Genomic DNA, 115,343 nt, shown 5'->3' on the forward strand with positions numbered 1-115,343 from the left:
TAGGGGCATAGTTTAAAGGTAGAACAACGGTCTCCAAAACCGTTGGTGTGGGTTCAATTCCTGCTGCCCCTGCCAATTAACTTTTTATAAATTAACCTTTTATGGCGGTCGTGGCGAAGTGGTTAACGCACCGGTTTGTGGATCCGGCATTCGGGGGTTCAATTCCCCTCGATCGCCCCTTTGTTTTTTCATTTTTTATTGGGGATTAGCCAAGCGGTAAGGCAACGGACTTTGACTCCGTCATGCATAGGTTCAAATCCTATATCCCCAGCCATTATGCGGACGTGGCTCAGCGGTAGAGCATCGCCTTGCCAAGGCGAGGGTCGCGGGTTCGATTCCCGTCGTCCGCTCCAAAATATGGCGCCATAGCCAAGTGGTAAGGCACAGCTCTGCAAAAGCTTTATCCCCAGTTCGAATCTGGGTGGCGCCTCCAGCATATGCCGGCGTGGCGGAATGGCAGACGCGCTCGACTCAAAATCGAGTGGGAAACCGTGGAGGTTCGAGTCCTCTCGCCGGTATATTGAATAGCCCTACATGTTGCTTATGCAATGTGTAGGGCTATTTTTATTTTATATGAAACGATTTATGTGCAGTAAGAAAATCTAGAGTAAGAGAAGATGGACGATAATAAAGATTGACGTATGATTATATTGAGTATATTGTAGATAAGTAAAGTCTTTAATATGGAGGAGTGAAGTAGAGTGACTAATGGAAAAAATGTATCGGATACCGATCTGTTATTTGATCTTTCTGTATGGGAAGAGGCATGGAAGAATCGTCCGAGAAGTTCAAAATATAAGAAGAAAAGCGCCCCCTTTAATATAGAAGGAGCTTTTGAGCGATGGGCCAGGGATTATCATGCACAGTCGTTCACTGAAGAAGGAAAGCAGCGTTCTGAACGCATTATGGGCTGGATTGAAAACTAGGGTGTGGAATTCTCAGGATTATCCATTTTGGACATTGGAGCGGCCTCAGGCATATTTACCATTCCTTTTGCGGAAAAGGGGGCAAGTGTGACGGCAGTTGAGCCTTCTGAGTTGCTTGTCTCCCTTATGAAAGAGACGATACCTCCAGCTCTGGAATCCAAAATCGAAATCGTAAACGAACGATATGAAGAAATCTCCATTAAGGATAAAGGCTGGGAGAAGAAATATGACTTTGCATTTGCATCCATGTGTCCGGCGATGTCGGATTGGGAAACGATTGAGCAGGCGATCAACTGTGCCCGGAAGTATGTGTATATAAGTACTATGGCGGGACAGAAGGAACACACACTAATGGATGAACTTAAAGATGTACTGGGTGTAACTTCTTCATACAAGGCCGGTGATATGGGGTATATCCAGCAGTTGCTGTATTTGAAGGGTTATTCTTATACGATGATCATTACGAGAGAAGTTAACTCATTTGAAGTACCGGTGGAAGAGATTATCGAGAAGCTGCCAGAATGGCTTAATACGTATGAGTTACCATCGGATGAAGATTCCCTCAGATTGGCTGAGAAGTATATCCGAGATACATACAAGGATAGTACAGTGACCTTCTCACGCGGAGCAAGGTTTGGTAAAATTCTAATTCAACTTGAGCAGCCAAATATGAAAACAGTTCGCACTAAGGATAAGCGATAAATCGTATAAGCTGCGTACGTGTCTGAGGATCAGGAATCGAGACGGACAATGAAGTCTAACATCTAAGATGACGCTAGGAAGCATCACATTGCTGCGCAAAAAGATAAACGGTTGAAACAAATGAAGTTAAGATTATAGAAGTGAAATTGTAAGTGAAGGGAGCAGATATATGCTCCCTCTTTTTTTGAAGTGAATAATTAGTTGACTATACTAAACAAAATCCTCGGTTACTTGAAGATGTTAAGCTGCTTCATGAGACTGCACATGGGCTAAAGCCAACCTTATTCAAACATCGAGACAACGAAGAGCAAAACACAGACATAGTTTTCAGAGAATGATCTCTGAAGCATATTCATTCCCTGATATTTCAGTGGTAGAGCACTTCACGGTTAATCGAGTTGTCACAGGTCCTAGCCCTAGCCCTAGCCCTAGCCCTGTTCGGGGAGCCATATGGATAGATATCTGAGCTGGCTGAAGGAGTACGACTTACAATCGTTCTCCTTTTCTAATTTCTGTTCGACACTTCTGCTTTCTGCTTACGCTCCCGATACTGACCGGGGGTGATTCCTTCCCATTTACGGAATGATCGGATAAAGTTTTGCGGATTGTTGTACCGAAGTCGTGCTGCGATATCTTTAACGGTTAGTTCACTTTCATCCAGCCATTTTTTAGCGATATTAAATCGGTACTTGGTCAGATATTCACTAAATGCACAGCCTGTCTCTTTGCGGAAAACACTACTTAAGTAGTTTGCATTGTAGTGAAGCTTCATAGCACATTCCTCAAGCGTCAGATCCTTATCATAATCTTGATGAATCATGGCAATCATTTTCTCAGATATATGCTGATACTGGGCGTACTGTCTCGCTTTAAAAACCTGGATGACGGGCAAGATGACTTGATATTTAAACCAATCCTCAACTTCAGCAGCGTACTGCAAACTATGAAGTTCATGAAACATCGAGCCACGACCTTGGGAGATCTGTCCGAGTCGTATGCCGGATTCCTGAGTCATTTGCAAAATATGCGTGAGCAGCCTCGTAAGAGCTACCTCATACTCCTCGGGTGTAACCTCCATACCAAAGATTACTTCAAGCAGTTGTTGCAGAAGAGCAGAGGCCTGGACTTCGTCCGCATTTTGAATAGCTTGGATCAACGAATATTCCAATGATTCCGGGTAGGCCATGGACCAAGTGGGAGCGTAATGATCTATGTTCTCATATTGAAAAATAATTCCTGTTCCCAGCTTCATCCGATGCCTCAATGCTTCTATGGCTTCTGTGTAAGCTTGAGGGATGTGATGTAGAGAGTTGTGCGGCTGGCTGAATCCTATACTGACTTGAAGAGCTAGAATCTCATCAATCTGTTGTTGTAACTGGTCTGTTAATACATATAGCTGTTGTGAAAAAATAAACTGGTCCTGTTCAACGGTCCCAATCACCGTGGCTACCGTATGTTCCAGCACAATGGGAAGCAATTGTTGGTTATGCACAACCGTTTCCTCCAATATATTTTGAATAGCGAACAATAAGAGGTCACGATCACTAGCTCTATATTTTGTATGATTAACAAGATCGGCCTGTAGTGTAATAACAGCAATTTGTTGCCATTCCCGAACCTGATGTGTGTAGCCATATTCATGCAGGGTGTCATGAAGAGTATGAACAGGGATCTTATCCTGGAACAGATTCATCATAAAATGATTGCGAATCTGCAACAGATGCATATTAATTGTGTTCTCTAATTGGGAGTGAGAGGCAGATAATTGTGAGACCCCTGCTCTGATCTGTTCGAACTCATCAGAAAATGGTGGTGATTGCTGAGCTACTGTGTTTCCTTCTTTGGACAGATGGTTGTCACCAAGTTGAGTTAAAAGTTTACGAATCGGGACATGCATTCGCTTGGAGCCGAGCCAGGCGAGTAATAATGAAAGTAAAAGTAAGAAGATACTGATATACAAGGTGTGTAATCCGATATCGATATATTCTTGTGTCAGAATATTGGTAGGTGAGATTAGAACATAAGTCCATCCTTTTAAGGTAGAAGGGCTATACGTCAGAGTATAATGTGTATCGGCGATCTTAACTTCCCGTTTTTCAAAGCCTGTTGAAAATGTAATGGGTGATAGTTTGGTTATGTTGGCTTCCGTATCCCGATCCTGTAATCCAATGGCAGACAACGGTTGTCCAATGTATACAGGATCGGGATGGACCAAGATACGTTGTTCCCGATTCAAAATGATCAGTCCTGAGGCAGCATTGCCTAGGGAGGCTTCTCCTAGTGTATTTTGCAAAGAGCATGCAGGAATTCCCGCAATCAGGGCAGTATCGGAAGACGTATTCAGATTCGGAATAGATCTCGCAAGGGCAATATGATAGATACAGCCTGTACCGGGTGAACGCTCATCATTACTGAACACCGATGAAGGGGAGAGCTGCCATCCAGAGGTCAGCGTGTCCGATATCAATTCCTTCATGGGAAGAGCCAGTGGAAAATCCGTATTACGATATAATCCGGCATGATCAATAAGCCAATTCTGAGATTGGTTCACCAGGGTAATATCCAGCAAAGGTTCCCATGACCTCATATTCTGAAATTCGCTCTGCAGCTTGTCGGCAAGCAAAGGTCCTTTCCCTTCTAGTGAAGAAGAAGCAGACAGGGAACGGAGGGTTACTGGAGAGCGAACCGCCTGATCAAGCATATAACTGACTGTAGCGAGTTTGTGCTCTACGTTGGATTGCATTTGTTCCAGCAACTGTCTATTGGCCTGTGTACGATGCAGCTCAGTTTGGTTTGATGAATAGATAAATGCGGCAATTCCCGTTAACAAAATGGGCAGGGTGCTTAACAGGATTCCAAAGATGATCATTTTATGGAGATAGCTGATTGGTCGCACAGTTTCAGTTCCACCCCTGACATTAGAAATAGTAACACTTTCTATTTTAGTAAACGCTTACATATAGAACAATCTAAATTTTGTTTATTTGGATAAATAAGTAATTTTACAAGAGAGTATAGAAGTAGAGATAAGGGATTGCTGATAGATGATTTTGCAGAAAAGGTTAGAGAAACGGCTTGGAATGACTATCCAATACGGAATCATGAGAAACGAAATTGCAGTGTGCACGTAAATAGAGACATGGACATCATTCTTGCTACCTGGTGATATCGGGTGAAGTAGAGCCTGAATACGGGGAATAGAAGGTATCTGGAGTGCTATTCAGCTTAGGTGGAACGTTGGTCTTATATAGGGACAGTCAAAGGTCCAACTAGATCCCCGACCTGAGTCTAGGATGAAAAACCGTCCACGGTCTGTTTTGAAAAGTCGCGGAATCCCCTAGAATAAGGACATAAGGTTAAACAAGAAACAAAGAAGCAAAAAAACAAGAAACAAACGAACAAATGACTCAACACATTAAAAGGAACGAATGGAAAGGGCGGTGAACAACAATTATGAGATTAAATAAGGGAAATGGCTGGGCGATTGTATTGATTGCGCTGGGTGCACTACTCCTCTTCGGAAAGTTAACTCCACTTCTTGGACACTTAATGGGTTATCTGATTCCGGTCCTGATGATTGCACTGGGATACTACGGAGTTAAACGAGGGAATGTGATGCTTGGCTGGATTGTTCTCATCATCGGTATCATCTCACTGATGGGTAAACTGGCATGGTTGATCGGACCGATCATCGCGATCGGGTTAATCATCTTTGGTATCTCAATGCTAAGCAATAACCGCAGTCGTCGTGGTCGGTACTAAGCTTTCACGATTATGAAAAGGAGGGACAGAACATAATGAGTGTATTTCGTCGAATGCGGGATATTACCGTAGCCAATCTGAACGAACATTTGGAGCAAAGTCAGGATCCAGTCAAACTGATTGATCAGTTCCTGGTCTCGACCCGCCAAGACATCGGTGAAGCCGAGAAACTTCGTCATCAATATGCAAGCCATACCAGACAAATGAAACAACAAGCCGATCAGGCAGCAGGTATGGTGAACAAACGGGAAGAACAGGCTTCCATGGCTCTGAAAGCAGGGGAAGAACATCTCGCTAAGCTGGCCTTGCAGGAGAAAATCCTCCACGAGGAAAAAATGGAACAGTACAATGAATTGTATGCACAAAGTTATGCGGCATTACAGGAGCTGGATGAACAGATCGATCAGCTGAAGGTTGAATATCAGAATGTATACAGCAAACGCCAATATTACTACGCTCGTATGCAGACGATTCAGTTACAGCAACGTATGAACCAGAGAGGCAATCACAACGGTCAGAATGTACCCCGCATGTTTAACCGACTGGATGATCAAGTCTCTGATCTCGAATATGAAGCACAGAGTCTCCGCGATATCCGGCGAATGAATCAAGATGGTTCAGGAGTGACTGGCAGCATGTCATCCTCTACGCTGGATAAGGAACTGGAACGCTTAAGACAAAAATTGAACAATGACAGAAAGGAGTAGTCACAATGAGTAAATTATACCGCTCGGCGCGTAATCGAATGCTAACAGGTTTGATCGGTGGCATTTCTGAAAATCTCGGATTGAGTACCACGCTGCTACGTATCATTTTCTTCATCAGTATTTTCGCTACGGGAGGTACATCATTGTTGATCTACTTCATCGCTGCGTTGGTGGTACCCAAGGAATCCAATCACGTTGATCCATATGCTTATGATTCCAACGTAAGAGGATACAAGTAAACGAAAGGAGCAAGCACATGAGCAAATTATACCGCTCAACGCGTGACCGGATGTTAACCGGCTTGTGCGGCGGAATTTCCGAAACCATCGGAATGGATTCCACCCTGCTGCGTATCATCTTTGTTATCAGTATCTTCGTAACTGGCGGCACGTCGTTGTTAATATACTTTATTGCAGCACTGGTGGTACCAAAAGAACCGTATCCGCCTTATGATCCATATGGCTACGGTCCGGGCCCAGGCCCTGGTCCTGGCAGAGGATACAACAACTATGATCACCAGCCACCAAGAGGTCCTTTTCAAAATAATCACAACCAACAAGGTCCTGGTAACTTCGGTCCCGGCCCTGGATACAACAGCAGACCTCAATCTGGTCCGCGTTCTTATGACAACAACGCTTACGGAGCAGGTGCACCGCAAGAAAGTGAACTTGATTCCATGATGAAAGATATCGAGAAAAAAGCACTGAAAAAAGAAGTTGAAGAGCTTCGCCAAAAATTATCTCGTTACGAGAAGGGAGAAAAGTAAAATGGGAGTATTTAAACGGATTAAGGATATGACGAAAGCATCGGTAAATGATATGTTGGATAAAGTAGAGGACCCAATTGTAATGTTGAACCAGTACTTGCGTGATATGGAGGCAGAGATTCATGAGGCAGAGGTAACTGTTGCCAAACAAATGGCAAATGAGCGTCGCATGAAACAACGTTTGGATGAAGCAGAGCGTACTTCGGTACAACGTGAATCCCAAGCAGAAGCTGCTCTGTCTAACGGTCAGGAAGAAGTGGCACGCAAGTTGTTGGAAGAGAAAATCTACTTTGATCAAAAAATTACGGAGTACAGCGAACTGCATGCACAGTCCGAAGCACAAGCAAAAGATCTGTTGCAACAGTTGCATGATATGAAAGATGAGTTCTACAAAATGCGTAACAAACGTAATGAACTTGTATCCCGTGCACAAATGGCAAAAGCTAAGAAACAAATGTCTTCCATTAACAGCTTGCATTCGATCGAAAGTGGCGGCGCATCACTTGGATTCCACCGCATGGAAGAGAAAATCATGCAGCTGGAAGCTGAAGCTGACGTAGCTCGTGCACCTTATCGCAACACATCATCCACGTACACGAATCCTGTAGATGTGGAAAAACAGTTCAAAGTGGATCAGCAATTACAAGCCCTCAAAAATAAAATGGGCAATGGTTCCAAGAATGAAGCGAACGGAACTTCAAAAGAATAACTGTTCGCTTAGTGGACAATATGATATTCTATAAATCGTGTATAATGTACGGTTGGTAGAACAAAAGTTAAGCCATACAGGACTTCATTGCCTGGTATGGCTTTTCCGTTGAATAAAGAGAGGTTAACTTACAGAGGAGGTGCGGCTGGGATGAATCAAAAGAGTAAATGGCTTGCAGTTGTCATTATGATTATTGGCACAATGATGTTATTGAATGACAATATTAACTTCCTGACCGCTGCCGCACTGATTCTGTTAACGGTTGGAATGCTTCAAGTCCGCAATGGGGATACCCGCAAAGGTCATCGGTATCTCGGCATTGGTGCGGCACTGTTATTGCTGGATAATTTAATGATTGTATTTTTGATTGTACTTGCTTCTTTAGCTTACTTTTATTCAAAAAACAAAAAGATTCATCTAGACGAAGGTGTTATGAAGAAACAGAATTTTATGGCTCGGTACTACTGGGATCAATCATCCTGGACGTTACGTAGTATGAGTCTGTGGCATGCCATAGGTGAGGTTAACGCCGATCTATCTCTTTCGATTCCGGAGGAGAAACAAACAATTGTGCTGCTGCAAGGAGTTATGGGTAATGTTCGCCTTACACTACCAGAAGATTATGGTGTGGAGATTGAAGCATCGGTTCTTTTCGGCCGGATTAATCTTCTTGGAGAACAAGATAGCGGCATGATGAACAAATTAGTATGGAGAACGCCTGGATATGAATCCAGTGAACATAAAGCAAAATTTGTCATTTCTTATATAGTTGGCGACCTAAGCATCAGTAATCCGTAGTAAAATAGATGAAGAGAAGGAGGAGACCCCGATGAAGACAAAACGACATACCGACATGGTAACCCGAAGTATGGGTGAAGGGATCCTCCTGGTTTTCATTGTGCTCGCTGTTATTTTGTATGTATTGTATACATATGGTTATCTTGCTCCGTTTGCAGGCTGGCGTCATCTGATTCAATCGGGTCTGGCCTTATTGCTGCTTCTGATTGGAATCGGTGCTGTTTTTGGGTTCTATCAGAGTTACCGGGTTAAACGCCGGCTCGAACTGCTGAGGGAAACACTTCTACTGTGGGAGAAGGGCTCTCTATCACGCACTGTACCTGATCTGGGCGATGATGATGTGGGCCGTTTAAGTGAGCAACTCGGACGAATCGGCAAAAAGTGGGAAGATCAGATATCTTCGCTCCAGCGATTGTCTACTCATAATGCACAGCTTGCTGAACAAGCCAGAATTACGGCTATTGTGGAAGAGCGGCAACGTTTGGCACGGGAACTGCATGATGCGGTATCGCAGCAATTGTTCGCGATATCCATGACAGCAACAGCCGTTGGACGGAAGATGGAGAAGGATTTTGAACGTGCTCAGAGGCAGGTGGCTTTGATTGAGGAGATGGCTTCGGTAGCCCAGTCTGAGATGCGTGCGTTACTGTTACATCTGCGTCCAGTCTATCTGGAGGGTAAACATCTCGAACAAGGTCTGCGAGATCTGGTAATGGAACTGAAAACAAAAGTACCCATGGACATTGTGCTCGAAATGGACGAAGACATTGATCTGATCAAAGGCATCGAGAATCATCTGTTCCGGATCGTTCAGGAGGCTATGTCCAATACGTTACGGCATGCAAAAGCGGAAAAAATGGAGATACGGATCCAGCGCCGTACTGACGCGATCCGGGTATTGATTCGTGATGATGGGCAAGGCTTTGATTTGGATGAGAATAAACAAGCTTCTTACGGTCTGGCTAACATGCGTGAACGTGTTACGGAGATTGGCGGGGCCATACAATTTGTAACAGCGCCTGGTAAGGGAACGCGGATTGAGATTACGATACCTTTGATGAACGATGAAAGCGAGGAAGAACATGTCAATGGAACCGGAAGTCGAAACGGAGACGGAAACGTCGATCAAAGTATTGCTCGTGGATGATCATGAGATGGTACGTATTGGTCTTGCAGCGGTACTGGATACCGAAGATGGAATTGAAGTTGTTGGTGAAGCAGGTAGTGGAGAGGAAGGCATTCGGCTCGCACAGGAATATAAGCCTGATGTTGTTCTGATGGACCTGGTTATGGAAGGCATGGACGGCATTGAGGCTACTCGTCAGGTACTTAAAATGTATCCGGAATGCAAAGTCATCGTATTGACCAGTTACCTGGATGATGAAAAAATGTATCCTGTCATTGAAGCAGGCGCATTCAGTTATCTGTTGAAAACATCAAGAGCCAATGAAGTGGCAGATGCGATTCGCGCAGCCGCTCGCGGGCAATCCGTTCTGGAGTCACAGGTGGCTTCGAAAATGATGAATCGCTTCCGGCAGCCACAGGCAGCAGCTCCTTTGCACGATGAATTAACAGACCGTGAAATGGATGTGCTCCGGTTGCTCGCCAAAGGTAAATCAAATCAGGACATCGCTGATGATCTGATCATTGGTATCAAGACAGTTAAATTCCATGTTACAAATCTACTGGCAAAATTGGGCGTTGACGACCGTACACAGGCCGCGATCTATGCTTATAAAAATGGACTTGCAGAGTAATAACAGAACTATATGCAATAACATAATCAAGCCAAAGAACCGTGCATTAATGTGCGGAAGTTATAGAGAATGGAAAGCTCCGATCTGCCATGCATGTGGCGGGTGGGGCTTTTTTGTTGTGTGCAGAAGAAGTATAGCAAATATGCGAAAGGGGCATGCTGTTGATAGATTCATAGAATGCAAGAAAGAAGCGGGGGATTCGAATGTTAAATCGTTGGATGACAGCAGGTATATTGGCAATAGCAATCATAATTCTTATTGGTGTGACACAGGTATACGCGGAGAAAAACGAATCCAAAGCTGCCCAACTGGAACAGTTAATCTATACGGCTGACAGCGTGATTGATAATGTGGATCGTCTAGTTATTAAATGGCAAGGAGAAGGTAAGGGAGATGCACAAGCGCAGGCCGTATTACTGGCTAGTCGCTTAGGGCTTGAACCACCGATGCAGGTACGTCAGACGGGTCACAATGTGTACCGCAGCAGTGAGGTGGCTGTAGGTACAGCTAATAGTGGCGTAGGCATGTTGGTCAATGTCGTCGAGACAGGAGATAACGGCTACTACGCCATCGTACAACTTTCAGGGGATGCACACACGGATCGGAAGGCATTAATGACAGTACATGAACAGGTGGATCAACTGCTTGTAGACTCAGGGATGAAGGCAACCTGGAATATGTCTGTGCAAGGTACGGCAACTACTGCTATTAAACGTGATGCGAGTCAGCAGTTGGCACTGATGGAGAAACACTTGTCTGCTAATGTGGATATCGCCTCCGTTGAACGTTATACAGATGCAGGCACTGCAAGTGTCTCTTATAAGGCAACTGAGCTGCCCCTATCGATCAAGAGTGGCTCGCACATATTGAATATGCAACTCGCAGTTCACCAGGTTAGAGACGAGGTCGATAATCGAATTACAGTGGGGTTTCCAGTGATTACGATTGAATATTAAGGGATGAATTTTTCATGAATTTGGACCCAATATTGAGAATCTTTATCAGAAAAATGAGTTTGAAATAGTGCATCCATTCAGTTGATATGCTAAAATGGCATCACATCCAAGAAGGAACTTGCTGGTAATTGACAGTTGTATGTCGTGCATATATAACACCATTACATAGCTCGGGGAGAGCGTGAAGGTTATCTTCCCGGAAGAAAGAGGAGCCCATGGTTGAAAAACAATTGCAAGATGAAGTACAGACACCAGGCGCAGTATTTTTCATTTTTGGAGCAACGGGTGATTTGGCCCGCCGGAAGCTGTTTCCGGCTATCTACAGTCTTTACCGCGAAGGCAAGCTTGCCGAAGACTTTGCGGTTATTGGCGTAGCACGTCGTCCGAGGTCCCCAGAAGAATTCCGGGAAGACATCTATGAATCCATTAAGGAGTTCTGCCGTTATGCAGCGGGCGAACCTGATGAGTGGAACACTTTTGTCGAGCATTTTGAATACAAAGCACTGGATATCAATAATGTGGAAGGATTCAAAGAGCTGCGTGCGCAGACGGAGCATCTGGAATCAAAGTTTAATACGCCGGGGAATCGGCTGTTCTATCTGGCACTGGCACCTGAGCTGTTTGGCAGTGTCTCTTACAGTTTGCGGGACGGTGGTATGTTGGAAAGTCAGGGGTGGAACCGTTTGGTGATCGAAAAACCATTTGGTTATGATCTGCAATCGGCCGAACATCTGAATGAGCAGATTCGTGAGGTATTCCGTGAAGAGGAAATCTATCGGATTGATCATTATCTGGGCAAGGAAATGGTGCAAAATATTGAAGTGATTCGCTTCGGGAATGCTTTTTTCGAACCGCTCTGGAACAACAAACATATTGCCAACGTTCAGATTACGCTGGGTGAAACAGTAGGCGTGGAAGAACGTGGCGGTTATTATGATCACTCTGGTGCACTGCGTGATATGGGGCAGAATCATATGCTTCAGATGCTGACGATGATTGCGATGGAACCGCCGAGTCGCCTATTCCCGGAAGACATTCGGGATGAAAAGGTGAAGGTATTACGCTCTCTACGGGCGTTCACCTCGGATGAGGAAGTGAGCAACAACGTTGTGCGGGGGCAATATGCCGAAGGGGAGTACCGTGGCAAGCAGCTTCCGGGGTATCGCCAGGAAGACAAGGTTGATCCGCAGTCGAATACGGAAACTTATTTTGCAGCACGTGTATTCGTGGATAATTTCCGTTGGGCGGGTGTACCATTCTACATTCGGACAGGCAAGCGTCTCCCGGTGAAAACAACCGAGATCGTAGTTGAGTTCAAGTCGATGCCAAACAACGTGTACCTTGGGAAAAAGTATAAATTGGAACCGAATCTGCTAGTCATTCGGGTGAATCCGATGGAAGGCATATATATCAAAATTAATGCCAAGAAACCAGGCTCGGATTCCGAGATTCAGCCACTTGCAATGGATTTCTGTCAGAGCTGCATGATTGGAATTAACTCGCCTGAAGCATATGAACGTCTGCTGCACGATGCCGCTGAGGGGGATTCTACGTACTTCACCCGTTGGGATGAAGTGGCAACAGCCTGGTCCTTTGTGGATCGGATCGCAGCAGCCTGGGGACAGAATCAGGGAGAGCTTCATACGTACCCTGCTGGAACATGGGGGCCAGAAGCGACAGATAAACTGCTGGAGCAGGACGGATTCCACTGGTGGCCGGTGAATGGTCAGGACGAGGACAGCGTGATCTGGCAAGTGAATGGTTAGGGTAGGGTAAAGGCATTAACATCAGTATTAACAACATACACAACATGACTGAGCCTGGGGAAATCGCAAATTTTGCGGTGTACCCAGGCTTTTTAGTGGGGAAAAGGCAGGTACCCATCATAAGGAAACAAGTAAATTAAATTAAGTTGTTGACAAAAAGTAAGTATGTAACTTATACTCAACACATGAGTTAAAGAGTTACGCAAATGACAAACTTCATTCGGGCAAACATTTCGGATAAGTTATCATTCATGAGATAAAATGTAAACCAGTTGAAGGGGTTTGCGTCACAGAGAATCATGAAAAAAGTATGCATAATATCTTTAATCTAAGAATACTATTTTGTATATATTGAATGGAGGAAAAAGAAAATGATGTTGGACTTAGGGTTGTTGTTGATTCGTTTGGTGATTGGATTGTCGTTCATGGCGCACGGGGCTCAAAAGCTGTTTGGTTGGTTCGGAGGTTACGGGATCAAGGGTACAGGCGGCTGGTTTGAGTCGATGGGCATGAAGCCTGGTGCATTGGTGGCGTTACTGGCTGGACTCGCTGAGTTTGGTGGTGGACTGTTGCTGGCTCTGGGTCTGCTCACACCGGTAGGCGGCATTCTGATTGCATTGACGATGGTTATTGCGATTGTGAAAGTCCATGGTGCGAACGGTTACTGGTCCACACAGAATGGATTCGAATATAATCTCGCGATTCTGGTGATTGGTGTAGCGCTGGCCCTGACAGGTGGCGGACAATACGCGCTGGATGCATTGATTTTCTAAAACCGATAAATAAAAATGAATGAGGAGTGCCTGGATGCCATGGAAATGGCTGAAGGGTGCTTTTTTTTGCAAGTGAAAAGAGAAGAATCTGCGGTAGTAATCGGTTATTTTCGGTACAGATTATGGTACAATAGGAGAGTTGGGTTAAGAAGCAGTTCACGGTATACATGAAAGCACAGATTTGAGGAGGATGAACTCCATTGTAAATGTGTAAAATTAATCTAGTGTGTAAATACCTAGTACGTAAAAACTCGTGTACAATCAACCGGCCTCGCCGGATTGCATAAAGATTGAATGATGGACCGGCCATGCCGGATTAACGTGAATGAACGGACGAAAGGGATTAAACCTATGAGCAAAGCTGCAAATGAAATTCTTCAACAGGAAGTGGACAAACGCCGGACGTTTGCCATTATCTCTCACCCGGATGCGGGTAAAACTACATTGACCGAGAAACTGTTGCTGTTCGGGGGCGCGATTCGCCTTGCGGGAACGGTAAAAGCTCGGAAAGCCAGCAAACACGCAACAAGTGACTGGATGGAAATTGAGAAACAACGGGGGATCTCGGTTACCTCTTCCGTAATGCAATTTGATTATCTGGATCATCGCGTCAACATTTTGGATACACCGGGTCACCAGGACTTCAGTGAAGATACGTATCGTACACTGACTGCTGCCGATAGCGCGGTGATGTTGATTGACGTGGCAAAAGGTGTCGAGGCACAAACGATCAAGTTGTTCCAGGTATGTGCGAAGCGTGGCATTCCAATCTTTACGTTTATCAACAAACTCGACCGTGAGGGTAAAAGCCCATTTGACCTGATGGAAGAACTTGAAAATGTACTGGGTATTCGTTCGGTTCCGATGAACTGGCCTATTGGTACAGGTCGCGAGCTGTGCGGTGTCTATGACCGGATGAAAAATCAGGTGGAATTGTTCCAAGGGGACGATCACTCGACGATCAAAGTACAAAAGGTAGATGGCTACAAAGATCCGATTATCCGTGAGATGGCTGGAGAATACCTGCATGATCAATTGTGTCAGGATCTGGAGTTGCTGGATATTGCGGGCGACCAATTCGACATGGAGAAAGTTCAACGCGGCGAATTGACACCTATTTTCTTCGGTAGTGCGATCAACAATTTCGGCGTACAGACTTTCCTGGAGAACTTCCTGGAACTGGCACCGAAGCCTGAACCACGTCGCAGTACGGCAGGAGAGATTCAGCCAACGAATGAGAAATTCAGCGGTTATGTGTTCAAGATTCAGGCAAACATGAACCCGGCACACCGAGATCGTATTGCGTTCCTGCGAATTGTATCAGGCAAGTTCCAACGTGGAATGAGTGTGAAGCATACTCGTGTGGGCAAAGAAATCAAGCTGTCACAGCCACAGCAATTCTTGGCACAAGACCGGGATATTGTCGAAGAGGCATATGCTGGCGATATTATCGGTTTGTTCGATCCAGGTATCTTCCGGATTGGTGATTCACTGAGCCAAGGCAGCGAGATTGTTTTTGAGGAGTTGCCAACGTTCTCCCCAGAGATTTTCGCCAAAGTTACCGTGAAAAATGCATTGAAACATAAACAGTACCAAAAAGGAATTGATCAGTTGACGGAGGAAGGAACCATTCAGGTGTTCCAGACGGCAAGTTTCGACGAGACAATCCTCGGCGTCATTGGTCAACTTCAGTTCGAGGTATTTGAATACCGGATGAAAGGTGAGTATGGGGTAGACGTGCAATTGCAGCGCATGCCTTATCAGTTCGCTCGCTGGATTGTGGACGAGAATCTGGACCCAAGCAAATTCCGGATTAACTCTGCGCTTGTAAAAGATAAAAAAGGTAATTATGTGGTGCTCTTCGAAAATGAGTACGCAATGAGAACGGCTATGGATAAAAATCCTACAGCTCAATTCCTGGAGACTGCGCCTTAAGTGAAGACAGAAGTATTTCGTGGGAGTTGTTAAAAGATTAGTTGAACGTGACAAGCTCATGTGATGAGATAGAGCTTGTTATAAATAAGATCCCTCCGCCGATTGGCGGAGGGATCTATTGCTTTTGCTATACACCTTACTTAGAGGCGGGTATGATCCAGCCGAATAAGGGAAAGCTTTCTTTTGCAGACAGAACAAACGTAATGATGGTTACCTTACCCTCAACTGCTTCGATTAGCTAAGCGGTTGGACGGGAATGGTGTGCAGATGCTCCTGCGCGATTTGAATCAGTTCTTCCTGTTTGGCAGGTTCTGTGTTCTTCCAGATCATCTCGAAAATGGCGCCAAGTCCAGGTAATGCAGCTTCCGGTCCATCTACTGAACCTTCAATCATCTCCCGGAGCTGATCATCACTTTTGTCATGAACTTTATGAACAATCGCTTCACGCAGGCTTAATGTAATGGGCATCGCAATTCCCTCCTCGTATATTCGGCTGCTCTAATACTGTTCCCTGGGAAGCGTGAGCGCATTCAAGTTTATCCTGCTTTGTGGTATACTACGAAGGATTATTTACGTTGGCATGGGTATCCGGAATGATGCATCATGCTGAAGTGCAGCGGGAGGTTAAGAACCTAATGGCGAAGAAACAGTATGCCGTAATTGGGATGGGAAGATTCGGATCAAGTGTTGCCAGTGGACTGAGCGGCATGGGATTCGACGTGCTGGCAATTGATGCGGACGAGCAGCGGACTCAGGAAATGTCCAATGTGGTAACCCATGCGGTATCGGCGGATTCAACAGATGAAGAAGCGCTTCGTGCGCTGGGCATACGGAATTTCGACGTTGTCGTTGTGGCGATTGGTGAAGATATTCAGGCGAGTATTCTGACAACCCTGATATTGAAAGATATGGGAGTACCGGTTCTGATCGTAAAAGCTCAAAATGAGCTTCATGGTAAAGTGCTGCAAAAAATTGGTGCAGACAAGGTGATCTATCCAGAGCGGGATATGGGACTACGTGTAGCCCACCATCTGACCTCGCCCAATATACTTGATTACATCGAGTTGTCTGAAGATTACAGCATTCTGGAGATGAGAGCTTCCGAGCAAATGATCGGCAAGAATCTGCTGGAATTGGACATCCGTGCACGTTTCGGGTGTAACGTAATGGCGATCCGCAGTGGGAATTCGATGAACATCTCGCCGTATGCGGAGGACCGGATCGAAGCTGGAGATGTGCTGATCATTGTGGGTCACAAGGATCATTTGACGAAAATGGAGCTTGCGTATCCGAAGTGATGGATGCAGATGGGAAGGATGGAAAGATGGATATTGTATCACCGCAAAATACACGTGTAAAAGAATGGGCACAGTTGCTGGAGAAAAAGCATCGTACCCGTCAACATAAATATATCATTGAGGGCATTCATCTGGTACAGGAAGCGTTGCGCGCCGGAGCAGATCTGGAGTGCATTGTGTACGATGGAGAGCAAGGCGTACCTATTGACCTCGCCGGGTTTGAGAATCCGCTACAGCGTGTGGAGTGGGTTAGTGTATCTCCAGCGGTTATCGCCAAATGCACGGATACGATGACACCACAGCCTGTATTCGCAATTGTGCGTAAAGGCAGTGAGCCACTGGAAAGCCTGATCGCAGGAGCGCGCGGGCTTGTCGTGGTGCTGGACGGAGTGCAAGACCCGGGTAATGTGGGGACGATCATCCGTAGTGCTGACGCAGCTGGAGCAGCTGGGGTCGTACTTGGCGCTGGCTGTGCAGATGTATATAACCCAAAGACGATTCGTTCGACGATGGGGTCATTGTTTCATCTGCCCATTGTGGAGGGCCAGTTGGAATCCTTGCTTCCCGAAGCGAAGGCTGCGGGCGTGAAGCTGGTCAGTACTTCTTTGCAGGCAGAGCATTCATGTTATAGTTATGATTTTACGCAGTCGGTATGGCTTGTCATTGGTAACGAAGGCAAGGGTATCTCGGACGCTACAGCACGCTTGGTAGATGATGCGATTACGATCCCGATGCAGGGACAGGCAGAGTCACTTAACGCGGCAATGGCAGCAACGATTTTGCTGTTTGAGGCGATGAGACAGCGGATGTTTAACTAACTAATAATTCCTGTCCAATTTTATTTTTAACGTCTCTAACTAAAATTAACTGTCCCCAAACCACCAAAGACTGGAGCCTGGTTGATGATTGCCCCAACCATTTCTCCAGTCTTTTTCTCTTCCATTAAACCACCACAGCAGGGATTCCTCATCCAAATCCCGAATAGGTAATCAAGCAGAAACCCAGGCAAATCAAGGCTTTTGGGGATTGAAAGCAGTTGATTCAAGCTTTTACTCAGGCATTTCCCAGGCTCTTACCCAGGCGTATTTAATGCCGATCCTTGCTTTTCTCAGGCATCTCTCTACCCCTTCAGGGACATGAATTATTAGTCGTTTTCGTTCACAATTGAACCAGTTTCTTTCCAGTTTTCAGGGCTTTTTCTCAGCGTTTTTGGGACAGTTATTTTTAGTTTTCTACAGGATGTTTAACAAATAAATTATTCCTGTCCGATGTGGTTTATATCATCAATTGAGACAACATAAATACCTGGAAACCCTGTCAGGACGGGGATAAAGGATAAATCTATTCTCAAGTTCTGTTAATCGTCTAATTAAATATTTCTTGTATTTGTACAAAAAAATCTCCTGTTTTTTTATATGATTTAGTAAGATAAACTTCCTGCTGATAACAAACTTAATAACTAACTCGAACAGTCCCCATGAATAGTAATAATTCTTCGGGGACTGTTCGTTCTTTACATGTATTTATTAAATTTATTAATGAGTAATGAACCTTATCTGCCATAAGTAGCACATATGTGAATTATATTTACTTATACAACTTTAAAGGTAGGCTTATTAAAGATTGTCCTGCGGCAGAAAGAGTAAGATTATCTTCTAGTATGAATCCATCCACTGGCTCAATTTTGTTGAAAGTTTTTAAAAATGTAGTCAGTACAATTTTGCTCTCCAAGCGTGCCAATGGTGCTCCCAGACAGAAGTGCGTACCAAAACCAAATGCAAGTTGTTTGTTATTGTTTGGGCGATGAATATTAAGTTTGAACGGATCTTCGAACATATTCTCATCCATATTGGCTGCACTCATCCAAGCTACGATGGCGTCTCCTTTTTTCATCTTAACTCCAAGCAGATCGTTATCCTCTTTGACCATGCGGTCCATTTTACTGATGTGAAAGCGATATCTCAGCATTTCTTCTACCGCAGCAGGAACAAGCTCAAGGTTATCCCTGAGTTCGACATACAATTCCGGTTGATCATATAAAAGGGCATAGAAAGAGTTGGCTAGCAAATTACTAGTCGTTTCGATGCCAGCTCCCAAAATGAACATGGTGGTACGTACAATCTCTTCATCTGTAAAGTGTTCGCCATCGTGCTCAACCTGGATTAAGTCTGATATGATGTCTTCTCCCAGATTAGATCGCTTGGACACGACGAAAGGGTATAAGTACTTAAAATATTCTTCACCAGCAATTTTTTTTAATTGGTTAATTTGATCAAAGGTGGCATCGGTAGAGGGCATAAACATGGTATCCACCCAGCCCTTGAATAGATGATGATCATTTGATGGAATGCCAAGTAGATCAGACATGATAATGATAGGAAACATACTAGTGTATGCTTTGATAATATCCACTTCCGATTGATGTTCAAATTCTCTGATCAACTCTTCGGCCACGGCTTCAATTCTCGGTTCCCAAAGCTTCAGACTTCTTGGCGTAAATGCACTTGCAAGTAAGGATCGCCGCTTGCGATGTTCCGGGGGATCTACATTGTGTATATCTAGCTTGTCCGGTATATGATGCTCGCTATCCGTACCTTCTTCTTCACTACTTGAATATCCCACGTTAGAAATAGATCTTTTTCTCACACTGGAGAAGTGCTCATGATCATTAAGCACGGTTTTTACCAGATCATACTTGAATACATGCCAGGAATCGGTCTCTTCATTGTAGATGACAGGTTCCTGATCCAGCATTCTTCGATACCAACGGTAGGGACTGAATTCTTCTTCTTTTGATTGGAAATTCGTGATTTCGGACAGAGAAATAATAGAACTCTTCGTCACTCGTTTCGCCTCCTTGGTTGGTCTCATTGACAAATATAACAAATAAAAGTACTTTAATTCAAGTATTGTGATTATTGTTTGAGTTTAAGGTAGTAGAGTAGGAGAACATACTAAAGGATAGTGGAGTCAAGGCAGACATATCTATAATCGTTTTTCATTGAATTGTAATGTTGACCATCTTTATGTGGGGATAGTACAATCCCAAAGATACAGAGTCTGTACATCAACCCGTTATGATATAAAATAGAACTCATGTGGGTAAGCACTACATAGAAGCCATACATAGAAGGGGGGGTTCATAATGTCGATTCAAATATTTATACTTGGTGCACTTAGTGAAGGTAATTATTATCCCTATGATATTAAGAAACGAATTGGCAAACATCTGGATCAAACGGATGCTAAGATTACCGAAGGCACCATATATTATAATTTTGAAGTATTACTGAAGAAGGGTCTGATTGATAAGGTAGAAACAATACAATCGGAAAATAGACCAGACAAAACAACATATGGAATTACTAAGAAAGGACGAATATTTCTGGAAGAGAGTATATACAAGGTGTTCCAGAAGTTTACGAACGTGGAGTCCTTATACGCTGCATTGGTACATCTGGATAAGGTGGATAATCAGAAGCTCGCTTATTTAATTATGGATATCATTGAAAAGTTAAATAGGAAGCTTGAATATATCGATCTTCATAGGCCTGATGAGATTGATGCGCAAGAGGACTTAAAAGATGCACTGTTATTGATGAGAGATCATGCCTACCACTCAATTCATAATGATATGCTCTGGCTTAGGAAACTGTTGGATCATGTTCAGAGTAGAGTATTAAAAAGCACATGATGAACGGTATGCTGGGTCCTTGGCTTGTCTGCGCTCACCGGAACAAGCCGAGGCTCCTTACCGTTTCCCAAGAAATAGAATGCTCTAATTGTTTTACCTCAAAGAATAAGTCATTCCTCGGAATGGCTTATTCTTCGTCTCCCTCTCTGGGCTCCGCAAGCTCTGGGAAAAGAGCGGGGAGCATCAACTCACTTACGGCACCGTTATCGTTATAAAATCTCCAATGGGCCTTTCCTTCGTATAATAAGGAAAGACGTTGCACGGTGTTTCGGATACCAATATGCTCGTCGTCTCTGCCGGCAATAATTTTACCCTGATTTAATAGCTCCAGTTGGTTTATAGGGTAACCGTTTCCTGTATCGGAAATGATGATTTTGGCAAACGGATAGAAGTCGATTTCGAAGGAGTCCACATTCACCGCTATATGAATGCACTTACTAGATTGCACAGAATACTTGATTGAATTTTCTACAAAGTTTTGAATAAGCATAGGGGGAACAAGCATATCTGCTATCATGCTGTTGATATTAAGAGAATAGGTGAATTTATCCATGTAACGAATGGATTGAATTTGAAGATATGTGTCAACGTGTTTGATTTCTTCATGAAGCGGGACAAAATCGTTATCTACTTTGATCATGTACCGATAGAAATCAACGGAATGAACAATAAGCTTTTTGGCCGTCTGTGAATCTTTGTTCTCAAGCAGATTGTAAACCATATTCAGTGAATTAATAATAAAATGAGGTTGTATTTGCATTTGGAGACTTCGAAGGAGAGACTTCTGAAGCTTGATTTCCTCTTCGTATACGCTTATTTTTAAATGCTGAACTTCATCCATCATCTTATTAAAGGTCTGATTTACAATAGCAATCTCATTTGATACCCGGTAAGGTGAGATCCGATACTGCAGGTCTCCACGTTGAATATGTTTCATCGCTTTGTTCAGCTTTTGGAGCGGTTGAACCACAGTCAATCTTACTAGGAAGAACAGGAACGGAAGCAACGCTGCTACAATTATCGAAATCGCTAGCGTATACTTTTGCATAAAAGGAAGGGCCTTCAAAATGATGTCTTCAGGTATAACTTCCACGAACGAGATTGGAGCCGAAGAAGAAGGGGCTGTAATAATCAGGTTGTTCTTAGGGATATCAGAAATTGCACGTTGTAAGTCCTTATTCGGTATAAGATATAAGATGAAATTCGGATTATTTTTCGAATAATAGTTTAAAGATCTGTCTAGATTAACGTAAACTCCGGTTAGCACGCCATTGTCACCTTTGCTAAAGTGAATCATACTAGAGTGATTATAGATCTTTATGAATTTCCAGTCTGTTTTTAAGGATAAGTCACTTGTCTGCAAAGATGCTGCGGCTTGCATAACGTAGGATTTAACGGCGTTCCGCTCTTCCGGATTCTGGCTGGAGCTGGCTGATATATAAGCATTATCGGTATAGACAAAAAGAGTGTCGACTAGGTTAGTGCCATAAAGAATTTGCTTAGAGAGATTCAAGGATATTCTTTGCTTGGCTAATTCTGAATCGGATTCGTCGTTGCTTAACGTGAGTTGAAGATCACTTTCGAACCAGGCAGTATTGACAGCAAAAGTTACCGCATTATTGAGCTCGTTGTCTATTTGAATCCAATAGGACTGCAGCATATTCTGGTGGGTGTTCTCGACCTGCTTAACCAGCGTAGAACGGGCTTGATAGTTGGTGTAGATAAACATCGCAATCACAGGAATTAAAATAGCGAATATTCCTAATAACTTTATGAATATTGAGTTGTAAAATCCTTTGTGTCGAAGTCGTTTCATAACCAAGCTCCATATTGTAAAATTTAACCCGAACGGGCTATTATGATTATACTCTTAGATGAATGGATGTCAAAACGGCAGCAGGAGGATACAGACATGAATGTGTTAATCGTAGATGACGAAATAAGTGCGATTGAAGCTGTGAGAAATGGAATTCAGTGGGACAAGGTAGGGGTCCAGAATATTTATGTAGCTGCCAGTTTACAAGAAGCGATTCATAGATTCAGCGAATGTCCAATTGACATTTTACTTAGCGATATTGAAATGCCAATGGGTTCAGGCTTGGAACTGTTGAAATGGGTTAATGAGCACCATCCGCATGTAAAATGCGTTTTTATGACATGCCATGCTGATTTTCAGTTTTTGCAAAATGCCCTGCAACTGGGCAGTGTAGATTACATTCTGAAGCCGTTGGACTTCCTTAGAGTGACGGTTGTTCTTGAAAATACAATAAAGAAAATCCGAATGGAGAGAATTTTAAAAGAGAATAGCAACTCTTGGATTCAAAACAAGAAATCAGTAATTAAACATTTTTGGAAGGATTTTTTTCTCGGGGATATTGCACCCAATAAAGACAGCTTGACGAATTACTTGCGCCAGAAACGACTTGATATTAATCTCGAGAATTTCTACCTTCCCATCTTAATTGTTACCAAGAAATGGACTGAACAAGTTACGAAGGAAGATCAGAAGTTACTGCAGTATGCATTGAGAAACATAACGGATGAATTTCTCGTTATTCCGGAAACTGAAAAAGAAGTCATTCCTTTCACGGATACGTCAATTCTGGTTATGCTGAATATGGAAGCGAGTCTAGAGGAACAGTATCTATTTAAAAAGATTGACGCATCTTGCCGCAAATTAACTGATATGGTAAAAGGGCATATTAAAGAAATCATCTGTTGTTATATAGGAGAAATAAACAATATTTACGAAATGCCGGCTATTATTGAGTCACTGCAAGAGATGGATTTTAACAATATGATTCATGAGTCGGATATATTCTTTCTATATCAAGTACGCGACCTAAATGGCTTTATACTCACCGATACACTTATCAATCGATGGAGAGATTGGATGCTACAAGGCAGATATGTCCAGATTTCGAATGAAATAAGGGAACAATTATTATCTCATGGTCAGAGAATCACACGTGGTTTTCTTAAAAAATTTACGATGGAATTTCACTTTTTGATTTTTGAATTTGCCAGAGGCCGAAATATTTTTGTGAACGAACTGTTTGGTGATGAGCTATCAAACCAAATATTAGGTGAAGCTTCAGAGTCGTTGGAAGCCCTCCTTCATTGGGTGACTTACGCCATGGATCGTATGCAGAACTTTGATAAGATGAACACAAACTGGGTTAATCCAGTCGATAGAACGAAGGATTATATTCATCTTCATTTATCGGAGGAGCTTTCGATGGAGCATATTGCTAACAATGTTCATCTGAATGCAGATTACTTAACAAGAATATTCAAAAGAGAAGTTGGCGTATCCATTAGTAAATATATGATTAATAAAAAAATGGAAGTAGCCAAAGAACTCCTCATTCATACGGACAAAAGTATTGGTGAAATTGCCATGCTGGTCGGTTATTATAATTATTCAAGTTTCAATCGCATCTTTACCAAAGAGACGGGAATGTCTCCCCAGAAGTTCAAAATTAGTAACGTCACACAGTAATTAGTCGGAATTCGGAATCCATTAAGTCGGATCATGTATAACGTTAACTGCCACCTGTTTTCTATAATAAAGACAAGATTGGAAAGAGATTTTGCCACTATAAGGGGGAACTTAAATGAAAAAGAAAATCACTCCAGTGTTATTGGCTGCATTACTAGCGGTGTCTTTAGTCGGGTGCAGTAGCAGTAACAACGGGAAAACATCGGCTCCCAATAATGGAAGCGCTTCAAACGGAAGTGATAGTGAATTATCCGGGAAAATTGATTTTAATGAAGAACCGTATACGATCAAAGTTAACTATGCGGTTCTGGGGCAAGAGCAACCAGACCTTCCGAAAATTGAAGAGAAGTTAAATGAGGTTACCTTAAAAGAGATTAATGCGAAAGTCGATCTCGAAGGCGTTAGCTTATACAACATGGCGAATGCCTACGCTCTCAAAGCTTCAAGCGGAGAGAAAGCAGATCTTTTGATGCTTATGCCGGGCAACCAATATCTCGCTCCTTTTGCTAACAATAAAATGATTCGTCCGATTGATGAGGAGCTTGAGAAGTGGGGACCAGCACTGAAAGAAACACTTGGCGACCTACTTGGTGCCGGCCAATTTAGCGGGAAACAATTTGCTATTCCTCAAAAAATGGAACAAAAAAATACAATTGGCTTCAATATGAACAAAAGCATCCTGGATAAGTACAACATCGATATTACCTCGATCAAATCGATCGCTGACATGGACCCGATTTTTGCGAAAATTCAAGAAGGCGAACCCGACATGAACATGATTGCGCCAGAAGTAAGCTCAGGCAATATTACGAATAACTTAGTTTATTTCGATGGATTTGGCAATCAATATGGCGGGCTTATGGATGACAGTGGTATGAAGATCATAAATGAGTACGAGTCGGAGCAATGGATCAATACAGTGAAAAAAGTTCGGGAATGGTACCAGAAAGGATACATTTCCAAGGACGTAAGTACCTCGCAAGACGATGGCAGCACTTTGCTGTTCAATGGAAAGGTTTTTGCAACGGCGGCTAGTTCTGTGGGATTTACTGGCGGTCTTTCGAAACCAATCGAGCAAAAAACTGTAACTTTGCATCCGCCTGTTCTTACTACCACTGACTCGCAGCTGTTCCTTTGGGCAGTAGCATCGTCCAGTAAACGACCTGATAAAGCAATTCAACTTCTTAACCTGCTGAATTCCAGCGCAGAGCTATCCACGTTGTTACAATTTGGCATAGAAGGTGAACATTACGAGCTTAACGGAGATGGGACCGTGGACGAAACCAAAAATGCGAATTACAATCAGAACAACTGGCAATTGTTCGGCGTTTATGATAAAAAACCGCTCAGTGCAACATTTGTAGAAGCGAGTGGATTTAGCCCTGAAGATTTCAAGATAAAGCTGAAAGAATGGAATGACAATACCTTGAAATCTCCAGCGTATGGCTTTCTATTCGATCCGACACCTGTAAGAACAGAAATCGCGGCATTGGATGCGGTCTCTGAACAATTTTCGAAGGTGATCGGCAATGGTTCTGTAGATCCGGATGAGTTGATAAAGAAATTTAACGACAGTCTTTATTCTGCAGGCCTGCAAAAAGTTATTGACGAAAAACAGCGTCAATTAGACGCCTGGCTCGCTGAGAACGGTAAGTAAAGGGGAATAATCCCTACCTAAAATGAAGAGGCATAGAGCTGTCTTCCTGTAGTGTTTAATGCAGGTGGGGCAGCTCTTTTCTGTTCCCGCAAACGGAGAAATCAGCAAGTCGGAAAAGGATATCTTTTGCGTCGTCATAGGTATAACGTCAGGTTACGTTCTTTGTGTAAGATACAATTGAGAAGTCCAATAGTAGAACAAAACTTCAGAGAAAGCACGAATTGGGAGGCGGAGTGAGTGAAAGCAACAACAAATGTGAACTTGCCGAAAGCGCGTAAAAAAAAGATAAATTGGAAGTCTTATATTCCTTTGTATCTTATGGCTTTACCAGCGTTAATCTACTTATTCATTAACAATTATATGCCTCTGTACGGCATGCAGATCGCATTTCGGGAACTTGATTTCTCCGGCAGCATTTTCGATGGGAAGTTCGTATGGTTCGATAACTTTAAGTTCCTGTTCACGACTGACGATGCTTGGATCATGACACGGAATACGGTTCTGTACAATCTTTTATTTATCGTGGTGGGCACGATTTTCGCAATCGTGGTGTCGATTCTCTTCAATGAGATCATTAGTAAAAAACTTGCCAAGGCTTATCAGTCTGCCATACTGATTCCTTATTTTATCTCCATGGTCATCGTTAGTTATTTAGGCTTCGCGTTTCTCAGCAGTGAAACCGGGTTCATCAATCATTCAATCTTAAAACCGCTCGGAATCGATCCTGTCTCCTGGTATTCCGAACCTAAATACTGGCCATACATTCTTTTGTTTGTGAATACATGGAAGGGTATTGGATACAGCTTATTGTTATATACAGCGAGGATTCTTACCATCAGCTCCGATTATTATGAGGCTGCCAAAATAGATGGAGCGACGAAGTTTCAGCAAATCATGAATATTACCTTGCCGCTTCTTAAGCCGGTTATTATTTTGATGACAATCTTGGCCATCGGCAGAATATTCTATTCTGATTTCGGATTATTTTATCAGGTTCCGATGAATTCGGGTGCACTGTATGACAGCACAACAACAATTGATACTTATTCATTCCGGGCGCTTATGAAGCTTGGAGATATTACGATGTCAACAGCAACGGGAGTATACCAGTCGTTTGTAGGTTTCATATTAGTTGTGGCCTCGAATATGGTGCTTCGCAAATATAGCAAGGAAGATACCCTATTCTAATAATGGAGTGATCAACAATGATAGATATCAAAGAAAGAAAATGGTCCATTGCTGGACATATTCTGATGATTATCTTATCCGTACTGGCAATAGCACCTTTCATTTTGTTATTAATGTCCTCCATAACTGATGAAAGTGCGGCGCTGAGAAATGGTTATAGTTTTTTCCCGGATAAATTCTCATTGGACGCTTACAAATATATCGCCGGGCAATGGGAAGTCATCGGCAAAGCTTATCTGGTTTCAATTTTCGTCACCGTAGTCGGTACCATAGTCGGCGTGCTTATATCGGCAATGCTTGCGTATACCCTAAGCAAGCCTGATCTTCCGGGGCGTAGTTTACTGATGTTCCTGTTAATCTTCACAATGTTGTTTAATGGCGGATTGACTGCTACTTATATTGTATATACACAAATTTTTCATATCAAAGACACCATATTCGGCTTGCTACTTCCAAATTTATTAATGAATGCCTATTTTGTCGTCATGTTTAAAAATTACTTTGAGCATGCCTTGCCTGCAGCGCTCGTGGAATCCGCACGAATTGATGGAGCTACCGAATTTAGAGTATTTCGCAGCATCGCGATTCCCTTGTCCATGCCAATGTTCGTCACGGTTGGGATGACAACCGCTTTGACATATTGGAACGATTGGATGAACGGGATGTATTTTCTCTCGACGAACAGTAAAATCCAAAGTGTTCAAACGATATTAAATAACATAAATGAGAATATCAAGTTCCTACAGCAGAATAATGTAGGCACTGCAGTCAGTACGGCAGATTTGCCTTCAGTTACCATCCGAATGGCCATTGCAATTGTGGGTATCTTACCGATGCTCGCGTTGTTCCCGATCTTCCAAAAATGGTTCGTTAAAGGGGCTACGGCCGGAGCAGTCAAAGAGTAAAATTGAAAGATTTACATTTGGAGGATTCATATGAAACGCGATCTGGAAGGTATCAGACTGAAGATATAGCGATTCTGCTCGGCCCCGTCAGATCGATTAAACAGTCTGCGCCAATAACCAGGAGCATAGTAGTAGTGTAAAACGAGAATATGACAATTCAAGGGAGTGGATATAATATGTACGTTTGCAATCCTATTAACATGGAATATAAATATCAGTTTATCGAAGGAGCAGGAAAAATGCTTACTTTTAGGGAAGCTGCTGATCCTTCTATGATTCTATTTCATGGAAAATACTTTATGTTTCCCTCAATGACAGCGGGATTTCTTGTAAGCGATAATCTGCATGACTGGGAATTTTATCCTTTGAAGGGTTTGCCCATTCATGATTATGCTCCGGATGTGCGGGTTATCGGGGAGTATATGTATTTTTCTGCATCAAGTCGATCGAAGAATTGCTCTTTCTACAGAACAAAAGATCCGATTAGCGGTGCGTTTGAGGAAATAGAAGGTACATTTCCTTTCTGGGATCCAAATCTATTTGTAGATGATGATGGAAGGATTTATTTTTACTGGGGATGTTCCAGCCAAACGCCTATCTATGGGGTCGAGGTGGATCCAAGGGATATGAAACCCAAAGGGGAGCCGCTAGAACTGATCTATAGCAATACTACGGTTATTGGTTATGAGAGAAATGGCGAAAATCATATCCCAAAAACGCTTGAGCAAATTGAGGAGGTAGTGCAAGGCTATGCAAATGCAAATCCGGGTATTCCTGATGAGCATCTGAATATGATTAGACAGGCGGTAGGGAATGATCCATACATTGAAGGCGCATGGATGGATAAGCATAATGGAAAATACTATCTTCAATATTCTAGCCCTGGAACGGAGTGTAACGTTTATTCAGATGGGGTCTACGTATCCGATAAACCATTAGGACCGTTTACGCTGGCGAATAATAATCCTTTCTCCTACAAGCCGGGGGGGTTCATCCCAGGTGCTGGGCACGGATCGACAATGGAAGATAAATACGGGAATCTTTGGCATTCTTCAACCATGAGAATCAGCATCAATTATATCTTTGAAAGAAGACTGGGGTTATGGCCTGCAGGCTTCGATAAGGACGGGGAATTATTCTGCAATCAGCGATTTGGGGACTGGCCCTTCAGGATCGAACAGGCACAGATGAATCCATGGGACAAGCCGGAATGGATGCTGTTGTCTTACAATAAACCCGCTAAGGCATCTTCCTTTATAGAAGGAAAAGAAGCTTCGAAAGCGACGGATGAGAATGTTCAAACATGGTGGCAAGCAGGCTCTAATGCTTCTGGAGAATGGATCGAAGTAGATTTGAAGCATCCATGCGATGTACATGCCATACAAATCAATTTTGCCGACGATCAATTGAATCTTTCGCTTCCAGAGGGAGCAGCTATGATAGAAGGGCGATTCATCGACGAACGTCAGCATTACACCAGATGGGTTCTCGAAGGATCAGTGGATGGAAAAGACTATTTTGTAATTGAGGATAAGTCGGATGCAAATACTGATTTGTCACATGATCTCATAGTGAAAGAAGACGGAATAAAGGCAAGGTATCTCCGGTGCATTGTAAAGGAGCTTCCTTTTAACCAACAGGCATGTATTTCGGGTTTTCGCGTGTTCGGGATTGGTGTTGGAGAACTCCCTGATAAAACAAGCGAAATCCAACTCGAACTTTTAGGTGACCTTGATCTTTCGGTTTCCTGGAAGAGTGTTGAAACGGTCGGCTACAACGTGCTCTGGGGATTTGCTCCGGATAAACTGTATCATAGTCACATGATATTCGGAAGAAATCAGATGGTAATTAAGGCATTAATCAAAGGTCAGCCGTTATATGTCCGGGTGGATAGTTTTAATGAGATCGGGATAACTGAAGGCGAAGTTTACAAGGCGATCTAATAAGTCCAGCACGAAAGGAGATGTTTGAAATGAATAGAGATCTTAAAGAAATCATCTCACGGATGACCTTGGAAGAGAAAGTAAGATTATGCTCAGGAGTAGGCGCTTGGAATACAGCTGCTCTTCCTGAACACGAAATACCAGCGCTAATGCTCACAGACGGGCCGCATGGTCTAAGAAAACAATCGGGAGCGCAAGATCATATGGGGTTGAACGACAGTGTGCCAGCAACTTGTTTTCCTACAGCAGCAGGACTAGCCAGTTCTTGGAATAAGACTTTATTAGAACAAGTTGGAGCTGCACTTGGCGAAGAATGTCAGGCAGAAGATGTTCACATTCTCCTTGGACCCGGGACAAATATCAAACGATCACCGCTGTGCGGAAGAAACTTTGAGTACTTCTCTGAGGACCCCTACTTATCATCTGAATTAACGACTAGGTATGTTCAAGGCGTTCAAAGTCAAGGGGTAGGAACGTCACTTAAACATTTTGCAGTAAATAACCAGGAAACGAAACGATTCAATATCAATGTCATTCTTGATGAGCGAACTTTACGTGAGATTTATCTTGCGAGCTTCGAAAATGTAATAAAAGAAGCACAGCCGTGGAGTGTAATGGCCGCTTATAACAAGATTAATGGTGAATATTGCACACAAAACGAGAAATTGTTAAATGATATTTTAAGAGAGGAATGGGGGTTTGAAGGAATAGTTGTCTCTGACTGGGGGGCTGTTAGTGAGAGGGGTGTTGCACTGTCAGCAGGCATGGATCTGGAAATGCCCGACAGCAATGGTATAGGTAGCGAGAAGATTATTAACGCCGTGCGCAGTGGTAATATGTCTGAAGAAATCTTGGATGTTGCTGTTGAAAGAATTCTTTCAACAATATATAAAGCGATAGACAATAAAAAGTATCACGCAACCTATAATCAAAAAGCTCATCACCAATTCGCTAGATCCGTAGCAGCAGAGAGCATGGTGTTATTGAAAAATGACGATCAGCTTCTCCCACTTCAAAAACAAGGAAAACTCGCAGTAATCGGCGCCTTTGCAAAGCATCCAAGATACCAAGGCGCAGGGAGTTCACGAGTAAATCCTACACAGTTAGAAGTTCCAATGGACGAAATAGCTAAAACAGCGTCGCAAGCACGAGTACAATATGCTGAAGGTTATTCATTGGACTCAGGCGAGATTAATGCTCAATTGATTCAGGAAGCTAAAAAGGTTGCTGGGGAATCGGAAGTAGCAATTTTGTTCGTTGGACTGCCAGAGAAATACGATGCTGAAGGTGTGGACAGAGAGCACTTAAAGCTTCCAGATAATCAGAATGCTTTAATAGAAGCAGTTACCGAGATTCAGAGCAACACTGTCATTGTTCTATTAAATGGTTCTGCTGTTGAAATGCCATGGATTCACAAGGTAAAGGGGGTGCTTGAAGCATATTTGGGTGGACAAGGGATGGCTGGTGCTGTAGCTGATATTCTTTTTGGTGATAAGAATCCATCCGGAAAACTCGCGGAAACCTTCCCAGTTCAACTGAGCCAAACCCCGTCTTACATTAACTTTCCGGGTGAAGGTGACCAGGTAGAGTATAGAGAAGGCCTATTCGTAGGTTATCGTTATTACGATAAAGTTGAGATTGAACCTTTATTCCCGTTTGGGCATGGTCTCTCCTATACCACGTTTGAATATTCCGAGCTTCAATTGAATAAGAAAGAAATTACAGATTCCGAAGAAGTCATAGTCTCGGTAAAGGTGAAGAATACAGGAGGCAGAGCAGGGAAAGAAATTGTACAACTCTACGTGCAGGATATTGTGTCTAGTGTGATCAGACCTGTTAAAGAATTAAAGGCCTTTGAAAAAATTGAGTTGGCTCCAGGAGAGGAAAAGCTGGTTATTTTTAAACTGGGGAAACGTGCGTTTGCTTATTATAACGTTGAATTAAAGGATTGGCATGTGGAGAGCGGTGAATTTGAACTTTTTATTGGTAAATCATCTGAAGAGATCGTTCTGCAAGATACAATCAAGGTCAATTCATCAGTTAGATTACGCAAGAAATATACCTTAGATTCTACCTTAGGCGATATTAAGTCTGAACCAGCCGCAGCTTCATTTATTTCATCGTTATTGACAGGGATGGGCTTCGGAAACTCTGGATCTGAGGGGCCATTTGGAATGGATATGGAATCTTTACTGAACAGTATTAAGCTCAGAATTATTGAGAACCAAAGAGCAATGCCGAAGGAACAGCTGGAGCAATTTCTTGCATATTTAAATGAGGACTAGAAGGCTAGAAAAATTAGATAAGCCCAGAGAGGGGTATTGTGATGATTGGAATTTGGAACAGTAAAATTGAAACAGAACTAGCTAGTATTAAATTTATCTTTCAAATTGAGGACCTGAACGAATTGCAGCTCCGTGTCTGGTCTGAGCCCGTCCCTATGGTTGAGATAGATGAGACGGTTATAGAGGGAAATCATCTTTTTGCTAAGGGACATAATAAATATGTGCCTGGTATCCTTACGTTCGATTTATATTTTGAAGAAAACTCTTTTACCGGAAAATTAAATATGATGGGTCAAGAACTCCAACTGATCGGTGAAAAAGGTAGAGGAACCGCTCTGTCCGAAGAGTTTGCAGCTCTAGCGGAAAAGATCCGTAAATCTGATCTAAGTCCCCGAACAGATGCGGAGATAAAAGAAGAAGTTGATAAGCTGCTAAGCAAGATGTCTCTAGAAGATAAAATTGGGCAAATGAGCCAGTGTTTATCGTCCAATCACTCTTTTGGCGGTGAAGTGGAATCTGCACCACCTGAAGTATTAGTTGCAGAAGGAAAAGCAGGCTCTATTCTTGGAGCATTTGATCTAAAGCGTATATATGAGCTGCAGAAGATTGCGGTAGAACAGTCTCCTCATAAAATTCCGTTATTCTTCAACGCGGATATTATCCATGGATTTCAGACTATTTTTCCTGTTCCGCTGGCATGGTCATGTAGTTGGGACATGGAATTAATTAAAGATGCTTGTTCCATTGCAGCAAAGGAAGCGACTGCTTCTGGCAATACCTATAATCACGGACCTATGGTTGATTTGACCAGGGATCCACGTTGGGGACGTGTCGTAGAAGGAGCGGGAGAAGATCCATACCTTGGAGCTCAAATCGCTAAGGCTCAGGTTGAGGGATTTCAAGGAGATAGTTTGTTTAGTGACGAAACCTTGATTGCTTGCCTGAAGCATTTTATTGGCTACGGAGGGACTGAAGGAGGACGTGACTACAATACTGTGGATATCTCCGAGGGAACACTCCGGAATTTCCATTTGCCAGCATTCCAAGCGGGTATAGAGGCAGGGGCGGGTTCAGTGATGAATGCCTTCAATATTTATCAAGGTGTGCCTGTGGCCGGGAATTCATTCTTGCTTCGTGAGTTGCTGCGTGAAGAGCTTGGATTTGAGGGAATGTTAATCTCGGATTATGGTTCCGTGGAAGAAATACAGATTCATGGAGCAGCCCGGGATAAAAGAGAAGCGGCGGCTATGGCTATTAATGCTACGATGGATATTGAGATGGTCACAAGAGTGTATGCTGAGGAGCTCCCTCGCCTAGTAGAAGCTGGTACTATTAAAGAGGAACAACTTAATGACGCTGTTCGTCGGATTCTAATTTACAAATATAAAATAGGAATTATGGATGATCCCTATCGTTATATCCAGCCAGAGAAAGAAGTTCAACTCCATCTTCATCCAGATCATTTGGAGAAGAGTAGAGAATTAGCTCGTAAATCGGTTGTATTACTTAAAAATAACGGAGTGCTCCCTCTGGAAAGAGAACAAAAGGTTGCAGTAATTGGGCCTTTTGGTGCGAGCAGAGATTTGCTTGGACCTTGGCAATACTCCCAATATGCTTACGAGACCATATCCTTATTACAAGGGATATCGGCTAAAGGGTTGGACAAGAGCCAGCTGAAATACGTGCAGGGATGTGGTGTAGAGGCAGGTATTGAAAACGGTATCGAGGAAGCCATTATGGCTGCCAAGGAGTCAGATGTCATTGTTCTCGCATTAGGTGAACACAGCGATATGAGTGGAGAAGCAGCTTCGCGGACAGATATTACACTCCCAGCGGTTCAGATGAAATTGGCTGAAGCGGTTGTAGCAACAGGAAAGCCAGTTGTTCTGGTATTAACTAACGGCAGGCCTCTTGCGCTTAATTGGTTTGAACAGCATACGGATGCGATTGTTGAAACGTGGTTTTTGGGTTCCCAGGCAGGTCATGCCATAGCCGACGTTTTATTTGGTGACTACAATCCATCTGGTAAACTCACAATGAGCTTTCCACAGAACGTAGGGCAAGTGCCGGTGTATTACAATCATTTTAAAACTGGACGTCCAGTGACGAATGCAACTCGGGATCAGAAATATATTTCAAAATATATTGATTGTCCTAATGATCCGTTATACCCGTTCGGATACGGACTTAGTTATTCCAAATTTCAATACTCGGATCTCCATTTAGACTTACCAAAGATGACCCGGAAAGAAGTACTTCATGCGAGCGTGAAAGTTACCAACTCTGGGGTGTATGCGGGTGAGGAGGTCGTTCAACTCTATATTCAAGATCTATACGGTAGCACAGTTCGTCCGGTCAAAGAACTCAAGGGCTTCCGCAAAATCTGGCTGGAGCCGGGACAGAGTCAAGAAGTCTTATTCCAGATTGCTGAAAGGGACTTGGTCTACTACACAGGCAATCGAAGTTATGAAGCGGAACCCGGCGAGTTCAAGCTCTACGTTGGCTCTAATTCCCGCGATGTATTGGAAGCAGACTTCGAACTAGTAGAGACAGAGGCATCTTGATAATTGAAACTATATAGATTGAAAAGCTGACAATTGCAATGAAATAAACAAATAGCACGCGCATATATGAAAGATATTTGGCTGTGCGTTTGCATTTGGAAGGCTGGACCCTAACCGAAATTGCAGACATTTTGGGCAGTACTTTCTTACAATTAACGGGTATTGGAACGATAGTTGCAACCAAGGACTTTCAGGCTTGGAATTTGGTGAATATCTTGGTGGCATTCGAAAACTTTCCGACGAACAAGAAGAACGGCTGAAAGAAACGATTGCAAGCCAAAGACCTGTGGATGTTGGATTCGAGGCCAAGTACACTGGGATTTTTAAAGATTATCCGCTCCTGAATTCTTTGCGAGTTCGGCCAGAAGTATACGCTAAAAGGAATCTCTAAAATGCTGAATCGGCTTGGTTTTAGCTTTACGGACGCCACGTATACCCTGGTACGAGCCAACAAAGAGGAACAGAAACAATTCAGGGAGGTCACTTTACCTGAGCTTAAAGAGCAGTTGAATCAGGGAAAGATCGACCATCTCATGATCCGAGTCTATTTGGCTTTGCAGACCCGTCGGAGAAGAGGAAAAGGTTCCAGCTCGTTTTTTTACCCAAGTACAGTCCTGAACTTAATCCCGTTGAAGGGTTATGGAAATGGCTTAAACAAGATGTCGTAAACAATTCTTTTATCACAAGTTTTACATCATCCGCTCTCATGTCGCAGCATTTATGAAACGGGTCAATAATTGGTCTCTTGAAGTAATTGATCACTTACTGGTTCGGGTGTGAAGTTTTTCAGTTCAATCTATATAGTTGAAGAGACAAACGATGTTTTATTAATAACTCAACTTTCGCAGCTCAAATCCCCAAACAAATCCTTGATGTAGCTGGGCAAACCAGAGATCCAGTCTTGTAGTTGACAAAAAACGTCCGTTTTGTTCTGTTCTGTTTTTGCTTGAGACATGTCGAGAAATAAACTCATCAGTTGCTGAAGCGCCGTCTGGAAGTCCAGATCGCGAACCTCATCGGCAAAGAGAAAAAAGAGTCCTCCTAGTGTGCGGTCATCACTGGTTTCACGCCGTTCATATTCCATCGCCAAATAACGGCTGAAGACAACCGTCGTGTGGCTAATTAGTTGGTCAAAAGAGCGTCCTTGAAATTCGGTTACCAGTTTCAAATAGCTCTTTGTCACTTTAAAAAAGGTCTCAATACTCCAACGCATGCCGTAAATTCGTACAATTTCCGCCGCATCCAGCGTGACGTCTGTACTTAAAATGGTAAGCCATTCTCGTCGTTGATTCCGGTTGCGCACAAAAACAAGCTTCACGGGCAGACCGCACGAAGTTTGCACGACCACGGAGTCTTTGATGTCTTTTGTACTCGATTTGGGCAGGGTTTGAAACACGGCACTTAACGTCATTCGCTGTCCCTGTACGAGATATCGCTGCTTCATTTCTTTAATCATTCCAATCACAGGCAGACCTCTGCTTGTGAGCTCACGAAGCAGTGGAGCCTGCGTAAACCAACTGTCCATCAGCACGTAATCCGCCGTGAAACCGACCTTTATAGCCCGATCTAACAAGCCTACAACTGCATCAGGCTTACGGAAAAAAGACTCCATTCGTCGTTTATATCCATGGCTGCGTTTGCAGAGATGGGCAGCCATTTCGCAAAAACGATTGGCCCGTTTGGCGGAAGACAGCATGACAAAATCCAGCGGCGCAAAGCTAAAACCGTCCGACCAACCGAGCGTGAGCATCGTGTAGCCTTTAATGTACCTGCCTGCGGCATGGTCAAACACACGTGCCAAGAGCTCTGCTTTTTTACTCCGATTTCGGCTAAGCACTGAATCGTCAACGATAAATACACGCACTCGTTTGGAGGAAATGAGTGATTCAAAATGGCCTACGATCCGAAGGCTTAACGTCTGCGAAAATCGCCGCCAGGCAAATGAAGATTGATTCAAGAATCGATAGACAACATCTTTGCCCGGCAGATCGGCTCCACGGTCACTTTCCAGAAGGCGAAACCAATTCTTCCCTTCAAAAACCAACGAGAACACCATTCGAAAAATGGCTAAACTGGAGAGCCCAAATGATTTGGAAATGCCTGCATGCCGCAAGGCTTTCCCGATGTGAAGTGAAACAAAAAGTTTAGAAAAACGAGACTGTTCAGACAGGGAATGTTGTTGTAACATAGGGTTACACACCTTTCTTGTTCATGGTTGGTCGTACTTCCATGAAACCAAACAAGCGAGGTGTTTTTTGTCAATAGTAATAGCGATATTGAATTATTCTTACACCCACAAGGGGTTAGCTTGATATTCCAGGTGCGAAAGTTGAGTTAATAAGATATAAAAAATATAAAATTATGATATAGAAACACGTTATTTCACGTGATTTTAGTCTCAATCGATGATATAACCCACACTGCAATCAAACGCAAAAAAGACTGGATGCTGGTTGACGATTCACTCAACCAATTCTCCAGTCTTTTTCTAATTAACACAACTTAAAATGAAATGTGCGCCAAAAATAATTATTTACTGTTCGTTCTAGAAATGATATGCTAACAGCAAGTTAGATCTAACTACTTTTTTTTGCATAATATAGAACGATCGTTCTCGAAACTGAAATTACACTAATCTAAAGAATATGAGGGAGAGAATAAGATGAAATACACAGTGATTACAGGAGCAAGTTCAGGAATTGGATATGAAACAGCATTGGCATTTGCAGCACGTGGCAAAAACTTGATTTTGGTAGCTAGAAGATTGGATAAGCTTGAAGACCTTAAATCGACTATTCAGGGTATCGACCCTAAAGTAAATGTTGTCGTTCACACAAGCGACCTGTCTGTTACCGCAGAGGCGTACACGCTATATAACGATTTGAAGGAATATGAAATTGAGACTTGGATCAATAATGCAGGGCTTGGAGAAGGCTCGTTCATTGCTGAACAGAATTTGGATAAAGTGGAGACGATGCTGCGTGTTAACATCGAATCTTTAACCATTCTATCTACACTGTATGTGCGAGATTATGCGAATGTGGAAGGCACTCAATTGATTAACGTCTCATCCGCACTCGGATATGCCATTGCTGTAGGCAGTGTTGCTTATTCTGCATCGAAATACTACGTTAGTGCCTTCACAGAAGGTCTTGCCAAAGAACTGGAACTGAAAGGTGCAAAACTAAAAGCGAAGATCCTGGCACCAGCGATCACGGAAACAGAATTTGTACAAAAATCAATAGATGCTGAAGGATTTGATTACAAAGCAAACATGTCTAAGTACCACACTGCTAAAGAAATGGCAGGCTTCATGATCAATCTGTATGATCAAAACGAAGTGGTTGTAGGGATTGTAGATCAGAACTATGAGTTCCAACTGACAGGTGCGATCTACCCGGTGATTTCAGAATTGAATTAATACAGCAGAATCCATAGGATACATTTACAAAATCTCAAAAAAAAAAGAGGAGTTTTAGCTAATCCAGATTTGGTGGAACGACTTCAACAAGGTGCGCCATTGAATGAAGCAGATCCGACAACATTCTTTGGATTGGGAAGTAAGGGCTACACGGATTACGTTGGAAGAATTAAAGTCGCATGAGGGACAGTACTAGCACAAACCATGGAGCATGGCGTACAACTGAACATTGCGCGCCATGTTCCTACATAAGTTGAACTAATCATTTTACACGATAACAGCGAATGGAAGGTTGTTCTGTCATCGTAGTGTCAGTATAAATAATATTTAGTTCAACTTATATAGTCTATAAGCAAAGGAAGAGGATAAATGATGAGAGCAGCTCAAATACAGAAATACTCCAAAAAAATCCAAGTGGAAATCAATGATATTGAGATACCTCAGATTCATAGCCGTGAGGTCCTTGTCAGAGTAAAAGCTGCGGGTGTAAATCCGCTGGATATCTTGAATATGAATGGCAGTGTTCGGATGATTGCCGACTATACGTTACCTTTAACTTTAGGGAATGAATTATCTGGTGTCATTGAAGCTGTCGGTGATGATGTTTCGAATTTTAAAGTAGGGGACTCGGTTTATACCAGGTTGCCACTGAATAAAATTGGTGCTTTTGCTGAATATGCAGCTGTACATGAGGATGCCTTATCCATTATGCCTGAAAATCTATCTTTTATCGAAGCTGCTGCAGTACCCCTTACTGCCTTGACCGCATATCAAGCATTGCATGATGTACTCCGAGCTGAACCGAATAAAAAGTTGTTTATTCCTGGCGGAACTGGTGGATTCGGTGCGATGGCCATCCCGATTGCCAAGTCCATGGGATTAACGGTGATTACAAGTGGCAGTGAGAGGGGCAGAGCGCGTAGTTTATCCATTGGAGCAGATCAATTCATTAATTATAAGACTGAGCGTTATGCTGATATTCTATCCGATATCGATTATGTCATTGACACATTGGGTGCGGACGAGATTAAAGCTGAACTGAGCATTTTGAAACCACAGGGGAAATTAGTCTCTTTGAAGGCAGGACCCAATTATCGCTTTGCAGTGGACAGTCAATTCCCGTTGTGGAAAAGGGCATTGTTTGGTCTCGTAGGTGCGCGCTTGGATTCCATGGCACGTAAGACTGAAACTGAATATCGTTTTTTATTCGTGCACTCTAGTGGAGTTCAATTGCAAGAGATTACAGCTCTTGTAGAAAAAGAAGACATTAAACCTTCGATCGATTCTACGTATACGTTTGATGACATTGAAAAGGCATTGATTAAAGTGTCCACGGGTCACTCCCAGGGTAAAGTCATTGTTACCTTTTAAAGGCTCGTTAAGATGATGCTCGTGTTATTTAATGTTCGTTTTCTGAACAGGAGGGAAACCAATGGCGAGAAGCAAAGAGTTCGAAGAGTCTGTTGTACTGGATAAAGCGATGAGACTTTTTTGGGAACAGGGCTATGAGAAGACGTCTATGACGGATCTGGTTAATCATATGGGAATTCATCGTAAAAGCTTGTATGACACATTTGGTGACAAACATACCTTGTTTCTAAAGTCAGTAGATCTGTATGATCACAAAATCAGCTCCGCTCTTGCAGCAGGCGTAAAGCGTTCTCAAACGGCAACTGAAGCACTTCAGTTTATATTTCTTTCTTTAATTCATGGAGAGGAATCTCCAGCATCAGGCTGCTTCATTGTTAATTCGACGGTAGAATTGGCGGCACGTGATAAAGACATGAACCACCGATCGACGGAGATGTTTGCAAATACGGAGAAACTAATCAAGGACATTATTGTGTGGGGACAGCAAGAAGGTGAATTCACAACGGAGTACAACGCCGAGGTATTGGCGGAATATCTGCATAATGTAGGCGTTGGGCTCAGGGTGATGGCAAAGACTTCGATGACCAAGGAAAAACCGCTTCGTATAGCGATGTTATCCGCGGATCTCATACGAAGGTAGTCTATTTTTTTCACATTAAAAGAATGTTCGTTCTAATATGGTTGTTCCAGATGAAATATATTTATAGAAAAGAGAGGCAGGTAACGATATGAGAAAGACAGTTCTAATCACAGGGGTATCGGGTGGGATTGGTAAAGAGTTAGCAGAGCGGTTTGCCAAAGGTGGACATCATATTGTGCTGGTAGCACGAAGTGAGGGTAAAATACAGGATCTAGCTCAGGAGTATCAGAAAAAGTATGGCATTCAGGCGACGGTTATTGCCAAAGATGTAGCGGCACCTGGGGTACCAAAGGAGATTTATCATGAGCTGAAGGAAAAGGGCATTGTTGTTGACTATCTTGTCAACAATGCAGGTTTCGGTCTGTTCGGGACGTTTATGGAAACGGATATGGAACAAGAAGTTAATATGATTGACGTGAATATCAAGGCTTTAACCGTCATGACAAAGCTATTCTTGCCGGATATGATACAACGTGGACACGGCGGTGTGATGAATGTGGCTTCGTTGGTAGGTTTTTTCCCTGGACCGATGATGTCGGTATATTATGCAACAAAGGCATATGTGCTATCATTCACCGAGGCTTTGGAGAATGAAGTAAGCGGAACGGGTGTTACGGTAACGGCACTGTGTCCAGGCCTGACATCCACTGGATTTGTTGATCGTTCGGGTATGGGTGTCTCGAAGATGTTGCAGGGCCCGATCATGGAAGCAGGACAGGTCGCTGAAGAAGGGTATCAAGGCTTCTTACGTGGCAAGACGTTAATTATGCCTGGTGCTCGAAATCGATTCATCGCGTTTATGCCTCGGTTGTTGCCGCGTAAGATGATGACTCGCATGATAAGATCCTCACAGGACAAGACAGGACATTAAACATTAAAAAAGGAGCTGGTCGACATGAATTTTTATGATTCCCCCCAGGCAACCGTTTCATGGAATGAGGATAATAAGGTAGTTGTTTTGCAATGGAAGAGCTTTGCGCAAGGTGAACAATATCGTACACCACTAGATAAATTGTTGGAGTTAGCGGTGCAAAAACGCTCGAATAAGGCGTTATACGATAGCCGTCACTTGGCCTTTATTTCGCCAGATGACCAAGAATGGGTTGCACAAGAGTGGTATCCGAGATCACTCGAAGCAGGACTTAAGTATTCAGCACTGCTTGTTCCTCATAAAGCGATAGCTAAATCGAGTGCAAACCGAATGCTCTCAGGAATGGACATATCCAATCCATCTCAAGAATTCCATGACTTAGATGAGGCATTTCATTGGCTGGCAGCTGTAAAATGAGAAGGCCTTCATCGTCCCTTTTACGACAAACATACACAAAAACAGGAGGGAACTGAAGGGCACAAATTGAATTTTCTCAATCTCGAACAACTCAGCTATTGTCGACATGTTTAGGGTTTTGTAAAAAGCTTTTCAAAAATAAAATAGGTTCATTGGAATTCATAGGGGATTGTCACTCTTGTTCAGAATGAGTTCAGCCTTAACGAAGTGTTTATGATGTTGAAATTTGTGTTTTATCTTGGTTCCAAATAATTTCCCTGCAAAATAAGCAAAGGTAATAACTAAGGAATTAATGAGCATAAATCTGAAGAAAATCTAAAGAATACATAAGCAAAGCGAAACAACTGCGTTCAAGAGAAAAAGCCTTGCCAACTTAATGGCAAGACTTGAATAGGTGCACATATTTAGGAGCGGTGATCAAGTGATATGAATTTCTGAATATCAAATAAAAATAAAGTTTGTTTCAAAAAGGAACGTATAAGCGAGCTCGAGTTGATTACCTATATCTTTATCTGCAAGGAAGAGGATGAGCATCAAAGAAGAGCCGAGACGTCATAATGACGACTCAGCTCTTTTTTATGTCCCAGGGGATCAGACTTCTTTGAAATTAGTTTAATGTAGGAAGTAGAACCATCTGAATTTGGTACCAGCAACAAAAAACAAAACAATCCATCCCCATAAAAACAACAAACGTAGAGGTCGTGGAATCAGGAGATATTCTGAGTACAATTTGCTGAAAAGTTTCATTACAGTAGTGACCACCCCTGCTAAGTTACTCCCTTATATCCGCTTTCGCAAGAAAAAGAAGTAAGAAGATAAGATAACCAAGATCCCAATAAGTCTATATACCGTGGCGTAGGCTTCAAGGTTGCTTCTGGCAATTACAAATCCGATGATCGAAATAGATAATATCAAAAGACCAAAGGTGTTTTTATTACTCAGATACAGAACCTCCAATTATATCAAAAGTAGGTATATTATATCATAATAAACACCAGAGAAACTTTTGTATCAGATTCAGCCATACCTACTCATTCAATAAATAAATCGAACGATATGATGCTGGCATGCCAATATATAGTGTAAGGAGGAGGGGGATGGATAATGAGTGAGCAAGATGAGTACATAGAACTTGTAACGTTAATACGGGCGGGGCATGAAGAAGCATATGGAGAATTATATGAGAAAACAGTGACGAGGATATATCAAACTGTGCGATTTCTCATCAAGGACAAGTCTGACGCGGAGGATGTGGTACAGGAGATTTACATTCAGGCGTATCGATCATTGGCGCGATATGATGCGGAGCGTGCTTTTCGTCCCTGGTTGATGGGGGTGACGATGCGACAGGTTCAGAGTTATCGACGCAAAAGGTTAATGCAGTTTCGGTTTAGCAAGCGGATCGAAAAATCTGACGTTGGTATGGAATATGATTTTTCCACTGATCTGGTCAACAAACTGGCAAATCGTCCTCTGCTGGAACAGGTTCACCGTTTGCCGTACAAGCTGCAGCAGGTGGTTACACTTCATTATTTGAATGAATACACGCAAGAGGAGATTGCTGGCATATTGGAGATTCCGCTTGGAACCGTAAAATCGCGTATACATGCGGCGCTGGCGAAGTTGAGATTGAAAGAGAAGATGAATCCGAGATTGCGGGGAAAGGTGGAGGATCTGCATGAAACTCGATGAACAGTTGCGAAAAGCCTACCAGGAAGAAACCAAAGACTGGTCCATCTCTGCGAGGATTAAACACAAAATGATGGATAGTATTCGAAATGATTCACACATCAGAAGAAATCGAAAAAAATGGCTGGTCACTGGGCTATTGGCTGTTGTACTAATTGTTCCCACCGGAGCCTACGCAGGGTACACCTATCTCGCAGACGGAATATATGGTTCACAGGAAAATGTTGCTGCTATGGGGGGAACAGCTGAGGATTATATGAGGTTGGAAGCAAAGCTGCAGACGGCCAAGGCCCATTTCAGCGAAGAAGAATTTGTTCAATATATGGACCTGCTGAAGCAAATGGGGCAAATGTCTCTGAAGTATGCCGATTCTCAGGGCAATATGCATCCAGAGCAGTGGAATACAGTGGAGCAGGAACGATATAACCTTCTTGTAGCTGAGCTGGAACCGTTTTTTGAGAAGCTGGAAACTGTGAGTGTAGGGCCCTCCATAAAACGGATGGACGAGCAGCAATTTTGGACGGAACAGTTGGAACAAGCAGAGAAGACATTTACCAAGGAACAATATCGTGAGTTCAAATCTGTGTATGAACAAATGAAGGCGTATGAAGTGATGGTGGTAGACAAGGATGGAAGCATTCATGATGAGCGCTTGTCAGTGGAACAGAAGGATGATTTGAGGCAATTAAGAGAGCGACTTATTCCGTATTTGGAGAAGTTGGGGCTTGATGTGCGGTGAAGCAAGTAAAAACGGTTTGTACGAGAAGAAGCGGAGAAGTGAATTCTTTCGCTTCTTTCTTGTTGTTGTGATCCATTACTTCCTCCCCTGCACCTTCAGCCGATATTGATGTGGTGTAGAGCCTGTGGTAGTACGGAATACTTTGCAAAAGTAGGAGGGGCTAGTCATACCGACACGGTGACCGATTTCGGGAACGGTGAGCGAGGAACGTGTGAGCAACACACAGGCATGACGAATGCGGGTGGCTTGAGCATAAGCAACGATGGTGGTGCCGGTCGCTTTTTTGAATACATGAGACAGATGATAGGGGGATAGATGAAGTGTATCTGAGATATGCTCCAAACGGAAAGACTCTTGGTAATGCTGCTCAATCCATTGCATGATGGCTTCGGCATGAGGGTGAAGAACGTTTGCACTGGACGAGAGTACATCTTGGGAGCAGTGTTGCTGCCCCTCCCGCCAAAGATATCGAAGTTGTGCGAGCAGTTCCAATAAAAAGAGGCGTGTATCCTCCTCTATTTCATGAGGAAGCAGACCTGGATACGTATCTGCATATTGTTCCATTCGTTGAACGAGTGGGGATGTGGCAGCAAGTCGGATGGGCTGAATGGGGGATTGCTCTTCCAGCAGATCCTCTATGAAGTCGTGAGTAACAATAAATTGGGGCCAATGTGCCTTCAGTAGATTAAGTTCAACCATGAGTACATTTCGAATGAAAGGCTGCTGTCTGGATACTTGAATTTGGATGTGGTGCAATTGAAAAGGTCGAAAAAACATGAGCATACCGGGTTCAAGGGAGAAAACCTGACCTTCGGTTATCAACTGCCCATATCCTTCGTGAATATAGGTTATCTCCAGCTGCGAATGAGCATGGAACACTTCGCGAGACGTAGTGTTGGATGTACGACGACAGACCAGACTAAATTGTTCTCCCAGGAAGATGGACATCATGAATGCCTCCCTTATCATGCGCAAGATAGTTTTATTTTAGCACAAGATGAACGCATAAAAGCGCTTTATTATTGTGTATTGTGAAGGGAATAAGGGAGGTATGTAACGATGTTAAAAGTGGCGATTATCGGAGCAGGTGCAATTAGTGGAGCACATATCTCAGCATATTTGGCGTTCCCTGAGCGATGTCAGATTGTTGCTGTGGTCGATATGTACGTGGATAAGGCAGAGAAGCGAATTAACGAATATGGGCTGGAAGATGCACAAGCCGTTACGGATTACACAGAGTTATTTGCCCAAAACATTGATCTGGTATCAGTCTGTACACCGCCGTATACCCATGCCCCAATTGCATGTGATTTCATGCATGCAGGTGCGCATGTGTTAGTCGAAAAACCGATGGCATCTTCCCTGGAGGAAGCGGATCTGATGTTGAGAGCAGCGCAAGCAAGTGGCAAGTTACTATCTGTAGTAGCACAGAATCGGTTTACAACACCGATGATGAAACTGAAAGGTGTGCTGGACAGTAAACGGATGGGGCCTATTGTACATGTGCAGGTTGATTCGTTCTGGTGGCGGGGCCACAATTATTATGATCTGTGGTGGCGCGGGACATGGGAAAAAGAAGGCGGAGGCTGTACCCTTAATCATGCGGTGCATCATATTGATGCCATGCTCTGGATGATGGGACCTCCAGTGGAACTACAGGCGATGATGGCAAATACGGCACATGATAATGCCGAAGTTGAGGATATATCCATGGCGATGCTTCGCTTCCAGGAAGGGGCGCTTGGCATGATTACCAGTTCCGTTGTACATCACGGAGAGGAGCAACAGTTAATTTTTCAGGGCAAAGAAGCCCGGGTATCTGCACCTTGGAAAGTGGTTGCTTCTACCGCGCGGAATAACGGATTTCCGGAACCGAATCGTGAGTTGGAACACCAGATTCAGAAGCTCGCTGACGAATTACCGGATGTTACTCATGTCGGTCACGCTGGGCAAGTTGAGAATGTGTTAAATGCTATTGAGACAGGATCTCCCCTTCTGGTGGATGGCCAAAGTGGTCGGAATACGCTTGAACTGATTGTGGGTATCTATAAGTCGGCAAGTACGGGAGAAAAGGTTGTTTTTCCACTAGGGGCCGAAGACGCGTTTTACACAAGAGAAGGAATTATGCAACATGCCGTACACTTTTATGAAAAAAAGACGACGGTGGACAACTTCGAGGATTTGAGTATTACACTCGGGAGCAAGTTGGATTCGTAGTATTTTACGGGCGCAAATTGAAACGCTTTCGCATCTAGCGGATTCACGTCATCTGAGACACTCGGAGAAGATGATGCAATGTATTGAAGAGCATTTCGAATATGAGATGAGATTGGATCAGATGGCGGCAGATGTTCACTTAACCAAATCGAATGCTTCCTGCGTTTTTCATCAAAAGACAGGTAGCAGCATTACGGCGGACTACCTTACAGCTCGAAGGTCGCAGCAAGCCCACTTGCTCCTCTCCTTGAGACATTAACACTTTCGGTGGAGGAGATTGGCAGACGTGCCGGATTTCCGAACGTATGTATTACATCCAGTTATTTCGCAATTCTGCCGAGACGATCCCGCCTCAGTATCGACAACAATTTGAACGGAGCAGTAAGCATTATTTTGGTTTGCAAAATAATAGCGTTATTACGTCTGAATACACAATTAGTATTTACCGTTTGAATTAAATAAATCCCGGATGCGGATTGCACTAGCCAGTTGCTAAATGCGATACTCCACCTCCGGGATTGCACATCGGTAATCTTCAAGCTAAATAAACATTAAGGATTCCTCAAGTTGTTACAGCCACTTATCAGCCCAACGTTCCACTGCGCTTAGCGCTCTCCCCAGTTCCGTACCTTTTCGTGACAACATATATTCAGTCCGAACTGGACGTTCCGTGACCACATGGCGAACCACGAGTCCTTCTTCCTCCAATTCCTTCATTCGTTCATTCAACACACGTTTGCTCAAGTCAGGGATATAAGCGTGAATCTCACTGAAGCGTTTGGGTTCCTCCATCAACGCATGGATAATGAGGGCTACCCATTTTCGGCCAATGATCTGATAAGATTGTTCCACTTTTGTGCATATTTGCTTGGCATTCTCATCATCGCTCATGATTGTACTCCTTTGATTTAGTATTGCTTGTAATATCATTAGTATACTTATTGTAACCTACTTGTCCACAGGCCATATGTGTAAAATGTCACATGCCAATTGTTCTTAATGTTACCACATAAAGCGTTATCATCAAATAAAAACCCTATAAACACTGGAGTTCACAGGTTCGACACGATTATTGACGAATTGTGACGACAGGTGTAATATGGGTAACGTTAATTCAAATGGTTACAATTTATAACCTAAACACAGGTTGTGGAGAGAAGGAATGTTCCATGGTTGAATTCAGGTGCGTTATATAAACGGAGGCAAGGCGGGGAACACACCCACTTATTCCGTCTTTTGTCATGCTTGGATTTGAACATTTTGCAACATCATATACTATACTGCACAGATCACAGGAGGCACTCCAATGGATGCAATGACATTTGTCCTGTTCGGGGCAACAGGCGATTTAGCCAAACGCAAGATTTACCCTGCATTATATAACTTGTACATGGATCAGAAAATGCCGAAATCCTTCTCCGTTATCGGATTGGGACGACGTGAATTGTCGGATACGGACTTCCAGACCAATGTTGAAAAGTCACTGCATGAATTCTCACGTCAGACGCCGGAAGAAGCATCTCAAGTTCGTGATTTCATTGGAGCTTTCCGTTATTGTTCTTTAAATAATACGAAGCTTGAAGATTACACCAAACTGTTGGAACTGGTTCAACAGCGTGAACAAGAGCTTAACATTCCCGAAAATCGCATGTTCTACATGTCGGTGGCACCGGAATTCTTTGAGCCAATCGCATTAAACATTCAAGAGAGTGGCCTGGGTAACACCAAAGGCTGGAAGAAACTGATTATCGAAAAACCCTTCGGACACGACCTGCAATCGGCTCGTGATCTGAACGAAAAACTGAGCAATACCTTTGCGGAAGAAGAAATCTATCGCATTGACCATTTCCTCGGTAAACCGATGGTTCAAAATATTGAGACACTCACCTATGCAAATCCGGTGATTCAGGCGTTGTGGTCTAACCGTTATATTGCCAATGTACAGATTACGGCAAGTGAGACTGTAGGTGTTGAAGAACGTGCCGCGTATTACGACCAAAGCGGTGCCCTTCGTGACATGTTCCAAAACCATATGCTTCAGTTGCTGATGATGATTGGTTTGCATTTGCCAAAACGTTGCACACCCGAAGAAATTCAATTCAAAAAGCAAAAAATTGCTGAAGCACTTCGTCCGTTGACAAAAGAAAATATCGCTTCTGAAGTTGTTCGTGCGCAATATGCAGCAGGTGAGCTGCAAGGTTCCTCCGTTGTTGGATATCTGGACGAGCCTGGCATCCCAGCCGGATCTCAGAATGAGACGTATGTTGCCGCGAGACTGTGGATCGATGATCCATTCTGGAGCGAGGTTCCATTTTATATCCGTACAGGTAAACGCCTGGCTGAGAAATCCACCCGAATCGTTGTTGAGTTCAAGGCTCCACTGAAGACCGGTCATGAATCCGAAAATACAACGGAACCGAACCTGCTGACGATTGAAATTGGTCCGGGAGAAAGCATCTCGCTTCAATTAAATGCGAAGAATCCATTGAACCATGGTGAAGTGGAGCCAATGCATATGACATTCAATTCAGGTAAACGTAACATCCCTGAAGCTTACGAGAATCTGATCTTTGATGCGATGCGTGGCGATTCCACCTTCTTTGCTCACTGGAACGAAGTGGAGCTGGCATGGCAATGGGTGCAACCGATTCAGGAAGCATTTGAAGCGGTCAGCGTACCACTGGATACGTACAGTGCAGGTTCGCATGGACCTGAGTCAGCAGATCGCCTGACCGCAGCAGACGGTTACCGTTGGTGGTAAGTTAAACGAAAGAGTGAGCATAAGAGAACACAATAGTAAAAACAACTTTACAATCCGTTCTGCTCACAAATAATCATTTGCACAAATCCAAACAAACCTTTCCAAGTTAACAGGATATAGAACGAAATGTTTTATTCCCCTAGAGCTTGTACTCAGGAGCAAGTTGGATGGAAGCAAACTGCTGATATAACAAAGTAACTATTACGAATCATACCGTTCCAATTTTGCATAAGTCCTTCCGGTTATGTTTGCCGGAAGGCCGTGAAAATTTTTGAATATAGATTAGTGATTCAGTTTTAAAATGGGTTGGCTTGAACGCTGAGAATGTAGTGTAGGGGACGAAATCGATTCTGTAGAAGCAAAGCGTTCGCCTTTATCCCCGGATTTTCTCCTATATAGGAGATTCAAAAAATCTGGGGATAACAGCGATCAAAAGAACGATTCGTGACCGGAACGGTTACTTCGCCAAACGTTAAGCACTTATTTTTAATTTTGAACGCAAATGAAACTTAAACATTGTTCATAACAGGAGGATTTTGAAATGAAACTTGGACTTGTCGGATTAGGAAAAATGGGATTGAACCTGGGTAGAAACCTGATTGACCACAAACACGAAGTGGTTGCTTTTGACCTGAACGCTGAAGCAGTAAATGAAATGAAAGAATACGGCGCTGAAGGCGTATCTTCTTACGCAGAGATGGTGGCTTCGCTCGAATCCCCACGTGTATTGTGGATCATGGTTCCCCACAATGTAGTAGACGCTGTATTGGCTGAAGTTAGCCCATTGTTGTCCAAAGGTGACATCATTATTGAAGCGGGTAACTCCCACTACAAAGAATCCATCCGTCGCTACGAAGAGATGAAAACTAAAGGCATTCACTACATGGATGCAGGTACATCTGGCGGTATGGAAGGCGCACGTAATGGAGCATGTTATATGATCGGTGGAGACCCGGAAGCTTGGGCAATTGTTGAACCGGCATTCAAAGATACTTCCGTGGAGAATGGCTACCTGTATGCTGGTAAAGCGGGCAGCGGTCACTTCCTCAAAATGGTTCACAATGGTATCGAGTACGGTATGATGGCATCCATCGGTGAAGGTTTTGACGTATTGGAGAAAAGTGGATTTGATTTCGACTTCGAACAAGTGGCTCGCGTATGGAACAACGGTTCCGTTATCCGCTCTTGGTTGATGGAGCTGACAGAACGTGCCTTCTCCAAAGATGCAAACCTCGATGAGATTAAAGGTGTAATGCACTCTTCCGGTGAAGGACGTTGGACGGTAGAAACGGCATTTGACCTTCAAACCGCTACACCGGTTATCGCTTTGTCCTTGCTGATGCGTTATCGTTCCCTGGAAACAGATACATTCACAGGTAAAGTGGTAGCAGCATTGCGTAATGAATTTGGCGGTCACGCTGTAGAGAAAAATTAATTTTATATATAACTGTTAACATATGATGAGAATCGGGTAATGACTTATATCGTGTTTACGAATTCATCAAGTGGAGGGAACATATCATGAAATTTTTCTTGGATACAGGGAATGTGGAAGAAATCAAACGGATCGAACGTCTGGGTCTGGTGGATGGAGTCACGACTAACCCGTCTTTGATTGCCAAAGAAGGTCGCGTATTTAAAGAAGTCATTCAGGAGATCTGTGGCGTTGTTAAAGGCCCGGTCAGTGCTGAAGTCATCGGTCTCAAAGCCGAGGATATGTTGAAGGAAGCTTATGAAATTGCAGAATGGGCACCGAATGTAGTCATTAAATTGCCGATGACCGAAGATGGGCTGTACGCTTGTCATGAGTTGACGCAAAAAGGGATCAAAACCAATGTAACGCTGATTTTCTCCGCAGCACAGGGTCTGATGGCGGCGAAAGCCGGTGCAACCTACATCAGTCCATTCGTTGGTCGCCTGGATGATATTGCGGTGGATGGTATGAAATTGATTCGTGATCTGCGTCTGATTCTGGACATGTATGATCTGCCTTCCGAGATTATCGCAGCAAGCATTCGCAATATCAAACATGTAGAGGATGCAGCCCTTTCCGGTGCGCATATTGCCACCATTCCGGGTTCGCTTCTGCCGACACTTTGGAAACACCCACTGACGGACAGCGGGATTGAACGTTTCCTGAAAGACTGGGAATCTGTTCCGAAATAAAAGGATAGACATGGCCTGAATCATTTGGTGGTCTGAACATAAAGCCTTTCGCCCTGCAGAGTAATCTGCGGGTGAAAGGTTTTTTTATCTCTGTTTATGTGTTTCCGATTTCCTATTTAGTTTAGCTAATGAGGAGTACTTGTCCCTTTCATGTTGTTGTCGTCGTTGTTGTTACTTTCTATCCAGTGTCCACGTACTGTCCTTCTTTTTCGGGACAACGGTGCATAAGGTTAACATATAGCCTATAGCTCATCCCGTAGGGGAGGGACACTTCGATGATGAGAAGAAAATGGCGAAGCCGGAGACGCCGTAAGCCGCCAAGCGGCAAACGCAAAATGTGGTTGATCATTTTATTGGTCACTGCGTTTTGTTTGATGCAGGGCTTTGCATATGTGGATAAAAAGATGAAGCCCCCTATCATGCACTTGGCCAAGATCAGAGTGAAGCAGATTGCGACTGAAGCGATCAACAAGGCGATTACAGCACAGGTTGCAGATGGCAAAACCAACGAAGGACTGATCGACTGGAAGACGGATACCGCCGGGAAAGTGTCCGGTTTCATGCTGAACTACAATGAGCATATGCGAATCACTGCAAGTACGATGAATATTGTGCAATCCACGCTGCAGAATGTACACATGTTAAAAGAAAAAATCCCGCTGGGGCAGGCGCTCGGCAGTCCGGTGTTGGCTTCATTTGGCCCGAGTATACCGGTTCGTATTGAGCCCCAAGGCGCTGTCAAAGTGGATTTGAACACTCGTCAACAGAATGCGGGTATTAACATGATTTTGGTGGAAGTGTACATTCACATCATTGCTGAGGTCGCAGTTGTGGTGCCCTTCGACATGGAGCCCGAAACGGTTGATACGGAAATCCCGATTTCCTACCTGCTGGTTGTCGGGGATGTGCCAATGTATTATTACGATAATCAGGGCAAGCCAGTGGGCAGTAACGGTAGTAATGCTCCAGCTATTGCGCTGCCATCAGGTCATACGGGTGTATCAAGCGGTAATGGAGTAACTACGAATCCACCTAGCCAGAACCAGCAACAGACGCCGTCAGACCATATGCAAGGGAATGAACTTGAAATTGAGCCGGATGATCTGCCTGATGTGAATGGGGGATTGCAGCTCAATAAGGACACGCACCCATGATACACACAAATATCTAAAGCAAAGCGAAACAGGGGCCTCTATTAAAGAGGTCCCTGTTTCGCTTTGCTGATCGTGCATATCCTCGTTTTACTTACTTTTCTTGTTCTTTTGTTTGCGTTCATCCTGTTCCCAATGTTTCAGCTGTGGATAAGGATCGAACGACCATTCGTGCAGTCCGCTGTCCCGGTAGATCCCATAGTGGAGATGTGGAGGGAATTTGCCCTGTGTCCCAGGTTTCCCGTAACCCGAACTACCCACCCAACCTACGACCTGACCGGGGATCACAACTTCACCGACGCGTGCACTTTTGTCAAAACCCGAAAGATGGGCGTAGTAGTGATAATGGTTGTTCAAATCCCGGATACCGATGCGCCAGCCGCCAAACGGATTCCAGCCTTTGATTTCCACGACCCCGTAACAGGTACTGCGCACAGGCAGGCCATGCGGAGCGAAGATATCCGTTCCCTCATGAATGCGATAACCGCCCCAGCTTCGTTTCGTCCCCCAGGTACTGCGATAGGAGTAGTTGGTTCCGAGCGGGACCGGAAAGGCATGTCCGAATAAATCCAGATTGTCAAAATGCTCATATAACTTCGCGAATTGCTGTATCCGTTGCACAGCACGGGAGTTGTGATAATATTCCCACAAGGCAATGTTGAAGTCCTCTTGCTTGTTCCCGTAACCTTGAATAACCGAAGCCATGCTGTACAGCACATCCTGATCATTGTTGGCATCAGCTATACCGTCTCCTGAACCATCACGTCCATATCCTTTGAAAAAAAGAATGGATTCCGGATGTTGATCCGTCTCATCGGGATTTAACCATCCTCTCCAGGCCGGAGGGGTCATGAAGATACCTGTAAGCCGCTCAGGATGCTTGCGATCCTTTGGGTGTGCGCGAGTAATCGTTCGTTCATACTGATCAATTGCGGCAAGCCTGTACCAGGGAATCTGGGTCATCTGACCGATGGTTTCATATAAATGGCGACGTGCAGCGAAAATTTCTGCGGGTTTTAACTCGGCAGCCTGTGGTTTGGGAGCGGCCTCGGCGGGTTCACTGTAAACTTCAACAGGCAAGAATGGGAGAAGCAGAGTACCTGCAAGTAATGTTTTGATCCAAAAGTGGTACGTGTGCCTGAAGGTCAAGCGTTGTTGCACTGGGAAGCAGCCCCTTTCCATTAGAATGATACAAGGTACCCGATGAACCAAGCTAAAGGTTAGCGTTCTTCAAAAGTTCTCATTTTATCCATGTAAGCTCTTAGGCGGAATCGAATTATACAAATTGTCCATATCGGGCATGAATGCACAAGATGTGACAAATGGGGGTTTTTCCAGCGCTTTCATGGTATAATATGTTCCGAGCAACAGCCTAACTTCAGTAGAAAGAAGGTTTATGCATTGGCAAAACGTGTTAAAGAACCGAAGCCGGATTGGATTCGGATCAAATTGACAACCGGCGATAACTATCAGGAAATGAAAACGATGATGCGTTCCAAAACGCTGCATACGGTATGTGAGGAAGCGCGGTGTCCGAATATTTATGAATGCTGGGCCAATCGAACGGCCACTTTTATGATTTTGGGCGATATTTGCACAAGGGCATGCCGTTTTTGCGCGGTGAATACAGGCTTGCCAACGGAGCTTGATTTGCAGGAACCAGAACGTGTGGCGGAAGCAGCAGAGCAGATGAATCTGCAACACTGTGTAATTACAAGTGTAGCCCGTGATGACCTGAAGGATGGGGGAGCTACGATCTTTGCAGAGACAGTGAAGGCCGTACGGCGACGGTTGCCATTGTGCAGCGTTGAAGTACTCATTCCAGACTTTCTGGGCGATCGGGAATCTTTGCAGATTGTAATGGATGCCAAACCGGACATTCTGAATCACAATATTGAGACAGTTGAGCGGTTGTCAGACAAAGTGCGTGCCAAGGCAAAATATAAACGTTCACTGGAATTGCTTGCTCGTGCCAAAGAAATGCAACCTAACATCCCTACGAAATCAAGCATTATGCTTGGTGTAGGTGAGGAATATAATGAAATTTTATCAACGATGGATGATCTTCGTGCGGTGAACTGTGATATTATGACAATTGGTCAATATTTGCAGCCATCGGAGAAACATCTGTATGTTGAAAAGTATTATCCGCCAGAGGAGTTTGCTGCATTGAAACAGGAAGGATTAAAACGTGGATTCAGCCACGTCGAGTCCGGTCCGATGGTACGCAGCTCCTACCATGCGCATGAACAGGTGAAATCGGCTACCAAACATGCTGAACAGGCGGCAACACACGTGTGATGGAGGATACCGGATTGGAAGAAGAAAAAATTACAGAACAGATTCAGGAGCCAGTTCAGGAATCGGTTGTTGAATCAGTTGAAGAAAAGCCCAAAGAACCGGTCATTGTACAGATCGGCGGCAAAAATTATGAAATCGTCCAGAACCACAAAGAAGGCTGGAATCCAGAGGTCTTCCGTGATCGTTACAGTGAAGTGCTGGAGCGTTATGATTATATTATCGGGGACTGGGGTTATAGCCAGTTGAGGTTAAAAGGTTTTTACCGTGATAACCATCCGAAAGCGACAAAGGATTCCACGATCGCCAGTATGGTGGATTATATCAATGAATATTGTAACTTTGGCTGCGCGTACTTTGTACTTCAGAAGAGCAAGGATCAACCTCAAGCCAAAGCAAAAAGCGGTTCCTGAGAAGGACCGCTTTTTTGCTGTGTTTATTTTAGTCAAGAAATGCGGTGCGAACCCGGTTCCAGAATGGATAAGGGCGGAAACGTGCAAAACTGACCTTGTGACTGGATACCTGACAACGGACGGAAATCAGATCCTCCACCATCACATTCACATGATCAATGGTCATCAGTAACCGCTGATCCTTGCGGGAGAAAATATCACAATGATGATGCTTGGGCAAAATAATCGGTGAACCAAGTGTCCGATAGACCCGGTTATTAATCGATGCAATCTCCGCAATCTGAATCGCCTCGATGGTCGGATGAACCATGGCACCGCCAAGGGCCTTGTTGTATGCCGTGCTGCCTGATGGCGTGGATACACAGATGCCATCCCCACGGAACATCTCAAATGTCACATCGTTAATATCGACCTGGGCCACGACGGTACCGTCTACCCCTTTTAACGTAAATTCATTAAGGGCGATGTAAGAGGAATTCCCTGACTTTTTCCGAATCTCAAGCTCCAATAGCGGGTATTGCACAATGCGTGGTTTGAGACGCTCCGGATCTCCTTTGCCACTCATCAGCCTGACTAACTCCCGTAATTCTTCCTTCTTCCAATCGGCGTAAAAGCCGAGATGGCCTGTATGAACCCCAACAAAAGCAATATCCGGAATACGGTCGATGAAATTGTGAAATGCCTGTAGCATCGTACCATCGCCCCCGATGGAGATAACAATCTCCGGCGATTCTGCATCCAGCTTGAACCCTTCTTCCTTCGCCAGCGCATGAAACTGCTGACTGAGATCAATCGATAACTGGTCTCCGCGGTCTTGAACATAGTATCTCAAGATGAAAGCTCCTTTGTGGTCATTATACTACCGATGATAATCAATTCCGCGGAAGAACACAACGTTTGGGCGCATATTCAGTTAAATATAGATGAATCGTTCACTTATTTTTTGGCATGTCGTCTAGGCTTGAGAATGGAACTTAATATCGCAAGGAATAACAACAATACGATGAGGCTTACAAAAACAATCATTCCGGACAAGAAAATCAGTCCCCAGTCCGGTGTATACGTTGATAACGATGGGATGAAACCGGGCTCCATGAGAACGGGTGAAGAGGAACGCCCCATCATGGGTGTCCACAATAACAGGACCAGCACAGGTGCGATTAACGCATGAATTGCTCTGGCAAATAGAAAAGGACCGTATCTCATGGGTGTGTTGCTAAGAACACTCATAATCTGTGCATGGACGGATAATCCGCCCCAGGAGAGAACAAAAGCTGCTGCAGCTACTTTATAGACGAGTGGGATGGATGCGCCGGCACTCCCGGCCTCTTTGTTCCCCAGCGTTACTTCAAACAGCCCGCCGACCAAGCTAGGAGATAAGGATGGAGGCAGTCCGCTATGTCGTAACAATTGCTCGGTTATCCCGTATAATCCACCAAGCCAACCGGTCTGGACAAGTAGCTCCATCATGACTGAGAAGAATACAACCAGCCCTCCTACGATAATAATAAGGCGAAGGGATGAGGAGACTGCCTGGCGCAGCAGTTCACCGAATGCCCGTCCGTCAGCCTTTCTTGCTTCATGCATCGCATAGATGGCCCGGACCAGTCTGTTTCTAGGTATCCCCTCCGATGGAGATGCAGAAGAGATGTCTGGCTGTGAGCCTTCCGCTGTACCTCCGTGAAAACGCATGAGCATACCCACCAGAAAAGCTGCAGCGTAATGGCTTGCAACCAATACTGGAGCAATGGCGACATTATGGAAGAATCCAACTGATACCGCTCCAATCATGAAGATCGGATCGGATGATGTAGTGAAGGCAACGAGCCGTTCTCCTTCTTCCCGGGTAACCAGCTTTTGTTCCCATAGCTGGGCGGTCAGTTTAGCCCCTGTAGGATAACCGGATGCACAGCTCACGGCAAATACAAAACCACCGCTTCCGGGAACACGAAACAATGGACGCATCAGTGGATTCAGCAAGGTACCTAGAAAATGAACAATGCCAAAGCCGAGCAGCAGCTCGGACAGCACCAAAAAAGGAAAAAGGGAGGGAAACAATACGTCCCACCAGATGGACAGTCCGCGTACACCTGCATGCCAGGTTTCCGCTGGATACAAGACCATTAACACACAAAGGATCAGGAGAGCGAGTGTGACCAGGACATGGGTGAGTCGTTGTGAAGCAGCCATGAATTCTTCTCCTTTATTTTTGGAATGGTCGGTGTGCGGAAGTCTATGATGCCTATTGCCATCAATATATGAAAAAAAGTGGACAAACAGTACAAAATTATACGTAGAAAGCGCTTGCAAAAGTGGCTGTGTTTTTGAGTGATGTGTGCTAAAATGAGAAAAACGCCTGAACGTCACCTAATTGTCTCCAAGGTGGAATTCAATTCGGATGGAGTGATGATCATGAGTCTTGTCACCGGAATCCTGGTCTGTGCTTTTGTATATGTGATACGTGCCTCGCTGGTACGCTCTGAGGAAGAGGACTGGCGGAGTTATTAATGGAATATCTAGTGCGCCAACCTATGCGGTTGGCGCTTTTTTTGTGTTATGTTTTGAAGAAAGTCCTATATACAGATGGCAGGTTACATGTCCTGATGATTTATGTTATATAGGACTTTTTGGTTTTTTTTGATAGAATGGAGATAAAGGCTTTTGGAGCCTGGATATTGTTACTGTTTTCACAATGTTCATGGAACGTGTAATATATGGCAAAATTCGACATCAGAAAGGGGATCAGACGAATGAATCCCAGTTTGAGTATTTATGACAATCTTGGCGGTGAGAAAGGTGTTCGTGCACTGGTCGAGGCTTTCTATCCGATCGTTCAGCAGAATGAGCAGCTGGCTCCGCTTTTCCCGGAAGATATTCAGCCGGTCATCGACAAGCAGTATATGTTTTTGTCTCAGTTTTTTGGAGGCCCAGGGCTGTTTTCCGAGGCGTTTGGACATCCGATGATGCGTGCCCGTCATATGCATTTTGAAGTGACGGTTGAACGGGCTGAGGCTTGGCTTGCATGTATGGATCAGGCCTTAACACAGATTGGTGTGGAGGAGCCCTTGCATTCGTTTATCCTGCAGCGTTTATCCGGGCCTGCACATCATTTTGTGAATACACCATAGTTCCGAATATGATTACGAGCGTACGGGAGAGGGATGGGAGAGATTGGAATTAGAGCCGCTGTATAAGGTGAAAGTCACCTGCCATTATTGCGAAACCGAGTATGAGACCTCACGGGTAAGACCGAGTTTGAAAAGGCCCTACCGGACGGATTCGGATTTTTGTGCTTACTACAAGCTGGAGAATCCAGATTTTTATGTGGTTCGCATCTGTCCGCAGTGCGGGTTTGCCTCGACGGAGAACGCAACGGAGCATTTGAATGATGCTCAGCGCAAGGCTTTTAAGGAACAGATCGGTAACCGTTGGGTAAAACGTGAATATAGCGGAGCACGAACACTGGAACAGGCGTTGGCAACGTACAAGCTTGCCTTGCTGTGCGCACAGGTTATCCAGGAGAAAGATCGTGTCGTCGCTGGTCTGTTGCATCATATAGCTTGGTTGTATCGTTATATGGAGGACCATGCACAGGAACATCGTTTTCTTGAATTTAGCCTGGAAGCCTATGTGAAGGTGTTCGAACGTGAAGGAACGGGTGGCAATGAAGCCAAACTGTTGTATTTGCTCGGGGAATTGAACCGCAGGGTAGGACGGTTTAATGAAGCGGTGCAATGGTTCAGCAAGGTCATTCATGACAAGCGGATCACAGATGCGGCCATGATTCGTGCTTCAAGGGAACAGTGGGCCGTGCTGCGTGAGCAGATGATTTCAAGTAAATTGGAACTCCCTGAAGAGATGCTGGAAACAGACAAAGAGGCTGCAAAGCGCAGCCCCCTCTAAGTTGATCTTGCATTAGTTACGGACAGGACGGCTGGATAACAAATAGTCACTGTCGTTGTCGATCACGGTCATGCTTGTATTACAGCAGGGAAAGACCAGTAATTTCTTTTTGCCTTCGCGAATGAGCACAAGCTCTTTTGGTTTGAGGGGGAGCAGCACATTGCTTGCATGACAATAGGGACATTGCTGTACATAGATGTCTCCCATCACAATATCGTAAGGCCAGCTGTTCTCAAACGGAATCATTCTTGTTCGCCTTCTGGTGCAGAAGGTTTGGAGGCTTCTTGTTTGGCGAGTTCCGCAATCTTCTGCATCAGGATATGTTGGGGCATGTGCATCAGGTGCTCCAAAGGTACGCCCAGTGATTCTGCTAATTTGACAGCTGTATCAGCCGATACTTGTAAAGGTTTCATACGTTTACCTCCTGAAAGTTACTATAAATTAATGTTCAAAAAGTCTGGTTTTCAGTACCGAGAAGATGGAATGAAGCTAGAAATGGAGTAGCGGAGCGTAGGCAAACTACGTGAGCAACGGACATTTCGGCTGAATTTCATATTCGATGCTGATGATGCCGTCAGGCATGATTCGTAATCAAAAGTGGACTTTTTGAACAACCTCTATAACTATTTCTCTAGTATAGAGATATGACTCACAGAAAACCAGTTTTTAATTCAATCCTAACCATCCAACTTATAGAGAGAGGTGCCTTATTAAATGAAAACGCCATTACACCCCGTATGGGATCTGGAGTCCATTTTTAGTGGAGGTTCTTCCTCCGAGACATTCGCTGCCTATCTGATTGAACTGGAAGAGGATGTACGTAAACTGCAACATCTGTTGAACGAAACACCTGCACCGACTTCATTAGAAGAGACGGTAGCATTTGACCCCATTTTGGAACTGCTGCAAAGCTGTTATATGCGCGTATCGGAAGGTTCTGCGTTTGTATCCTGCCTCTCATCGCAAAACCAGAAGGACAAGAAAGCAACGCAGCTTCAGGGCGCCATCAGTTCTATTGCAGCGATGCTGAACGGCAGCAAATCGAAGTTCGATAATACACTCAGTCATACATCGGATTCGGTGTGGGACGCCTGGATTGCTCGGGAAGATGTTAAGCCGCTGGCATTTGTACTGAACGAGAGTCGCACGCTGGCTCGTGAGAAGCTGTCGCCTGAACTGGAAGGTCTTGCTCTGGATCTGGGTGTGGATGGTTACCATGGTTGGGGCAAATTCTACAACACGATTGTCAGCAAGGTGAACATTCCATTTGAGCAAGATGGGGAAACGGTGATGCTCTCCGCAGGACAGGCTGCCAACAAGCTGAGCGATAGTGATCGGAATGTACGTGAGACGGTATTCGCAAACTGGGAGCAGGCTTGGACCGATGTCGAAGATTTCTGTGCTGACACGCTGAATCACCTCGCTGGATTCCGTCTGAAGTTATATGAGAAACGTGGCTGGGATGATATCCTCAAAGAACCTCTGGCCATTAACCGGATGTCACGTCAGACACTGGATACGATGTGGGATGTGATTAACGGTGCCAAACCTGCGCTTGTTCGATATCTGGAGCGCAAGGCAGAACTGCTGGGGGTAGACAAGCTCAGCTGGAGCGACGTAGATGCACCTGTAGGTAAATCGAGTGGCAAAATCACTTACGATGAAGCAGCAATTAATATTGTTGAGCAGTTTGCCAAGTTCAGTCCTAAACTTTCCTCGTTTGCAGAGATGGCTTTTGAGAAACGCTGGATTGAAGCAGAAGATCGTCCTGGCAAGCGTCCAGGCGGATTCTGTACGTCTTTGCCACTTAGCAAAGCAACCCGAATTTTCATGACCTTCTCTGGGACACCGTCTAATGTGTCGACCCTTGCGCATGAACTTGGTCATGGATATCATCAACATATTATGGAAGAGTTGCCTGCATTGAATCAACGTTATGCGATGAATGTGGCTGAGACAGCGTCCACGTTTGCTGAACTGATTGTAGCAGATGCCCTGGTGCAGGCGGCAACAGATGAGCAAGAGAAGCTGGCTTTGCTGGAAGACAAGATACAGCGAAGTGTGGCTTTCTTTATGAACATCCATGCCCGGTTCCTGTTTGAGAATCGTTTCTATGAACAACGCAAAAAAGGCCTGGTCAACGCGGATGAGTTATCCAAATTAATGGTGGAGGCACAGCAGGAAGCGTTCTGCGGCGCGCTTGCATCAGATCATCCTCATTTCTGGGCATCCAAACTGCATTTCTATCTGACTGGTGTGCCATTCTATAATTTCCCATACACGTTCGGTTATATGTTCAGTGCGGGAATCTATGCCAGAGCACAGCAAGAAGGAACGGCATTTGCAGATAAATACGATGATTTGTTGCGGGATACAGGGCGTATGACGGTCGAAGAACTTGCTCAGAAACATCTGGGTACCGACCTGACACAACCGGAATTCTGGCAAAATGCTGCGGACTTGGTTATTGCCGATATTGAGCAGTTTCTACAGATGACAGCAACCCAAAAATAGGTTGAACATAATATGTTGAATATTTATGAAAAGGCTGCAATCCCCTGTTAACAGACACGGGATTGCAGCCTTTTTTTGTACAGAATCCTCATTTTCGATTCTCGAAGATTTTGTCGTAATTAAGTGAAAAAGCTCAGTTTAAGGAAGTGGAATGGCAATTAATTGTGCAAATCATAGTTAGAAATACCCAACTTTGCCGTTCTTTGTTGAATGAGCACATATGATGTCATATAATGAGTCGTAAGTCCTTGATGTATAGGACTATAAGCATATAAGGAGAGTGTTAATATGAAAATTGATGAGCTTTCATTAGCGAGACAGTTGGATCTGGTATTCAAAGAACTTGATCGTGAGTTGTCAGGGTTAGATTCAGGGGTGGTTTTTGTGCAAATACGAAACAACGTAATTGGGAAATTCGGTATTCGACATAATCCGATAGCTGGACGAGATGGGCAGATGGATGTGGAGGAAGGGGGGCTAAACGAAACCCAGAGAACTTCTTTCCGGGCAATGGCACTGGAGACGTTGAAATTCAAACGTAATTGGACACATGGCGAAATATCGTACGATTTCACAGTAAGACAAGGTATGATTTTGGTAGATGCAACGATGGAGTCTAACTACAATATGGCAAGCTTGATGATTCGTTACCCTAGAACCAATACATACAAGGATTCAGATATGGAGTCGACCTCATAATTAGTTACACAAGAGAAAGCGGCACTTCCGAAGAAGGCCGCTTTTGTTTTTTTAACGCTACTTAAGCATTAATTACGAGCTTACGAACGACCCGATAATTGCTGCTCAGCGATTTGTACCAGACGTTTAGTGATGTATCCACCCAGAGAACCTGTCTCACGGGAAGTATAGTTACCGTAGTAACCATCTTGTGGAATCGTTACACCCAGCTCTTGTGCAGCTTCCATTTTCAATTGTTGCAATGCAGCATTTGCTTGGGGAACGACCAGGTTGTTGGAGCGGCTACCGCTACCTTGGTTTTGACTTCCGTACATATGTGTCACCTCCTTATGGCTTGGTGATGTTAGTATGGTTAGAGAATACGGAAATATACATGATATGGCGTAAGGGAAAATATGGATAACTATCAGTGCACAGGACACATAAAAAAGCCGACCCAATGCGGGTCGACAAGTTGTATTTGGATATCAAAATATAGGGTGATATGCGTAAAAACAACATAGAGGATGATCAGCTCGTTTATTCTGTAGGAGGTATAACCTCAATACGTGTAAATAACTCAACAGGCTGTTCCGGTTCCAAGCGAATCAACCCGGTTTGTTCATCCGATAAAGCCAAATTAGGTGCATCCGGGAGCCAAGTGTACGGTTCAATGCACAAGAACTGATCGGATTCACCTTTGGTAAAGAGAACCCAATGTTTGAAAAATGTTTCATCTGCTGAATATTTCAATGTATACCCATCTTGCCTGCGTAAGTAAGCCGTAGCCGGTTCACCTTCGGTAGCTTTCAACAGGGTATCCCAGTTACGTCCCTGCAAATTGATGCCTTCGTTCAGAGCAGACCATTCACCCAGAGATTCCAGTTCACCTGTCGGTAGTTGTTCTTCATTCTGTCCGTATATTCCGGAAACAGGCAGTTGCAGTGTCCAGTCAGCAGGTTTGCCATCTAACAAAAACCATGTATGATATCCCATCCCGAATGGAGCAGGTGTTGAGCTCAGATTGGTGACTCGCAGACGCTGGCTAAATACAGCGTTTTGCAGACTGAACGTCATCTCAAGTTTCAGGGGAATCGGGAATTGGGCCATCCAATGCTCTTCATTTTCAGTCAGTAATTCAGTCGTAATAGCACAGCCGTCTTCATCTTCCTCAATGTCACTGACACACCAGGATTGGGTACGGTGGAGACCGTGAATATGGTTGTCATTCGCCGTGTTCTGATCGAACTGGTAACGAACACCTTCATATTCGAAATGTCCACGATGAATGCGCCCTGGTGGAATCAGGAGAGGAACGCCAAAATGGTACGGCTTCTGCAGATAAAAGGCAAGATCGTCTTCATCCGGACGGCGGACGACATCTCTGTCCTGCACTAAATCGCGAATAGAAATAATATTATTTCCAAGACGCGGCAGCAGGGTGATTTCCAATTCACGGCTATGTAGGATATACGTGTCGTAACCATTCCATTGGCCTTTGGTCACTTGTTTCATATCGATGCTCCTTTTCCCACTTGAAATCTGTCTGCAAGCAGTTGTGATGACTGGTACTGCTGCAGGCGTGTCGTTGTGTACATGCCAGCTATTTCCTGCGCTATTTCGTGTGAAGAAGGCAACAGGATAAGCAATTCCATCATAACAGATTTTGATGTCTCGGGTAAAAAAGTTCAACTCATTTTGACATTCGCGCCTGTGCGCATTAAGATGGAACTCTGAAAGCATTTATTAGAATTGAATGACATGAAATCGATGACAGGGATAAGTAGGCCAAGAGAATCCTCTTCAGAAAGCCGGTGGTTGATGTGAACCGGTGTGAGCTCTTTACCGAATGGACCCTTGAGTGTAGGTTTGAACAGGTTAAGCCAGAGATGGGCTTGCCCCACTAGAGTCTGCCGAATAATCCACGTTACGGAACAATGAAGGCATTTCTTCGGCTTGACTTGATTCAGAGTCAGGAGCAATCGAAGAAAAGCGAATAAGGGTGGCACCACGGTCTCACGTCCCTTGCGGATGTGGGGCCTTTTTGCGTTCGCAGAGAATAGCAGGAGTTTATATATACAATCAGGGAGGCGTTATGTGCAATGAAAACAGTACTTTCAGGTATTCAGCCAAGCGGTAAGCTCACATTGGGCAACTATATTGGTGCAATCAAAAATTTTGTAAAACTCCAGCATGACTATCAATGTCATTTCATGGTAGTTGATCTTCATGCCATCACCGTGGCTCAGGAGCCAGCAGCATTGCGTGAACAGTCGGAAGCGGTAGCTGCGCTGTTTATTGCAGCAGGTATTGATCCGTCGAAATCTAACGTATTTCTGCAATCCCATGTACCGCAGCACGCGGAATTGGGCTGGTTGATGACAACGCTGACCTCCATGGGTGAGCTAGAACGGATGACTCAGTTTAAGGATAAATCATCCGGTAAAGATTCCGTTGGTGCGGGACTGTTCGTGTATCCATCATTAATGGCGGCTGATATTTTGTTATACAATGCTGACCTTGTCCCAGTAGGTGAGGATCAGAAGCAGCATCTGGAACTGACACGTGATCTGGCAGGACGTTTTAATCACCGTTATGGGGAGTACTTCACCATTCCAGATCCGTATATCCCACAGGTAGGTGCACGGGTCATGTCACTTGATGATGCCTCTTCAAAGATGAGCAAAAGTAACCCTAACGCTGGCAGCTATATTGCCCTGCTGGATCCGCCAGATGTTATTCGCAAAAAAATCAGCCGTGCTACAACGGATTCCGGGCGTGAAGTGGTATACGATCCGGCGAACAAACCGGAAGTTAGCAATCTGATGAGTATCTATGCTGAATGTGCAGGTATGACGCTTAAGGAAGTAGCTGAGCGTTATGAAGGCAAGATGTACGGTCCGTTCAAAAAGGAACTGGCTGAAGTGGTTGTATCTGTGATTGAACCGCTACAACAGCGATATAATGAGATTCGTGAATCTGGCGAATTGGCGGATGTTTTGGATACGTCAGCTCGTCGTGCAGAAGAAGTTGCTGCTCAAACGTTGGATGCAGTGAAAGAACGTATGGGATTTGTTCCAAGACGTAAACAGTAGTCCTGAACAAGATCTTCATATTTCACGCAATGAATAGTTAACATGAATAAAGAGGAGCCTTATGAAGTTCCTCTTTATTTTTGTGCGTTCATTATTGAACTTTATTGAACTATAAACTGACCTGCTCAAGAAGTGGGCTCTGAAACAGCCGATTGAACTTCCTGACGTTCTTTTTTGGCGCGAATTACAAATCCCCAGCCAATATTGGCAATGGACAGGACAAACAGTAGTGCAGCAAACCAACCAGAGTAGGAGATCATGATTGCTGAAACCGTTAACAAAATAATCGAAGAGAATGCGAACCATAAGGATAAGCCTTTACTCATTGGGAAAAACCTCCATCTACAAATTTAGTAAAACTCCGTATAACCTGTAGCCTACGAGCCATAATAATCTTGCAAGCTTGCAATTACATTACAGACACAGATTGAAGGGAGATTATAAATATGGCTCAAGGATCTCGTTCTAACAACTTGGTGGTACCTCAGGCAAATTCAGCACTGCAACAATTGAAAATGGAGGCTGCACAGGAACTGGGTGTAACTATCCCACAAGACGGTTACTACGGTAACTACACTTCCCGTGAAACAGGATCTTTGGGTGGATATATCACCAAACGTCTGGTACAAATCGCTGAGCAGTCTCTGGCTGGGTCTGGCAAATAATTTATTTTAACCAAACAGCAACAAAACAGGATAAACAGAAAGCCCGGGGCGGAAACGCTCCGGGCTTTCTCGCGTATCAGTTCCTATGTTTGATTGTGCCTTGCCATGCTCACTTCGTCAAGGGCGTGCAGATAAAAGTTTTTTATCCATTTTCTCATCGCTTAACCAGCCTACATACGTATCAATCGTCTCAAAATTCCGATCCATCACAATCACCGCGACAAATGGATATTGTTTCCGGTGTCGATAACGTACATCTGCCCAGCGGACCTTGTAACCAGCAGGCAGTTCTTCAACCTCTGCCACCGCATAGGAGGTGAAATAGAGAAAGGAACTGACTTCCGGTGATTTGCGTGAAGCAGCAACGGCCGCATGAGTAGAAGACGAGGCGTGCAGACTCCATACCAGATTAGAACCATCCATTTTACCGATCACATAACTGCCGTCCTTAACTCGTTTAACCACATGCCAGCGGTTCCAGGATATCGTTGGAATGACGATGTATCTTGCCTGCTCTGGGCTGTTGTCGAGACGTCTAACTTTTCTGACTGCTTGTGCACGAGCAATCGTTCGCCATATATAATATAAACCGGTCAAACTATACAACGTAACAAAGAGTGGTGCAGGGGCGATCAGATCAAAGGCCCATAACAGGATAGCTATGACATGTGTAGTGAATAGAAACGGATCAAAAATATGAATGATGTTCCAGGCGATCCAGCGTTCCGTAAAAGGCCGGGCGGCTTGGGTTCCATAGGTGTTGAACAGATCGGTGAATACATGAAAGCCTACGGCCACAGCGGTCCAGGTGGCAACGTGTCCAATAGGGACACCAGGGAATATCAGTGCAATGACGCCGGTGATGAGCAAAACCCATAACAGGAGAAATGGCAGAGAGTGTGACAAGCCCCGATGATTCCGAATGTAAAGCGAATTGCTTTTGAGACGTAACGCAGTATCAATGTCAGGGGCCTGGGAACCGGCGATCGTGCCAACCATTACCGCAGCTGCAAGCATGGGACTCGCTGCGACTACAGGATCGACATAAGCCAGACCGGCTAGACCAATCCCCATGACAAAATGTGTAGAGGTATCCATAAACGTCTCCTTTGTGTGGTGTATCGTTCTAAGGCATATTACTTCTCTATCTAGGTGATACCCATATATAGTGTATAATATCCGTCTGTCAGGATGCAAAACATCCCTAATTTCAAATTTATTACAATAACCTGTATTATACCCAATAAATGTACGAAGTTTGTCAAACTATTTTGGTGTTTCCTATGATAAACTTTATATCGGATACTGAGAGAAGTTGCATCAGAGAATACGCGGTCGGATATGTTACATAAATATTTATGGGCATTGTTCCTTTTAACCGTTACAATAATATAGAATCTCATAAAAAGTAGGTTTCTTTGAATACATATGTCACAGTAGATGGATGAAGCGAAACAAAGGTGATTTTGGGTTCACATATGTATGCGTATTCATAAGAGAAGATACAGAAGGGACGAGGAAGATGCTGAAAAAGTACAAATGGACATGGATGCTGCTCGGGCTCGCACTTATTATGGCTGTGTATCTGATGTGGGGCACTGTATTTGCCAGTAAGGAAAAATTACCAGAGATTCGTGAAATCCAATCCTTTTCTATGGAAAATGTAGATGGCAGTACAGTATCACTGGAGGATACGCAAGGAAAAGTCCGCTTGTTCTACTTTTATTTCACCAGTTGTCCGGATGTCTGCCCGATTACGACGTTTACGTTATCCCAGGTGCAGGATCTGTTGAAAGAGGACGACACCTTTGGTAAAGATGTCTCATTTGTATCTATTTCATTCGACCCGAAAGTCGATACAAGAGAGAAGATTAAGACGTTTGCGGACCGCTTCCATGCGGATTATTCCGGATGGTACTTCTTGCGAGGGGATATGGACAAAACCAAACAATTCGCCAGGGAATCATTCCAGATCCTGATCGATGGGGAGAGTAAGGATGATTTTGCCCATATGAACATGATTGGTCTGGTGGATGAGAACAACCAGCTGCGCAAGGTATATAATGCGTTTAATACAGAGGACGTTGTGCCTGCTGTCATTGCCGAGGATATTCGCAATCTGATTAAGGAATAATCATCTGATACTCATATTGTAAAGGCTGCCTTCAGGTTGGATATCAACCCAAAGGCAGCCTTTTGGTATTTCATTTTAATAGGAAGGATGTTCAGGGTATTGGATGTATGTCTCTAACCCGGCCTTTTCCAGCTGGGCAATGATATACTCATCAGGTGTTCCTTCCACACCCGCATATCCTCGTCGTGTATACATCTGTACTGCATCCGGGAAAGCATCCCGAAGTACACCTCTAATTTTTTTGCCGGAACTGTCATTATCCATAAATAAAAAGACTTCATCGTAACCGACTTGCTTGCGCAGGGTCTCCAGCTTGAGGGAATTAAGTGTTCCAAACGTACATAGAATGTTGATCTCGGGTCCAACCAGACGTTTCAGTTTGCTTCGGTCATTCTTACCTTCCACAATGACATGAATAGGCATGATATTCACCTCTTGTTCGAGAGCTTATGTCGACATTCCCCGGGAAATGTTGCAGCGAAAATCGACTGATTATATAAAATGGACTCCTTTCTTTACACTGTTCACCACGCGGGCAGGAGCACCTCTGATTTCTAAATTCTTTTTCAAATACATCAGGTTAATTCTGATCAGTAGTGGCCGTTACGGTTACGGATCGTTCCTTCGATCGCTGTTGTCTCCAAATTTCTGATTGATTTTATTTTTTATAGGTTGAAATATGGAGACAAAGGCGAACGCTAACGCTTCTTCAAAATCGATTCCGTCCCCTTCACTACTTCCAATGATCGTCCATACCTAATGATGATATTCAAGAAAAAGATGAAATCTTAAAGACGGCGCTGATAATCCCTAGGCCGCTCCGTTCGAGTGTAAAACGTTAGTCCATTTTATATAGTTTAGCTGTAAATGGGGGAATGATGCAAAGCTAATGAAAATACTGGCCTAATTGCTGTTATAACAGTAGGAAAGCAGAGCTTGAAACAGGCCTAATTCAATATACTTTTCGGATCGGACAGGGATGCTTCGCGTCTGGATGTATAGTATGGAAGCAGCAGCATACCAATCATTAATAAAACAAAGGCGATGAAATAGGGTGATAACCCGACACGAAGTTGCCCGGCTGTGATGGGGCCGATGAAAGAGCCGATGGAGGTGGCGATGGATTGCAGCGAGAAAATGCGGCCCAACTTGCTGCCTCCGCTCAGACGGATAAATAGGGTTGCCATAGCTGGAAAGATAATGCCTTTGGACATCCCAAGTACAAATAATACGGTGGACAACGGAACTTGCGGAATGGCTGCCATCACAAAAAAACACAAGGACATTAACAGCACGCCCGCAACCAGACGAAGCTTGGGGGAATACCGGTTGAGGAATAACATGCTGAGTGTGAAGAGTGCCCCAATACTGATAATAGAGAACAGCAGTCCGGTAGACATGATGGACGATTGTCCTCCTCCCCTCAGGGGTAATTCGAAGAAGAGAATTCCTTGGGCACAGGCAATCACCAGAGGCAAGGCAAAGTATCGCCAGGACACCGGCAGGAATGCACTTGTGGCATCTGCTGGTGAAACGTCAGGTTTGGCAGGTTCCGTTACTCTCTCATGCTGCTTGATGATGCCACGAGGCATCGTCATGAAAGCAATGACACCAGTGAGAATAAGCAGATAGCCCAAGCCTGAAAATGTAGCAGAGAAACCCATGGAACCTACAATGATCGCACCGGCTGCTGGTGATATCACAGATGCGAGGGTATGTACTACCCCGTGACCCGACATATACTTCCCCTGTTTCACCGGATCGCTGGATAACTGTGCAAGCAGGGCGAGACATGCAGGAGACAGGAAGGCCAGTACAAAACCGCTGATGGAACGCAGCGCCAGCAGTTGCCATGGTGTCTGGACATAGGCTTGCAGGAGCAGGATGAATCCTGCACCGAGCAGACTGAATACAATGTAGCGGCGACTGCCATGTTTATCGATTTGTGTTCCGGCAATCAGATTGCCAGGAAGATGTGTTAAGGAATAGATGCCCATCATCCAGCCAATGAAGGTAGGGGCGGCTCCCAGCGAGATGGCAAAAGGAGTCAGAATCGGATACTGGGCGTGCAAATCAAATACAGCAAGGAACAAAAACAGGTATAGCCAGATGGCCGTTTTCACATAAGCCCCTCCTTGTTAAGCGATGCATGTTCAAACTACAGGTCTTGAACGTGTTCCCCGTTCGCCCGGCAGAACCTCATGGTACTACTTGTACGCCCGGCGGGACGAACTTAGACCGTTTATTTTTAAGGGAGAGGGCTTAGCTGACAGCAGCTTCGGAAATCATGTATAATATTCGGGAGTGTTACGAATGAATTCTAATACGGAAGGTGTAGTCATGAACATAGAAGTAATCAAAGAGTTTGTGATGCAGAACTGGCTGGTGATCGTGGTTGCATTGATCATATTGTTCTTTGTTCTGAATGTGGTCAAAACCGTATTGAAATGGGCGATTGCCATCATCATTATTGCGGCTCTACTGATATACAGCGGCATCTCCATTGATCAGATCAAACAGACAGTAACAGACGTACAATCCAGCACGATGGATACATTGAAGAAGGAAGCAACCAGCATGATGCTGAAGGAGGCTTCCAAAGCGAAATACGTCAAAGGACAGGATGGAGCGTTCACCATCACAAGTCCCAATGTGGAGATTAAAGGCAGAACTCAATCGGATAAAGTCGATGTGACCTTCCGTGGAATTTCACTTGGCGAATGGAAACTCGACAATGAAACGATACGTACGTTTGTCGAACAGGCACAGGAGAACAAAACAGCACCAGCATCGTAGTAAAGGGGGAATCGGTACGTGCTGCAGAATTGGCTGGACAGCCTGAAGGAATTGAATGGCATCACGATTATGCTGTTGTTGATTGTGGCTGCTTCATTATTGCAGGGTTGGTCCAGAGGGGCTTCGCGTTCAGCAGGCAGACTCTTTGGGTTCCTGATGGATGGCATTATGGCGGTCATTGGTATTCTGTTGTCGATCGGTTTAACGTTGTGGCTTGCGCCATATGTACAGCAGTGGCTGTCTGAGTATGCTTCAGCCATGCCTAATCGTGAGTTGAACCGGTGGGAACAGATGTATTATACGTTGGTTACGGCGATTGCAGATTTTCCGCTAATGCGGTTCGCTGTATTATTTGTACTTAGCTATGGACTCATCCGACTGATTCTCGGGTTTCTCTCATCATTTATTTTTAGCAGCAGGCAGGGGTCAGCTGAGGAAAGTGCGCCTAAAGGTATGTTTAGTCGGTTGACGGGTGCAGTCATTGGCACGATCATAGGCTCCGTCCGCGGAATGATTGTCATCGCAGTTTTGTTCATGATTGTCAGTCTTTACCCTGGAAGCATGTTCAGCCGATATGTGGAAGCATCCCCGATCTATATGCAAGGAGCCAAATCGGTTATCGAACCGTTGTCTGGCACGTTCATCAAGGACAAGCTACCCGTCTTTACGCAGGCTGTGCAGAAGGAACTGGGCGGCATCCTGCAACGTAAATATGAAGTCATCGACCACAATATTCCAACGGACATTGAATCTGCAGCGAGTGAGATTGTCAAAGGCCAATCGACAGATGAAGCCAAAGCAAAAGCGCTATACGACTGGGTAGGTTCACGTATTCAGTATGACTATGGTAAAGTGGATGACTATGAGCAAAAGGGCATATGGCATGAACAGAATCCACAGAATACATTTGATACACGTAAAGGCGTATGTATTGATTATGCCCGTCTTTACGCCGTGATGGCCCGTTCACAAGGACTTGAAGTCAAAGTGGTTACAGGACTTGGTTATAACGGCCAGGGAGGGTACGGTCCGCATGCGTGGAATGAGGTGTATTTGAGTGATTCCGAGAGCTGGGTTCCGCTTGACCCGACATGGGCGATCAGTGGAGACTGGTTTAATCCTCCGAATTTTGCCGACACCCATCTAAAGGATCAGTCAGCTTAACATTACCACAGACATGGGTCCGGAATATGACGACGTTGCCAGGTTATCATGCCGCGAAGAACCAGTTTGAGCGGTATGCATCAAGTCATGAAAGAGGTAGGATGGATGAAAAAACATTCCAATGAGAAGGATGAACTTACGGACAAACGGCGCTTCAGTTACCGAATGAACGTATTTTTCTTCGCTTCCTTTGTTATTTTTAGCGTTATTATTGTACGCTTGGCCTTTTTACAATTTGTCGAAGGGCCTGAGCTTAGTCAGGAAGAAGCAAGTAACATTACCAAAGATGTACCACTTCCTCCTGTGAGAGGCACGATCTATGATTCTACAGGTGAGGTGAAGTTGGCTTACTCCAAGCCCATTCAGTCTCTCTACCTGACACTGTATAAAAACTATGGGGATGTTGATGGGAAACCGAGTCCTAACATAGGGGAAGTGCAGGATATTGCAACCCGGTTGCACGATGTATTTGAACAGTACAAGCTGAAGGATTCAGAGTCACTTACAGTGGAGAAAATTATTGAAGAGATGGACTTGAACTCCCGCAAAGCGAACGGTTTTATGCCACGTCTGATCAAGAGTGATCTGTCCGAGGAAGAAGTTGCTTATTTCTTACAGCACAAGGACGAGTTCAAAGGTATTCAGATCGTCGAGGAGAGTGTGCGATTCTACGATCCGGATACGGTAGCGGTTCAGACCATCGGTTATCTGAAGAAGTTCAGAAGTTCGAAGTCCTTGAACAAATACAAAGAGGTGGATGAGGCCAATAAAACGCAAACGGATCCGGGCCTGGTGTATACAGAGAATGAATTTGTAGGCTTTGATGGACTGGAACTGCAATATCAGGATGCTCTCCGCGGCAAAAGCGGATATACATCCGTTGATGTTGATTTGCGTAACTTGCCTGAAGGTGTAGCAGGTTCTACCCCGCCACAGAAAGGTTACGACCTGATTTCCAGCATTAACAAGAACGTTCAGGTGAAAACAGAACAGGCCATTCTGGATCAGTTGAGTTGGCTTCATCGGAATCCAGTTTCCGGTCGATTGCATCCAAATGCCAAGACCGGGTTTGCGGTTGCGATGGAAGTGGATACGGGGAAAATCGTATCTGCTGCCAGTATGCCGGACTATGATACTAACGTATGGAGAACCGGCGGTATAAGTAATGAAGATTACGATAAAATAAAATATATCTATCAAAATGGTACGATCCGTGGATTCCCGCCAGATGATACGGGTAAACGGGCGGAATCTGTTGTGTTGCTAGGTTCAACGATCAAACCACTTAGTGTATTGATCGGTTTAAAAGAAGGTTTCTTCACTACAAATACCGTATATTCGGATAGAGGTTCAACGACCTTTGGTGGAGACAATCGCAGAGTGCAGAACTCATCAGGGCATGTGTATGGTGCAATGTATCCTCGTGATGCGATTCGTCATTCCTCAAACGTGTTCATGATTGACGAGATCGGGAAGAAGCTGTACTCGAAGTATGGTGCACAGGGTGTTGACGTATGGGATAAATATATGGAGCAATTCGGTCTTGGTGTATCTACAGAGGTAGATTTGCCTAATGAGCGGCCTGGTCTCAAAGAATACATGGAAAGCTCCGAGAGTTCCTTGACCAAGTTGGTATATGCCTCCTTTGGTCAGCAAGGAAAATACACAACCATGCAGTTAGCGCAGTACACCACGATGCTTGCGAACAAAGGAAAACGGATGGAACCACAACTGGTTAACGAGTTCCGGGATTCGGAAGGCAACGTGGTCGAAAAAGTAAAACCGAAGGTACTGAGCACGGTGGAGTTTAACGACGCCTACTGGAACGAAGTGCAACGAGGCATGGCTACCGAAGTTTCGGCATTTAGCGGCTTCCCTTATGATTTTGCCAGAAAAACAGGTACATCGACGCAACTCGTCGGCGGTAAACTGGTGGATAACGGGGTGTTTATCGCCTATGCACCACGTAATAATCCAAAGCTTGCTGTCGCTGTGGTTATTCCCGAAGGGGGCTTTGGTTCGAGCAGTGCGGCTCCGGTTGCACGTGCGATCTTCGATGCCTATGACGAGGAATTCGGTCTCGACGGTGTACCGAAAAAGGACAAAAATAAAGAATCAGATTCGGAATCAGGCACACAGTGATGTGAGGCATTGGTTACAGAGGGGACCCTTCGTGGGTCCTCTTTTTTGTTTTTACGTGGAGAGTGAATCGTAAGAGTGAACTAATTAGTTGCATTAATATGTAACCATATGAGCTGTACCACGTTTATATAAGGGAAGGGTAAACGTGATCCGGAGAACGGGATAACGTTGATATGTCAGTGTTTACATTGAAATCGGTAGATTGGGTAGTGTAACGGTAACGGTTCTGTTTACGAAAATGTAACCAAATATTGAAAGACGTGACAGCTAACCTTTGGTAGACTTGTATGAGAAAGGATTAAATATGGATTGAACACGTTCACAAGACGGATTAAATATTTTATTTTTATAGAGGAACGGGAGAGGCTTAAAACATGTTTAACCGATTGAGGAAGAAACCCATGACTGAAGAAGATACACCCGTCAACAAGCCTTCCACCGCAAGGCTGAATCTGTTTTTTTTCGCGGCATTTGTCATATTCAGTATCCTAATTTTCAGATTAGCCTTTGTACAATTTGTGGAGGGTCCTGAACTGACGTATATGGAAACGAGTCGTAATACCAAGGATATCCCACTTGCACCTGTTCGTGGTCCCATCTATGATGCGACAGGGGAAGTCGCGCTCGCTTATTCCGAACCTGTACAGTCCCTCTATGTGTTGTTGTATGAGGATTATCGGAATGATGAACGCAGGCAGGAAGCAGAGGAACTGGCTCATGATCTGGCGGCTGTGTTTAAGCAGTTTAATCCAGGGGACAAAGAGCAGCCGGATGCGGAAGAGATCATCAAACGACTGGATCTGGATTACCAGAAAACGTTCGGGTATGTGCCGAGGCTGGTGAAGTCGGATCTATCGACCAAAGAAATTGCCTTTTTCATGGAGAAAAAAGCGGATTATCCAGGCGTTATGGTGCTGGAAGAAAACATAAGAAAATATGACCCGGATGGTGTAGCGGTTCAGGTTGTGGGTTACACAAGAGAGTTCAAGCGAGCACCAGATTCCATTGCCAAATATAAGGCCATCCGCGAGGGGGCAAGTACCCAGCGTGATCCTGGTCTTGTGTACCATGAAGAAGAGAAGGTTGGCTTCGATGGGCTGGAGCTTCAATACCAGGAAGAACTCCGTGGACGAAGCGGATATCAGTCCATTGATATTGACGCACGTAATCTGCCAGATGGGACGATGTTACAAACACCACCGGAGAAAGGCTACAGTCTTGTTTCCACCATTAACAAGGAAATTCAGATGGCTGCACAAGAGGCGATAACGGACGAATTGCGAAGACTGCCTAAAGCAATTACCGGATACGCAGTAGCCATGGAAGTGGATACGGGGAATGTGGTAGCTATGGCAAGTATGCCGGACTATGATCCGAACGATTGGGATTATGACAAAATTAAGTATGTATTCCGGAACGGAACCACTGAGTCGTTCCCACCGAATGATGCCAAGCCTAGTCGGGCGGAATCCGTTGTACTCCTTGGATCAGTAATCAAGCCGCTAAGTGTGCTTATTGGATTAAAAGAGGGATTATTTACAGCAGGAGAGACCTATCATGATCAGGGATATGCGGTTTTGGGGAAAGACGGACGACAAGTGAAGAACTCGCATTCTGCTTATAATGGTTCTATTACGGCGAGAAGAGCGATTGAGAAATCCTCCAATGCCTTCATGATTGATATGGTGGGTAAACGTTTGTTACGTAATTATGGCTCAGAGAAAGGCATCGATGTCTGGCACAAACACATGCAGGAATTTGGCTTGGGTGTGTCCACTGGTGTAGATCTGCCTAATGAATTTCTGGGTAGGCTAGAATATACTAATAAAGACGAATCAGCTCTAACACGTTTGGCGTTTGCCTCATTTGGGCAACAAGCCAAGTACACTACGATGCAACTCGCCCAATACACGACCATGCTTGCCAATAAGGGCAAACGGATGGAACCACATCTGGTGAAGGAAATCCGTGACGCGGACGGCAATGTGGTGAAAGAGATCAAACCTAAGGTGCTTAATGAAGTTGATTTTGCCGAGGCGCACTGGAATGAAGTGCACAAAGGAATGGTTACCAAAGTAAGTTCATTTGACGGTTTCCCATACGATTATGCACGGAAAACAGGAACATCAGAGCAGGGCACCGGACCGAACAAAAAAGAGAATGGTGTATTTATTGCCTTTGCACCACGAGATAATCCGAAGCTTGCTGTCGCTGTTGTTGTACCGGAAGGTGGGTTCGGGTCAGTCAGTGCTTCACCAATAGCACGGAAAATTTTCGATGCATATGATGAAGTGTATGGTCTCGATGGAACGCCAAAAGGGAAGAAAAACGAAGGAAAAGACAAAGAGTAATGCAAAAGAACCTCGCGGAAGTTAGCTCTTTTAACATCGTGACCGAAAGGTTTATGAAGTGAATTAAATATATTTGGACAGGCAGGGGAAATAATCCCTTGCCTTTTTTTTTGGCTTCGGATAAAATTTGCACAAGGGAAACATTATTAGTCTTGATTAAAACTTAATACCTTGTACAACAAAATTAGATGTAGACAAGTATTTTAGGAGAGGGAAAGGGGACGATTGAATTGTTAATGGTGAAAATGAGGAGTATTCAGAGGGGGGTCATTACGCTAGCGGCTCTGGTTCTGGTTATTGTACTTACGGCATGTTCCAGTGATGCAGAGACGAGCAGTGGTGGCAAGTTACAAGTAACCGCTACAACGGGAATGATCGCTGATGTAGCACGTGAGGTAGGCGGGGTATATGTTGATGTTACCGGGCTAATGGGCCCGGGAGTTGATCCCCACTTGTACAAGGCATCCCAAGGTGATATTCGCAAGCTGGAACAAGCAAAAGTCATTTTCTATAATGGACTGCATCTTGAAGGCAAAATGACAGACATTTTGGAGAAAATGTCCTCAAGCAAGCTGGTTACTGCTGTTACAGAGACTATTCCAGTCGAGGAGTTACACTCAGGCAAAGATACAGGCGGCACCGAATATGATCCGCACGTCTGGTTTAACGTCAGCCACTGGATGCATGCGGCAGAAGCCGTACGCGATACGCTCGTGGAGGCGGACCCGGACCATGCGGAAGAGTACAAGGCTCAGGCAGAGGCGTATCTGGCGAAGCTCGAAGCACTGGATGCCGAGGTGCGTGAGAAGATTCTGGAGATTCCTGAAGCAAGCCGGGTATTGGTTACGGCGCATGATGCATTTGGATATTTCGGTCAGGCTTATGGAATGAAAGTAATGGGGCTTCAGGGCATCAGTACAGCAGCCGAATACGGTGCAAAAGATGTTAGCGAACTGCGGGATTATCTCGTAGATAACCATATCAAAGCAGTATTTGTTGAATCGAGTGTGCCTGCAAAAGCGATGGAAGCTATCATTGCCGGAGCAGCTCAAAAAGGACATACAGTCAGCATTGGTGGAGAACTGTTCTCGGATGCCATGGGGGCTGAAGGAACGGAAGAAGGCACATACATCGGTATGATTCGCCACAATGTTGAGACGATTGTAGAAGCCCTGAAATAATGAATCACATGAAGAGAGGAGTTACAGGATTATGGAAGATACAACTTTATTGGAACAAACTCCTACGAAACTGAACAACAGTCACTTGCAGGGAACGCAGCCAACATCGGCTCCTCTTAGTGTGAGGGATCTGGCTGTTGCGTATCACAAAAAGCCGGTGCTTAGCAGCGTATCCTTCGATATTCCGGAAGGACAGCTCATCGGAATTCTCGGACCAAATGGTGCAGGGAAATCAACACTGATCAAAGCGGTTCTGGGACTGGTACCGAAGATGCATGGTGAGGTACGGATCTTCGGACAATCGTACAGGGAGCAACGTCGCCGCATCGGTTATGTGCCCCAACGGGAATCGGTGGACTGGGATTTCCCTACACATGCGCTCGATGTGGTGATGATGGGACGGTATGGTCATCTGGGCTGGTTCCGTCGTCCTGGGAAAAAGGAGCGAGACCTGGCGGCACACTGCCTGGAGCAAGTCGGCATGGGTGATTACATGTACCGCCAGATCAGTCAGTTGTCCGGTGGACAACAGCAGCGGGTCTTTCTGGCGCGGGCACTCGTGCAAGACGCAGATCTGTATTTCATGGATGAGCCGTTTGCAGGTGTGGATGCCACCACGGAGAAAGCTATCATTTTACTTCTGGAACAGCTGAAGAAAGAAGGAAAGACGGTACTGGTCGTTCACCATGATCTGGCGACAGTTGAGGAATACTTCGACCATGTGCTGCTGCTCAATGGACGACTGGTGGCTGGCGGACCGACAAGCGAAGTATTTGTACCAGATACACTGCAAGAGACGTACGGAGGCCGGATTGCGATGATCGGAAGCCGGACGGAGAAAGGCCAGGTGTAGTGCATGTGGAACTGGATCGTTGCCATCTTATCTGACCCCAATACACGTTGGATATTGCTTGGCTGTCTGTTGTTAGGATTCAGTAGCGGAATTATTGGCTCCTTCACCTTTCTTCGTAAACAGAGCCTGATGGGGGACACCCTTGCTCATGCTGCTCTGCCTGGGATCTGTATTGCATTTATGTTGACGGAAACGAAGTCGGTTGGATTATTCCTGTTTGGTGCTCTGGTGGCCGGCATTGTCGCTACCTTCGGAATCTCGTGGATTACGCGCTACTCCCGAATCAAGCAGGATGCGGCGATGGGAATTGTGCTGACCGTATTTTTCGGGGTTGGCGTAGTCATGCTTACGCGCATTCAGCATGGGGCGAGTGGAAGCCAAAGCGGACTCGATAAATATTTGTTTGGACAGGCGGCATCCATGGTCATGACGGATGTCTATGTCATGGGTGGCGTATGCCTCGTATTACTGATTGCCTGTCTTGCCTGGTTCAAGGAATTTAAGCTGGTGAGTTTTGACCCGGGTTTTGCACGAGGCATGGGTCTGCCAGTTGCCATGCTGGAGCAGCTCATTCTGCTCTTGACTGTGATCGCGGTGGTTGCCGGGATTCAGGCGGTGGGTGTGGTGCTTGTCGCGGCCCTGCTGGTGACTCCGGCTGCAGCGGCACGCTGCTGGACCGACTCCCTTGCATTCATGGTATTATTGGCAGGCATATTTGGTGCATTGAGCGGAGCGACGGGTACCATCTTCAGCACGCTCGTGCCCAATCTGCCGACAGGACCTGTAACGGTTCTTGCGGCTACGGTGCTGTTTGCCGGATCAGCCTTGCTCGCCCCACGTCGTGGATTGTTAGCCCGACGGTTGCGTAGTATTCAGGCAAAGTCCGCATATATGCGTGAAGAGCGAGCTACACTCCAGACTCTCGCCGCACAGCGAAATCAGCAGGAACGGGGGGAGATGTAATGGCAACGTTTTGGATTATCTTGACGGCCGTTTTGGTATCTTCTGCTTGCGCCATCCTCGGTTGTTTTCTGATTCTGCGGCGAATGGCTCTGGTCGGTGATGCGATCAGCCATGCGGTTCTGCCCGGTATTGCGATTGCTTTCCTGTGGAGCGGTTCCAGAGATTCATTGTGGATGCTGCTCGGCGCAACGGTGTTTGGATTACTGACGGTGTTCTTCATACAGAGTTTGCAGGCAGGTGGACTGTCGTCTGATGCCTCGATCGGAATTGTGTTCACAGCACTTTTCGCAGTAGGGGTCATTCTGATTAGTTTGAACGCCCAGCATATTGATCTGGATCTGGACTGTGTCTTGTTTGGTGAGATCGCTTATGTACAGTGGGATACGTTAACCCTTGGAGGTACGGATGTCGGTCCGAGGGCAGTCTGGATGCTGGGTATCACTTTGCTAGTCATCCTCGTCGTTATTGGGCTGTTCTACAAACAGTTCAAGCTGTGTGCCTTCGATCCGGCGCTGGCTGCGGCCTGCGGCATTCCAGTAGTGCTGTTCCACTATCTGCTCATGGGACTTGTTTCGATGACGTCCGTAGCTTCATTTGAAAGTGTTGGTTCGATTCTCGTGGTGGGCATGCTGATCGTACCAGCGGCGACGGCTTACCTGCTCACAGATCGTCTGGGCAAAATGATTCTGTATGCCGTCCTGATCGGAGCAGCATCCTCGGTTGGAGGTTATATCATGGCATATGCCCTGGATGCTTCCATTGCGGGCTGCATGGTAGCTGTTGCTGGAATTTTATTTGTTCTCGCACTGTTGCTGTCACCGAAACATGGCATTGTATTCCGTTACGCTCGTCGCAAATTCGCGGCACGTTAATTCGTAGAGATTGTTAGCCGCCTGCTTTCCAGGCGGTTTTTTATGATTGGAATGTGAACTAAGAAAAATTCAATAGCAGCCCCTCCTGCTGGAGTGAGCTGCTATTGGGATGCCTAAAGGTGGCAACGAGGTAGATGAATATAACAATCCTTACGGTTTCAAAGGCACCCGATGAACCCCTTGGCTTCCTCCCGGTGCGGTTCCGAGATACACATATTTCCCTTGGTTTACGGCCGTGGTGATGCCATACAATGTTCCTTCTGGATCATGCCAACTACGAATAAGCTCTCCTTCTGGTCCATATTCTGCAACAAGTCCGTGTTTCACTGGGGCACTGGCTCCATTTAACAAGGACTGTGGAACTTTGGACATCGTCGCTGCTAACCAAGGGTGACTATGCATGTAATCGGCAAAAGACAGACGGGTTGTGAATACCCCTACCCAGAAGTGTCCCTCTGCGTCACGGGTGATATTGTCCGGAAACCCAGCCAGATTCTCCGCAAAAATATCAGAGGTGCCTTGTTTGGGACCCTTCAACCAGTACCTGGTCAACTGGTAATGATACGATTCTGCGACTAGCACGAAGTCTTCTTCGGCAGACAGTACCACCCCATTGGCAAAATATAAATCCTTAAGCAGAACGGTCGTCTGCTTGGTCAGTGGATCATATTTCAACAATCGTCCATGCGGTTTATTCTCGGCAATTTCTTTGAACATGACTTTGCCATAGTTAGAGGTATCGGAGAAATAAATCGATCCGTCTTGCGCGATGTCCAGTTCGTTCGCCAGGTAGATCGGCCCCCCATCTACTTCAGTGGTTAGTACTTCGATGTTTCCGTTCGGGTCAATGGACAGGAGCCCTTTCTGAATATCCGCCACAATCAAATTTCCGGCAGCATCAAATTTTAGGCCGTTAGGTGTTCCATGGGTATCAGCGAATACCTCTGCTGGCTGTGCCTTGTCTTCGGCGTCAAAGGTTACTCTGTAGATTTTGCCGTCGGAGTCACCCGTATACAGTCGCCCTTCTTTGTCAAAAGTGATAAATTCCGGGAACTTCGCGCGGTCGGTAACCAATTCAGCGGAGCTAAGTTTGTTGTTCTCTTTCCAGGGACCCTCCTTCTCAAAAGAAGGAGCAGCAGGTGCAGACCAAACAACGGGTTCTACCGGGGCGGGCATTAGCAGGAATACAACGATTCCCAGCACAATTACCCCTAGCAGAGTCAGGCTCCATTTACGAATTTGTTGACAAGTGGAGCGTTTGCGTTGTTTTTGTTCTGTTGACATATTAATCCTCCTAAATACACTGTTTCTTTTTGGAAACAACGTTACCGAAACTCCAAAAAAATATAAAATGAACTTAAGACCATTATCGGTAACACTGTTTCCTATAAGAATCATAGTAACCAAAAGAAAATGATTGTGTCAAATTCTTTTTTTTATCATGATGACTTCATTGACAACTTTTCTGCTAATGGTTAGAATGCCTGTTAGAAGTCGGAAACTTTGTTTCCGGTCAGAAACGTGATAACTAAATGAAGGTGATCCTTATCAGTAACGAAGACAAACCCTCACCATCCAAGGGGCGGGCATTAAAAACATATCAGCAAGCTCGCCTGCAAAACACGGAAAATCTCCGTAAGCTTGTGGTTGATGTGGCTGCAACCATTTTGCAGGAAGAAGGGCCGGAGGCTGTTACTGTACGCAGAGTATCGCAAAAGATGGGCTGCTCCACCAAGATCATTTACAGTTTGTTTGTCAATAAAGAGGGCCTGGCCCAGCAGTTGTATCTGGAGGGCTGCAAATTGCTCGCCAAGCGTTTGGAAGAAGTGCCGCCGTCCTCTGACTTCTTGCAGCACTTACTGGATTTGGGGGAAGCCTTCTGGCAGTTTGCGCAGGATTATAGCAGCTACTATAAGCTGATGTTCGGAGGGGCTTTTGCCGAGTTCAAGCCGGATGCAGAGAGTATGCAGGGAACGATGACTGCCATACACCGCTTGCTGATTCTAATTAGCACTGCCCAGAAGCAAGGACAGATTTCGGACCAGGAAGAGACCGAAACTCTTGTTAGTACTATATGGGCATCGCTGCACGGTGTAATCCACCTGCATATGGGCGGGTTCCTTGGTGATGTAAAGTCAGCCCAGACCGTATATAAACAAACCATGAATTTGATGTCCCAATCCTTGTTTGCAGTATCCAAGCCAGACAGAGGAGCGGACAGGGGATAATTGGATTTAATCTTGGCTACGGGTTAGGCAGGGAAATAGGCAGATTGACTAAGGTTAAGCTAAAAGCGGTTCATCTGTAGGAGATGGATCGTTTTTTTATTTAGGAAATTATATATTACATAAAATGTAATAACTTCGAAGTGTAATCCTGAGCGGGTTATTTTGTTGCAGGTCGACGATCTGTGGTAAAATGTCGTTAGCTGTGACGTCCGGAGCGTCCGATTTTGCGGATGCCGGGCGATCTTGTTGTGAGTTTAAAATTATATAAAGAGAACCATTAAGTTGAACTGGAGAACCATTGTGGAACGTAGAGGGCAGAAAGGATCTAGAGAAGGGAAATTTGTTTATGAATTTCCTTCTTGATAGTAGGTGTTATGAGCTCTAAATACAAAGGTGATGTAGTGAAGGGGGCGGAATCGATCTGAAGAAGCGATAGCGTTCGCCTTTGTCTCCGAATTTCTAACCTTTAAGAAGAGAGAATCTAGAAAATTCGGAGACAACAGCGATCGGAAGACGATCCGTACACGTAACGGTTACCTCGTATAATCTCAATACACTAAAGAAAAAGGTAATTCTGAAACAAAGATACTACGACTCGAAAGGTTTTTTGCCCGCTTAGTGCCTGAATGGATATCCATGAGTTCAATTTGGAGAGAGACAACCTAGGAGGAACTACTGTATGAGTGAATTGAAATACAAATTGCTTGCATTGGATATGGATGGAACATTGCTTAACGATAATCATGAAATTACACAGGAGACCGCCAAGTGGATTCAGATTGCCATTCGTCGGGGTGTACATGTGTGCCTTTCTACGGGAAGAGCCGTATTCCATGCGATGCCTTATGCGGTCCAGCTTGGGCTGGAGACACCGATGGTAACCGTTAACGGTAGTGAAGTCTGGAAAGCACCGCATGATCTGCATATGCGTCATCTGATGGACCCGGCATTGATTCGTAAAATGCAGGAAATCGGTGAGAAATATAACAGCTGGTACTGGGCATACTCCGTGGAAGAGCTGTTCAACCGTGACCGTTGGACGGACAATATTGAAGGTCTGGAATGGTTGAAATTCGGCTTTAATACCGAAGTGGATGAAGCTCGTCACCAGATTATGATGGAACTGCAACAAATGGGTGGTCTGCAGATGACGAATTCTTCACCTGTTAATATCGAGATCAACCCTGCTGGAATATCCAAAGCCAGTGGTGTAGCTGAGGTTTGCAAACTGCTGGGTATCGAGATGTCCGAAGTTGTTGCTGTCGGAGACAGTCTGAATGATCTGGCTGTCATTGAGGCCGTAGGTCTGGGTGTAGCGATGGGCAATGCGCAAGAGCAGGTGAAGGAAGCGGCTGATCTGATCGTAGCGAGTAACAATGAAGACGGTATTGTCGAAGTGATCCGTGAACATATTTTGAAGGGGGAGTAAGCTTTGCTCGCAACCATTGCCTGGATTTTAATTGTGCTGCTGTTTGCAGTGGGGATGGCTGGAACGGTATATCCCATACTGCCTGGTGCTGTAGCGATTTTCTTCGCGTTTCTGGTCTACGGCTGGTTCTTCAGCTTTGATCCGTTTGGTGTGTGGTTCTGGATCATTCAGATTCTGATTGTTGTTGTGTTGTTTGTGGCTGATTATGTCGTCAGCGCATGGGGTGTGAAGAAGTTTGGTGGCTCCAAGTTATCAACCACGCTGAGTACCATTGGTGTTATCATTGGCCCATTTGTCATTCCGGCATTTGGACTGGTGCTGGGACCATTTATCGGTGCTTTTATCGGGGAACTGATCGGAGGGTCTTCACCTTCCAAAGCGTCGAAAGTTGGATTTGGTTCCGTCGTGGGGCTGTTTACGAGTACTGTGATGAAAATTATTTTGCAAATCGTCATGATTGTTCTGTTTATTATCTGGGTGGTAAGATTCGCCTAAACGTTCAGGATTAGCTTCAACGGGATGCACGTCCGGTGTGGAGGAAAGAAGGGGAATTCGTTTGTCTAAGAAAGAAACATTCATTAGGGGTACGCTCATTTTGGCGGCCGCTGCCCTGATCGCAAGAGTACTTGGATTGGTTCAACGGGTGCCGCTGGAGCATATCCTTGGAGATGTCGGTAACGCATCGTTTACGATCTCCAATACGGTATATTTAATGCTGTTAACTGTAGCAACGGCGGGCATACCGAGTACACTTAGTAAAATGGTATCGGAACGCTATGCGCTCGGACGCGCGGGTGAAGCTCAACAGATCTACCGTGCAGCCCTGATCTTTGCGGCTGTTGCCGGGGTAGTCATGTCTGCTTTGTTGTGGTTCGCGGCACCTTATTATGCTACGTATGTCTCCAAAGTACCGGAGTCAGTCAGCGCCATTCGTGCCTTGGCTCCAGCCTTGCTGCTGTTCCCGGCCATTGCGATGATGCGTGGATATTTCCAGGGACGCGGCAACATGACAGCAGGTGGAATTTCACAGATTGTGGAACAGTTCGCCCGTGTAGGTACAGCCATTATCGTGGCTTATGTCATGCTGCAATGGAATTATGATGACCAGACGATTGCTGCGGGTGCCTCATTTGGTGGGGTATTAGGAAGTGTGGGTGCCTTCGGTGTCATGCTGTACTTCACCTTGAAGCTGCGTCGTAGCGACCGTGCGGCCCAATTGAATTACGAGCGTGCAGAACAGTTACCGATGCGAGGTATCTACAGTGATATCTTCAAGCTGTCTATTCCAATTGTGCTATCCTCACTTGCGGTTCCAGCCATTAACTTTATCGATTCATCCCTTGTGGTTCCACTGCTTAGTGGCCAGATCGGACTCGATGAAGCGACTGGTGTACTTGCGATTCTGGGTGCGAAAGCCCAAAGTATTGCGGGTATTCCTCCGATTCTGGCGATCGCTTTGAGTCAATCGTTGGTGCCTGTCATATCGGCAGCATTTGCCCGCAAGGATGAAGCGCATCTGAAGAGTCAGGTTACACTTGCGTTGCGTATTTCGATTCTGACAGGTATGCCGATTGTCATTGCACTTTGTGCGGCAGCATATTCGGTCAACGGATTGCTGTTTAGCAATCTGGATGGAACACCGATCATTGCCTTGCTGACATTTGGTACCATTTTCCAGATTACGATGATGACCACCAACTCCATTTTACTAGGGGTAGGGAAACCAAGGATTACGATGATCAGTGTCGCAGCAGGTGTTGTGATCAAATTGATTGCAAGTCTTATTCTGGCGCCGATCTTTGGCATTTACGGCATCATCATTGCAACGGCCCTTTGTTTCCTGGTTATCACATACCTGAATCTGCGGGTCCTTCGCAAAATCGTTGATTTCTCCATCATGGGAGAGCGTTGGAAAGGGTTTATCATTACAGTGTTGCTTGCAGCAGGTGTAGGATTTGCAGCGAACTGGATTGGCAATACGATCTTTGGACTCTTCCTGCCAGCACGCATATCCTTCTTGCTTACCTGCCTTGTGGTTGGTGTGCTTGTTGTTGTGGTGTATCTGGTTCTCATGGTTGTGCTGCGTGTACTGCGCAAGGACGAGCTGGGCAGTTACCCTCGTATTCTGCAAAAAATTCTTCGTCCACTTATGCGTCTTCAACGTGAAGCTGGGCAAAGAGCTTAAAAATGCAAGGATCACTATTCATGCTTAATATTTTGTGAAAATAGGATACAAGCTCTGTCTGCTGTTAAGCGGACAGGGCTTTTTTTGTATAGATAAGGAGAGCTGAGCGACTGAACTTTACATTAGTCCAATAAGCGAGGATTAGCGGTACATCGGGGTTCACATCATCCGTCTTTGCCTGCTCTATATGATCTTTAGATTAGTGTGTGATGGCTTTAGCATCATGAGCCAGTGCTGTTTTCAGCATGCCATACCGATGTTCGTGACTCATCTCGAATAGCCATGGCCGACGTGGTGCCGTCAGATAACCGAGACAATCCCGAGTCTGAAGCCAGTCATGTCTGGTGATCGGTTCATAAGGCGTGTCTCCCCATACGGAGAGCAATTCCGGACTATATAATCGTTGCCCTTCTGGAAGCCATTCCTCATCCAGTATCGCCTGAGCGTATAATGTATGTTCACCCGCCTTGTCTTCACGATTGGTAAACAGGCCAGGCCAATATTCAGCGCGCGAGCCACGATGGGGAACCAAACGTGCGAACTCCAACACTTGGGTGTGTACCTGCTCCATGCCAAACAACAGAGCATATAGGCCTTTGCCAAACATGATTCGCTCATCCAACTTGCCAAAATGTTCAATGACGCGTCCTGCGAGTCCTGTTTCTCGTCCAAGAGGAAAGACGATATGATTTAGACCCGCCAAATTATGCAGATGGAATGCTGGTTTGGAAAGTACCTCTTTTTGAAAATAAGGATGTTGCACCACCCGGCTCTCGATATAGTTCTGCTCATTAATAATTAATGCCACACTTAGCAGTGAACTGCATCGTTCCAGCCAAAAGCGTTCCCAAAACGGCGTCATAAACGCCGATACGTGAAAGTGCGACAAGAGATGGAAACAGCTTCGTCCGATGCGACGGCTGTTCATATACAGCAGAAGCTGGGGATATGCATCCTGGAAAATGAGTGCATTGCATCGTTCCAGCAGCCGATACATACGCTCGCGATCGCTTTGATTCTGCAGATTATGCATTAAGTCACTTTGAAGATCTGTCATGTGATATCCACCGTTGCGAGAGACCATATGGGCCAGCAGTGCCCAATGCAGTTCGGGATATTGCTCATAACATTCCAGATAGGCTGCCGTGCGGGTGATATTACTCCGATTGTGCTCCTGGGTCAGTGTCTTAATCTCTTCCAGAATGATGCAATCTTCTTCGCAGACGAGTGCGCTTTGAACCTGGTCCGTGCGTGCAAAAGATTTGTTGCTGGCAGGTAACAAACGCTCCACCTCAGACTGTAAGGCAGCTGCCGTATCTGTATCCCACTCGATGTCACGCAAAGGGTGACGAAGCTGTGCAGAAGCTTGCCATGCAGCCTGTTTGCCACGCCAGATTTCCCGGGCAGCACCCGGAATGGAACGGACCATCTGCAGGAGGGACCCGTGATGTTGTTCGCTGGAAGAATCGGTTCTGGTGGAAGTCATGATGTGACATCCTTTCATGATGTTCTGGGTTTAATTTCACAGACCATGTGGTTTATTCTAAGTATGCGCTGATTATTTGACTTCCACTCGCCAATTTGCTTCACTTAGGGTAAGACAAGGTACAGAAAGGGAGATGAACCGAATGGAACAGATTACTTCCAAACCGGCTTTTGATGTAGCCATCCAATCCCCACGTTTGACGATTGCCGTATTCAAGGCAGACTGGTGTGGTGACTGCAAATACATCGATCCGTTTATGCCTGAGGTTGAAGAGAAATATGTACGTGAACTGACCTTGATTGAGGTTGACGTGGATCAGGTTGGAACCGTTAGTGAAGAGCAGAATATTCTTGGCATTCCAAGCTTTGTGGCGTATACAGATGGCCGCGAACTGGTACGGTATGTGAACAAGCTGCGCAAGTCGAGAGAAGAGATTGAGCAGTTCCTGAATCGCGCAGTTGAGGTGTACAACACGATCCATAAATGATGTTATATAAGTTCAACTAATGAATATTTACACAGACACACAGACACTCCGATGACAGAATAACCTTTTGATCGCTGTTATCCCCAGATTTCTTTGATCCCTTTTAAAAAGGGGAAATCCGGGGATAAAGGCGAACGCTTCGCTTCTTCAGGCTATTTCTGTCCTCTCCGTTATTGTGTAAATGTTTCATCGAACTTATATAAAAGTATGACAGGTTCATGTTGTAAAAGGGTATAATACAAAGAACGCCATTTCTCTTGAAATAGGGAAATGGCGTTTGTGTGTTTAAGACACAATTCAACTGGCATATCCTTCAATTACATAACCCCAATGACCTGCGGGTCATTATTTCACCAGACGTTAACATTTTGTCACAAAGCGCGACGTCAATGAACATTTTATCCGGTATAATGAATTTAGTTGTGAAATAAGTGTCAAAGTACCGAAACAAGCGGAGAATATTCTTCGCCATCTTAAACCAACAGCGGGTGAGAAAAAATTGAAACACTTAACTTTGTTTAAATGGTTAACCGTATTAACCTGTCTTGTCATGTTTCTGGCCACTTTTGGTGGAGGCATTGTAACCAAAACGGAATCGGGCCTTGGCTGCGGAACGGAATGGCCTTTATGTAACGGAAAACTCGTTCCCGCACATACTGTGGCTTCACTCATTGAATATTCCCATCGCGCTGTAAGTGCACTGGCTGGACTGTTGTCCATTGCCTCGTTTGTGGCTTTTCTGCGGTTTGGCAAGTCACGCCGTGACCTGCAATTGTTTTCTTTCTTAACTCTGGTATTTGTTATCGTCCAGGGAATCATGGGGGCTTTTGCCGTCGTCTTCTCCCAATCTTCAGCAGTCATGGCACTGCATTTCGGCTTTGCACTGATTGCTTTTGCCAGTTCCCTAATGATGGCCTTAGGCATAAGGCAGGAGGCCAAAGATGGCGGATTGGAGCGCCTGAATAAATACCCTCGGGTCACTAAAAGATTCAGGAATCTGGTCTGGTTCTCCACCATTTACACATATCTCGTGGTATACACGGGTGCATTTGTGAGCCACACGGATTCTGCAGGCGGATGTTCCGGATTCCCGCTCTGTAACGGGCAGATTATTCCTGAGCTTTCAGGTGGGGTAGCGGTTGCTTTTGCTCACCGTGCAGCAGCTGCGTCGCTCGTGATTGTTATTGCAATTCTGGGTCACTTCGCTTACCGTAATCATCCGGACAACAAGGAAATGCGTACTATTGGTGTGGTATCCGTTGTTCTTATTCTGATGCAAGTAGTCATTGGTATTTTCATGATGGTGACAATGAACCGTCCGGAAGTATACATGTTCGTAGCTCTTGCTCATATGCTGGATATCGCCATATTGTTCGGAGTCTTAACGTATATGAGTTTCCTGGTGTACAAGCTGCATCGCCCGGCTAATCGTTTTTAAATATGAAAGTCCACCATCCAGTGATGTACATCATTGGACAGGTGGACTTTGTTTGATGTCAGGGGGATCAGGGCAACCTATGGCAAGCAGCAATTACACGGAATGAATGATGTGTTACGTTTACGGTGAAGAATTCTTGTTGATTTGGAAAAGAGGAGGTTAGATATGCTGCGAACGTTGTTGGGGGAAAAGCCACGTATAAACGAAGGTAAATTGAAGGCAGCGATGGACGCAATGGCGCATACGCTTGAGCTATTTCAGCGACAAATGCATGTGGACCATGATCCCACGCATGACTATCGGAAGCTGTATGTGTGGACGCAGGGACTCATCTCCTCACTGGATGAACTGGAGCAAAGCTGTTTCGCCGCTGCTCATTTTCGCAAAAAGGTCGTTGCAGGTTCAACGGACGATATGACGCCGACTGAAAAAGCCGAGTATGCCCGATATATTTATTTCTACAAAGATGGTTTTATCCGCTGCTTTGCCATTCTGGATAAAGTGGGCACGGTATTAAATGAAATATTCCAGCTGAATACTTCCAATACCAAAGCGCATTTTTCTTATTTTACGGTGTTAAGGCAGTTCGATTATGCGAGGGAGCATCATGATCTTGCGTTGCAATTAATACAGATCAAGGACTCTTATCGTGAACCGATGAGCAAGCTGCGCAAGCGACGTAATATGGAAATTCACTACATGAACTCAGAAATGCACGATGACCTGTGGCAGTTACACCAGACCTTGCAAGGTAAAGTGAAATTGGAGGATCTGAATCAGCATGTGCAGGAAATGCGTCAGGGCGTGGATATGGTCTGTGAAACGTTAACAGCCTCTTATCGTTATATCAACAAAATATGGAAAAGAAATAATTCCCTTTGACAAATCGGAATACTTGGAATATACTGAGTTTCAATCAGAATGTTACAGTGACAAAGATTGAACTGATATTTCAAAAGTTACGTTCACATTATAAAGCATAAACTACATGAACTTATAAAATCCTACAACAACATATTTCTTATCGAGAGCGGCGGAGGGACAGGCCCGATGAAGCCCGGCAACCGATTTGTAACGACATGATACATGTATCATTCGTTATAGATGTTAGGTGCTAATTCCTACAAAATGGTGCGAGACACGATTTTGGCAGATGAGAAGGTATATTCTTTCACGTGAAGAGCCCTCTTTGTATCTGCAAAGGGCTCTTTTTTTGTACTTTAAGGGGAGTTTTCCTTTAGATCGGGTAAAGATACATGTAGGTGGTTGGAAAGGGGCAAGTGCGATTGATTGAATTAAAAGGTTTAACGAAAACGTACGGCAAAGGGGCAAAATCTACAACAGCGTTGTCCGAGCTGAATTTGAGCATCCAAAAGGGCGAAATCTACGGAGTGATTGGCCATTCCGGAGCGGGCAAAAGCACATTGATTCGCTGTATTAATTTGCTGGAACGGCCTACGGAGGGTGAAGTATGGGTTGACGGAATCAACCTGACTGAACTGAGCAAAACCGAATTGCAGCAACAGAGACGCAAAATCGGGATGATTTTTCAACACTTTAATCTGTTATCCTCGGCAACGGTATATGACAATGTAGCTTTTCCACTAAAACTTGTGAATACACCCAAGGAAGCCATTGATCGCAAAGTGAAGGAAATGCTGGCACTGGTTGGTCTGGAGCACCATAGCAGCAAATATCCGGCTCAATTATCAGGTGGCCAGAAACAACGTGTAGGGATTGCAAGAGCACTTGCAAGTGATCCGAATGTACTTCTCTGTGATGAGGCTACTTCGGCACTTGATCCGCAGACGACAAATTCAATCCTGAAGTTATTACTCGACATTAATGAAAAGTACAACCTCACGATTGTACTGATTACACATGAGATGCATGTCATTCAGAACATCTGTGACAAGGTGGCTGTCATTCATCAAGGTGGCATTGTGGAACAGGGACCTGTAACAGACGTGTTCCTGAAGCCGCAACATGCGATTACGCGGGACTTCATGATGCGTGACCATGAAGCTGGACTTGCTCTGGAAGAGACCGCTCTGGCGAATGCAGGCGTTGAATTGCAGGCAGGTGTTGCTTCCAAACTTGTGAAGATATCTTTTCTGGGTAACAAAACATATGAAGCGATTTTGTCCAGAACGGTACGTAAAACGGGAGTGGATTTTGCCATCCTGCAAGGTACAATCTCTACGATCAAACAGGTTCCTTATGGACAGCTGACCGTTCGGTTCGAGGGTGATTCAAATGCGATTGATCGGACGATATCAGAACTAACCGCTGAGGGACTTGATGTGGAGGTGCTTCGTTAGATGGATTTTTCAACCGTACGTTGGGAAGAGGTTGGTAAAGCTTCCATAGAGACACTGCAAATTTTGGGTGTATCAGGCTTGTTCACCGTAATTTTTGGTTTACCGCTCGGAGTACTGCTGTTCATGACAGCTCGATCTGCTTCGATCAAATCACGGACGGTGTACATTATATTGTCCTTGATTGTGAATATTTTGCGCTCAGTCCCATTTATCATATTGATTGTTGCTCTTATTCCATTCACTCGTTCACTCGTCGGTACAGCTACAGGAGTGTTAGGTGTTATACCACCTTTAGTTATTTCAGCAGCTCCTTACTTTGCTCGATTGGTGGAGACGACATTGCGAGAAGTTGATCGGGGTGTCATTGAAGCGGCACAGTCGATGGGTGCATCGACCGGACAGATTGTAAGACGGGTATTACTGCCTGAAGCGTTACCTGGTTTGGTTGCTGGGATAACCATTACCATCGTTACGCTTGTCTCTTACACGGCGATGGCGGGTATGGTTGGTGGTGGAGGTCTAGGAACGTTGGCAATCAACTATGGGTATTATCGTTATCAAAATGAAATCATGATCATATCCGTAGTGTCGATGATCATTCTAGTGCAAATTCTCCAGATGGCTGGAGATCGCTTGGTTACATTTTTCACCAGGAAATAACACATAGATAACATGATGGTTATGCAATAATGCGGACGCCACATGACAAAAATGATTAGAGAAGGGGTTTTACACATGAAAAAATGGTCTTTTGCTTTACTTAGTCTTATGTTGATTGCGGTTCTCGCAGCTTGCGGAAACAACAAGGACGCCGATAGCGGCGCAGACAATTCAGCAGGTGCACCACGTACAGTTGAATTGAAAGTTGGAGCTTCACCTACACCACATGCAGAGATTCTGGAAAGCATCAAGCCTGAACTGGAAGCACAAGGTATTCGTTTGCAAGTCGTTACGTTCAATGACTATGTACAACCCAATCAGCAACTTGCTGATAAAAAATTGGATGCGAACTTTTTCCAGCACCAGCCTTATCTGGACACAGAGAATAAAGAACGTGGATTCAACCTCGTTTCTGTAACACCTGTTCATGTTGAACCTTTTGGTGGATACTCCAAGAAGATTAAGTCTTTGGATGAATTGGCTGACGGCGCAAAAGTAGCAATTCCAAATGACCCATCCAATGGTGGACGTGCACTGTTGTTGCTCGCGAAGGAAGGTATTATTACGCTGAAAGACAACACAAATATCTCATCTACGATTCAAGATATCACAGCCAATCCGAAGAACCTGGATATTATTGAGCTGGATGCAGCCATGATGCCTCGTCAATTGGATGAAGCGGATCTGGTATTCATCAACGCTAACTATGCGCTTGAAGCGAACCTGAATCCGGCGAATGATGCTTTGCTGATCGAAGATCTGCAAGGTAACCCATACGCAAACATCCTCGTTTCCCGTGAGGACAACAAGGATGCAGATGCAATCCAAAAACTGGCTGCTGCTCTGCACTCCGAAGAAGTGAAAACATTCATCAAAGAACGTTATAAAGGTGCAGTTGAACCTGCAACTGAATAATTCACAATATGTATGATATGATGTGAAGCTATTAACAATAAGCCGTATATCTCTCCAGAAGAGATATACGGCTTATTTTATGTTTTCTAAGTGGGTGCGTGCTGACGTGGGGATCAACATAAGTCAGAGTTTTTCCGATTTATCCGCGTTGGATGGACGCCCAGATTGGCGGTAGTAGGATAATTCATTCTGATCAGCATACTGCTGTTCATCAGCTTCTTGCAGGTACGTCCTCTCGGAGGGAGAGAGTTTCTCTTCTTCTCCGTGTGAGCTTTTGATCTTGTATCTGATCCAACCGATTAACCCAAGGACGACAACGAGGATCAAAGCCCATCCCTTTTTGAGCAAAAGAAGAGCACTGAATTTCTGGGAAGTCGTGTACCCGATCCCGCCCATCAGAAGACTGTTGAGCCCTATGGTGGATGTTTTGTCAGTCGAAGCATTGTACTCCTCGTAGGTATATCCTGCATTGATGCTAACATACCACGAGCCGAATTCACTATTGCTAGTTAAGCTTCCGATTTCATTCCCATTAGGCTTCCCATCGCTGTTAAGTATCGAGCGTTGGGTATTGGCCTTATCCAGATAGGAATGGCTCTCAGGGACTTCCAGGGTGGCCTTACCGTCCAGAGAGACAGATGCTGGTCCAGTAATCCAATCATACTCATCAGGTGCTTGCTCAGTCAAAATATATCTGGAATTAAAGGTGGATAATCCCTTGTGGATAAGTGAGTTGTAGGAGGACGATAAATCTTTTATACTGGATAGTGACTGCTCTTTGAAGAGGGGGATGAACGTGAAGGGAAAGATTGCCCTCATAACGGGAAGTGCCAAAGGTCTTGGTAAAATGACGGCCCTCAGTCTGGCAGATCAAGGGTGTCATATTGCCCTTAACTATGTACACAGCAGAACAGAAGCTGAGGCTTTAAAGGCTCAGATTATAGCCAAGGGTGTGCGGTGCATTGCCATCCAGGCTGATATATCCAAGGTGGAAGATATCTCTTCATTGGTTGAGCAGGTGGAAGGCAACCTGGGCAGCATTGATATTTTGGTGAATAACGCGGGTCCATTTGTCCGTGAACGACGATTATTTGCGGATTATTCTGAAGCTGAGGTCCAGATGCTTGTGCAGGGAAATCTGTTGGGACCGATGTTACTGGATCAGCGTGTATTGCCAGAGATGAGACGCAAGCAATGGGGACGCATTATCCATTTTGGCTTCAGTCATGCTGGAGAAGCAAGATCTTGGCCTCATCGCGCCGTATATGCGGCTGCCAAGGTGGGTCTGGTATCTTTTACAAAGACACTCGCGGTTGAAGAAGCCCCGTATGGAATTACGGTTAACATGGTATGTCCAGGTGACATTCGTGGTGCGAACAAAGAGAAAACGATTGATGAAATGGCAGGCATCACCGATGAGGAAACGCCAAGAGGGCGACCAGGTAGCGGTGAAGATATTGCACGAGTGATTACGTATCTGTGCCTTGATCATTCCGATTTTATAACAGGCAACATTATGGATGTATCTGGAGGACTTGATCCGATTCGTCCGACCATACAGCGCGAGGATACTTAAAAGGTGAATGGATGGATTGTACGTGGAAACCCGTCAAAGGGACAGATGAAATGGACTCTCTGCATATGCACACAAAAAAAGAGCCCTCCGCTTCATGCGAAGCGAAAGGCTCTTGAGGTTTATTTCGTGAAGGATTGATTAGAATACTTGTACGACTTCTTGTACACCCTCTACTTCTTCGAGAAGGGCACGTTCAATCCCGGCTTTTAAGGTAATGGTGGAGCTTGGGCAACTGCCGCAGGCACCGACCAGTTTCAGCTTAATGATGCCGTCCTCCACGTCGACCAGTTCCACGTCACCGCCATCGCGCTGCAGGAACGGACGAAGTTTATCAAGCACATCAGATACCTCATCATACATGGTGCTTTGTGCGTTTTCGCTCATATTGTTCAACTCCTTTCCTTCCTATATTATATTACAAATGGCCACAAATTAAAATGGTCAAACAAAGCAGGTGAACCTAAATGAGACCGATTATTGAATTTTGTGCCAATAATATGCATTTTGGCACAGATGAAGTCATGGATCAACTGGAAGAAAATCCAGACTATGACGTGATTGAATACGGCTGCCTCACCAACTGCGGCCAATGTTCCATGACTCCTTTTGCACTGGTGAATGGTGAAGTTGTCATCACGGACAAAGTGGAAGATCTATATAATGCCATTCTGGCCAAAATTAACGAAGCCGATGTCTGGGACGAGCTCGATCTCGACTAACCGAGATGGCGCTTGGACATCCAGAGCACACCACTTTTCAAAATACGAGGTACACGTCCCATCATGGACGTTTTGCCCATCAGCCCAAACCCAGACTTCTTGCCGAGTGCACCCAGTGTGCCACGAAGCTTGAGTGGATGTGGATTGGGCTTTTCGCCTTTCCAGAGGGCATGCTGAATATGGGCGATCTGCTCACCCTGTACTTCCGCAGCTTGACCGCTAGGTGCATAAGGTACACTGGCACAGTCACCAACGACATACACATCGGTATATTCCGGGATTTGGTAGTATTCATTCAGGACGACACGTCCTTGAGGGTCTTTGGTCACGTCCAGATCCTGTACCACTTTTACAGGCTGAATGCCTGCAGTCCACACGACAGCATCCGTTAGAATCTGTTCATCCCGGTTATAGATCGCATTAGGTTCAACACGTGAAATGGCGATATGCCCGCGTGTCTTTACCTGATGTTCGTTGAACCATTCATGCACATACACGGATAGACGTTGCGGGAAAGCGGATAATACACGTTCACCACGATCCAAAATGCTGATGTTTAGATCCGGTCTGCTCTCACGAAGTTCGGCTGCCATCTCGACACCACTTAATCCACCGCCTACGATATGCACATTGCCATAGGCTTTGACTTCATTAAGGCGAAGGTAGGTCTCGCGTGTTTTGCTAAAGCTCTGAATGGTACAGCTATAATCTTCGGCACCTGGTGTATTGTGGAAACGGTCCGTACAACCAAGTCCAATGACAAGTTTATCGTACACGAGCGGGTCTTGGCCTTCAAATTCAATCTGACGCTGTTCCAGGTCAATCGAAGTAACTTCTCCATAACGGTAAGTGACTTTATCGCTCACTGGAAATTGGATACGCAGGTCATAATCAGATACGGTTCCTGCTGCGAGTGCGTAATATTCTGTCTTTAATCCCTGAAAGGGGCTGCGGTCCACCAAAATAATTTGTGTATCGGATGGAATTTTACCCTCCAGAAGTTCCTTGATGATGGTGAGGCCGCCATAACCGCCTCCAAGAATGACGAAATTTTTCATGACTCGGCTTCCTTTCTGCATCAGTCCCACTGAAATGGGGCTGTAAACTGTGGAGCAGCTATGCAATAACATAGCTGCTCCTTTTGTTTGGTTTTGAATAATTAAAAAGTAGACGTTGAAAATTGAAGATATTATTCAGCAGTTTGCACCACTCGAATTCAAACGTCTCCCTATAATGAAAGCTGCGTTCTGGAGTGGTGCTGGTGCAATATTGGTTGTGATGGAGTTATATCCTATTCGTACACTTGAATTTCATTGTAGAACGTATCACGTTCTACCGGAATACGTCCTGCACCCTTAATGAGCCATATGAGCTCTTTACGTGTAAGGCCTTCAGGAGTGAGTGCACCTGCCGCATGACTAATCCGTTCGCGAACGATCGTGCCGTGTGCATCCGAAGCGCCAAATCCAAGGGCAACTTGAGCTAGCTGTGGACCGATGTTAATGAAGTATGCTTTGATATGATCGATGTTATCCAGCATCAGACGGCTGATCGCAATCGTTTTGAGATCCTCATAAGCCGAGTTACGACGCATAATGCTTGCGTTTTTACTTTTTGGCTGCATGGAAAGCGGGATAAAGACCATGAATCCGTTGGTCTCGTCTTGCAATTCACGGATCTGCACCATGTGGTTAACGCGGTCCTCATAGGACTCGATCGATCCATACAACATCGTAGTATGTGTACGCATGCCCAGGTTATGAGCAGTACGGTGCACCTCAAGATAACGATCGACGTTCGCTTTGTCTACACGCATTTTTTTGCGATATTCATCCGAGAGAATCTCAGCGCCGCCACCAGTCAATGTTTTCAGACCTGCTTTTTGCAGCTCTTGCAGAACTTCTCTGATACTAAGTCCGCTAATCCGGGTGAAGAAATCAATTTCGGCTGCCGTGTAGGCTTTCAGCGTAACATCCGGATATTTCTCGTTTAAAGCACGCAGGGAATCGACATAATATTGAAAAGGAACATGGTTGTTATGTCCGCCTACGATATGGAACTCACGTACGCCAGGATGAATATGCTGTTCCACATAATCGATCATTTCCTGACCGGATAATGTATAGGAGCCTTCTTCACCCTGGTCTTTACGGAAATTACAAAAAGCGCAGTGAGCTTCACATACGTTTGTAAAATAAAGACTCATGTTTTCGATGAAATATACTTTCTTGCCATTTTTCCGCAAGTTGGCCTCATTGGCCAGCTGGCCCAAAGTTAGCAGATCATCTGTTTCATACAGATATACGCCGTCTTCTACGTTCAGCCTTACGCCGTTCTGCACTTTCTCAACGATTTCAGCCATTCTTTTGTCTGTGAACGGTGTTACCAATGTAGACATACTGTTTCCTCCTGTTCTTAACCGGATTTGAGTTGTGTGTAGGATCTGCATACAGAACTACATAGCAAAGATGCGGTCAACTGCCGCCTTCTTATATGGACTAACTCTTATTTACCCGGTGCAGCGTGTGCTGCGTACGTAAAGCTAATTTTTTCATTAAAGTGAGTCTTGTGACTCTATATGCATTGGGGACTGCGGACAGTCTCGAAATGTGAAAAAAATTACAACTCTATATATGATCGTCACCTGAATAAGTCATGGCAAAATATCGACATTTCAGAGCGACCACCTATTCATTATAAACCTCGTGTCGCGGGGGTTCAATACACTGGGAAGAAAAAGGAGTAGAGGGGGAACGCGGAAAGAGGCAAACATGACTTGAGACCCTTGACGGGGTGGAGTATAATTTAAAGAAGAGTTAATGAAAGGTTGTTCAAAAAGTACGCTTTTGATTACGAAGGATGCCTAGCGGCATCTCAGCATCGAATATGGGATTCAGCCGAAATGTCCGTTGCTCACGTAGTTTTGCCTACGCTCCGCTACTCCATTTCTATCTTCATCCCATCTTCTTGGTACTGAAAAGCGCCCTTTTTGAACATGATTTTATATGAAAAAGGAGAGTGACCTGGCATGATTAACATCAGCGAAACGGCTGCTGACAGATTGAAAGAAATGCTTGCACAGCAAGAGACACCTGGTATGTTCCTGCGTCTTGGCGTAGCACCGGGCGGTTGCACCGGATTTTCGTACGCCATGGGCTTTGACGATAAAGAGTCCGATGAGGACCTGTATATGGATATTCAGAACATGAAGGTTGTAGTCGAGAAGGAAAACCTGAAGTATCTGGATGGTCTCGAAATTGATTTTGAAGAGTCCGGTATGACGGGTGGTTTCACTATCCATAATCCGAACGCGGTAGCCACTTGTGGCTGTGGATCTTCTTTCCGTACGAAGGAAGATGCGGGTGTGCCTGATAAGGATTGTTAAGAAACTGAGTTGTACAGCGGTTTCCCAATCTTGTTTTAAATAAGCAGTTTGCAATCCCTTTAATAGATAGCCTCTGAATTGTATCCGTTTAGCACGGGCATGATATCAGGGGCTTTTTTGCGTGTACTGATTGTGCATGGTTGACAAACTTAGTTGTAACATATATAGTTACAATATAAAATTCAAACATAAACAATATCGATAATTACAAAGGAGAGATCATGATGAACATTGCAATCATTGGTGCAACAGGCAAAGCAGGAAGTGTAATTTTGAAAGAAGCAGCAGACAGAGGGCATAAAGTAACGGCAATCGTTCGTAATGCATCCAAATTGGAAGATAAAAGCCTGAATACGCTGGAGAAAGATGTATTTGATCTTACAACTGAAGATCTTAAAGCGTTTGATGTGGTTGTAAATGCATTTGGTGCCCCAGCGGGTAAAGAAAACCTGCATGTGGAAGTAGGACAAGCGTTGATCAACATCCTGAAAGATGCACCAAACACTCGTCTGATCGTGGTGGGTGGAGCAGGAAGCTTGTTCACAGACGAGTCCAAAACATTGCGTGTCTTTGAATCCCCAGGATTCCCGGATGCTTACAAAGCAACTGCAACGAACCAAGGCCAAAACTTGCAGGATCTGCAAGCATCTTCAGGTATTCAATGGACATTCTTGAGCCCGGCTGGATTCTTTAATCCAGAAGGCGTACGCACCGGCAAATATCAAGCAGGCAACGACGTTATTCTCGTGAATAGCGAAGGCAACAGCTACATCAGCTATGCAGACTATGCGATTGCTTTGGTTGATGAGATCGAGAATCCACAACACAAAAACGAGCGCTTTACCGTTGTTGGCGAAGTGAAGTAACATTTTTAAATGATAATATGGAACATACAAACGGACGCTGATCTCCACAGATCGGTGTCTGTTTTTTTATGTTATTGAAGAGGGAAGTTCTGCAATAACGTTAGACAGATTAGATGATTATAGTTCAACTTCCAACTACTCCTTTGAATCTATGTTATATTATTCTAAAGATGGGAAGGAAATGTGATTAGGTGAAAACCATCTTCTCTTCATTGGAATTTCTTCGATTTCAAAAGTATAAGGGAGTGAACAGTTCTGAAGATGTATTCTAAAGGAGTTATATTATTGATCTCTGTGGTTTTGATGATTAGTGTATCGAGTGGTTCAGGGTTATCCCAATATACAAACGTTAAAAATACGATGAATCAATTTCACATCACTTCTCTTTATCCGAAAAATAAGAATGGACAGACATATGGTTCTGCCGCATATGCGACTTCTCCAGAAACGGAACCTGATTTAATCTTGGCTATGGGTGTGGATGGTACAGAAGGATATCTGCTGAAAAAAGACATGGAAGGCGAGCTACCAAAAACACCTGAAGAAGCTATTGCAATGCAGAACAGCAGATCACCAGAAGGTCGTGATATACCACTGTATGACAAGGATGGTGAAACCGTAATCGGTGTGTTTCGTGTTGGAGGAGAGTAAAAGTAACCAAAATAGGATCAAATGTGACGCTACCATGAAACGTTACTGAAATGAACACCATTCGGCAGTTGATCATCAGGGTCGGCTGCTTTTTTGTTAATGTAACGGTAGAATAGTGAAACTATTTTAATAAACTAATCGTCAAAAAATGAATAAACTACTGCACAAAGACAAACTACTCTATGGGATAACGGAAACGATACCATATAGACAGACATGGGGGGTTCAAAAAGTAGAACCCGAACAGTATTTCGGGATGGAAATATCGGTATATAGCTTTACAGTAACAAACCATCCTCTGGGAACGTTTGACGATAGTAAATCCAAAGTTTCAATATTACTTTGTGAAGGCAAAGTTATAGGGGGGACATCCTTCCCAAATGCAGCAATGGATGGGGCACCATATTCGTTGGATGGAAAAACATTGGAAGAAGTAGCGGGAAAAAGTTTTCAAAAATGGAGTGAAGAATGGAAAAAGAAATACGGAACTTAAAAAGCCAAGTGGAGCAACCAACTGTGTCTGATGGGTTGCTTCTTTGTTCATTCACCTAACGGCAAGGGAAAATGCAACATTTTTCCTGTTAAACAGGTCAATAAAGATGTACGAAATAACGTTATGAGAAGAAGGTGGAAAAACTGAAGCTTCGTATATTCACGTTTATATTTTTTATATCTAGCGTGTTTTTTATCTCAAATGCACAAGATGTTAGCGCTTTGTCATGTGCTGTATCGGGAAGCCCCCAAGAAGAGTTAGAAATATATGATGGAGCTGTTTATGGTGAAGTAAAGCAAGTAAAGGTCGACTTGAAGCAAGAGGGATTTACGGGGACCAAAGAGAAAATTAGATATATTTTAGTGGAAGTTGAGAGGAGTTGGAATACTGATGTTGACTCTCAAGTCATTATTGCAACCAACTTCACATGGGGGTTTGATTTTAAGGAAGGTAACAAATACTTAATATACTTTAGCGAAGTGGATGGCGAGATAAGCAGTAGTCCGTGCAGTTCAACCATCGAAATGAACAATATTAATCAAGCAACTGAACTATTCGGGGAAGGATATCCACCAAAACAACAAGTAAACTTAGAACACAAAATGTGGTTTATGTTTGAGCAAGATATTGATTTATATATCATAGGTGTAGTCGTATTTGCGGTGATTTTTATCCTTTTTATGAGAGTAAGAAAGAAAAAGCGCAAAGCATAATTTGGTAGCGCTAAACGGGGAATTTTGCTCAAAGAAAAAGTCATTTGAACGAGGCATGGATTCCTGTATGACCTATTACCCCCTTTACTTTAATGAGGATCGAGGCGTATAATCCGTTGAGATATCAGAGCAATAAGAGGGGATACAGTTATGAATAGCGGATTAATCAACGCGATCATTGCGTATATCATGTGGGGAGTTCTCCCGCTGTATTGGAAGTTGTTTGAAAATGTACCGGCAGGCGAGATTTTATCGCACCGGGTTGTCTGGTCATTTGTCTTTATGGGGATTTTCGTTGCCGTCCAACGTCGTTGGAGTGACATGAAGCGCATTCTGACCAGTCGTTCGACCCTGCTGTCCCTTACCGCGAGTGGGCTGCTAATTGCTATTAACTGGCTTATCTTCATCTGGGCGGTTAATAACGGTCATGTCGTTGAGACAAGTCTGGGCTATTATTTGAACCCGTTGCTGAACGTGTTACTGGCAGTTGTCTTCCTTCATGAAAAGCCAAACCGTGGACAGTGGCTCGCGATTGCCATCGCTGGTGTCGCGGTGCTTATCATCGCCATCGACTACGGACGTTTCCCATGGGTTGCGATCTCATTGGCCGTGTCATTTGGCTTGTACGGTCTAGCGAAGAAGAAGATCAAGCAAGACGCTTCAGTGGGCTTATTTTCGGAGACAGCTGTAGTTCTGCCCGTCGCACTCGGCTACTGGATCTACTTGGCCGCTGTAGGAAAAGCAACGGCATGGACGTTGCCTGCACCGATGTTCTTCGAACTGCTGCTTTCCGGTGTGGTGACGGCCCTGCCGCTTTTATTCTTTGCACGGGCGGCTGCTCGAATGTCGTTGTCCACACTCGGCTTTGTACAGTATATTGGGCCAACAATTATGCTGATCCTGAGTGTGTTTGTGTTCAAGGAAACGGTCTCGCCAGTTCTGCTCGTTGGTTTTGCGCTGATCTGGACAGCGCTTATCGTATACGCTGCCGCATCGATGCGTGCTACGAGAATCGCTAAGGTAAGCTGAACAGAGGTATCTTAATCGTTATAAATGCCCTTTCTGCCAATGAGGTGGAGAGGGCAATTTTTTGTTTGTGGGGGAGCGATAGGTCGATAAAAACTAAAAAGGAAGGCTGATCAACGTTATGGTAAAATACAGGAGTAGTAATCAAAAATAGTAACCAAAAAGAGTGATCGAAAAACGAGGAGGCGACAGATATATGATGGTTAATGACCGTTACCGCAAACGTGAACCATTCTTTGTAAAGAATGCTGTAGTTCAGATACTATTTCAGTTTGCAGTTTCAGCAATAATCGGTAGTATATATGGGTTCATGATGGTCAACGAGACGATAGGTGGATATATTAATAAACTATTACCGAGTACGGATGGTCCGGATCCTCATTTATATCTGCCCGTTGTGATAACGGTGTTCATCTACTCGTGTTTAATTCAGAAGAGACAACGGATTTTACTTGAAAAAATCTCATTTAGTTGTCTCCATATTTTGGTTGCCCTGCTAGGCTGTATTTCTTCAGTTGTTGTGTTTTTGGTGATCTAATCCAAATCCCTACGTATCTACACCTTCAGCCCCATCAACTGCATCAATGACACCGACAGCGAGTGTTGTTACCGCAGCAGCAGCTAAAAGATTCTTGGCACCAAGCTTCACCCTGTCCTTATCTTCCTCTTTCATGCCCACAAAAACATCTTTACCGCTGTTATATACATATTTGGCTGATATCGCTACACCTTTTGCAGTATTGGTTACAGCACCTCCAATATCGGCAAGCCCCGCGTCTATGGCGGTATCATCTTTTCGAATTGCACCACTGGCAAGATCATATGTCCCGCTAGCCAGTTGTCCAACGGTTTTGCCTGTATTAATCGTGGCTTTCTCTACGCCGTTTCCGATTTCTTTGATAAAGGGGCTTCCCGCAATTTCACCAACAACCCTCACGCTGCCGCCCAACACTTTCCCGGTAACTTCCCCAGCTAACTGACCGAACCCTTTTAAAAAACTCATCCTTATGCCTCCTCTCCTATTAGAAGTTGATCCTATGTGTTATCTCAATAAACTTATTATATTCATATGTAAGCCAAAAGAACATCAGTCTCCAGCCCGAGTGATGCACCCCTCCTCGATTGATTGCAACACGCTTTAGGAGTGCCCGATCCGCCCCCGGAACGCCGACCACGCTGCCCCCTCAATGCACTTCATCGCCAAAAGGCGCTAATCCCCCCGGGAACAGCGCCTCAAGCTCTTGTTTTACTTTACTACTTACCCTTTGACTACCCACGGTTTTAGAAGTGTCTCAAGGAGCAGCAACGTAGTGGAGGGGGCGGAATCGATTCTGAAGAAGCGGAGCGTTCGCCTTTATCCCCGGATTTTCCCCCTATAAGGGGAATTCATAAAAATCTGGGGATAACAGCGATCATAAGAACGATCCGCCACCGGAACGCCCACCATGCTAGCCCTTAACGCACTTCATCGCCAAAAGGCGCTAATCCCCCCGGGAACAGCGCCTCAAGCTCTTGTTTTACTTTACTACTTACCATTTGACTACCCACGGTTTTAGAAGTGTCTCAAGGAGCAGCAACGTAGTGGAGGGGGCGGAATCGATTCTGAAGAAGCGAAGCGTTCGCCTTTATCCCCGGATTTTCCCCTTATCAGGGGAATTCATAAAAATCTGGGGATAACAGCGATCATAAGAACGATCCGCCACCGGAACGCCACCACTGCTCCCATCCAAACTTCTAACCTCTCCGTGTTCTAGTCAATAAATCCTTCCATGACAACAGTTGGCATCATATTGGACTGCCATGCGCCTTTGCCGTAGCCGCCGTTGTATCCTGGTGTAGCCTGAGGCTCCCAGTAGAATACACCTTTACCTTTGCCATTTGGCAGATTGCGAATTTGGTTTTTCATCGCAGCAACAAAACTTTTACCGGCGGCTGCCTGGTTATTGTCCATGCCAATTTCGGAGATGATGATCTCTTTGCCATAACGGTTGATCATATCCTTGGCGTTGTTTACCGTATTTGTAACAGCGGTATTCCAGCCGGAAGCTGAAGGATAGAGGGACATGGCGATCATGTCGAAGTTAGCTCCGTTATTAATCAGACCACCAATATTCCATACATAGAGGGCGTTATCATCCCCACCTGCCAGATGCACAATGGTTTTGGTGCCGCTGCTCAGGGATTTCACTGCGTTATGGCCTGTATTCACCAGCCACGCATAGTTTTTCATGTTGGTGGATGCTTTGCCATCTTCCCATAACATGCCGTTGCTTGTTTCATTACCAATCTGAACCCAGTCAGGGGTAACGCCTTTACTTTGCATCGCCGTCATCACATCACGAGTGTGGTTCCATACCGCATCCATGAGCTGTTGGAACGTATAGTTTTTCCAGGCAGCAGGTTTGGTTTGTTGCCCAGGGTCTGCCCAGGAATCGCTATAGTGCAGGGTAAGCATTACACTCATGCCAGCATTCTTGGCACGTTGTGCGAGTGCAGCCGCACGATCCTTATTCATGTAACCGTTCCCATAATCATTCGAAGGATTAACGAATACCCGAATGCGAACGGAGTTGATTTGATAGTCTTTTTTCAAAATATCAATGATGTCGCGCTGTACCCCGTTTTTATCTTTCCATTTGTAACCTTGGGCTTCCATTCCGGGAACCCAACTGATGTCGGCTCCTTTGGCGAAACTTGGTGCTGCGCTGGCATGCTGACCTGCGGGCAACATGATGGAGGTGAATAACAAAACAAAAGCCAACATGATGGATGTCTTGAAACCCCTTACATTTTTGAACATTACAAGATGCCTCCTCGGATTTAGGTTGAGTTGCATCCTAATTATAGCCATCTTGGTTGGCTCTACTAAAGGGTCCATTTCCAATATTTTGGGTGTTTTCTCAACCTCTCTACAGAAAAAAGACAAAACAAAAAGCCGTCCGAAGACGGCTTTTCTACCCGTGGCGCTTTTTGAAACATTGATCCGTATCCCGCGCCTCCACCAGACTCATTTAATTTGAGCTAGTGGATCGGGTAAGGGACACGTTCAACATGACATTAGAAATGTTGACGCACCTCCTTTCCTTGTGGCAAGAGTATACAACACCTTGTTTGGGAAAGCTAGTCTTTTTTACGTATTTACGCAAAATTATTTTTCGGTTTGGAACATCGTGATATCTCGTGCATAATGGCTCTTCGTTCCGTCATTGTTTCGGATACGTACGCTGTCTTCACTAATCCGCTCGACGATGCCGCAACCCACTTCACAGTAGACGCCAGCCGGGTCTTCCTGCCATGCGCTCACCATACATTGGGATAGTGCAGCCGTAAAAAATTCTATATTTTTTTGTAACGTTCTAGGTTTGTTGGATTTCATTATATACTCCTTTAATCTCTTATATTTGGATTAAGAACAAGCAACCGGACCAAATCACACTGTACTTCACTTTACTCTGTCTATTGACCTTTGTAAAGGGATGGAAAAAGTTGCGGCCATGAGGTATCATTTACATAAATTTTACGTAGCGTTTACACTGCGCTGACGCTTGATGTTGATTACGAATAGTACAATTATAGAAGAACTTCTAACCAAGAATAGATATGCAACACATTCGGAGGCCATACATGCATAGAGACGTCAAAACAGGCAACTACGTTAATCGTGATTTGAGTTGGGTTGAATTTAATCGGCGCGTACTTCAGGAGGCCCAGGATCCAACAACGCCTCTGCTGGAACGCATGAGATTTCTCGGCATTGTCGCTAGTAATCTGGACGAGTTCGTCAGTGTAAGGGTGGCGGAGACAAAAGAGAAGATCAAGGCCGGATTCACGCAAAAAGATTTTACAGGATACACGCCTTCGGGATTGTATCGCAGATTGATCAAACGAATCGGGACCATGGTCATCGAGCAGTATAGAACCTATCGTGAACTTATTCGTCTACTCGCCAAGAAGGGCGTAAACATTCAGGAATATACAGATCTTAATGTGACACAGCAGCGCGCAATGGACCAGTACTTTCATGAAATTATTTTTCCGGTACTCACACCGATGGCGATTGACCAGAGTCGTCCGTTCCCACTGGTACACAACAAGTCTGTCTATCTGTCCGTGATGCTGCAGAAGGAAGGAGAACAAGAGGGCGAGCCGTTTATGGCTATTGTTCAGGTGCCTTCCAATCTACCGCGGATGGTTCAGGCTCCCATTCGGGCGAATAGCAAAAAGAAAACATTCATCCTGATTGAAGACCTTATCAAACATCATATCCACACGCTCTTCAGCGGTTATATCTCGCTTGCTGCGCAGGAATTCCGTGTGACCCGTAATGCGGATCTGTTCATTAATGAAGAAGAAGCGGAAGATCTGCTTGAGGCGATTGAAAAGGAATTGCGACGCAGACGCCGAGGAGCTCCTGTACGACTGGAGGTCTGCAAGGATTTTCGTCCGGATGCCTTGCTCGAATTGCAGGATGAATTCGATATCCAGGATCCGGTGTACGAAATTGATGGGCCACTCGATCTGAGTTTTCTGGCTGGATTCGTAGATAGTTTGGAAGGTTTCTCACATCTGAAATACAGTCCGGTGAAGCCTGTCTATCCACTGGAGTTCCTGCCAAGAGAAAGTCATTTCGAGTTGCTGCGCAAACGGGATGTACTGGTGCATCATCCGTACGAGTCGTTTGAACCGGTTACTGATTTTATTTTGGAGGCTTCGGAAGATCCAAGAGTTCTGGCCATCAAGATGACATTATATCGGGTCAATGGCGATTCACGCCTTATTCCGGCACTTGCACTTGCCGCTGAGAGTGGTAAGCAGGTCACTGTGGTGGTGGAACTGAAAGCCCGGTTTGATGAAGAACGCAACATTGCTTGGGCGCGTAAGCTGGAGAAAGCCGGTTGTCACGTGGTATATGGACTGGTTGGACTGAAGACCCATGCCAAAATCATTCTTGTCGTACGCAGGGAGCAGCAGGGGCTGAGACGTTATGTTCATGTAGGAACCGGTAACTATAATGAGAGTACAGCCAAAGTTTATACGGACGTGGGACTGTTCACCTCCAATCCGATTATTGGGGAAGATGCATCCGAATTGTTCAATGAGATTACCGGATACTCCGGTCCGAAGGCATTGCAGGCGTTCCGCGTAGCTCCAGATGGTATGAAGGATGAGCTGTTTGCACTGATTCGTAGAGAAACAGAGCATGCGCTGAAAGGCAAACCTTCCAGAATCATTGCCAAGATCAACTCCTTATCCCATCAGGAAATGATTGATGAATTGTACGAGGCTTCTCAAGCCGGCGTGCAGATCGATCTGATTGTGCGTGGTGTATGTTGTCTGCGTCCGGGGGTAGAGGGGCTCAGTGAGAATATTCGGGTCATTAGCATTGTGGATCGTTTTCTGGAGCATTCCCGGTTGTTTTATTTTGAAAATAGCGGCAACCCCGATGTATTCATCTCCAGTGCAGACTGGATGACACGTAACCTGAATCGAAGAATTGAACTGATGTGTCCTGTATTCGATCCAGAGCTGAAAAAGATGCTAGTGGATATCCTTAATCTATCCCTTATGGATAATGTCAAAGCCAGACAACTTATGCCTGGTGGCAATTATGTATTTGTAGAAAATGAAAAGCCCCCGTTGAGAAGTCAGACGGAGGCCATGGGTATTATCCCTTGGAAGCCTGCTGAATGGAGTGCGTTAACGTAACTCCCCAGGCTTCCTTCAGATCCTTGACGGCCTCTTCCAGGCCATCAAGTTCCAGTAACGGCTCAGCTGTACAGGTGAATTGCACCTGCAGCGAGTCGTTTTCTTTTGTTGCTTCAATCGCAGCGATGCTCTCGGATCGATTGATGGCTTCAGCTACGCGCAGCAGAGAGCCTAAACGATGAGCATGCCGCTCATCCGAGTTTTTCAGAATGTCCCGGTGCTTATTCAGCAGCTGGGGCGTTCTTTTTTTGGGATGATAATCAGCTGCACTGGCACTTAGAATGGTCTCCCGATGAGAAAGTCCATAAATGCTCGAATTCATAATCCAATAGGCCGAGTGCTGTGTATAACGGAAATAGTTAATCTGCTTACCTGCCATGTGCAGCATGGAGGACGCATACAGGATTCGAGAATCTGATTGATCAGGAGGAGTACCTTGTAATGCCGTATACAGGGTAACCATATCCTGATGAATCCGTTGCAGACGTTTCTCTGGAATAGGCGGACCAAAATGGATAAAGTTGCGGATACTGTCCTTCAGCGCGTCTGGAACGACCGGCTGACCTCCAGCCATGTAATCACGCAACAACCCGTCTCTTAGACCCGCACCACTAACCACATAACGATCTCCTTGTATTAACTGGAATACGGTCCGCAGGATCAGTACGCCGGGCACAATGATGTCTGCGCGATCTTTGGCGAGCCCAGGTACCTTTTTGCGCTGTGCTGAGGTGAGATGAGGCAAAGAGCGAGCGATGTTCTCCATCGCTTCCTCACTGATCTCATAATGATGGCTGACAGGCAAAGAATACTGGGTACGCTTCTGTTCCACTTTGGCGAGTGTACGCATTGTGCCGCCAAGTCCGATGAGTGGCAGACCAGGATGCTCACGAATCCAATCTTGTCCGCGGAGAGCCTCAATGACTTCGTTGCATAATGCATTTGCATTTTCCTCGGTCCATTGATCTTCGCCCCCGTAACGGGCATGTGAATTCACAGCACCAATAGGGAGGGAGATGCTATGTAACCTTTTCCGATCCCGAAAGACCGTGATCTCTGTGCTGCCGCCTCCAATATCCACGACGTAACCGTCTGCCAGATCAATGGATTGAGTGACACCAAGGAACCCATAATAGGCCTCCCGATCTCCCGATACACATTCAATGGTAAGCCCCGTCTCTGTCTCCAGCCATTCAATAATCTCCAGGACATTGCTTGCATTACGAATAGCTGCGGTAGCTGCTGCGCGAATCAGTTTGGTCTGATACGCTTCACAGGTCGCTTTGAATTGACTCAAGATGGTGATGGCTTTATCCAGAGAATGGCGCAGAATGGTTCCATCGGACTCAACAACGCTGCTTAGACGAGCAGCGTATTTGTCTTCATGAATGATGCGATAGGCTTCGTCCTGGTCCAGTTCATAGATAACTAGACGAATGGAGTTCGAGCCGATATCAATAATTCCTAAGGTTTCATTAGTACGTGTCATAAGCATCTCCTTCTACAGAGGTTCAACTACCCGAAGTGAAGAAGGGCAGCCATGGCTTCCGGTGAACCCGGCGGTGTGGCAGAGAAGGGCGTAGTTAACATAACAACAATGATAAAAACGATGAAACAGGCAAATATAAGACAACTCACGGCAAAGCCGCGATTACGCTTTTGCATAAACAGTCGAATACCTGTGACAAAGAGAAGTACCGTAACGGCTACCAGAACGATCGACATTGCAAAATAGGCTACGCCATAAAGTGATTTGAAAAATGCTTCCATTTGTTCTGAACGCTCCTTAGATCCTCATATTTAAGCCCTTCCAAGCCATTCCTTAGTAGCATACGACAGATTGACTTGTTTGAAAAGCAAACCGGGCGCTTGTTCCCGTTTCCGCCATCACCCCTGGGACAGGTTACATGGAAAAGGGGCCTTTGCCGTGGACAGACATCCAAGAAAGCAAGGCTTCTGTTGAGTATGTATAAGGAAGGACTATTGTTTCAAGGAAGGAGATCAACCCATGTCGAGACAACTTGCAAGCAAATGGCGGAAGACAGCGGCTCTGATGAAATACCCGGTAGCGGCTGTCCATATCCCACAGACCAAGGCATTCAACTCGGGTAATCTGCTGCAAATGCTCAGTCGTTATGGAATGGTGTATGTCAAACCTATTGTAGGAGGCGGAGGTTACGGTGTCATCCGGGTATCGGCGAGCGCTGGGGCTTATCGATACACCCATATGAAAACGACCCGTTCTTTCGCCAGTTTCAGCCAGATGTATCGCTCTCTGGTGCGTGTGAAGGCCAGACGCAGGTACTTGATCCAGCAAGGCATTCATCTGGCAACGATTGAAGGGAGACCTGTTGATTACAGAGTCAAAGTTGTCAAAACCGAACGAGGCTGGGTATTTCGTTCTTTGGTAGGACGACTCGCTCGTCCAGGACTCTGTGTGACGAATCTGAGCAAGGGTGGCACCATGTTATCTGGAAGGAGAGCCCTTGGTTTATCCCTGCCTCATATATCTGGTCGGCACAAACGCCGGGAGATGCGTTCACTTACACTGACATGCACGTACATTATGGAACGTCAGTTCCCTGGTGTAGGTCAGCTTGGCTTTGATTATGGACTGGATTATTCAGGCAAGATCTGGATTTTGGAAGTGAATACCAGACCCCAATAGAAAATGAATGGGAAAGCTCAAGAAAATCCAAGAAAAACCGATAATATATAGAAGAAAACGGTATGAAAACCGTTTGAAATTTTACATTACCGGGTAATTTACTCGCAACAAGTCTTGAAACTATGAATTTATTCCAAAAAAAATACGCTGATAAACGTTCTGACAGTAGTACAAACTTCCTGTGCATAAATATTGTCCACACTATACACGTTGATTACTCTACATTTTTTCCATTTATCAACAAACTATGCACAGGATTTCCACATATTATTGTGGATAACAAGAACGCTTGTTCTCTATATGAATCTCTGATATGATAGTTTTGAGGAAAAAAAAGGAAAGGTTGTGGCGGGAAATGGCTATGTTATCCGATGAGATGTTGTTGGATTCCTACCATAAAGCGATTGAGTTGAATCTCGAACGAGATTTCATCGCACTGCTGTTGGCAGAAATCCATAAGCGCAAACTGGGTACCGACGTATCTGCCATTCTTCACTAGAGATCCTCATTGCAGGCAATGTTACAGGTTTCCGGACAAGTCCCATAGTGAGACAGGCCATGGCGTGCTCGTCTGACAATGGTGACAGTACATCACATGATTGCAAACGTTTTCGACTTCGTCTGCCATGTCAGAGGAAGGTTGGAATACGTAGGGGCTGTATGGTCCGGTGTAATCATCCAATTTGCCGCATTCTAACAGTCCCTGAAGGCAGTGGGGGCAAGCCTGCTCCGGTACAACCAGACCGTTACACAGCGGGCATATATAAGACAAGGGTATCCCTCCTGATATGAATTCATTCAGGAGTAAGATACCCTTTTTTGTATCAATATATGTTATTTCAGCAAAACTAGCGTTTCATGTTACTGCTGTGTCCTGGGGACAATTTGGCATCCGGATCGAAGTATACCTTCGCATTGTTGACGGCTGTTGGAGCTTCGCCGAATCCGACAGCGATCAGCTTCAGTTTACCCGGATATGTTGTGATATCTCCGGCAGCGAAGATTCCTGGAATAGATGTTTCCATGCGGGAATCAACGACGATGGAGTTGCTGTCAATTTCGATACCCCACTCGGCAATCGGTCCGAGAGAAGAGACAAATCCGAAGTTAACGATCACGTCATCTACTTCGATTTCTTGAGTTTCTTTGGTTTTCACATGGGAAAGGGTTACCTTGGTAATGGTGTCATCTCCATGAAGTTCCGTGATTTCGGTCGGTGTAACAACATTCACCTTGGAATTCATCAGGTTTTCGACACTGTGCTCATGTGCACGGAACTTGTCCCGGCGATGGATCAGCGTCACTTGCTCAGCGATAGGCTCCAGCATGAGTGCCCAGTCTACCGCGGAATCACCGCCACCACTGATCAGTACCTTTTTGCCAGCGAAGGCATTCAGATCACTGATGAAGTAGTGCAGGTTGCTCTTCTCGAACTTGGCAGCACCTTCAAGCTCCAGGCGACGTGGTTCGAATGCACCTACACCAGCTGTAATAATGACGGCTTTGGCATGATATTCATTCTCATCCGTCTTCACGACGAAATGTTGCTCATCCTTTTTCTCCACCGATACAACCTTTTCTTCAAGGCGAATGTTCGGGTTAAAATGATTCATTTGCTCAACCAGGTTATTCACCAGTTCCTGAGCCGTTACTTTCGGGAATCCGGCTACATCATAGATGTATTTCTCCGGGTAAAGAGCGGCAAGTTGTCCGCCAAGCTGTGGCATACTTTCAACCAGTGTAACGGATGCCTGACGCATCCCACCATAAAACGCGGCGAACAGACCCGCAGGGCCTCCACCGATAATAAGTAAATCAGTCATATCATGACTGGAATTTTGTGCAGTCAAGAATCAACAACACCTTTCATATTTTAATAGGTAGTTAACAGAAAGAATGTGCAGGCTACGTATCGTAACCGGCATGGGTGCTGAACTGTCTTTCCTATTATAAACGGTGTATTCAGGGTTGCAAAGTTAGCGGCGTCACGAAACTGGGAACAATTGATGAAGATCAGATGAGAATAGGATGAAATTGGAAATGAAAGGTTATGAAAAATAACAAAAAAAACCTTGATCTTTACTAGAAATACAGATATCCTTGACCTGTACTATGTGTTTTTTTGTCTAATTTAGAGTCAATATGTAATATGAAGACAGATTCCGTGTTTTGTAGAATCTTGTGGTTAATTTCACAACTTGAAACGATAACTTGCGTGCAAACGTATCAATTTCATAAACCCTTTAGTTGCTTCAATCAAGTCTAGATATAGATCAAAACGGTTCGATACGTCGATATCTAGTTTCATAAAATCCATTTTTAGTGAGTTATGAAATTGATGCAAACGTTTAAATAAATTCGCGAAGTTAACATTTGTCGTCATAATGGGCAAGACCTCATCAATATTTGTAAGTATGTGCATTTTGCATCTCACCCAAGATCGGGCTGATGCAAGTGAAACCGGAAGGGGTATAGACATGAGCAGTATTCCCAAAATCGTCATCCTCGGCGCGGGCTATGGCGGGATTCTGACAGCCCAGCGGCTGCAGAAGGAATTGAACTATAACGAGGCCGACGTCACACTGGTGAATCGGCATGATTATCATTATATTACTACACATCTACATATGCCGGCAGCCGGCACGGATACCATTGAGCATGCAAGAGTGCCTATTTCGAAGCTGATTGATGAGTTCAAGATTGATTTGGTCAAGTCTTCCGTGAAGGAGATTCGTCTGCAGGATCGGAAGATTATTCTGGAGGACGGTACGTTATCCTATGATTATCTGATTATTGGACTAGGCGGTGAGCCTGAGACCTTCGGTATTCCGGGGATGCTCGATCACGCGATGACAATCCGCAGTATTAACTCGGTCAGACTGATTCGAGAACACATCGAATATCAATTTGCGATGTACAAAAACGATAACAAACGAAATCGTATTCGGTTTGTCGTAGGTGGAGCGGGTTTCAGTGGTGTTGAATTCGTAGCTGAACTCGCAGATCGTATTCCACAGCTGTGCAAGGAGTTCGACGTGAACCCAAAACATGTGCACATCTATAATGTAGAGGCAGCGCCTTCGGCCTTGCCTGGATTTGACCCGGAATTGGTAGAACATGCGATGAATGTGCTCAAGAAGAAGGGCGTTACTTTCAAAATTGGTGTTCCAATCAAGCAATGTCTCCCGGACGGGGTTATTGTGGGTGAAGGTGAAAAGCTCGATGCGGCTACAGTCGTATGGACCGGCGGTATTCGCGGTAACTCACTGCTTGAACAGGCAGGTCTTGAAGTGATGCGAGGACGTGTGAAAGTAGATGACTACTTGCGTGCTCCGGGGCATGAGCATGTCTATGTCATTGGTGATAATTCACTTGTCTTCAACGCGGAAGGACGGCCTTATCCGCCAACAGCCCAGATTGCGATGCAGCAGGGTGTGAACTGCGCCAAGAACGTCGTGGCATCCATTCGCAAGAAACAGCCACAACCTTTTGTATTTACGAGCAAAGGCACGGTTGCATCATTGGGTAAAGGTGAAGCCATTGCCGTTGTAGGCGGCAAGAAATACAAGGGCTGGAAAGCGGCTCAGTTGAAGAAGCTGGTTGATCTGCGTTATCTGTTCATCATTGGTGGTATTCCGCTAGTCCTGAAGAAAGGGCGGTTTTTTGGATGAGACATTGCAGTGTTCAGGTCAGGGGACTATTAACGCGTGAGGAACTGGATCGATACAACGCCCTGATGCAGGTCGGTGGTTATCTCGAGGAACAGGATCAATATGATCTGGCCTATATCGTGCAGAAAGAAGTGGATATTCTCATTTTGCCCGCGATTGAGCGGCTTAAAGAGAAGGGTCGTGACCGTGACCGGGCCACAGCCGAGTTCCTCGAATCGCTGAAAGTGGTAGATGAAGAGGACGAGGATTAAGAATTAACAGAGGCTTATAAAATAGAGTGAACAACTGCAAAATGGATCATCATCCGACTTGGTTATCCACACGTACATGAATGAGAAAAAGCACCGCAGACAAAATCCTTTACAGGAGATGTCGCGGTGCTTTATTGTGCTTTGCATTATGTTTACAGCTTAAGCATGTCTTCCAGTGTTCCTTCGTTCAACAGACTTCCCACATAGAACGAACCGAATTCGCCATAACGGGCGCTAACTTCATCGAAACGCATCTCATAGACGAGTTTCTTGAACTGAAGTGCATCATCCGCAAACAGCGTTACGCCCCATTCCCAATCGTCGAAACCGACAGAGCCGGTAATGATCTGTTTTACTTTACCCGCATAGCTGCGGCCAATCATGCCGTGACTACGCATCATGGTGCGGCGC

General features: G+C 44.9%; 113 protein-coding genes, 6 tRNA genes, 1 pseudogene, 1 riboswitch and 1 other annotated feature (1 of these 122 running past the window's edge). Of the genes and pseudogenes, 88 read left to right on the forward strand and 32 right to left on the reverse strand.

Annotated elements, in window-relative coordinates; translation table 11 throughout:
* Position 1 precedes the first annotated feature (1 nt).
* From AC6CIF_RS26070 to AC6CIF_RS26105, 8 genes are all read left to right on the forward strand, one after another.
* Positions 2-75, forward strand: a tRNA-Trp gene (locus AC6CIF_RS26070).
* Positions 76-104: 29 nt separating this feature from the next.
* Positions 105-177, forward strand: a tRNA-His gene (locus AC6CIF_RS26075).
* Between the two features lie 22 nt (positions 178-199).
* A tRNA-Gln gene (locus AC6CIF_RS26080) sits at positions 200-274 on the forward strand.
* Positions 275-278: 4 nt separating this feature from the next.
* Positions 279-353: transfer RNA gene (locus AC6CIF_RS26085), tRNA-Gly, on the forward strand.
* Positions 354-359: 6 nt separating this feature from the next.
* Positions 360-433 (forward strand) — tRNA-Cys (locus AC6CIF_RS26090).
* Between the two features lie 6 nt (positions 434-439).
* A tRNA-Leu gene (locus tag AC6CIF_RS26095) sits at positions 440-518 on the forward strand.
* A gap of 183 nt (positions 519-701) precedes the next feature.
* Positions 702-926, forward strand: coding sequence for a hypothetical protein (locus AC6CIF_RS26100; protein ID WP_498202107.1), 225 nt, complete (start codon positions 702-704; stop codon positions 924-926).
* A 27-nt stretch (positions 927-953) separates the two neighbouring features.
* Positions 954-1,628 (forward strand): class I SAM-dependent methyltransferase, encoded by a 675-nt coding sequence (locus AC6CIF_RS26105; protein ID WP_498202108.1) that lies wholly within the window; start codon positions 954-956, stop codon positions 1,626-1,628.
* A 505-nt stretch (positions 1,629-2,133) separates the two neighbouring features.
* Here the strand turns inward: AC6CIF_RS26105 and AC6CIF_RS26110 are convergent.
* Entirely contained in the window at positions 2,134-4,524 is a 2,391-nt protein-coding gene (locus tag AC6CIF_RS26110) for a helix-turn-helix domain-containing protein (protein ID WP_498202109.1), read from the reverse strand.
* A 557-nt stretch (positions 4,525-5,081) separates the two neighbouring features.
* On the opposite strand from AC6CIF_RS26110, the gene AC6CIF_RS26115 reads away from it, so the two are divergent.
* The 12 genes from AC6CIF_RS26115 (at position 5,082) to AC6CIF_RS26170 (ending at position 15,557) form a co-directional block, all read left to right on the forward strand.
* Positions 5,082-5,390: a LiaF transmembrane domain-containing protein gene (locus AC6CIF_RS26115; RefSeq protein WP_017692311.1), complete on the forward strand. Its 309-nt coding sequence runs from the start codon at positions 5,082-5,084 to the stop codon at positions 5,388-5,390.
* A gap of 35 nt (positions 5,391-5,425) precedes the next feature.
* Positions 5,426-6,097 (forward strand): PspA/IM30 family protein, encoded by a 672-nt coding sequence (locus AC6CIF_RS26120; protein ID WP_017692312.1) that lies wholly within the window; start codon positions 5,426-5,428, stop codon positions 6,095-6,097.
* Positions 6,098-6,102: 5 nt separating this feature from the next.
* On the forward strand, positions 6,103-6,336 hold the full coding sequence (locus AC6CIF_RS26125; RefSeq protein WP_017692313.1) for a PspC domain-containing protein: 234 nt from the start codon (positions 6,103-6,105) through the stop codon (positions 6,334-6,336).
* A 17-nt stretch (positions 6,337-6,353) separates the two neighbouring features.
* Positions 6,354-6,863 (forward strand): PspC domain-containing protein, encoded by a 510-nt coding sequence (locus AC6CIF_RS26130; RefSeq protein WP_091037976.1) that lies wholly within the window; start codon positions 6,354-6,356, stop codon positions 6,861-6,863.
* Between the two features lies 1 nt (position 6,864).
* Positions 6,865-7,572, forward strand: a complete 708-nt coding sequence (locus tag AC6CIF_RS26135) for a PspA/IM30 family protein (RefSeq protein ID WP_017692315.1) — start codon at positions 6,865-6,867, stop codon at positions 7,570-7,572.
* A 150-nt stretch (positions 7,573-7,722) separates the two neighbouring features.
* A complete protein-coding gene (gene liaF / locus AC6CIF_RS26140; RefSeq protein WP_091020935.1) occupies positions 7,723-8,370 on the forward strand; it encodes a cell wall-active antibiotics response protein LiaF in 648 nt (215 codons plus the stop codon).
* Between the two features lie 31 nt (positions 8,371-8,401).
* Positions 8,402-9,517 (forward strand): sensor histidine kinase, encoded by a 1,116-nt coding sequence (locus tag AC6CIF_RS26145; protein ID WP_076210925.1) that lies wholly within the window; start codon positions 8,402-8,404, stop codon positions 9,515-9,517.
* Positions 9,459-10,127: a response regulator transcription factor gene (locus tag AC6CIF_RS26150; RefSeq protein WP_091020933.1), complete on the forward strand. Its 669-nt coding sequence runs from the start codon at positions 9,459-9,461 to the stop codon at positions 10,125-10,127. Before AC6CIF_RS26145 ends, AC6CIF_RS26150 begins: the two co-directional genes overlap by 59 nt.
* A 203-nt stretch (positions 10,128-10,330) precedes the next feature.
* Complete coding sequence (locus tag AC6CIF_RS26155; protein WP_498202110.1) at positions 10,331-11,083, forward strand: YwmB family TATA-box binding protein; 753 nt, start codon at positions 10,331-10,333, stop codon at positions 11,081-11,083.
* A 215-nt stretch (positions 11,084-11,298) separates the two neighbouring features.
* Positions 11,299-12,849, forward strand: coding sequence for a glucose-6-phosphate dehydrogenase (gene zwf / locus AC6CIF_RS26160; protein WP_076210929.1), 1,551 nt, complete (start codon positions 11,299-11,301; stop codon positions 12,847-12,849).
* Between the two features lie 374 nt (positions 12,850-13,223).
* On the forward strand, positions 13,224-13,622 hold the full coding sequence (locus AC6CIF_RS26165; protein ID WP_026081473.1) for a DoxX family protein: 399 nt from the start codon (positions 13,224-13,226) through the stop codon (positions 13,620-13,622).
* A 351-nt stretch (positions 13,623-13,973) separates the two neighbouring features.
* Complete coding sequence (locus AC6CIF_RS26170) at positions 13,974-15,557, forward strand: peptide chain release factor 3 (protein WP_047841330.1); 1,584 nt, start codon at positions 13,974-13,976, stop codon at positions 15,555-15,557.
* Between the two features lie 234 nt (positions 15,558-15,791).
* Here AC6CIF_RS26170 and sspI read toward each other — a convergent pair whose 3' ends face one another.
* Positions 15,792-16,025, reverse strand: coding sequence for a small acid-soluble spore protein SspI (gene sspI, locus AC6CIF_RS26175; RefSeq protein WP_017692323.1), 234 nt, complete (start codon positions 16,023-16,025; stop codon positions 15,792-15,794).
* Positions 16,026-16,153: 128 nt separating this feature from the next.
* On the opposite strand from sspI, the gene AC6CIF_RS26180 reads away from it, so the two are divergent.
* Positions 16,154-16,855, forward strand: a complete 702-nt coding sequence (locus tag AC6CIF_RS26180; protein ID WP_498202168.1) for a potassium channel family protein — start codon at positions 16,154-16,156, stop codon at positions 16,853-16,855.
* A gap of 26 nt (positions 16,856-16,881) precedes the next feature.
* Positions 16,882-17,673, forward strand: a complete 792-nt coding sequence (locus AC6CIF_RS26185) for a TrmH family RNA methyltransferase (protein WP_498202111.1) — start codon at positions 16,882-16,884, stop codon at positions 17,671-17,673.
* Positions 17,674-18,442: 769 nt separating this feature from the next.
* Here the strand turns inward: AC6CIF_RS26185 and AC6CIF_RS26190 are convergent.
* Positions 18,443-19,726: a cytochrome P450 gene (locus tag AC6CIF_RS26190; RefSeq protein ID WP_498202112.1), complete on the reverse strand. Its 1,284-nt coding sequence runs from the start codon at positions 19,724-19,726 to the stop codon at positions 18,443-18,445.
* A 274-nt stretch (positions 19,727-20,000) separates the two neighbouring features.
* Between AC6CIF_RS26190 and AC6CIF_RS26195 the strand changes: the two genes are divergently transcribed.
* Positions 20,001-20,549 (forward strand): PadR family transcriptional regulator, encoded by a 549-nt coding sequence (locus tag AC6CIF_RS26195; RefSeq protein ID WP_498202113.1) that lies wholly within the window; start codon positions 20,001-20,003, stop codon positions 20,547-20,549.
* Positions 20,550-20,676: 127 nt separating this feature from the next.
* Here the strand turns inward: AC6CIF_RS26195 and AC6CIF_RS26200 are convergent, their stop codons facing one another.
* On the reverse strand, positions 20,677-22,365 hold the full coding sequence (locus tag AC6CIF_RS26200) for a sensor histidine kinase (RefSeq protein WP_498202114.1): 1,689 nt from the start codon (positions 22,363-22,365) through the stop codon (positions 20,677-20,679).
* A 96-nt stretch (positions 22,366-22,461) separates the two neighbouring features.
* On the opposite strand from AC6CIF_RS26200, the gene AC6CIF_RS26205 reads away from it, so the two are divergent.
* The 11 genes and pseudogenes from AC6CIF_RS26205 to AC6CIF_RS26255 all read left to right on the forward strand — a co-directional run.
* Positions 22,462-24,051, forward strand: coding sequence for a response regulator transcription factor (locus AC6CIF_RS26205; protein ID WP_498202115.1), 1,590 nt, complete (start codon positions 22,462-22,464; stop codon positions 24,049-24,051).
* Positions 24,052-24,166: 115 nt separating this feature from the next.
* Positions 24,167-25,708, forward strand: a complete 1,542-nt coding sequence (locus AC6CIF_RS26210; protein WP_498202116.1) for an ABC transporter substrate-binding protein — start codon at positions 24,167-24,169, stop codon at positions 25,706-25,708.
* A 237-nt stretch (positions 25,709-25,945) separates the two neighbouring features.
* A complete protein-coding gene (locus tag AC6CIF_RS26215; RefSeq protein WP_498202117.1) occupies positions 25,946-26,896 on the forward strand; it encodes an ABC transporter permease in 951 nt (316 codons plus the stop codon).
* Between the two features lie 17 nt (positions 26,897-26,913).
* On the forward strand, positions 26,914-27,801 hold the full coding sequence (locus AC6CIF_RS26220; protein WP_498202118.1) for a carbohydrate ABC transporter permease: 888 nt from the start codon (positions 26,914-26,916) through the stop codon (positions 27,799-27,801).
* 176 nt (positions 27,802-27,977) lie between these two features.
* Positions 27,978-29,744 carry a family 43 glycosylhydrolase gene (locus tag AC6CIF_RS26225; protein ID WP_498202119.1) on the forward strand — a complete coding sequence of 589 codons (1,767 nt, stop codon included), beginning with the start codon at positions 27,978-27,980 and terminating at the stop codon, positions 29,742-29,744.
* Positions 29,745-29,773: 29 nt separating this feature from the next.
* A complete protein-coding gene (locus tag AC6CIF_RS26230) occupies positions 29,774-32,029 on the forward strand; it encodes a glycoside hydrolase family 3 C-terminal domain-containing protein (protein WP_498202120.1) in 2,256 nt (751 codons plus the stop codon).
* A 41-nt stretch (positions 32,030-32,070) separates the two neighbouring features.
* Positions 32,071-34,593: a glycoside hydrolase family 3 N-terminal domain-containing protein gene (locus tag AC6CIF_RS26235; protein ID WP_498202121.1), complete on the forward strand. Its 2,523-nt coding sequence runs from the start codon at positions 32,071-32,073 to the stop codon at positions 34,591-34,593.
* Positions 34,594-34,676: 83 nt separating this feature from the next.
* Complete coding sequence (locus AC6CIF_RS26240; protein ID WP_498202122.1) at positions 34,677-34,853, forward strand: hypothetical protein; 177 nt, start codon at positions 34,677-34,679, stop codon at positions 34,851-34,853.
* Positions 34,790-34,984, forward strand: coding sequence for a hypothetical protein (locus AC6CIF_RS26245; RefSeq protein ID WP_498202172.1), 195 nt, complete (start codon positions 34,790-34,792; stop codon positions 34,982-34,984). Before AC6CIF_RS26240 ends, AC6CIF_RS26245 begins: the two co-directional genes overlap by 64 nt.
* 1 nt (position 34,985) lies before the next feature.
* Complete coding sequence (locus AC6CIF_RS26250) at positions 34,986-35,261, forward strand: hypothetical protein (RefSeq protein ID WP_498202123.1); 276 nt, start codon at positions 34,986-34,988, stop codon at positions 35,259-35,261.
* Positions 35,216-35,317, forward strand: a pseudogene (locus AC6CIF_RS26255) (hypothetical protein); the annotation flags it as partial. The gene AC6CIF_RS26250 and the pseudogene AC6CIF_RS26255, both read left to right, overlap by 46 nt.
* A 111-nt stretch (positions 35,318-35,428) precedes the next feature.
* On the opposite strand, the gene AC6CIF_RS26260 reads toward AC6CIF_RS26255, so the two are convergent.
* A complete protein-coding gene (locus AC6CIF_RS26260) occupies positions 35,429-36,781 on the reverse strand; it encodes an IS4 family transposase (RefSeq protein ID WP_498202124.1) in 1,353 nt (450 codons plus the stop codon).
* A 474-nt stretch (positions 36,782-37,255) separates the two neighbouring features.
* Here AC6CIF_RS26260 and AC6CIF_RS26265 point away from each other — a divergent pair, with 474 nt between their 5' ends.
* The 7 genes from AC6CIF_RS26265 to AC6CIF_RS26295 all read left to right on the forward strand — a co-directional run bounded on the left by AC6CIF_RS26265 (position 37,256) and on the right by AC6CIF_RS26295 (position 43,741).
* Positions 37,256-38,014: an SDR family NAD(P)-dependent oxidoreductase gene (locus AC6CIF_RS26265; protein WP_498202125.1), complete on the forward strand. Its 759-nt coding sequence runs from the start codon at positions 37,256-37,258 to the stop codon at positions 38,012-38,014.
* A 372-nt stretch (positions 38,015-38,386) separates the two neighbouring features.
* On the forward strand, positions 38,387-39,385 hold the full coding sequence (locus AC6CIF_RS26270) for an NADP-dependent oxidoreductase (RefSeq protein WP_498202169.1): 999 nt from the start codon (positions 38,387-38,389) through the stop codon (positions 39,383-39,385).
* A gap of 61 nt (positions 39,386-39,446) precedes the next feature.
* Complete coding sequence (locus AC6CIF_RS26275; RefSeq protein ID WP_498202126.1) at positions 39,447-40,025, forward strand: TetR/AcrR family transcriptional regulator; 579 nt, start codon at positions 39,447-39,449, stop codon at positions 40,023-40,025.
* Positions 40,026-40,113: 88 nt separating this feature from the next.
* Complete coding sequence (locus AC6CIF_RS26280) at positions 40,114-40,896, forward strand: SDR family NAD(P)-dependent oxidoreductase (RefSeq protein ID WP_498202127.1); 783 nt, start codon at positions 40,114-40,116, stop codon at positions 40,894-40,896.
* A 24-nt stretch (positions 40,897-40,920) separates the two neighbouring features.
* Positions 40,921-41,313, forward strand: coding sequence for a hypothetical protein (locus AC6CIF_RS26285; protein ID WP_498202128.1), 393 nt, complete (start codon positions 40,921-40,923; stop codon positions 41,311-41,313).
* Between the two features lie 1,104 nt (positions 41,314-42,417).
* Positions 42,418-43,005, forward strand: coding sequence for a sigma-70 family RNA polymerase sigma factor (locus tag AC6CIF_RS26290; RefSeq protein WP_498202129.1), 588 nt, complete (start codon positions 42,418-42,420; stop codon positions 43,003-43,005).
* Positions 42,992-43,741: a DUF3600 domain-containing protein gene (locus tag AC6CIF_RS26295; protein WP_498202130.1), complete on the forward strand. Its 750-nt coding sequence runs from the start codon at positions 42,992-42,994 to the stop codon at positions 43,739-43,741. Before AC6CIF_RS26290 ends, AC6CIF_RS26295 begins: the two co-directional genes overlap by 14 nt.
* A gap of 75 nt (positions 43,742-43,816) precedes the next feature.
* On the opposite strand, the gene AC6CIF_RS26300 is transcribed toward AC6CIF_RS26295, so the two are convergent.
* Positions 43,817-44,692: an AraC family transcriptional regulator gene (locus AC6CIF_RS26300; RefSeq protein ID WP_498202131.1), complete on the reverse strand. Its 876-nt coding sequence runs from the start codon at positions 44,690-44,692 to the stop codon at positions 43,817-43,819.
* 108 nt (positions 44,693-44,800) lie between these two features.
* Between AC6CIF_RS26300 and AC6CIF_RS26305 the strand changes: the two genes are divergently transcribed.
* The gene (locus tag AC6CIF_RS26305; RefSeq protein WP_498202132.1) at positions 44,801-45,958 is read left to right on the forward strand and encodes a Gfo/Idh/MocA family protein; all 1,158 of its coding nucleotides are present in this window, start codon (positions 44,801-44,803) and stop codon (positions 45,956-45,958) included.
* A gap of 570 nt (positions 45,959-46,528) precedes the next feature.
* Here AC6CIF_RS26305 and AC6CIF_RS26310 read toward each other — a convergent pair.
* Positions 46,529-46,849: a winged helix-turn-helix transcriptional regulator gene (locus tag AC6CIF_RS26310; protein WP_036605715.1), complete on the reverse strand. Its 321-nt coding sequence runs from the start codon at positions 46,847-46,849 to the stop codon at positions 46,529-46,531.
* A 415-nt stretch (positions 46,850-47,264) separates the two neighbouring features.
* Here AC6CIF_RS26310 and zwf (AC6CIF_RS26315) point away from each other — a divergent pair, with 415 nt between their 5' ends.
* From zwf (AC6CIF_RS26315) to yunB, 4 genes are all read left to right on the forward strand, one after another.
* The gene (gene zwf, locus AC6CIF_RS26315; protein WP_498202133.1) at positions 47,265-48,719 is read left to right on the forward strand and encodes a glucose-6-phosphate dehydrogenase; all 1,455 of its coding nucleotides are present in this window, start codon (positions 47,265-47,267) and stop codon (positions 48,717-48,719) included.
* A gap of 541 nt (positions 48,720-49,260) precedes the next feature.
* Positions 49,261-50,154: a phosphogluconate dehydrogenase (NAD(+)-dependent, decarboxylating) gene (gnd, locus tag AC6CIF_RS26320; RefSeq protein ID WP_062838007.1), complete on the forward strand. Its 894-nt coding sequence runs from the start codon at positions 49,261-49,263 to the stop codon at positions 50,152-50,154.
* An 86-nt stretch (positions 50,155-50,240) separates the two neighbouring features.
* A complete protein-coding gene (gene fsa / locus AC6CIF_RS26325; RefSeq protein ID WP_036605718.1) occupies positions 50,241-50,885 on the forward strand; it encodes a fructose-6-phosphate aldolase in 645 nt (214 codons plus the stop codon).
* A 275-nt stretch (positions 50,886-51,160) separates the two neighbouring features.
* Complete coding sequence (yunB, locus tag AC6CIF_RS26330; protein WP_498202134.1) at positions 51,161-52,039, forward strand: sporulation protein YunB; 879 nt, start codon at positions 51,161-51,163, stop codon at positions 52,037-52,039.
* An 87-nt stretch (positions 52,040-52,126) separates the two neighbouring features.
* Here the strand turns inward: yunB and AC6CIF_RS26335 are convergent, their stop codons facing one another.
* Positions 52,127-53,197, reverse strand: coding sequence for a M23 family metallopeptidase (locus AC6CIF_RS26335; protein WP_498202135.1), 1,071 nt, complete (start codon positions 53,195-53,197; stop codon positions 52,127-52,129).
* A gap of 240 nt (positions 53,198-53,437) precedes the next feature.
* Here AC6CIF_RS26335 and lipA point away from each other — a divergent pair, with 240 nt between their 5' ends.
* Together lipA and AC6CIF_RS26345 are read left to right on the forward strand one after the other, a co-directional pair.
* Complete coding sequence (gene lipA / locus AC6CIF_RS26340; RefSeq protein WP_215075652.1) at positions 53,438-54,337, forward strand: lipoyl synthase; 900 nt, start codon at positions 53,438-53,440, stop codon at positions 54,335-54,337.
* 14 nt (positions 54,338-54,351) lie between these two features.
* Complete coding sequence (locus AC6CIF_RS26345; protein ID WP_498202136.1) at positions 54,352-54,747, forward strand: YutD family protein; 396 nt, start codon at positions 54,352-54,354, stop codon at positions 54,745-54,747.
* A 28-nt stretch (positions 54,748-54,775) separates the two neighbouring features.
* Here AC6CIF_RS26345 and AC6CIF_RS26350 read toward each other — a convergent pair whose 3' ends face one another.
* Positions 54,776-55,579: an NAD kinase gene (locus AC6CIF_RS26350; protein WP_215075653.1), complete on the reverse strand. Its 804-nt coding sequence runs from the start codon at positions 55,577-55,579 to the stop codon at positions 54,776-54,778.
* 104 nt (positions 55,580-55,683) lie between these two features.
* A complete protein-coding gene (gene spoVV / locus AC6CIF_RS26355; RefSeq protein WP_498202137.1) occupies positions 55,684-56,937 on the reverse strand; it encodes a dipicolinic acid transporter SpoVV in 1,254 nt (417 codons plus the stop codon).
* Positions 56,938-57,090: 153 nt separating this feature from the next.
* Here spoVV and AC6CIF_RS26360 point away from each other — a divergent pair, with 153 nt between their 5' ends.
* From AC6CIF_RS26360 to AC6CIF_RS26370, 3 genes are all read left to right on the forward strand, one after another.
* Positions 57,091-57,255 carry a hypothetical protein gene (locus AC6CIF_RS26360; protein ID WP_155984997.1) on the forward strand — a complete coding sequence of 55 codons (165 nt, stop codon included), beginning with the start codon at positions 57,091-57,093 and terminating at the stop codon, positions 57,253-57,255.
* A 242-nt stretch (positions 57,256-57,497) separates the two neighbouring features.
* Positions 57,498-57,875 (forward strand): globin domain-containing protein, encoded by a 378-nt coding sequence (locus AC6CIF_RS26365; protein WP_036605723.1) that lies wholly within the window; start codon positions 57,498-57,500, stop codon positions 57,873-57,875.
* A 43-nt stretch (positions 57,876-57,918) separates the two neighbouring features.
* Complete coding sequence (locus tag AC6CIF_RS26370) at positions 57,919-58,650, forward strand: DUF2225 domain-containing protein (protein ID WP_498202138.1); 732 nt, start codon at positions 57,919-57,921, stop codon at positions 58,648-58,650.
* Between the two features lie 12 nt (positions 58,651-58,662).
* On the opposite strand, the gene AC6CIF_RS26375 is transcribed toward AC6CIF_RS26370, so the two are convergent.
* On the reverse strand, positions 58,663-58,896 hold the full coding sequence (locus tag AC6CIF_RS26375; RefSeq protein WP_017692378.1) for a hypothetical protein: 234 nt from the start codon (positions 58,894-58,896) through the stop codon (positions 58,663-58,665).
* A complete protein-coding gene (locus tag AC6CIF_RS26380; protein WP_017692379.1) occupies positions 58,893-59,063 on the reverse strand; it encodes a YycC family protein in 171 nt (56 codons plus the stop codon). Before AC6CIF_RS26380 ends, AC6CIF_RS26375 begins: the two co-directional genes overlap by 4 nt.
* Before the next feature lie 301 nt (positions 59,064-59,364).
* On the opposite strand from AC6CIF_RS26380, the gene AC6CIF_RS26385 reads away from it, so the two are divergent.
* Complete coding sequence (locus tag AC6CIF_RS26385) at positions 59,365-61,164, forward strand: M3 family oligoendopeptidase (protein WP_498202139.1); 1,800 nt, start codon at positions 59,365-59,367, stop codon at positions 61,162-61,164.
* A 288-nt stretch (positions 61,165-61,452) separates the two neighbouring features.
* On the forward strand, positions 61,453-61,863 hold the full coding sequence (locus AC6CIF_RS26390; protein ID WP_076211015.1) for an O-methyltransferase: 411 nt from the start codon (positions 61,453-61,455) through the stop codon (positions 61,861-61,863).
* An 80-nt stretch (positions 61,864-61,943) separates the two neighbouring features.
* Here AC6CIF_RS26390 and AC6CIF_RS26395 read toward each other — a convergent pair whose 3' ends face one another.
* Positions 61,944-62,177, reverse strand: a complete 234-nt coding sequence (locus AC6CIF_RS26395; RefSeq protein ID WP_076211017.1) for an alpha/beta-type small acid-soluble spore protein — start codon at positions 62,175-62,177, stop codon at positions 61,944-61,946.
* Positions 62,178-62,382: 205 nt separating this feature from the next.
* The gene (locus AC6CIF_RS26400) at positions 62,383-63,357 is read right to left on the reverse strand and encodes an aldose 1-epimerase (protein WP_498202140.1); all 975 of its coding nucleotides are present in this window, start codon (positions 63,355-63,357) and stop codon (positions 62,383-62,385) included.
* Positions 63,358-63,603: 246 nt separating this feature from the next.
* Positions 63,604-63,871, forward strand: a binding site (T-box leader).
* A 73-nt stretch (positions 63,872-63,944) separates the two neighbouring features.
* Between AC6CIF_RS26400 and trpS the strand changes: the two genes are divergently transcribed.
* Positions 63,945-64,937, forward strand: a complete 993-nt coding sequence (gene trpS, locus AC6CIF_RS26405; protein ID WP_036605729.1) for a tryptophan--tRNA ligase — start codon at positions 63,945-63,947, stop codon at positions 64,935-64,937.
* 125 nt (positions 64,938-65,062) lie between these two features.
* Here the strand turns inward: trpS and AC6CIF_RS26410 are convergent, their stop codons facing one another.
* Complete coding sequence (locus tag AC6CIF_RS26410) at positions 65,063-65,263, reverse strand: hypothetical protein (protein ID WP_221823608.1); 201 nt, start codon at positions 65,261-65,263, stop codon at positions 65,063-65,065.
* Between the two features lie 120 nt (positions 65,264-65,383).
* On the opposite strand from AC6CIF_RS26410, the gene AC6CIF_RS26415 reads away from it, so the two are divergent.
* Positions 65,384-65,602 carry an alpha/beta-type small acid-soluble spore protein gene (locus AC6CIF_RS26415; RefSeq protein ID WP_024634589.1) on the forward strand — a complete coding sequence of 73 codons (219 nt, stop codon included), beginning with the start codon at positions 65,384-65,386 and terminating at the stop codon, positions 65,600-65,602.
* Between the two features lie 117 nt (positions 65,603-65,719).
* Here the strand turns inward: AC6CIF_RS26415 and AC6CIF_RS26420 are convergent, their stop codons facing one another.
* Complete coding sequence (locus AC6CIF_RS26420; RefSeq protein WP_498202141.1) at positions 65,720-66,700, reverse strand: metal-dependent hydrolase; 981 nt, start codon at positions 66,698-66,700, stop codon at positions 65,720-65,722.
* 424 nt (positions 66,701-67,124) lie between these two features.
* Between AC6CIF_RS26420 and AC6CIF_RS26425 the strand changes: the two genes are divergently transcribed.
* Positions 67,125-67,736, forward strand: a complete 612-nt coding sequence (locus tag AC6CIF_RS26425; protein WP_036605732.1) for an SCO family protein — start codon at positions 67,125-67,127, stop codon at positions 67,734-67,736.
* Positions 67,737-67,811: 75 nt separating this feature from the next.
* Here AC6CIF_RS26425 and AC6CIF_RS26430 read toward each other — a convergent pair whose 3' ends face one another.
* Together AC6CIF_RS26430 and AC6CIF_RS26435 are read right to left on the reverse strand one after the other, a co-directional pair.
* A complete protein-coding gene (locus AC6CIF_RS26430; RefSeq protein ID WP_036605733.1) occupies positions 67,812-68,159 on the reverse strand; it encodes a toprim domain-containing protein in 348 nt (115 codons plus the stop codon).
* Positions 68,160-68,683: 524 nt separating this feature from the next.
* Complete coding sequence (locus tag AC6CIF_RS26435) at positions 68,684-69,859, reverse strand: MFS transporter (RefSeq protein ID WP_498202142.1); 1,176 nt, start codon at positions 69,857-69,859, stop codon at positions 68,684-68,686.
* Between the two features lie 190 nt (positions 69,860-70,049).
* Between AC6CIF_RS26435 and AC6CIF_RS26440 the strand changes: the two genes are divergently transcribed.
* The 8 genes from AC6CIF_RS26440 to AC6CIF_RS26475 all read left to right on the forward strand — a co-directional run bounded on the left by AC6CIF_RS26440 (position 70,050) and on the right by AC6CIF_RS26475 (position 80,058).
* Entirely contained in the window at positions 70,050-70,532 is a 483-nt protein-coding gene (locus tag AC6CIF_RS26440) for an ATPase (RefSeq protein ID WP_174806458.1), read from the forward strand.
* Positions 70,533-70,550: 18 nt separating this feature from the next.
* Positions 70,551-71,696 (forward strand): transglutaminase domain-containing protein, encoded by a 1,146-nt coding sequence (locus tag AC6CIF_RS26445; RefSeq protein ID WP_221823598.1) that lies wholly within the window; start codon positions 70,551-70,553, stop codon positions 71,694-71,696.
* 105 nt (positions 71,697-71,801) lie between these two features.
* Positions 71,802-73,838, forward strand: a complete 2,037-nt coding sequence (locus AC6CIF_RS26450) for a peptidoglycan D,D-transpeptidase FtsI family protein (RefSeq protein WP_498202143.1) — start codon at positions 71,802-71,804, stop codon at positions 73,836-73,838.
* A gap of 401 nt (positions 73,839-74,239) precedes the next feature.
* Positions 74,240-76,189 (forward strand): peptidoglycan D,D-transpeptidase FtsI family protein, encoded by a 1,950-nt coding sequence (locus tag AC6CIF_RS26455; protein ID WP_498202144.1) that lies wholly within the window; start codon positions 74,240-74,242, stop codon positions 76,187-76,189.
* A 236-nt stretch (positions 76,190-76,425) separates the two neighbouring features.
* Positions 76,426-77,370, forward strand: coding sequence for a metal ABC transporter solute-binding protein, Zn/Mn family (locus AC6CIF_RS26460; RefSeq protein WP_498202170.1), 945 nt, complete (start codon positions 76,426-76,428; stop codon positions 77,368-77,370).
* Positions 77,371-77,401: 31 nt separating this feature from the next.
* Positions 77,402-78,223, forward strand: coding sequence for a metal ABC transporter ATP-binding protein (locus AC6CIF_RS26465; RefSeq protein ID WP_498202145.1), 822 nt, complete (start codon positions 77,402-77,404; stop codon positions 78,221-78,223).
* Between the two features lie 3 nt (positions 78,224-78,226).
* Positions 78,227-79,186 (forward strand): metal ABC transporter permease, encoded by a 960-nt coding sequence (locus AC6CIF_RS26470; protein ID WP_498202146.1) that lies wholly within the window; start codon positions 78,227-78,229, stop codon positions 79,184-79,186.
* Positions 79,186-80,058: a metal ABC transporter permease gene (locus tag AC6CIF_RS26475; protein WP_047841304.1), complete on the forward strand. Its 873-nt coding sequence runs from the start codon at positions 79,186-79,188 to the stop codon at positions 80,056-80,058. The genes AC6CIF_RS26470 and AC6CIF_RS26475 overlap by 1 nt, the downstream gene beginning before the upstream one ends.
* Positions 80,059-80,208: 150 nt before the next feature.
* Here AC6CIF_RS26475 and AC6CIF_RS26480 read toward each other — a convergent pair whose 3' ends face one another.
* Entirely contained in the window at positions 80,209-81,342 is a 1,134-nt protein-coding gene (locus tag AC6CIF_RS26480; RefSeq protein WP_498202147.1) for an SMP-30/gluconolactonase/LRE family protein, read from the reverse strand.
* A 248-nt stretch (positions 81,343-81,590) separates the two neighbouring features.
* On the opposite strand from AC6CIF_RS26480, the gene AC6CIF_RS26485 reads away from it, so the two are divergent.
* The 4 genes from AC6CIF_RS26485 (at position 81,591) to AC6CIF_RS26500 (ending at position 85,900) form a co-directional block, all read left to right on the forward strand.
* A complete protein-coding gene (locus AC6CIF_RS26485) occupies positions 81,591-82,286 on the forward strand; it encodes a TetR/AcrR family transcriptional regulator (protein WP_498202148.1) in 696 nt (231 codons plus the stop codon).
* A 679-nt stretch (positions 82,287-82,965) separates the two neighbouring features.
* Positions 82,966-83,715, forward strand: coding sequence for a Cof-type HAD-IIB family hydrolase (locus AC6CIF_RS26490; RefSeq protein WP_076211034.1), 750 nt, complete (start codon positions 82,966-82,968; stop codon positions 83,713-83,715).
* A gap of 3 nt (positions 83,716-83,718) precedes the next feature.
* A complete protein-coding gene (locus AC6CIF_RS26495; protein ID WP_036673315.1) occupies positions 83,719-84,210 on the forward strand; it encodes a DUF456 domain-containing protein in 492 nt (163 codons plus the stop codon).
* Between the two features lie 61 nt (positions 84,211-84,271).
* Complete coding sequence (locus AC6CIF_RS26500; RefSeq protein ID WP_498202149.1) at positions 84,272-85,900, forward strand: putative polysaccharide biosynthesis protein; 1,629 nt, start codon at positions 84,272-84,274, stop codon at positions 85,898-85,900.
* 199 nt (positions 85,901-86,099) lie between these two features.
* Here AC6CIF_RS26500 and AC6CIF_RS26505 read toward each other — a convergent pair whose 3' ends face one another.
* Positions 86,100-87,386 (reverse strand): DUF2515 family protein, encoded by a 1,287-nt coding sequence (locus tag AC6CIF_RS26505; RefSeq protein WP_498202150.1) that lies wholly within the window; start codon positions 87,384-87,386, stop codon positions 86,100-86,102.
* A 142-nt stretch (positions 87,387-87,528) separates the two neighbouring features.
* Between AC6CIF_RS26505 and AC6CIF_RS26510 the strand changes: the two genes are divergently transcribed.
* The 6 genes from AC6CIF_RS26510 to AC6CIF_RS26535 all read left to right on the forward strand — a co-directional run bounded on the left by AC6CIF_RS26510 (position 87,529) and on the right by AC6CIF_RS26535 (position 93,207).
* Complete coding sequence (locus AC6CIF_RS26510; RefSeq protein WP_498202151.1) at positions 87,529-87,873, forward strand: thioredoxin family protein; 345 nt, start codon at positions 87,529-87,531, stop codon at positions 87,871-87,873.
* A 499-nt stretch (positions 87,874-88,372) separates the two neighbouring features.
* Positions 88,373-89,311 carry a COX15/CtaA family protein gene (locus AC6CIF_RS26515; RefSeq protein WP_498202152.1) on the forward strand — a complete coding sequence of 313 codons (939 nt, stop codon included), beginning with the start codon at positions 88,373-88,375 and terminating at the stop codon, positions 89,309-89,311.
* 165 nt (positions 89,312-89,476) lie between these two features.
* Positions 89,477-90,193: a Cthe_2314 family HEPN domain-containing protein gene (locus AC6CIF_RS26520; protein ID WP_498202153.1), complete on the forward strand. Its 717-nt coding sequence runs from the start codon at positions 89,477-89,479 to the stop codon at positions 90,191-90,193.
* Positions 90,194-90,329: 136 nt separating this feature from the next.
* Positions 90,330-90,471, forward strand: a riboswitch (SAM riboswitch).
* 126 nt (positions 90,472-90,597) lie between these two features.
* Positions 90,598-91,632 (forward strand): methionine ABC transporter ATP-binding protein, encoded by a 1,035-nt coding sequence (locus tag AC6CIF_RS26525; RefSeq protein ID WP_339305573.1) that lies wholly within the window; start codon positions 90,598-90,600, stop codon positions 91,630-91,632.
* The gene (locus AC6CIF_RS26530) at positions 91,633-92,292 is read left to right on the forward strand and encodes a methionine ABC transporter permease (protein WP_047841298.1); all 660 of its coding nucleotides are present in this window, start codon (positions 91,633-91,635) and stop codon (positions 92,290-92,292) included.
* Positions 92,293-92,367: 75 nt separating this feature from the next.
* Entirely contained in the window at positions 92,368-93,207 is an 840-nt protein-coding gene (locus AC6CIF_RS26535) for a MetQ/NlpA family ABC transporter substrate-binding protein (RefSeq protein WP_036673328.1), read from the forward strand.
* 123 nt (positions 93,208-93,330) lie between these two features.
* Here AC6CIF_RS26535 and AC6CIF_RS26540 read toward each other — a convergent pair whose 3' ends face one another.
* Positions 93,331-93,894, reverse strand: a complete 564-nt coding sequence (locus AC6CIF_RS26540) for a hypothetical protein (RefSeq protein WP_498202154.1) — start codon at positions 93,892-93,894, stop codon at positions 93,331-93,333.
* A gap of 109 nt (positions 93,895-94,003) precedes the next feature.
* Between AC6CIF_RS26540 and AC6CIF_RS26545 the strand changes: the two genes are divergently transcribed.
* Positions 94,004-94,783 (forward strand): SDR family oxidoreductase, encoded by a 780-nt coding sequence (locus AC6CIF_RS26545; RefSeq protein WP_017692411.1) that lies wholly within the window; start codon positions 94,004-94,006, stop codon positions 94,781-94,783.
* Between the two features lie 138 nt (positions 94,784-94,921).
* Here the strand turns inward: AC6CIF_RS26545 and AC6CIF_RS26550 are convergent, their stop codons facing one another.
* Positions 94,922-95,167, reverse strand: coding sequence for a NifU family protein (locus AC6CIF_RS26550; RefSeq protein ID WP_053783253.1), 246 nt, complete (start codon positions 95,165-95,167; stop codon positions 94,922-94,924).
* A gap of 80 nt (positions 95,168-95,247) precedes the next feature.
* On the opposite strand from AC6CIF_RS26550, the gene AC6CIF_RS26555 reads away from it, so the two are divergent.
* Positions 95,248-95,502 (forward strand): YuzB family protein, encoded by a 255-nt coding sequence (locus AC6CIF_RS26555; protein ID WP_076211047.1) that lies wholly within the window; start codon positions 95,248-95,250, stop codon positions 95,500-95,502.
* Here the strand turns inward: AC6CIF_RS26555 and AC6CIF_RS26560 are convergent.
* Both AC6CIF_RS26560 and mqnE read right to left on the reverse strand, forming a co-directional pair.
* On the reverse strand, positions 95,499-96,560 hold the full coding sequence (locus AC6CIF_RS26560; protein ID WP_498202155.1) for an NAD(P)/FAD-dependent oxidoreductase: 1,062 nt from the start codon (positions 96,558-96,560) through the stop codon (positions 95,499-95,501). The genes AC6CIF_RS26555 and AC6CIF_RS26560 overlap by 4 nt on opposite strands.
* A 233-nt stretch (positions 96,561-96,793) precedes the next feature.
* Entirely contained in the window at positions 96,794-97,900 is a 1,107-nt protein-coding gene (gene mqnE, locus AC6CIF_RS26565; RefSeq protein ID WP_036605752.1) for an aminofutalosine synthase MqnE, read from the reverse strand.
* 630 nt (positions 97,901-98,530) lie between these two features.
* Here mqnE and AC6CIF_RS26570 point away from each other — a divergent pair.
* The 7 genes from AC6CIF_RS26570 (at position 98,531) to AC6CIF_RS26600 (ending at position 103,174) form a co-directional block, all read left to right on the forward strand.
* Complete coding sequence (locus tag AC6CIF_RS26570) at positions 98,531-98,887, forward strand: HesB/IscA family protein (protein WP_074096375.1); 357 nt, start codon at positions 98,531-98,533, stop codon at positions 98,885-98,887.
* Positions 98,888-99,111: 224 nt separating this feature from the next.
* Positions 99,112-99,753: an NAD(P)-dependent oxidoreductase gene (locus tag AC6CIF_RS26575; protein WP_498202171.1), complete on the forward strand. Its 642-nt coding sequence runs from the start codon at positions 99,112-99,114 to the stop codon at positions 99,751-99,753.
* A 285-nt stretch (positions 99,754-100,038) separates the two neighbouring features.
* A complete protein-coding gene (locus tag AC6CIF_RS26580) occupies positions 100,039-100,404 on the forward strand; it encodes a hypothetical protein (RefSeq protein ID WP_498202156.1) in 366 nt (121 codons plus the stop codon).
* 256 nt (positions 100,405-100,660) lie between these two features.
* Positions 100,661-100,897, forward strand: a complete 237-nt coding sequence (locus AC6CIF_RS26585) for a hypothetical protein (protein ID WP_498202157.1) — start codon at positions 100,661-100,663, stop codon at positions 100,895-100,897.
* Positions 100,898-101,031: 134 nt separating this feature from the next.
* Complete coding sequence (locus tag AC6CIF_RS26590; protein ID WP_498202158.1) at positions 101,032-101,610, forward strand: hypothetical protein; 579 nt, start codon at positions 101,032-101,034, stop codon at positions 101,608-101,610.
* 150 nt (positions 101,611-101,760) lie between these two features.
* The gene (rarD, locus tag AC6CIF_RS26595) at positions 101,761-102,639 is read left to right on the forward strand and encodes an EamA family transporter RarD (RefSeq protein WP_498202159.1); all 879 of its coding nucleotides are present in this window, start codon (positions 101,761-101,763) and stop codon (positions 102,637-102,639) included.
* Positions 102,640-102,832: 193 nt separating this feature from the next.
* Positions 102,833-103,174, forward strand: coding sequence for a hypothetical protein (locus tag AC6CIF_RS26600; protein ID WP_498202160.1), 342 nt, complete (start codon positions 102,833-102,835; stop codon positions 103,172-103,174).
* 9 nt (positions 103,175-103,183) lie between these two features.
* Here AC6CIF_RS26600 and AC6CIF_RS26605 read toward each other — a convergent pair whose 3' ends face one another.
* From AC6CIF_RS26605 to AC6CIF_RS26615, 3 genes are all read right to left on the reverse strand, one after another.
* Positions 103,184-103,639, reverse strand: a complete 456-nt coding sequence (locus AC6CIF_RS26605; protein ID WP_498202161.1) for a hypothetical protein — start codon at positions 103,637-103,639, stop codon at positions 103,184-103,186.
* A gap of 747 nt (positions 103,640-104,386) precedes the next feature.
* Complete coding sequence (locus AC6CIF_RS26610; RefSeq protein ID WP_221821025.1) at positions 104,387-105,436, reverse strand: glycoside hydrolase family 53 protein; 1,050 nt, start codon at positions 105,434-105,436, stop codon at positions 104,387-104,389.
* A 348-nt stretch (positions 105,437-105,784) separates the two neighbouring features.
* Positions 105,785-106,012: a hypothetical protein gene (locus tag AC6CIF_RS26615; protein WP_017692425.1), complete on the reverse strand. Its 228-nt coding sequence runs from the start codon at positions 106,010-106,012 to the stop codon at positions 105,785-105,787.
* Positions 106,013-106,260: 248 nt separating this feature from the next.
* On the opposite strand from AC6CIF_RS26615, the gene ppk1 reads away from it, so the two are divergent.
* Entirely contained in the window at positions 106,261-108,342 is a 2,082-nt protein-coding gene (gene ppk1 / locus AC6CIF_RS26620; protein ID WP_498202162.1) for a polyphosphate kinase 1, read from the forward strand.
* Here ppk1 and AC6CIF_RS26625 read toward each other — a convergent pair.
* Together AC6CIF_RS26625 and AC6CIF_RS26630 are read right to left on the reverse strand one after the other, a co-directional pair.
* Positions 108,302-109,831 carry a Ppx/GppA phosphatase family protein gene (locus AC6CIF_RS26625; RefSeq protein ID WP_498202163.1) on the reverse strand — a complete coding sequence of 510 codons (1,530 nt, stop codon included), beginning with the start codon at positions 109,829-109,831 and terminating at the stop codon, positions 108,302-108,304. The genes ppk1 and AC6CIF_RS26625 overlap by 41 nt on opposite strands.
* A gap of 26 nt (positions 109,832-109,857) precedes the next feature.
* Positions 109,858-110,112 (reverse strand): hypothetical protein, encoded by a 255-nt coding sequence (locus AC6CIF_RS26630; RefSeq protein ID WP_017692428.1) that lies wholly within the window; start codon positions 110,110-110,112, stop codon positions 109,858-109,860.
* Between the two features lie 238 nt (positions 110,113-110,350).
* Between AC6CIF_RS26630 and AC6CIF_RS26635 the strand changes: the two genes are divergently transcribed.
* Together AC6CIF_RS26635 and AC6CIF_RS26640 are read left to right on the forward strand one after the other, a co-directional pair.
* Positions 110,351-111,010 carry a YheC/YheD family protein gene (locus AC6CIF_RS26635; protein ID WP_498202164.1) on the forward strand — a complete coding sequence of 220 codons (660 nt, stop codon included), beginning with the start codon at positions 110,351-110,353 and terminating at the stop codon, positions 111,008-111,010.
* A 355-nt stretch (positions 111,011-111,365) separates the two neighbouring features.
* Positions 111,366-111,509: a sporulation histidine kinase inhibitor Sda gene (locus AC6CIF_RS26640; RefSeq protein WP_017692430.1), complete on the forward strand. Its 144-nt coding sequence runs from the start codon at positions 111,366-111,368 to the stop codon at positions 111,507-111,509.
* A gap of 21 nt (positions 111,510-111,530) precedes the next feature.
* Here AC6CIF_RS26640 and AC6CIF_RS26645 read toward each other — a convergent pair whose 3' ends face one another.
* Positions 111,531-111,782, reverse strand: coding sequence for a hypothetical protein (locus AC6CIF_RS26645; protein WP_237177751.1), 252 nt, complete (start codon positions 111,780-111,782; stop codon positions 111,531-111,533).
* A 76-nt stretch (positions 111,783-111,858) separates the two neighbouring features.
* Positions 111,859-112,833 (reverse strand): NAD(P)/FAD-dependent oxidoreductase, encoded by a 975-nt coding sequence (locus AC6CIF_RS26650; protein WP_207765610.1) that lies wholly within the window; start codon positions 112,831-112,833, stop codon positions 111,859-111,861.
* A gap of 654 nt (positions 112,834-113,487) precedes the next feature.
* Between AC6CIF_RS26650 and AC6CIF_RS26655 the strand changes: the two genes are divergently transcribed.
* On the forward strand, positions 113,488-114,681 hold the full coding sequence (locus tag AC6CIF_RS26655; RefSeq protein WP_036605766.1) for an NAD(P)/FAD-dependent oxidoreductase: 1,194 nt from the start codon (positions 113,488-113,490) through the stop codon (positions 114,679-114,681).
* Complete coding sequence (locus tag AC6CIF_RS26660) at positions 114,678-114,932, forward strand: hypothetical protein (protein WP_498202165.1); 255 nt, start codon at positions 114,678-114,680, stop codon at positions 114,930-114,932. Before AC6CIF_RS26655 ends, AC6CIF_RS26660 begins: the two co-directional genes overlap by 4 nt.
* 152 nt (positions 114,933-115,084) lie before the next feature.
* Here AC6CIF_RS26660 and hemQ read toward each other — a convergent pair whose 3' ends face one another.
* Positions 115,085-115,343, reverse strand: partial view of a hydrogen peroxide-dependent heme synthase gene (gene hemQ, locus AC6CIF_RS26665; protein ID WP_036605768.1) — the 3' portion only. It continues 488 nt past the right edge of the window; only the last 259 of its 747 coding nucleotides appear in the window; its start codon lies off the right edge, out of view — the gene reads right to left on this strand; its stop codon occupies positions 115,085-115,087.

It is taken from the genome of Paenibacillus sp. GQ49, assembly GCF_059759055.1.

Excerpts from the sequence above, each read along its gene's own strand:
- AC6CIF_RS26115 (WP_017692311.1), top strand. The coding sequence starts at position 5,082 with ATGAGATTAAATAAGGGAAATGGCTGGGCGATTGTATTGATTGCGCTG.
- AC6CIF_RS26120 (WP_017692312.1), top strand. The coding sequence starts at position 5,426 with ATGAGTGTATTTCGTCGAATGCGGGATATTACCGTAGCCAATCTGAAC.
- AC6CIF_RS26125 (WP_017692313.1), top strand. The coding sequence starts at position 6,103 with ATGAGTAAATTATACCGCTCGGCGCGTAATCGAATGCTAACAGGTTTG.
- AC6CIF_RS26130 (WP_091037976.1), top strand. The coding sequence starts at position 6,354 with ATGAGCAAATTATACCGCTCAACGCGTGACCGGATGTTAACCGGCTTG.
- AC6CIF_RS26135 (WP_017692315.1), top strand. The coding sequence starts at position 6,865 with ATGGGAGTATTTAAACGGATTAAGGATATGACGAAAGCATCGGTAAAT.
- liaF (WP_091020935.1), top strand. The coding sequence starts at position 7,723 with ATGAATCAAAAGAGTAAATGGCTTGCAGTTGTCATTATGATTATTGGC.
- AC6CIF_RS26145 (WP_076210925.1), top strand. The coding sequence starts at position 8,402 with ATGAAGACAAAACGACATACCGACATGGTAACCCGAAGTATGGGTGAA.
- AC6CIF_RS26150 (WP_091020933.1), top strand. The coding sequence starts at position 9,459 with ATGGAACCGGAAGTCGAAACGGAGACGGAAACGTCGATCAAAGTATTG.
- AC6CIF_RS26155 (WP_498202110.1), top strand. The coding sequence starts at position 10,331 with ATGTTAAATCGTTGGATGACAGCAGGTATATTGGCAATAGCAATCATA.
- zwf (WP_076210929.1), top strand. The coding sequence starts at position 11,299 with ATGGTTGAAAAACAATTGCAAGATGAAGTACAGACACCAGGCGCAGTA.
- AC6CIF_RS26165 (WP_026081473.1), top strand. The coding sequence starts at position 13,224 with ATGTTGGACTTAGGGTTGTTGTTGATTCGTTTGGTGATTGGATTGTCG.
- AC6CIF_RS26170 (WP_047841330.1), top strand. The coding sequence starts at position 13,974 with ATGAGCAAAGCTGCAAATGAAATTCTTCAACAGGAAGTGGACAAACGC.
- sspI (WP_017692323.1), bottom strand. The coding sequence starts at position 16,025 with ATGCCCATTACATTAAGCCTGCGTGAAGCGATTGTTCATAAAGTTCAT.
- AC6CIF_RS26180 (WP_498202168.1), top strand. The coding sequence starts at position 16,154 with ATGCATCATGCTGAAGTGCAGCGGGAGGTTAAGAACCTAATGGCGAAG.
- AC6CIF_RS26185 (WP_498202111.1), top strand. The coding sequence starts at position 16,882 with ATGGATATTGTATCACCGCAAAATACACGTGTAAAAGAATGGGCACAG.
- AC6CIF_RS26190 (WP_498202112.1), bottom strand. The coding sequence starts at position 19,726 with ATGAGACCAACCAAGGAGGCGAAACGAGTGACGAAGAGTTCTATTATT.
- AC6CIF_RS26195 (WP_498202113.1), top strand. The coding sequence starts at position 20,001 with ATGTCGATTCAAATATTTATACTTGGTGCACTTAGTGAAGGTAATTAT.
- AC6CIF_RS26200 (WP_498202114.1), bottom strand. The coding sequence starts at position 22,365 with ATGAAACGACTTCGACACAAAGGATTTTACAACTCAATATTCATAAAG.
- AC6CIF_RS26205 (WP_498202115.1), top strand. The coding sequence starts at position 22,462 with ATGAATGTGTTAATCGTAGATGACGAAATAAGTGCGATTGAAGCTGTG.
- AC6CIF_RS26210 (WP_498202116.1), top strand. The coding sequence starts at position 24,167 with ATGAAAAAGAAAATCACTCCAGTGTTATTGGCTGCATTACTAGCGGTG.
- AC6CIF_RS26220 (WP_498202118.1), top strand. The coding sequence starts at position 26,914 with ATGATAGATATCAAAGAAAGAAAATGGTCCATTGCTGGACATATTCTG.
- AC6CIF_RS26225 (WP_498202119.1), top strand. The coding sequence starts at position 27,978 with ATGTACGTTTGCAATCCTATTAACATGGAATATAAATATCAGTTTATC.
- AC6CIF_RS26230 (WP_498202120.1), top strand. The coding sequence starts at position 29,774 with ATGAATAGAGATCTTAAAGAAATCATCTCACGGATGACCTTGGAAGAG.
- AC6CIF_RS26235 (WP_498202121.1), top strand. The coding sequence starts at position 32,071 with ATGATTGGAATTTGGAACAGTAAAATTGAAACAGAACTAGCTAGTATT.
- AC6CIF_RS26250 (WP_498202123.1), top strand. The coding sequence starts at position 34,986 with ATGCTGAATCGGCTTGGTTTTAGCTTTACGGACGCCACGTATACCCTG.
- AC6CIF_RS26260 (WP_498202124.1), bottom strand. The coding sequence starts at position 36,781 with ATGTTACAACAACATTCCCTGTCTGAACAGTCTCGTTTTTCTAAACTT.
- AC6CIF_RS26265 (WP_498202125.1), top strand. The coding sequence starts at position 37,256 with ATGAAATACACAGTGATTACAGGAGCAAGTTCAGGAATTGGATATGAA.
- AC6CIF_RS26270 (WP_498202169.1), top strand. The coding sequence starts at position 38,387 with ATGAGAGCAGCTCAAATACAGAAATACTCCAAAAAAATCCAAGTGGAA.
- AC6CIF_RS26275 (WP_498202126.1), top strand. The coding sequence starts at position 39,447 with ATGGCGAGAAGCAAAGAGTTCGAAGAGTCTGTTGTACTGGATAAAGCG.
- AC6CIF_RS26280 (WP_498202127.1), top strand. The coding sequence starts at position 40,114 with ATGAGAAAGACAGTTCTAATCACAGGGGTATCGGGTGGGATTGGTAAA.
- AC6CIF_RS26285 (WP_498202128.1), top strand. The coding sequence starts at position 40,921 with ATGAATTTTTATGATTCCCCCCAGGCAACCGTTTCATGGAATGAGGAT.
- AC6CIF_RS26290 (WP_498202129.1), top strand. The coding sequence starts at position 42,418 with ATGAGTGAGCAAGATGAGTACATAGAACTTGTAACGTTAATACGGGCG.
- AC6CIF_RS26295 (WP_498202130.1), top strand. The coding sequence starts at position 42,992 with ATGAAACTCGATGAACAGTTGCGAAAAGCCTACCAGGAAGAAACCAAA.
- AC6CIF_RS26300 (WP_498202131.1), bottom strand. The coding sequence starts at position 44,692 with ATGATGTCCATCTTCCTGGGAGAACAATTTAGTCTGGTCTGTCGTCGT.
- AC6CIF_RS26305 (WP_498202132.1), top strand. The coding sequence starts at position 44,801 with ATGTTAAAAGTGGCGATTATCGGAGCAGGTGCAATTAGTGGAGCACAT.
- AC6CIF_RS26310 (WP_036605715.1), bottom strand. The coding sequence starts at position 46,849 with ATGAGCGATGATGAGAATGCCAAGCAAATATGCACAAAAGTGGAACAA.
- zwf (WP_498202133.1), top strand. The coding sequence starts at position 47,265 with ATGGATGCAATGACATTTGTCCTGTTCGGGGCAACAGGCGATTTAGCC.
- gnd (WP_062838007.1), top strand. The coding sequence starts at position 49,261 with ATGAAACTTGGACTTGTCGGATTAGGAAAAATGGGATTGAACCTGGGT.
- fsa (WP_036605718.1), top strand. The coding sequence starts at position 50,241 with ATGAAATTTTTCTTGGATACAGGGAATGTGGAAGAAATCAAACGGATC.
- yunB (WP_498202134.1), top strand. The coding sequence starts at position 51,161 with ATGATGAGAAGAAAATGGCGAAGCCGGAGACGCCGTAAGCCGCCAAGC.
- spoVV (WP_498202137.1), bottom strand. The coding sequence starts at position 56,937 with ATGGCTGCTTCACAACGACTCACCCATGTCCTGGTCACACTCGCTCTC.
- AC6CIF_RS26360 (WP_155984997.1), top strand. The coding sequence starts at position 57,091 with ATGAGAAAAACGCCTGAACGTCACCTAATTGTCTCCAAGGTGGAATTC.
- AC6CIF_RS26365 (WP_036605723.1), top strand. The coding sequence starts at position 57,498 with ATGAATCCCAGTTTGAGTATTTATGACAATCTTGGCGGTGAGAAAGGT.
- AC6CIF_RS26375 (WP_017692378.1), bottom strand. The coding sequence starts at position 58,896 with ATGATTCCGTTTGAGAACAGCTGGCCTTACGATATTGTGATGGGAGAC.
- AC6CIF_RS26380 (WP_017692379.1), bottom strand. The coding sequence starts at position 59,063 with ATGAAACCTTTACAAGTATCGGCTGATACAGCTGTCAAATTAGCAGAA.
- AC6CIF_RS26385 (WP_498202139.1), top strand. The coding sequence starts at position 59,365 with ATGAAAACGCCATTACACCCCGTATGGGATCTGGAGTCCATTTTTAGT.
- AC6CIF_RS26390 (WP_076211015.1), top strand. The coding sequence starts at position 61,453 with ATGAAAATTGATGAGCTTTCATTAGCGAGACAGTTGGATCTGGTATTC.
- AC6CIF_RS26395 (WP_076211017.1), bottom strand. The coding sequence starts at position 62,177 with ATGTACGGAAGTCAAAACCAAGGTAGCGGTAGCCGCTCCAACAACCTG.
- AC6CIF_RS26400 (WP_498202140.1), bottom strand. The coding sequence starts at position 63,357 with ATGAAACAAGTGACCAAAGGCCAATGGAATGGTTACGACACGTATATC.
- trpS (WP_036605729.1), top strand. The coding sequence starts at position 63,945 with ATGAAAACAGTACTTTCAGGTATTCAGCCAAGCGGTAAGCTCACATTG.
- AC6CIF_RS26410 (WP_221823608.1), bottom strand. The coding sequence starts at position 65,263 with ATGAGTAAAGGCTTATCCTTATGGTTCGCATTCTCTTCGATTATTTTG.
- AC6CIF_RS26415 (WP_024634589.1), top strand. The coding sequence starts at position 65,384 with ATGGCTCAAGGATCTCGTTCTAACAACTTGGTGGTACCTCAGGCAAAT.
- AC6CIF_RS26420 (WP_498202141.1), bottom strand. The coding sequence starts at position 66,700 with ATGGATACCTCTACACATTTTGTCATGGGGATTGGTCTAGCCGGTCTG.
- AC6CIF_RS26425 (WP_036605732.1), top strand. The coding sequence starts at position 67,125 with ATGCTGAAAAAGTACAAATGGACATGGATGCTGCTCGGGCTCGCACTT.
- AC6CIF_RS26430 (WP_036605733.1), bottom strand. The coding sequence starts at position 68,159 with ATGCCTATTCATGTCATTGTGGAAGGTAAGAATGACCGAAGCAAACTG.
- AC6CIF_RS26440 (WP_174806458.1), top strand. The coding sequence starts at position 70,050 with ATGAATTCTAATACGGAAGGTGTAGTCATGAACATAGAAGTAATCAAA.
- AC6CIF_RS26450 (WP_498202143.1), top strand. The coding sequence starts at position 71,802 with ATGAAAAAACATTCCAATGAGAAGGATGAACTTACGGACAAACGGCGC.
- AC6CIF_RS26455 (WP_498202144.1), top strand. The coding sequence starts at position 74,240 with ATGACTGAAGAAGATACACCCGTCAACAAGCCTTCCACCGCAAGGCTG.
- AC6CIF_RS26460 (WP_498202170.1), top strand. The coding sequence starts at position 76,426 with ATGGTGAAAATGAGGAGTATTCAGAGGGGGGTCATTACGCTAGCGGCT.
- AC6CIF_RS26465 (WP_498202145.1), top strand. The coding sequence starts at position 77,402 with ATGGAAGATACAACTTTATTGGAACAAACTCCTACGAAACTGAACAAC.
- AC6CIF_RS26470 (WP_498202146.1), top strand. The coding sequence starts at position 78,227 with ATGTGGAACTGGATCGTTGCCATCTTATCTGACCCCAATACACGTTGG.
- AC6CIF_RS26475 (WP_047841304.1), top strand. The coding sequence starts at position 79,186 with ATGGCAACGTTTTGGATTATCTTGACGGCCGTTTTGGTATCTTCTGCT.
- AC6CIF_RS26480 (WP_498202147.1), bottom strand. The coding sequence starts at position 81,342 with ATGTCAACAGAACAAAAACAACGCAAACGCTCCACTTGTCAACAAATT.
- AC6CIF_RS26485 (WP_498202148.1), top strand. The coding sequence starts at position 81,591 with ATGAAGGTGATCCTTATCAGTAACGAAGACAAACCCTCACCATCCAAG.
- AC6CIF_RS26490 (WP_076211034.1), top strand. The coding sequence starts at position 82,966 with ATGAGTGAATTGAAATACAAATTGCTTGCATTGGATATGGATGGAACA.
- AC6CIF_RS26505 (WP_498202150.1), bottom strand. The coding sequence starts at position 87,386 with ATGACTTCCACCAGAACCGATTCTTCCAGCGAACAACATCACGGGTCC.
- AC6CIF_RS26510 (WP_498202151.1), top strand. The coding sequence starts at position 87,529 with ATGGAACAGATTACTTCCAAACCGGCTTTTGATGTAGCCATCCAATCC.
- AC6CIF_RS26520 (WP_498202153.1), top strand. The coding sequence starts at position 89,477 with ATGCTGCGAACGTTGTTGGGGGAAAAGCCACGTATAAACGAAGGTAAA.
- AC6CIF_RS26530 (WP_047841298.1), top strand. The coding sequence starts at position 91,633 with ATGGATTTTTCAACCGTACGTTGGGAAGAGGTTGGTAAAGCTTCCATA.
- AC6CIF_RS26535 (WP_036673328.1), top strand. The coding sequence starts at position 92,368 with ATGAAAAAATGGTCTTTTGCTTTACTTAGTCTTATGTTGATTGCGGTT.
- AC6CIF_RS26550 (WP_053783253.1), bottom strand. The coding sequence starts at position 95,167 with ATGAGCGAAAACGCACAAAGCACCATGTATGATGAGGTATCTGATGTG.
- AC6CIF_RS26555 (WP_076211047.1), top strand. The coding sequence starts at position 95,248 with ATGAGACCGATTATTGAATTTTGTGCCAATAATATGCATTTTGGCACA.
- AC6CIF_RS26560 (WP_498202155.1), bottom strand. The coding sequence starts at position 96,560 with ATGAAAAATTTCGTCATTCTTGGAGGCGGTTATGGCGGCCTCACCATC.
- mqnE (WP_036605752.1), bottom strand. The coding sequence starts at position 97,900 with ATGTCTACATTGGTAACACCGTTCACAGACAAAAGAATGGCTGAAATC.
- AC6CIF_RS26570 (WP_074096375.1), top strand. The coding sequence starts at position 98,531 with ATGATTAACATCAGCGAAACGGCTGCTGACAGATTGAAAGAAATGCTT.
- AC6CIF_RS26575 (WP_498202171.1), top strand. The coding sequence starts at position 99,112 with ATGAACATTGCAATCATTGGTGCAACAGGCAAAGCAGGAAGTGTAATT.
- AC6CIF_RS26585 (WP_498202157.1), top strand. The coding sequence starts at position 100,661 with ATGGAAATATCGGTATATAGCTTTACAGTAACAAACCATCCTCTGGGA.
- rarD (WP_498202159.1), top strand. The coding sequence starts at position 101,761 with ATGAATAGCGGATTAATCAACGCGATCATTGCGTATATCATGTGGGGA.
- AC6CIF_RS26600 (WP_498202160.1), top strand. The coding sequence starts at position 102,833 with ATGATGGTTAATGACCGTTACCGCAAACGTGAACCATTCTTTGTAAAG.
- AC6CIF_RS26605 (WP_498202161.1), bottom strand. The coding sequence starts at position 103,639 with ATGAGTTTTTTAAAAGGGTTCGGTCAGTTAGCTGGGGAAGTTACCGGG.
- AC6CIF_RS26610 (WP_221821025.1), bottom strand. The coding sequence starts at position 105,436 with ATGTTCAAAAATGTAAGGGGTTTCAAGACATCCATCATGTTGGCTTTT.
- AC6CIF_RS26615 (WP_017692425.1), bottom strand. The coding sequence starts at position 106,012 with ATGAAATCCAACAAACCTAGAACGTTACAAAAAAATATAGAATTTTTT.
- ppk1 (WP_498202162.1), top strand. The coding sequence starts at position 106,261 with ATGCATAGAGACGTCAAAACAGGCAACTACGTTAATCGTGATTTGAGT.
- AC6CIF_RS26625 (WP_498202163.1), bottom strand. The coding sequence starts at position 109,831 with ATGACACGTACTAATGAAACCTTAGGAATTATTGATATCGGCTCGAAC.
- AC6CIF_RS26630 (WP_017692428.1), bottom strand. The coding sequence starts at position 110,112 with ATGGAAGCATTTTTCAAATCACTTTATGGCGTAGCCTATTTTGCAATG.
- AC6CIF_RS26635 (WP_498202164.1), top strand. The coding sequence starts at position 110,351 with ATGTCGAGACAACTTGCAAGCAAATGGCGGAAGACAGCGGCTCTGATG.
- AC6CIF_RS26640 (WP_017692430.1), top strand. The coding sequence starts at position 111,366 with ATGGCTATGTTATCCGATGAGATGTTGTTGGATTCCTACCATAAAGCG.
- AC6CIF_RS26650 (WP_207765610.1), bottom strand. The coding sequence starts at position 112,833 with ATGACTGATTTACTTATTATCGGTGGAGGCCCTGCGGGTCTGTTCGCC.
- AC6CIF_RS26655 (WP_036605766.1), top strand. The coding sequence starts at position 113,488 with ATGAGCAGTATTCCCAAAATCGTCATCCTCGGCGCGGGCTATGGCGGG.
- AC6CIF_RS26660 (WP_498202165.1), top strand. The coding sequence starts at position 114,678 with ATGAGACATTGCAGTGTTCAGGTCAGGGGACTATTAACGCGTGAGGAA.